We start from the raw sequence: 113,868 nt of genomic DNA on the forward strand, positions 1-113,868 counted from the left end.
TCCGCCGTACCGAATGCGACGCTCGTCGACGCGGCCGGCAGCCAGTGTTCGGTCAGCTCCGCGAAGATTCGCTCCTCGGCGTCGGTGGCCCGGCAGTGCAGGGACCGGGTGGGACCACGGTCCGCCCATTCCTCGCCCAGTTCGTCACGGACCTCGGGGCTGATCTTCGTACGGCGGATGAAGAGATGGCCGAGGTCCTTCTCCGGGTCGTAGTGGTCGGGGTTGACGATCGCGGCCGGGTCCAGCAGGGAGATCAGGTCGGCGAAGGAGCGCTTGTCGCCGTTGTGCGGGGTGGCGCTGGCCAGCACCAGCGCGTCGGTGCGGGGCGCGAGGATGTCGGCGAGGGCGCGGCGCTGACTCCCGGGATTGATCAGGTTGTGAGACTCGTCGATGACCACCGCGTCCCACTCGATGCGCTCCAGGTGGTGACGGTACTGGCCGATGTTCTTCAGCGTGTCCACGGAGATGATCACGCGCTTGTAGTGCGTGAACGGGTTGCGGCCGGCCGGGATCTCGCGCTGGATGCGCTGGATGCCGAGCGAGTCCAGTCGTACGAGGGGGATCGAGAAACGGGTCCACAGCTCGCGCTGGAACTGCTCCAGAACGGCCTGCGGGGTCACCACCAGGATGCGCTCGCCCCGGCCGCGGCGGACCAGCTCGGCGAGCAGCAGGCCGATCTCCAGCGTCTTGCCGAGGCCGACGACATCCGCGATCAGGATGCGGGGCTGGAGGTTGCGCATGGACAGCGCCAGCTCGGCCGGACGCTGCTGGTAGACGAGCGGATCGAGGAGGAAGCCGTCGGCCAGGGCGAGGCCGCGCTCAGCCTGTGGAAGAGGCGTCTTGCGCAGGACGGCTTCGAGGAAGAGGCGACTGCGGCGGAAGTAGGAGGAGGTGTCGGGTACCAGGCGGGTGTCCTCCGGATCGAGGAGGTCCACCTGGTCGATCCTCGTGAAGAAGACGGCCTCCTCGTCCCGTACGAACTCCGAGACTCCGACGGCCTCGATCAGATCCCCGTCGGGGGTCGCGGGCTTGACCTGCTTGACGAGCCACTCCTCGTCGCGGACGAGGATCTGTGCGCCCGGTGGGTACCTGGTCTCCCCCTCGCCCTGGGTGCGGGCGTTCCCCTGGTCTGCCACCCGTAGTTCCTCCGTGGCCTGCGTGTTCCGTTGCTTACCGTGCAGAGTCTTTCACGGGGTGGAGCGGGGGCGGAGGGGTCGTGTGGGAGTTGCCGGTCCGCGTCAGGTTCTCGTTCGGACTTTGGGCACGAAAGGGGCGTCGCGCGCGTAGGCAGCGCGGAGCTTTTCGGCGATCCGCAGCGGGGTGGAGAGGCGGCCGAGCGAGTCCCGTGAGGGGCCCGCGGGCTCGGCCTGGTCCTCGTCCGGCTCCGGCCGGCGGTCCGCGGGGGCGGGCTCGTCGTCCTCGGCGGCGGCGGGGTCGACGACAGCGGGGTCGTAGACCTCATCGGTTTCGTCGGGGCGTGGAGGCAGGGGCGGGAAGTCGGGCAGCGGCACGAACGGCGTCAACCCCTCCAGTCGCCGCCTGGCCTGCAACGGTCCCAGCCCGCACCCGCGCATGACGTCCGCGAGCCGTCGGGTGACCGCGCCCAGCGGGGGACGGTCCGAGGGGGCGTGGGCGAGCATCTCCTCGATCACCGGCCGCAGCTCCGGCGGCAGGCCGCCCAGGTCGGGCGGGGTGTCCGGGTCGTCGATGCGCAGGGCGACCGCCTGCCAGGTGTCGCCCGTGTAGGGGTAGTGGCCGGTGGCGGCGTACAGCAGGACGGCGCCCAGTGCGTACACGTCGGCGGAGCGCTTCAGCCCGTGTTCGCCCCGGGCCTGTTCGGGCGGCATGCACAGCACCGAGCCGACGACGAAGCCGGTGGCGGTCAGCTGGGTGCGGCGCTCGGCGAGGACGGCGAGTCCGAAGTCGATGAGCTTGGGCCCGCGCTCGGACAGCAGGATGTTCTGCGGTTTCAGGTCGCGGTGCAGGAGCCCGGCGCCGTGGACGGTGTTCAGCCCTTCCGCGAGCAGGGCGCCGAGGCTGGCCGTCTCGGCGAGGGGCAGGGGGCCGTTGTCCGTGATGAAGGACCGCAGGTCGGGACCGTGGACGTAGTCGACCGCGAGCCACGGCCGCTCGGCGTGGGGGTCCGCTCCTTCGAACTGCGCGACGCAGTTGCCGTACACCGTCTTGAGGTTGTCGACCTCGACGACGAACCGCGCACGCGTCTCCTCGTCGAGGACGGACGGCTTGATCACCTTCACCGCGACCAGATGGCCACCGGTCGACTCGCCGAGGTAGACCTGTCCCATGCCGCCGGCACCGATCCGGGCCCGCAGCGTGTATCCGCCGATCTCCGCCGGGTCGTCGTCCTGCAGTGGTTCCACTGGCCGTGGGCCTCCCCATGTCGAGTAGCGAACTCCTGTCACACCTCATCGTGCAGTCTAGTGAGATGAGAGGGAACACCCTCCCATCCGTCCGCAGCGCACGAGGAGCCCGTCGTTGAGCACACCGCCCACTCTGCTGTCCCGCTCCAAGCCGCGTCTGCGGCGGGCGATGGAGATCCTCGCGGCGGAGGAGGGCGGTCTGCACTTCAGCGAGTTGTGGCAGCGCGTCGTCGCCGAGTTTCCGCTTGATCCGGACGAGACGGAGATACGGGAGGCCGCGAACGAGACCAAGGGGCAGAACACCTGGATGTGGCAGACGTCCGACTGCGTGTACGCGGGGTTGATCGTCAAGCGCAACGGCATCTGGTCGGCCACCAATCTCGCGCGGTACCAGTTGGCTGCCCGCGCCGACCCTCTGGCCTTCCACGAGGTTCCGAGGCAGGCGTTCTCTTACTGGCAGTCGCATCGGGCCGGCTACGCGTACGCCGCCCGATTGTGCGGAGCCGTCCGTCCGGGGCACTGGGTGGCGCTCGGGGACCTGGCCGCCGAGACCGGGCTGGACCGGTCCCTGTTCGCCGCCTGGTTGTGGGGGACGCGTCCCAAGGGCTGGTACCGGGTGCTGGACGAGGACGGCCGCGTACCGGAGGAGATCCACGCGAACGATCGTGAAGTGGCAGAGTATGCGGGCCATTTCCGCAGTGAAGGAGCTACCGAGGGTTCCGGCAGCTGGGGCACGGAGGTCGCCGTCGCGGACCTGAAGCAACTGCTGGCGGCGGAGAGCGCGCGGCGCGGCAGTGGTCAGAGCGCCTGGCTGATCAGCGCGGACGCCTCGTCGGCCGCTGAGCAAGTTCAGGAATGGCTCGACGAGGGCTTCTGCTCACTCTCCGCCGATCTGGACGAACTGCCCGGTACCACCTCGCCTGAGGAACTGGCCGTCGTCGTGGAGAACCGGTACGCGCGCATTCGCTCGAAGCAGCAACGTGCCCGTCTGGCCGAAGACTTCGACCGATTCCTCAATCTCGTACGTCCGGACGACCATGTAGCCGTGGCCGGCGAGGGCAAGCTCTGGCTGGGTACCGTCACGGGCGACGCGGAAGTCGAGCATCATGCCGAGAAAGGCAACCGGCTGCGTCGCCCCGTCCAGTGGCTCACCGTTCCCTTCGACGAGAAGGCGTTGCCGGAGGAGTTGCAGGCCCAGCTCTCCAGCGAGCACGACGTCGTGGACCTGACCCAGTTGCTCGACAAGGTCCGGGCCCTCGCCGATGCCGCCGACGTCGGCCCGGAGGAGGAGGCACCCAAGCCTCTGCAGACCCCCAGCGTCACCCTGCCCCGGCCCACCCAGGCCCTTTCCGAGGAACTTCTCGTGCCCATGGAGTGGTTGGATGAAGTGTCCGAACTCCTCGCCGAGCGCAAGCAGTTGATCTTCTACGGCCCTCCCGGGACCGGAAAGACGTTCCTCGCCCTGCACATCGCCGAGCATCTGGCAGGTGACCGGCGCGCGGTGAAGCTGGTGCAGTTCCATCCGTCGTACGCCTATGAGGATTTCATCCAGGGCTATCGGCCCGTCCAGCACTCCGCGGGAGACACGACCCAGGGCTCACTCGGATTCGAACTGCGCAACGGCCCCTTTCTCAACCTCGTCGAAACGGCCAGGGCGAATCCGACCACCCCTCACTTCTTCGTCATCGACGAGATCAACCGGGCCAACCTGGCGAAGGTGTTCGGCGAGCTCTACTTCGTTCTCGAGTACCGCAGGCGAACGGTGGACCTGCAGTACTCGGGTGAATTCACGATGCCGTCCAACGTCTTCGTCATCGGCACCATGAACACCGCAGACCGGTCCATCGCGCTGGTCGACGCCGCGATGCGCCGCCGTTTCGCGTTCCTCCCGCTCCACCCGGACGATTCTCCGACGCGCGAGCTGCTCGCATCCTGGATCGCCAGAGAGCATCCGGACTTCGAGGAGGACGTGGCGTTGCTCCACCGCACCCTCAACTCCCGTATCGAGGACAAGGAGTTCAAGCTCGGCCCTTCGTACCTCATGCACGCCTCGGTCTACCGCGACGGCGGTCTCGAACGGGTGTGGCGCACCGCGATCCTGCCTCTTCTCGAAGAGCACCACTACGGCGATGGCACGGATGTCGGTCAGCGCTACGGCCTCGCGGCGATCCGTCGTGCCGCCGCGACGGCGACCGAGGCGGCGCGGTGAGTTTCACCGAGCGCCTCGAACTTACGGAACACGGCCGCTGGGTCCCTGCCCGGCTATCCCCCTCGACCGGACAACTGCTCGCGAAATCAGGGGTCGTCGAGGCGCGGCCCGACGCCTTCGATCCGACCCACTGGGAGGTACGGGCGCTGGCCAAGGTCGGGGCGGTACAGATCGCCGGAGTGGAGGTGTCCATAACGCCAAAGATCCCGATCAGACGCCTGTTCTTCCTCCTCGGGTACACGGCCGACCCGACACGCGGTTGGCGAGCCGAGGAGGACCTCGTGGCCACCGGCGCACACGAGGGAGTCGTGCCGGCCGTCGCCCACGTCTTCGAGCGGCTCGCCGACCGTGCCCTGCGGCAGGGGCTGTTGCAGGGCTACCACGCAGTCGAGGACGCGCTTCCCGTCGTACGCGGACGCATTCGCACCGCCGAGCAGATGCGGCGCCACCATGGCATTCCACTACCCGTGGAAGTGGGCTACGACGAGTTCAGCACCGACATCCCGGAGAATCAGCTGCTCCTCGCCGGAACCGAGCGGCTGCTGCGGCTGCCCGGAGTTCCCGTTCCTGTACGGCGTCGGCTGCTGCGCCTGCGCACCAGGCTCGCAGAAGTCAGCCCTCTGGTGCCCGGACACCCGCTGCCGAGATGGCAGCCCAACCGCCTCAACACGCGTTACCAAGCACCTTGCCGGTTCGCTGAACTGGTCCTCGACAGCTTCTCCGTCGAGCACCGATACGGTGACGTCCGTATCGATGGCTTCCTCCTCGACCTGGCGAAGGTCTTCGAGGACTTCGTCTGCACCGCTCTTACTCAGGCGCTGCGCCCGTACGGCGGTACATGCCGCACGCAGGCACGGCATCACCTGGACGAGAGTGGCGAGATCCTGTTGAAGCCGGATCTGCTGCACTACTCGGACGACGGGACACCGAGCGCCGTCGCTGACGCGAAATACAAGGCGCAGAGACCGGAAGGATTTCCGGAGGCCGACCTGTACCAAATGCTGGCGTATTGCACTGCACTCGGCCTGCCTGCCGGACACCTGATCTACGCCAGGGGGAATGAACTGCAGGCGAGGCACACGGTCCGCGGCACCGGCACTGTGATCTACCAGCACTCATTGGAACTCGATGAGGAACCATCTCGCATCCTGGCGGCAGTGGAGCGTATCGCCGGATGCGCGGCTCAGGACACCGACCGTAGCCCTGTATGACCCGCACCAGGCACTTCTCGCCATCACACGGCCGCGAGCGCCGGCGCCCCCTCGGACCAGATGCCTTTCATCAGAGTCCGCCGCTGTTCGGACGCCGGCAAACGGCGGAAAACATCCGGCAGTTCGCGGTATACGCAGTCAACGCCATAGCGGTGCAGGAACGCTATGTCCTGAGGCTCCGGGAGTTCGGGGAAAAGGGCGGTGAGGCATTGCGCGGGAGACGGGCTGTGCGGGGCGTAGTCGAGGAGTTGGGCTAGGGCCTGTCGTACGTGGCCGTGCCCCGCAGCGCTCTTGGCCTCGATCACTTCCGTCCCGCCTGCTCCTTCGAGGTACATGTCGCTGATGCCGGACGGGCAGAAGAATCGTCTGGCGGCCCGACCGCGCTCGCCCAAAAACTCGCGGTACTCACGGACGAGTTGCGCTTCCCGGCGGTCGACGACAATGAGGCGCCGGGTTCGCCGGTACCCGGTCCGGCTGGTACGGAGCTCTTCCATGGCGGCGATCCGCACCGGATCCCGATCCGGCGTCACGATCTGCTCGGCTGTCCCTGGGGCGGCCGCCCCAGGCGTGATCATGAAGTTTTCGAGGACCGCCTGTGCCTTGTCGCCGCGGAGCACCATCTGCCCCGGATAGCTGAAGGTCGGCTTGTAGTCGATGACCGCGTTGAGTTCCTCGTACGGGATCTCCGCCTGGACCAGGTCGAGGAGACTGTAGACGGTGTGCCAGCCCGCCGCCCCCGCTTTCGGCGGCCACAGCAGATCGGCGACCGCGCGGTTACGGAAGACCGCTCCCACTTCGCCTATCGCCCGCACCTGGTTCTGGCCGGTGAAAAGAACGACATCGCCTGTGGTGACATCTGCGAACTTCTTGTCGTGCGCGGGGGTCGCGCCCCAGAACCTGGCGCGGCCTTCGGGATGGAGAGCCCGGAGCCTTTCCCGCTGCTCGGGGGTGAGCAGGGCGTCGCAGCGAGGCACGGTGAAATCCACTTCGCGTTGGACCGTGTCCGCCCAGTGACGCCGCGTCTCGGAGCTGCCGTACGACGGGGATATGAGAACCCGGATCATGCGCTCCATTCTCACTTAGAGCTGCAACTCCTGTCCCGCACAGGCCGCTTCGAAGAGTTCCTCGGCTCGTGTGACCAGCCGCGTGAGGGTGTCAGGGCTGGAGTCCGTCGACAAGGACGCGAGGAGGTCGTCCACGTCGCGCAGCCCCGCGCGCTCCAGCAGTCGTTTCTCGTTCGTCACCCACTCCCCCCGCCCCGCCAGCACCGCGTGCCCCGTCTGGACCGCGGCTGTGGCGATCGCGCCGGCGAGTTCCGTGAGGCGGGCTGCCGGGGCGTGGTTGGTCTTTGCGTAGGTGAGGGTGGCGTGGGCGGTGCCGCGCCAGCGGGTGGCGGCGGCGGTGCGGAGCTTCTGCGGGTACGTGGCTGGGCGGGGCAGGTCGCCGCGGAGGGTGCGGTTGATCGCCAGTTCCGCGGCGATCAGGTACGTCGGGATCCCCGCGAGGTGGAACATCAGCGGTTCCACCCGGAACCGCCCCTCCTCCGCCTCCCCCAACTCCCGCTCCACGACGTCGAGATCGCGGTAGTGCACGTCCACGCGCCGCCCGTCGATCGTCAGCCACGCGCCCCCGTTGAAGACACCGCCGCCCCAGCCCCCGACCTCCGAGACCTCACCCTCCCAACCGACGGCCCGGAGGTCGTCGGGATCGAAACGGCCCCGGTAGTAGATCGCCAAGTCCCAGTCGCTGTCGGGCCGGTGAGTGCCCTGGGCCCGGGAACCGCCCAGGGCTACGGCCTGGACGCTGGGGAGGGCGGCGAGGCGGTCGGCGGTCGAGTCGAGGAATGCCGGGTCGGTGAGGGCGGGCATGGGCGCGGCTCCTGCGGGGGGGGTGGTGGTCGGATGGGCGGGGGCGGAAGGTGGCTCTTACTCAACAAGCAGGCGGGTCATGAGCGCCGCGTACGCCTCCGCCGGCGTGCTCCCGCCTCCCGCCGCGTCCGGGTTCTCGGCCCAGAACGTCATGCAGGGCACGTCCTCCCCGTCCCACCCGTCCGGCAGCGCGTCGAGCGGGCCCGGGAACGCCAGCCAGGCGCCGGGTTCGTAGGCGCCGCCGTAACGGGACTCGATGACGGTGACCGGGTGGAGCGGTGGGAGCGGTGTCCGGCGAGGGCAGAGGGCGGCTACGAAAGGTTCGTCGACGGGGATGCAGGAGTCCGGCCAGTCCACGCCCGTGAACCAGAGCAGAGCGTCCAGGGGCGTGGTGGCAAGGTGCTCCACGATCCTGCGCGCCGCCTCCCTCTCCTCCTCGGACATCGTTCAGGACTCCCAGAGGTCTCGGTGCCCGTGCGGCCCGGCTAGAAATCCGCGGCCGTGAAACGTCCCAGGTACTTCGTGCGCATGCAGGCAAGGCTGGCCGTCAGGCGCGCACCCGTCGAATGGTTATCCGCCGCCCTACCTGAACCGCGGGTTGTGGGTCACGTCGTGGAAGCACGCGCTCGGGCTGGCCCGGCTCTCGTATCTCCCGCGATACGAGGTCGGCGAGAGCGCGGCGGGCGACCAACTGACCTTTTCGACGCGCGGCCCGGACGCGGAAGCGGTCCCGCTCCTCGTCGCCGGGCGGGCCGGCGGCCGGCTACTGCTGCGGGAGACCGAGCAGTACGGGCGTACGGCGGACGAGCGCGACGCCGTACGGCTGTACGCGCGCGCCACGCTCGCACTGCACCTCGCCGCGCGCGGGTGACCGTTGGCGAGAGGGGAGGAGGAATGGGCCAGGGCCGGCTGTCGTGCGACATCGGGCAACCGGAGGGGCTGGCCTACAAGATCGGGATCTTCGAGCGGGTGGCCGCGGAGGACGGCTGGCGGGTGGAGAGTCCGTACGCCGGGCGGTCGGCCCTCGGCGTGCCGGACCCCGTACACGGAAATCCGGACGCGGAACACGGGAATTCGGATGCGGAACGCGGAAATTCGGATGCGGATTCGTTCGGCGGACCGGACCATCGGTGAGTTGTTGCCCTACGTCCAGTACCCCCCTGCCCGCCCAAGGAGCCGCCGCATGATCCAGCGTGTCACCTCGCCCGCGCTCTTTCCGCCGCCCCGTTACTCCCACGCCTCCATCGTCGAGGCCGGTACGAAGCTCGCCTTTCTCGCCGGGTCCGTGCCGCTCGATACCGAGGGGAAGCTGGTCGGTGAGGGGGATCCGGTGCGGCAGGCCGAGCAGGTGCTCGTGAATCTCCAGGAGCAACTGCGCTCCATCGGAAGCGACTTGGCGCATGTCGTCGCGACGGATGTCTACGTCGTGAGCAACGAGCCCTCGGCCCTGTCCGCAGTCTGGGAGGTCGTCGAGGCGTCCGGGCTCAGCACCGGGCCTCATTCGTCGACGCTGATCGGCGTCAACTGCCTCGGATACACAGGGCAGTTGGTGGAGATCACGGCCACCGCCGTCGTCCCCGAGCGGGCGGACGCGTGAGTCTCGCCGGCACCGAGGTGATCCTTCGCCGGGCCGCCGCTCCCGACGCCCTCGCCGCGGCCGACGTCTGGCTGCGTTCCTTCGCCGCCGCGTTGCCGACGGTGGTCAGCCCTCGGTCCGCCGACGAGGTGCGGGGTTACTTCCGGGAGGTGGTGGTGCCGTCGCTGGAGACGTGGGTGGCGTCGGTGACCGGTGACGAGGATGCGGACGGTGTCGTCGGGGTCATGGTGCTCGACGGAGACGAGCTCTCCCAGCTGTATCTCGATCCCGGCTGGCGCGGGCGCGGCATCGGCGACCGGTTCATCGGGCTGGCCAAGGAACGCAGTCCGGGCGGACTCGGCCTCTGGACCTTCCAGGTCAACAAGCCCGCCCACCGCTTCTACGAGCGGCACGGCTTCGTCGCCACCGAGTACACGGACGGGAGCGGCAACGAGGAGCGGGAGCCGGATGTGCGGTATGTGTGGCGGCCCTGAACAGCTCTGAACAGCCCTGAACACCCGCGCCCGGTTCAGCCGGTCGCGTTGCGCGCCAATTCGAGTGCGTACGACGGCCACCACTGTCCCGCCGGGGGCCCGCCCCGGCACGTGCCGTCCGACTCGCCCGGCCGTTTGATCCAGAGGTAGGCATCGAGGAGGGCGTTGTCCGTGCGGGTCGTGGGCGGGGTGCCGAGGGCTCGGCCGGGCGGGTTGCACCAGGCGTCCGTCGCGCTCGTGGCACTCGTCGTATCGCCCGCCCCGGCATACGGCCCGTTCCCGTTGCGGCTGGTGTCGATGACGTAGTGCTTGCCGGCGAGGTCCTTCGACAGCCAGTTACCGTACGCCGAACTCGCCTTGTTCGTCTGGAAGTTGGAGACGTTCAGGGCGATTCCGTCGGCGCGGGCCACGCCCGAGGACTTCAGGGCCTCGACCTGGCGCCAGGCGTCGGGGATCCAGCTGGAGTTGCCCGCGTCGAGGTAGACGTGCGTGTGCGGCTGTCGTTTGAAACGGTCGATGGCGTACGCGAGCAGGGCGTACCGCTCGGCCGCCACGACCCGGGTGCAGCCCGCGACCACCTGGGACACGGCGTCCGGTTCGACGATGAGGTAGGCACCCCGGTCGCCCAGCGCCGCCGCGAACTGGTCGACCCAGACCCGGTAGTCCGCCGCGTCGGCGGCGCCGCCCGTGGAGTACTGGCCGCAGTCGCGGTTCGGGATGTAGTACGCCACCAGCACGGCGAGCCGGCCGGCCCGTGCCGCCGCGGTGGTGCGGGCACGGACCACGGGGCCGGGGTTGGGGCCGTTCAGCCACTCGGCCTGGGGGTGCAGGGCGATGCGGTCCATGAGCGCGGCGTCCGCGGCACGGCCGTCCCGGCGCCAAGCGGCCACCTGTTGCGCGGCACGGGAGTCGGGGTCGACCCAGAACGGCGACGACGTATCGCCCGCTCCCCTGGAAGCGCCGGTACAGCAGGCCCCGGCCAGCAGCGCGGCGAGCAGCGTGCGCCCTACCGACCCGGGGCGAGGTCGCCCCACTGATCCGGGGAGAGACCGCCCCACCCACTCGGGGAGACGGGAAGACAGGGTCCTGGCCACCGGGCGACTCCGTTCCCGCCGCCGAAAGCACCGGGCGGGCGGGGCGCGGGGCCGATCCGGCGGCGACGCACTGGTCTGACGACATCGACGACGCCTGACGAGATGCTCGTCCTGACCGGAGTCTGCGGGACCAGGCACGCCCGCCCCGGCGCACGCCCACCGAGGTCGCCGCAAGATCACCCCGACGGCGGCCGAATCCGCCGGGCCCCGACGCCCTGCGCTCCACTCACGCCCTGCTGGCCTCGGTCGCGATGATCTCGGCTCCCGGGTAATTGTCGGCGACGGTGATCACTCCCCCGCACCCACCCACGCACGGGCTCAGCCCACCGCCCCGCCCCGCGTCACCGCCAAACCCTCCGCTTCGCCACCGGCCGAGCCCAACTCCCCGCCCGGCTGGTCGTAAGCCCCAACCCCACCAGCGATTCAGCCAGCTTCACCGCCGCCCCGACCCCGTCGACCACCGGCACCCCGAGCTTCTCCCCCACGACCCGCTGCAGCCCGGTCATCCCGGCGCACCCCAGCACCAGCACCTCCGCCCCGGCCTCCCGCGCCCGCTCGGCCGCCGCCAGGAAGGCCGCCTCCGTACGATCGGCGTCGCCCAGGTCCAACACGCCGAGCCCGGTGCCGACGACGGCGGCACAGTTACGGCCCACCCCCGCCAGCTCCAGGCTGTCCTCGATCTGCCCGCACGACCGCTCCAGCGTCGTCACCACCCCGTACCGCCGCCCCAGCAGACAGGCCAGATGTGCCGCTGCCTCGGTGATGTCGACCACCGGTACGTCCACCAACTCCCGTACGCCTTCCCGCCCGTGCTCGCCGAACCCGGCCATGACGACGGCGTCGTACGAAGGCCCCTCATAGGTCCGCAGCAGGTCGATGACGGCCGCGGCCGACAGATAGCTGTCGAGCCAGCCCTCCGCCGATTCGGGTCCCCACGCGGGAGTGAGTCCGAGCACGGTGGTGCCCGGGCCGGCAGCGGCCCGGGCACCTCGTACGATCTCCTCGGTCATCTCCTGCGTGGTGTTGCAGTTGGTGACGACGATCCGCACGTTTCTCAGACCTCCAGCGGCTTCTCGACCACGGGGGCGGAGTCGGCCGCCCGGTCGTCGCGGCACAGCAGCATGTACAGGCCGGCCGCGAGGGCCGTACCGATGAACCAGGAGTACGGGGCCACCTCGCTGAAGGTCTTCACCAGGGCGAGGACGCCCGCGACGCCGGCCGCCGGCAGGAACGCCCACAGCGCCTTGGGGTTGACGCCCTTGCGGTAGTAGTAGCGCGAGCCGGGCTGGGCCTTGAACAGCTCGTCGACGTCCACGCGGCCCTTCTTGACCCAGTAGTAGTCGAGCATGATCACGCCGAACAGCGGGCCGAGGAAGGCGCCGAGGCCACCGAGGAAGTAGTTGACGACCGTGGGGTTGGAAAAGAGGTTCCACGGGGTGACCACCAGCGCGGCGACCGTGCTGATCATGCCGCCGACCTTGAAGGTGATCTTCTGCGGCCAGACGTTCGCCAGGTCGTACGCCGGTGAGACGAAGTTGGCGACGATGTTGACGCCCATGGTGGCGACGGCGAAGGTGAACGCGCCCAGCACCATCACCCAGGTGTTGCCGACCTTGGCGACCAGCTCGGCCGGGTCGGTGATGGCCTGGCCCCACACCTCCAGCGAGCCGGCGGTCACGATCACGGAGACGACCACGAAAGCCGTGGAGTTGATCGGCAGGCCCCAGAAGTTGCCGCGTCGGACGGTCTTGTAGTCCGGCGCGAAGCGCGAGAAGTCGCAGAAGTTGAGCATCAGCGTGCCGTAGGTGGCCAGGATGAGCCCGATGGCCCCGAACCACTGCCGCCACTGCTCGCCCACGGAGACGGGATGCGGCGTGGAGGTGAGCGAGATGCTCCAGTCGGCCTTCGACAGCACCCACACGGCCAGCGCGATCATCACGAGCCAGATCGCGGGACCGCAGAAGTCCTGGAACTTGCGCACCGACTCCATGCCCTGGCTGATGATCAGCGCCTGGATCAGCCACAGCGAGACGAACGAGCACCAGCCCAGCGCGTCGAGTCCCAGGAACGAGTGGTGGGTCCAGGACTCCAGCCCGGGCCAGGCGGCGAGCAGCATCACGTTCACCGCGACCGAGGCCAGATAGGTCTGGATGCCGTACCACATGATGGCGATCACGGCCCGGATCAGGGCGGGGATGTTGGCACCCCACACGCCGAAGCTGATGCGGCTGACTACGGGGAAGGGGACCCCGTGGCGCTGGCCGATCCGGCCCATCCAGTTCATGCCGATGTAGATCAGTACGAACCCGACGAGCAGGGACGTGAAGACCTGCCACACGTTCATGCCGAGGACCAGCAGGCCTGCGGCGAAGGTGTAGTTGCCGAGGTTGTGGACGTCGGACATCCACATGGCGAAGAGGTCGAAGACCTTCCAGTTCCGCTTCTCGGCGGGGGCGAGGTCCTCGTTGGTGAGGCGGGGATCGGGGACGAACGCTGGGGCGCCGGTGGCTTCGGCGCGGTCGGCGAGGGACACGGGGCCTCCTGGGACAGGGGACGGAGGACGGCAGCCGTTTGGTATACCAAACTGCCGTCATGGTCCCGCCGTCAAGAGTTCGGACCGATGTCGCGTCTGTTAAGGCTCGGTAAAAGCCCCCCGGAGTCGGCGAAGATAGCCTCATGAGCTCCACGACGACGAAGATCGAACCCCTGGGCGCGGTTCGCGAGCGTGTCCTGGCGAACCTGCGGCAGGAGATCATCGCGGGCCGCCTCGGCCCGGGCGACCGGCTGGTCGAGCGGGATCTGGCCGAGCGCTTCGGGGTCTCCCGGGTGCCGGTCCGGGAGGCGATCCGCGCGCTGGTCGCGGAGGGTTTCGTGCACTTCGAGACACCGCGCCGCACGGTCGTCCGCAGGCTCACCCCGAACGACGTCCGGGAACTGTTCGAACTGCGCGAGGCCCTGGAGGTCTACGCCGCCGGACTGGCCGCGTCGAACGCGACACCGGAGGACCTGGCGGAGGTCCGGGAACTCCTCGACCGCGCGGCCGGCGCGACCGAGGCGGGGGACGCCGAGCTGATCACGGACATCAACAGCCGGCTGCACGACCGCATCGTGACGATGGCCGGCAACAGCCTGCTGACCGCGGCCCTGGAACCGGTCGCCGGCCGACTGCGCTGGATGACCCGGCGGAACGAGGAGTGGCCCCAACTCCTGGTGGAACACCGCGAGTTGTACGAGGCGATCGCCTCCGGCGACCCGGACCGCGCCCGCGCCCACGCGCTGGCCCACGTACGCACCAATTACCGGTCGACGGTGCGCCACCTCTTCGGGGAGACTGAGCCGCCCGCGTGACGGCGAGGCACGCGACCAACTGGAGAAGGCCACGGTCACCATGGCCGACCTCAAGGGTTACGAGGCGCAGCTGAAGAAGCTGTCCTGAGCTGTCGGAGCCCGGCGTACTTGTCCGTCGCCGCCACCAGCGCCTCCCCCATGCCCGGCGCCCCCGCGTTGTGCCCCACCTCGTCGACCACGACCAACTCGCTCCCGTCCCAGGCCTGCTGGAGCCGCCAGGAGATCCCGAGCAGGTTGCCGAAGTCGAGCCCGCCCTGGATCAGCGTGCCCGGAATGCCCTTCAGCCGGTGGGCGTCGCGCAGTACGGCCCCCTCGTCGTTCCCCTCGCCGAGAAAGTGGTCGTTGCCCCAGTAGTGCGTGACCGTACGCGCGAACCCCATCCTGAACTCCGGGTTCTCGAACCGCTCGACCGACCTCGGCGGCGCGGGAATCGTCGCCGTCTCCCAGTCGGTCCAGGCCTGCGCGGCCCGCGCCCGTACCTCGGGGTCGGGCGACTCCAGCAGGCGGTTGTAGGCGGCGGCGAGGTTGGAGTCCCGCTCTCTCTCGGGCAGTTCGCTCACGAACCGCTCGAAGGCCTCGGGGAAGATCCGTCCAAGTCCCCTGGTCAGCAGGGCGACTTCGGCGTTGGAGCCGGTGGCGACCCCGGTCAGCACGATCTCGCTCACCGCTTCCGGATGCGTCTGCGCGTACCTCAGCCCGAGCACCGACCCGAAGGACACGCCCCACACCAGCCACCGCCCGATGCCCAACTCCCGCCGCAGCAGCTCCAGATCGGCGATGAGGTGGGCCGTCGTGTTGACGCTCATGTCGGTGTCGTACGCGCTCGCGTTCGGCGTGGAGCGTCCGCAGCCGCGCTGGTCGAGGAGGACGATCCGGTAGGCGGCGGGGTCGAAGAGGCGCCGGGGGTAGGGGGAGCAGCCGGAGCCGGGGCCGCCGTGCAGCACGAGTGCCGGTTTGCCGTCCGGGTTTCCGCAGGTCTCCCAGTACACGAGGTTGCCGTCGCCGACGTCGAGGAGGCCGTGGTCGTACGGTTCGATCTCCGGGTAGAGAGGCATCCGGGCACCGTAACCCTCCGCCCGTCGTGCCGCCTCCTCATTTCACGGGCAGCCCGGCGGCCTCGCCCGCCGTGCGCAGGACGTCCCGCAGCATCTCCGGGGTGAGTTTGCCGGTGAAGGTGTTGCGCTGGCTGACGTGGAAGCAGCCGAAGAGGTCGAGGCCGTCGAGCGGGACATGGGTGCCGTGCCCGAAGACGGGCCGAGGCCTCGGCACCGCCCAGCCCGCCTCGGCGAACGCGGGCAGCGCGGCCTGCCAGCCGAAGGCGCCGAGCACGACCACGGCCCGCAGGGTGGGCCGCAGCAGCTTCAGCTCCTGGACCAGCCAGGGCCGGCAGGCGTCCCGCTCCCCCGGCGTCGGCTTGTTCTCGGGCGGGGCGCAGTGGACGGGCGCGGTGATGCGGACGCCGTGCAGTTCGAGACCGTCGTCGATGCTCACCGAGGTGGGCTGGGAGGCGAGCCCCACGTCGTACAGGGCCTGGTACAGCACATCGCCGGAGCGGTCGCCGGTGAACATGCGGCCGGTGCGGTTGCCGCCGTGCGCGGCCGGGGCGAGGCCGATGATCAGCAGCGGGGCGTCGGCGGGCCCGAAGCCGGGGACCGGGCGGGCCCAGTAGTCCCAGTCCTGGAAGGCGGCCCGCTTGGTCCGTCCGACCTCCTCCCGCCACGCCACGAGCCGGGGGCAGGCCACGCATCCGGCGACGCGGTCGTCGAGGAGGGCGAGACTGTCCATGCGTCAACGGTATGGCCCAAGGAACCCCGCCGTCAGCGCGCTGCGGACGCCGCCGACGGCGCATGCTTGAGGTATGGACGCGCATCCCAGTGTGGTCGTGCTCCCGCCGGAAGCGGACGGCGGACGGCAGGTGACGGTCGACGGCGAGGCCACGGGCACCGCATACAGCCTGTTCGACGTGCTGGACATCGTGCACCGGGCCGGTCTGCCCGCCGAGGACCGGGCCGTCGACGACCCCGAGCTGATCGAGTGGCGGGGCGGCGGACCGTACGAGTGGGGCAACACGCCATAGCCCCTGGTCAGGCCTCCGCGTCGGTGCTCGCGGACACCGCCGGCCTCGGAGCCGTCGTGACAGGTGCCGGGCGTGGCATGAGCAGCAGGGCGATCATGGCGACGGCGCAGCAGCCGATGATGTACCAGCTGATGCCGGTGCTGGAGCCGGTGTGCTCCAGGATCGCCGTGGCGATGAGCGGTGCCGGTCCGCCCGCGATGACCGAGGCGAGCTGGTAGCCGAGCCCGGCGCCGCTGTAGCGCACGTTCGTGCCGAAGCCCTCGGCGATCAGCGCGGCCTGGGGCCCGTACTGGATGTCGTGGAAGACCAGGGAGAGCACGATCGCGAGCAGGACGAGCCCGGAGCTGCCCGTGTTGAGCAGCCCGAAGTACGGGAACGCGAACGCGGCGGTGCAGACGATGCCGATGCCGTAGATCCGGCGCCGTCCGAAGCGGTCGGAGAGATGGCCGAAGAGCGGCACGCTGACCAGGCCGACGGCCGCCGCGACGAGCGTGTAGTTCAGCAGGTCACCACGGGCGAGGCCGAGCTCCTTCGTACCGTAGGTGAGCACGAAGGTGATGAAGAGGTAGAACGGCGCCTGCTCCGACATCCGGACGAAAGCCGAGGTCAGCACGGTGAGCGGCTGGTGCCGCAGCACGCTCCAGACCGGCTGCCGCACCAGCACCCGCTCCTGCTTCACCTCGGTGAAGGCCGGGCTCTCCAGCACGCGCAGCCGCACGTACAGCCCGACGCCGATCAGCACCGCGCTGGCGAGGAAGGGGATCCGCCAGCCCCAGCTGTCGAAGCCGTCGCCCGAGGTGGCGTTCATCAGCTTGACCATGCCGGTGGAGGCGAGGAGCCCGAGCGGCACGCCGAGCTGCGGCCAGCTGGCCATCAGCCCGCGGCGCCGTTCGGAGCCCCACTCCATGGACAGCAGCACCGAGCCGCCCCACTCCCCGCCGACGCCGATGCCCTGGACGACCCGCAGCAGCACCAGCAGCAGGGGCGCGGCGAGACCGAAGGTGGCGTAACCCGGGAGCAGCCCGATGAGGAAGGTGCTGGCCCCCATCAGGACCAGGGTGGTCACGAGGGTGGACTTACGGCCGATCCGGTCCCCGACATGCCCGAAGATCGCCGCCCCGAGCGGACGCGCGGCGAACCCCACGAACTGCGTGGCGAAGGAGGCGAGGACTCCCGTATACGGCTCGGCGCCGGGGAAGAACACGTGCGGGAAAACGAGTGCTGCGGCGGTGCCGTAGAGGAAGAAGTCGTACCACTCGATCGCGGTACCGACCGTGCTCGCGATCACGGCACGACGGCGGTGCCGGTGCATCGCTTCGGGGACGACGGGGGACTCCTGCGCGGTCATGGCGGCTCCCGAACGAGGTGCGGTGAGCGTCCTCCCCGGCCGCGGACATGTCAAGAGTGGGTGCGGTCGTGATCCGGATCCGGTACGGCGGTGAGCTCGCCCAGCATCCGCAGCGCCGCCTCGCACGGGGAACCGGGCTCGGCGGTGTAGGCGATCAGCCGCTGGCCGGAGCTGCCCGGGATGTCGAGGTTCTCGAAGGCGAGGTCCATCGGGCCGACCAGCGGGTGGTGCAGCCGTTTGACGCCCGAGGTGCAGGTGCGCACCGGGTGCCGGGCCCAGAGGGACGCGAACTCGGCCGACTTCATGGAGAGTTCACCGATCAGCTCGGCCAGCCGCCGGTCGTCGGGATGCCGCCCGGCCACCAACCGCAGGGAGGCGACGGCGAGTTGGGTCTCCTCCGGCCGGTCCGGGTAGAGCTCCCGGTAGCGCTCGTCCAGGAAGAGCATGCGGATCAGATTGGGACGGGCGTCCGGATCCAGATGCCCGGCGAGCAGCGCGTGCCCGAGCCGGTTCCAGGCGAGGACTTCACCGCGCCGGTCCAGGACGAGGGTCGGGATCCCGGTCATCGCCGCGAGCAACTGCCGTGCGGAGGCGCTGACTTGAGGCGCCCGCGCCTGGGGCGCCCGGGACGCGGCGACGGGCCGGGCAAGGCGCTTCAGATGCGCCGTCTCGTCCTCACTCAGCCGCAACGTCCGTGCGATCGCGTCGAGTACGGAGTCCGAGGCCCCGTTCCCGCGGCCCTGCTCCAGACGCGTGTAGTGCGTGACGCTGACGCCCGAGAGCATGGCCAGTTCCTCGCGACGCAGCCCCGTGACACGGCGGCGGCCCGGCAGCGGGCTGATCCCGGCCTCTTCCGGACGCACCGCGGCACGGCGGGACTTGAGGAACTCCCCCAGCTCGGACAAGGCCTCCACCACCGCCTCCTCGGTCTCACCCCCATGATGCCCGCCGCCCCACCCGAACGGGATCGCCGAGGGTGGTCACGCCATGACCACCCACGAGGAGGTTCTGGCTGAGCCCACCGAGCCGAGTGAGCCTTCCTGCACAACGCCGCACGACGGCACCGCCCGTCACCGATCGGCCTTCCAGGAAGGGTTACGACGTCATGACCGCCATCGATTCGAGGGCACCCGGCACCTCCGGCACCACCGCCCCCGCCGCCCTCACTCCCCGCCTGCGCCTGGTGCTGGTCCTCCTCCTCGCTGCCCAGTTCATGCTGGCCGTGGACTTCTCGATCCTGAACGTCGCCCTGCCCGTGATCGGCGACGGTCTGGGCTTCTCTCTGGCGCACCTCCAGTGGATCGGCACCGCGTTCGCCCTGTGCGCGGCCGGGTTCACCCTGCTCTTCGGCCGGATCGCGGACCTGTTCGGCCGCCGTCGGCTGTTCCTCGGGGGCCTCGCCGTCCTGGGGGCCGCCTCGCTGCTGGGCGGCCTGGCGCAGAGCCCGGAGGTGCTGATCACGGCACGGGTCCTGCAGGGCCTGGCGACCGCCGCGGTCACCCCGGCCGCGCTGTCCCTGCTGACGACGTCGTTCCCGGAGGGCCCGCTGCGGGAGAAGGCGCTCGGTCTCAACGGGGCGCTGATGTCGGCCGGTTTCACCACGGGCGCGATCCTCGGCGGCCTCCTGACGGATCTGCTGTCCTGGCGCTGGGCGTTCTTCGTCAACGTCCCGGTCGCCCTCGCCGTACTCCTCGTCGCCCCGACGGTCGTCGAGGAGTCCCGCCCGGACGAACGCCCGAGGCTGGACCTGCCCGGCGCGGCCACCGTCACGCTCGGCCTGCTGGCGGTCGTCTTCGGCCTCACCCGGGCCGGCGAGTCCGGCTGGGGCTCCCCGGCGGCCCTGCTGCCGCTCGCGGCCGGCGTCGTACTGCTGCTCGTCTTCCTCGGCGTCGAACGCAGGGTCGCCGCCCCGCTGGTCCCCCTGTCCGTGCTCGGCAGGCGCACCGTGGCCTGGGGAAACGTCGTCGGGCTGATCGCCTTCCTGACCGAGACGTCGCTCGTCTTCCTCCTCACCCTCTACCTCCAGGAGGTGCTCGGCTTCTCCCCGCTGGCCGCCGGTCTGAGCTTCGGTGTGCTGGGTCTGGGTACGGTCGTCGGGGGCTCCGTCGCCCCGAGGGTCATCGGACGGATCGGCAGCCGTCCCACCCTGACCGCCGGCGGCATCGCGCAGGCCCTGGCCACGGCCGCCCTGCTGGGCCTCGGCGACAGCCGCTCCTCGCTGTGGCTGCTGCTGACCTGCACCTTCGTCGGCGGGGTCGGGAACATGCTGGTCATCGTCGGCTTCATGGTCACCGCGACCTCGGGCCTGGCCGACCGTGAACAGGGCCTGGCCACCGGGCTCGCCACCATGACCCAGCAGATCGGCATCACCATGGGCACGCCGATCATGAGCGCGGTCGCCACGGCGGCGATGACGGGTTCCGGCACCGCGGCGGTCCTGGGCGGCCTGAAGACGGCGATCGCGGTGAACGCGGGCGTCGTGCTCCTCGGTGTCTTCAGCGGATCCCGGACATCGAAGTGAAAACCGTGCGGGGCACCCGGTCCCGGCGAGCTAGGGTCGGGACATGGCTGACGAGCACGAAAACGGGCGGGGCACCGCCGAGCCGACGGCCGACGGCCCGTCCGAGGCGACCGTCGGCCCCGAGACGACCGCCGTCGACCCCGCGGTGGCCGCCGCCATCGCCGCCGCCGAGGCCGCCGGGCCCGCGGACGGCGCGTCCGTGCGGGTCGACAGCTGGATCTGGGCGGTCCGGCTGATCAAGACCCGCTCGCTCGGCGCGACCGCCTGCAAGGGCGGCCACGTACGGGTGAACGGCCAGAACGTGAAGCCCTCGCACTCCCTGCGCATCGGCGACGAGGTGCGGCTGCGCCACGAGGGCCGGGAGCGGATCGTCGTCGTCAAGCGCCTGATCCGCAAGCGCGTCGGCGCCCCCGTGGCAATTCAGTGCTATGTCGACAACTCCCCTCCCCCGCCGCCCCGCGAGGCCGTCGCCCCCATCGGCATCCGCGACCGCGGCACCGGCCGCCCCACCAAGCGCGACCGCCGCGAACTGGAACGCCTGCGCGGCCTGATGGGCGGCGGCGCAGGACGTCCGAGCCAACACTGACCCGGACGTACGACGGAGGTGGCGGCCGGCATGAACACCGGCCGCCACCTCCGTCGTACGGGCTCAGGCCCGTCGTCGTACCAGATTGACCAGCTCCCGGTTGGAGCCCCGCCGCGCCCAGGCGATCAGCAGCAGCGGCACGATCAGGATCAGCGGGGTCGCCGCGTTCTCGCCGCCGAAGACGATCAGCTGGACGAAGAACGCCCCGACCATCAGCAGGCTCAGCGCGCCCGCGGCCACCGACTGCAGCACCGGGATCAACAGGGCCACCGCACCGGCGAGTTCGAGCGCGCCGATGGTGTACATGCCCGTGCTGCCCCAGCCGATCTTGTCGAAGGAGTCGACGGCGTAGGAGTTCGCGATCAGCTTGGGCAGGGCGCTCGCGATGCCGTAGAAGAGAGCGAGCACGACCTGCAGCGTGCGCAGGGCGATCCGGGCGCGGCGGCCGCGGGCGGTCGCGGACTCGGCGACGACAGTGGCGGAGGCGACGGGGACGGTTGTCTCGGACATGGGGTTCTCCTGCGGTGAGCGGTTGGTGTCGCTGTCACAGGGATAGACCGGGGTCCACGTCCGAACTCATCGGCGGGAAGGGAATCGGACGGGAAGGGAATCAGAGCGGAAACCACCCGTGCCCGACGTACCAGTGCCCGCCCGCCCGCAGATGGTCCCCCACGGCCCGCTCCACCGCGGTCCGCCGGGGCAGGGATTCCACCGCCATGTCCGGGTCGCCGAACACGAATTGGACCGGCTCGGTGTCGGCGGGCTCGGCGAGCCGGCGGGCCACCCGGAACCTGTCCTGGAAGCGGACGATGTTGGAGTCGGCGGGCAGGTACTCCTTCAACTGCGGGTCCAGCAGCCAGGAATGGCACAGCACGGTCCGGTACTTCTCCTCGGGGAAGTGCCGGGCGAAGAACTCGGCGGCCAGCGCGAGCGACCGTTCGCAGGCCCGCGGTGACAGCGGGCCGAGGAAGTCGGGGATGTGGAGGTTGAGGCACGGCATGCCGGCGGACACGTCGAGGCCGGCCCCCGCGATCATCCGCGCCGTGCGCTCCCCGTGCCGGGCCCGCTCGAACTGCAGCCGCCCCAGCTGGAAGAGCTCGCCCCGGAAGTGGTGGACCAGCCACCAAGGGGCCTGCACGCCCGCCACCCCGTGCCGCCGCCGGTGCACGGCCATGTTCCGCCCCAGGTCGGCGAGGGTGTGCCGGGTGACGTCGGCCGGGATGCCGCGTGCGCGGTGGTACGCGCGCGTGTAGGGCAGCGCGGCGACGAACACGTACACGGAGAAGCAGCGCTGGAGCGGCCCCGAGGGCCAGTCGAGTTCGGGCAGGTCGACCGGGCTGCCGACCTCGCCCATGTCCTGGACGAGTTCGCGGACCGACGCCTCCAGGATCGCCCGCAGCTCCGGGTCGTCGGTCACCCGCCGGCCCATGCGTACGAGCTCGTTGATGTCCTCGTGCGGTACGGCGAGGTCGAGCAGCTCCTCGGCCAGCTCATCGGCATCCGGCAGCACGCGTCCCCCTGGTCCGGGCTCTTTGGTGAACGTCCGCATCGAAGAGTACGTTGCAAAGAGGAGTAGTGATCAGACGATGCGTACGGGCAGTGAGCCGACGACCGCGCGCAGTGCGCTGCGGGCGCGGTTCTGGCTGAGCGTGTGGGGGCTGGTCTGGTCCGTCTTCGGCACGGCGGCCTTCGCGCTGGCCGGACGCCCGGGCTGGGCGGCGGCCTGCGGGGTGCTGTGGCTGGTGATCACCGTCGACATGACCGTGATCCTGCGCCACATCCGCCAGGGCCCGCACTACCAGCCGGGCCCGGACATCCCCCCGTACCGGCCGCCGGAGAGCCGGCCGCGCTAGGGCCTGGCCGGCGGATCATGCCGGCGTCGCGGGGTCTGGCACGCCCATCTGCGGCGTTGTCGTCACTCGCCGACGCTCCGCGTCGACTCCCTCCTCCGCCTTGCAGCTGCACGCACCAGACCCCGCTCGGCTCGGCCAAGAAGCACCGTTTCCCACAGCTGGCCTGATCCGCCGACCAGACCCTAGGGCCTGGCCCTGGCCGGAGGGCTCACGCCGGCTCGTCGAACCGCGCCGCCTTGAGGTACTGCGGGTTGGGGTCCAGCGCTGCCGCCAGTCTGAAGTGCCGCTTGGCCTGCTCCTCGCGGCCCTGGCGCTCGTAGGTGCGGGCGAGCGCGAAGTGGGCGAAGGAGTTGTCCGGCTCGCGCTCCAGGACGATCGTGAACTCCAGCTCCGCGGGCCGCAGTTGCGCGGCGGCGAAGAAGGCACGCGCGCGCAGCAGCCGGGCGGCGGTGTTCTCGGGGTGCGCGGCGATGACCGAGTCGAGCAGCTTCACCGCGCCCCGCGGGTCCCGTGCGTTGAGCAGCTGCTCGGCTGCACGGAAGTCGATGACATGCGTCTCCGGAGTACGTCCGGTCGAACCGCTGGTCTCGGGCACGGCAGAGTCCTTCCCTCACTCGAAGGGTTCAACGCGCCCGAAAGCGCCTGCTATTCCTGAGGCTGCTGTGACGGGCCCCCGGAGCCCTGCGCTCCGCGCACCAGCTCGGCCCAGACCTCCTTCACCCGGCGCTCCAGCTCTTCCAGTGGTACGTCGTTGTCGATGACGATGTCCGCGATCGCCCGGCGCTGCTCCCGGGTCGCCTGCGCGGCCATGCGCGCGCGTGCGTCGGCCTCGGTCATGCCGCGCAGCCGCACGAGACGGTCGAGCTGGGTCTCGGGGGCCGCGTCGACGACGATCACCAGGTCGTACAGCCCGGCGAGGCCGTTCTCGGCGAGCAGCGGCACGTCATGGACGACGACCGCGTCCTCGGCGGCGGCCTGCTCCAGCTCCCGGGAGCGCGCGCCGACCAGGGGGTGCACGATCGAGTTCAGCACGGCGAGCTTGTCCGGGTCGGCGAAGACGATGGACCCGAGCTTCGGCCGGTCGAGGGTGCCGTCGCCGGTGAGCACGTCCGCGCCGAAGGCCTCCACGACGGCGGCGAGCCCGGGCGTCCCGGGCTCGACGACCTCGCGTGCGATGCGGTCCGCGTCGATCAGCACGGCCCCGCTCTCCACGAGCAGCCGTGAAACCTCACTCTTACCGGCACCGATGCCCCCGGTCAGGCCCACCTTCAGCATGTCCCGAAGCCTACGGCCCGCCTCTGACAACGCACCCCTCAGGAGTCAGTTGTCTCCCTCACGCTCCGCCAGGAACTTCTCGAACTCCAGGCCGATCTCGTCCGCCGACGGGATGTCGACCGGCTCGGCGAGCATGTTGCCCCGGCTCTCGGCGCCCGCGACGGCGTCGTACTGGTTCTCCAGGCCGGAGACGAGGGAGGTGAGCTCCTCGTCGCCCTCCTGGATCTGCCGGTCGATCTCGGTCTGGGTGCGGTGCGCGTCCGTGCGCAGCGAGTGCGCGATGCCCGGCAGCACCAGGCCGGTGGCGGCCGTGATGGCCTCCAGGACGGTCAGTGCGGCGTCCGGGTACGGGGAGCGGGCGATGTAGTGCGGCACGTGCGCGGCGACGCCCAGGACGTCGTGCCCGGCCTGCATGAGGCGGTACTCGACGAGCGACTCGGCGCTGCCGGGGACCTGCGCCTCGTCGAAGGGGCTGCGGTGGCCCGGGACGAGGTCGGTGCGGTTGCCGTGCGGGGTGAGACCGACCGGGCGGGTGTGCGGGACGCCCATCGGGATGCCGTGGAAGTTCACGGCCAGGCGGACGCCGAGCCGCTCCACGATCTGCTCGACGGCCTTCGCGAACCGCTCCCACTCCACGTCCGGCTCCGGGCCCGACAGCAGCAGGAAGGGGGCTCCGGTGGCGTCCTGGACGAGCCGCACGTCGATGGTGGGCTCCTCGTAGTCGGTCCACTCGTCGCGCTTGAACGTCAGCAGCGGGCGGCGGGCGCGGTAGTCCACGAGCCGGTCGTGGTCAAAAGTGGCGACGACCTGGTGGGGCAGCGAGTCGAGCAGCCGGTCGACGATCTGGTCGCCGGTCTCGCCCGCGTCGATGTATCCGTCGAAGTGGTAGAGCATGACCAGTCCGGCCGACTCCTGGGCCAGCGCCATGTCGACGACGGCCAGGCCCTTCGGCTCCCATGCGTACAAACCCTGCGGATCAAGCACAGTGACCGCTCCTCCTCGTGTTCGTACTGCACAACGCGCCACGGGACACGGGCATTCCCGCCCGTGCCCCTGATCAGGCGTCTTCTTACGGCCTTTTCATGCCACCGGTGGTGCTCACGACGCCATCACGCGCGCGTGCAGCGCACTCACCGCCTTCCGCGCCGACGAGAACGCCCCGTGCTGCCAGGCGTCCGTGTAGCTGAGCCAGTCACCGGCGAACCAGACGCGTCCGGTGGGCTCGTTCAGCGGCTTGTAGCGGGCGTCGTCGGGTCCGCCGGGGGTGTCGTGCCAGGCTGCCTCCAGGTGGGGCGTCTGGCGCCAGTGGTGGGAGAACGAGGACGCGAGCTCGCTGCGGTACTTCTCGCCGTAGATCTTCACACCGGCGGCCACAGCCCGCTGCTCGCGCTGTTTCGGGGTCAGCTTCGCGTAGGAGTCGGCGTTGTCGTCGTAGTTGTAATACCCGATGAGGACGCCCCGCTCACCATGGAAGCCGTACGACGGATGCCAGATGTGCGTGACGTCCTGGTCGGTTTCGGTGATCCCGCCGTAGATGTTGTGGTCGAGCTCCCACCACCGCGACCGGTACTCCAGTCCGATCTTGGCCGCGGACGAGGGCGTGACCGCCTCCAGTGCGGACTGCACGCCGGAGCCGAGGTTGTGCGGCACCTTGGCGAGGATGTTGGGCGGCAGGGCGGCGACGCAGTAGTCGGCGTCGATCACCTTGGTGCGGCCGCCCTGGGTGTAGGTGACCGACACCCCGCTCCCCTTGTCGGTGATCCTGGAGACGACGGCAGCGGTGTGGATCCGCCGGGCTCCGATCGCCCTGGTCAGGGCCTTGGGGATCTGGTCCATCCCGCCGACCGGCTGGAACATCAGCATGGCCTGGTCGAAGCCGAACTCGAAGGAGAAGTAGCGCCCGACGCCGCTCGCGAACACCTCGGAGGCGCTCGGCACGTCCCCGAGCAGCACACCCGGTGTTCCGGCGGCGGCGGGAACCGTCGTGTATCCGCGCCGCTCCCCGCCCTCGTACGTCAGCTTGTCGCCGAGCTCGCCCCAGTCCTCCAACAGGGCGATCAGCCGCTCCTGGTCGTCGGCCGTCAGCTCCTTGTCGAGCGCGCCCTTGTCGGTGGCCTTCGCCAGCAGTTCCGATATGTAGCCGTAGACATCGGCCTTCGCGGTCCGGTACCGCACGGGCTTCGTCATCCCGGTGGACTCGTTGTAGATGTACGCGTCGGCGTTGACGTTGGTGAACACCTCGATGGGGACGCCGAGTTCACGGCAGTAGTCGAGGGTGATCATCCACTGCGGGATCCGGGCCGGGCCGCAGTTCATGTAGTGCCCGTCGGCGAAGCGGGCGGTCTGGGTGTTCCCGTACAGGTCCGTCGTGGTGTCCCCGCCGCGCACGGTGAAGTTGCGCCCGCCGGTCCGTGCTCTGGCCTCGAGGACCGTACAGTCGTAGCCGGCCTTGCCCAGTTCGTACGCGGTGGTGAGGCCCGCTATGCCACCGCCGACGATGACGACCTTGGCGGCGCTGCGCCCGGTGAGGCTGAAGTCGCCCGCGCCGGGCGCCTGGAAGGGCGCTTCCCGCTGCGCGGCCGCGGCGGTGGGGGCGAGGCCGAGGGCCCCCATGGTGGCGAACATGGCCCCGGCACCGCTGGTGAGCCCCACGTCGCGGAGGAACGACCGCCGGCTGGTTCCGGAGACGCGCTGAGTCTGTGCCATCTATCGGCTCCCCTTTTCCGATCACCGTTGACCGGGGGAGCCTCCCAACGGCCGATTACGGCCCACGGGTTACTCGTGTATCCCGCACGTTTCTGCAACGCCGAGGGCCCGTCCCCCCGAAGGGGAACGGGCCCTCAGTTCAAGAACTAACGCTCAGCGATCAGCTCTGGCCGCCGGCCAGCTTCTCGCGCAGCGCGGCAAGCGCCTCGTCGGAGGCCAGCGCACCGGAGGTGTCCGCACCCTCGGAGGAGTACGAACCGCCACCCGCGGCCGGAGCCGCACCGGCGGCGTCGCCGCCCTCGGCGGCAGCGGCAGCGTCGGCCTCGCGGCTCTTGATGACCTGCTGCTGGTGCTGCTCGAAGCGCTGCTGCGCCTCGGCGTACTGGGTCTCCCACGCCTCGCGCTGGGTCTCGTAGCCCTCGAGCCAGTCGTTGGTCTCGGGGTCGAAGCCCTCGGGGTAGATGTAGTTGCCCTGGTCGTCGTACGACGCGGCCATGCCGTACAGCGTCGGGTCGAACTCGACCGAGGCCGGGTCGGCACCGAAGGACTCGTTGGCCTGCTTCAGGGACAGCGAGATCCGGCGACGCTCGAGGTCGATGTCGATGACCTTGACGAAGATCTCGTCGTTGACCTGGACGACCTGCTCCGGGATCTCCACGTGGCGCTCGGCCAGCTCGGAGATGTGGACCAGACCCTCGATGCCCTCGTCCACGCGGACGAACGCACCGAACGGAACCAGCTTCGTGACCTTGCCGGGCACGACCTGGCCGATCTGGTGCGTGCGGGCGAACTGCTGCCACGGGTCTTCCTGGGTCGCCTTCAGCGACAGGGAGACGCGCTCGCGGTCCATGTCGACGTCGAGGACCTCGACGGTGACTTCCTGGCCGACCTCGACAACCTCGGAGGGGTGGTCGATGTGCTTCCAGGACAGCTCGGAGACGTGGACCAGACCGTCGACGCCACCCAGGTCCACGAAGGCACCGAAGTTGACGATCGAGGAGACCACACCGGAGCGGACCTGACCCTTCTGGAGGGTCGTGAGGAACGTCTGGCGGACCTCGGACTGGGTCTGCTCCAGCCAGGCACGGCGGGACAGGACCACGTTGTTGCGGTTCTTGTCCAGCTCGATGATCTTCGCCTCGAGCTCCTTGCCCACGTAGGGCTGGAGGTCGCGGACGCGGCGCATCTCGACCAGGGAGGCCGGGAGGAAGCCACGGAGGCCGATGTCGAGGATGAGACCACCCTTGACGACCTCGATGACGGTACCGGTGACGATGCCGTCCTCTTCCTTGATCTTCTCGATGGTGCCCCAGGCACGCTCGTACTGGGCGCGCTTCTTCGAGAGGATCAGGCGGCCTTCCTTGTCCTCCTTCTGGAGGACCAGGGCCTCGATCTCGTCACCGACGGCGACGACCTCGTTCGGGTCGACGTCGTGCTTGATCGAGAGCTCGCGGCTCGGGATGACACCTTCGGTCTTGTAACCGATGTCGAGCAGGACCTCGTCCCGGTCGACCTTCACGATGACGCCGTCGACGATGTCGCCGTCGTTGAAGTACTTGATCGTCTCGTCGATCGCGGCGAGGAAGGCTTCCTCGTTACCGATGTCGTTGACCGCTACCTGCGGGGTGGTGGCGGTGGTCTCGGTGCTGCTCGTCATGTGGGAAAGGGCTCCGGTACGGACATTGAAGTCGTAGGTACTGCTTACGCCGGGAGCCCGTTTCGCTCTGAAGAAGCCGGACAGCCAAGGAAGCGCCACACAAAACCACTGGTGGCGCCTCGAGAACCGAGGGGACATACAACAGATGCGAGCGCAGCCTGCTACGTCTGAGGTGCGCAGGCCCGCAGCGCAACTTGTAGCATACGGGGGCAGCCGGACAGGGTCAATGCGCGAAGGCGCACACCCGGGGCGGATCGCCGCATACCCGGCACAAGAACTGTCTCTGGAGGCCACGCAGGCCTGAGACACCCCTTCCGTGACACCCCCGTGGGCGTCGGGTTGGAGGGAAGAGTACGACGAGGGAGCCGATCATCCAAGAGCCCGTTTCCTCCGAGCCCGACTTCGAGCCGGAGGCCACCCGACGCCAGGCCGACGTCACCGAGAGCGCCCGGGCCAACCGCGGCTGGTGGGACCGGAACGCGGACGAGTACCAGGTCGAGCACGGCACGTTCCTCGGCGACGACCGCTTCGTGTGGGGTCCCGAGGGCCTCGACGAGGTGGAGGCCGAGCTGCTCGGCCCGCCCGAGGACCTCAAGGGCCGGGCGGTCCTGGAGATCGGCGCCGGCGCGGCCCAGTGCTCGCGCTGGCTGACCGCGCAGGGCGCCCACCCGGTCGCCCTGGACATCTCCCACCGCCAGCTCCAGCACGCCCTGCGCATCGGCGGAACGTTCCCCCTGGTCTGCGCCGACGCCGGCGCCCTCCCCTTCGCGGACGCCTCCTTCGACCTGGCCTGCTCGGCGTACGGCGCGCTGCCCTTCGTAGCCGACCCGGTCCAGGTCCTGCGCGAGGTGCGGCGGGTGCTGCGCCCCGGCGGCCGCTTCGTCTTCTCGGTGACCCATCCGATCCGCTGGGCCTTCCCGGACGAGCCGGGCCCCGAGGGCCTGAGCGTCTCGGCCTCCTACTTCGACCGCACGCCGTACGTCGAGCAGGACGAGCAGGGCCGCGCGGTCTACGTCGAACACCACAGGACGGTCGGCGACCGCGTCCGGGACGTCGTGGCGGCAGGCTTCCGTCTGGTCGACCTGGTCGAGCCGGAGTGGCCGGTCTGGAACACCTCGGAGTGGGGCGGCTGGTCACCGCTGCGCGGGAACCTGATCCCGGGGACGGCCATCTTCGTCTGCGTACGAGACTGAGCATGTGATCCGTTACGACGCCCTGGACGCGCTGCCCGTACGCGGCGCCCTGCCCGCCCTGGACGACGCTCTGGAGGCGCACGGCACCGCGGTCCTCGTGGCGCCTCCGGGCACCGGCAAGACGACGCTGGTGCCGCTGGAGCTGGCCGGACTGCTCGGGAAGGGCCCGGCGCGGCGCGTGGTCGTGGCCGAACCCCGCCGTATCGCCGCCCGTGCCGCGGCCCGGCGGATGGCGTGGCTGCTGGGCGAGAAGGTCGGCGCGAGCGTCGGCTACACCGTGCGCGGCGAACGGGTCGTCGGTCGGCACGCGCGCGTGGAGGTCGTCACGACCGGTGTGCTGCTGCAGCGGCTCCAGCGCGACCAGGAGCTGACCGGCGTCGACGTGGTCGTCCTGGACGAGTGCCACGAACGCCACCTGGACGCGGACACGACGGCCGCCTTCCTGTGGGACGTACGGGAGACGCTGCGCCCGGAACTGCGGCTGGTGGCGGCGTCGGCGACCACGGACGCGGACGGCTGGGCCCGGCTGCTGGGCGGGGCGCCGGTGGTCGAGGCGGAGGGGGCCGCGTATCCGGTGGAGGTGGTGTGGTCGCCGCCGGCCCGTCCGGTACGTCCGCCGCACGGCATGCGCGTGGACCCCGCGCTCCTCACCCACGTGGCGTCGACGGTTCGGCGGGCGCTGGCCGAGCGGGACGGGGACGTGCTGTGCTTCCTGCCCGGGATGGGCGAGATCGCGCACGTGGCCGGGCAGTTGGGGGGCCTGGACGGCCTGGACGTGCTCCAGGTGCACGGGCGCGCTCCCGCCGCCGTGCAGGACGCGGTGCTGACTCCTGGTGAGCGGCGCCGGGTCGTCCTGGCCACCTCGGTTGCGGAGTCCTCGCTGACGGTGCCGGGTGTGCGGGTGGTCGTCGACTCCGGGCTGGCCCGGGAGCCGCGCGTCGACCACGCGCGCGGGCTGAGCGCGCTGACGACGGTACGGGCCTCGCAGGCGGCCGGGCGGCAGCGGGCGGGGCGGGCCGGGCGTGAGGCGCCGGGGGCGGTGTACCGCTGCTGGGCGGAGGCCGAGGACGCCCGTCTGCCGCGCTTTCCGGCGCCGGAGATAAAGGTGGCCGACCTGACGGCGTTCGCCCTCCAGACGGCTTGCTGGGGCGATCCGGACGCCTCCGGGCTGGCACTGCTGGACCCGCCGCCGGGCGGGGCGATGGCGGCGGCGCGGGCGGTGCTGACGGCGATCGGCGCGGTGGACTCCGTCGGCCGGACCACGGAACGGGGGCTGCGGCTGGCCCGGCTGGGGCTGCATCCGCGGTTGGGGCGGGCGCTGCTGGACACCTCCGGTGAGGGGGCCGAGGTGGTTGCCCTGCTGTCGGAGGAGGCGCCGCGGGAGTACGGCGACGATCTGGCCGCTGCTTTGCGGGCTGCTCGGCGTGGGGGCGACGCGTATGCGGGACGGTGGCGTGCGGAGGTTCGCAGGCTCCGGGCAAACGACGAAGCCGCATCCGCGACACAGAACACAGCCGACGATCGCTCCATCGGGCTCGTCGCCGCCCTCGCCTTTCCCGAGCGGGTCGCCAAAGCCGACGGCGGGTCCTATCTCATGGCCTCCGGGACCCGTGCCGAGCTCGGTGACGGCAGCCCTCTGTGCGGCGCCCCTTGGATCGCCGTCGCCGTTGCCGATCGGCCCGTCGGGAAGGGGCACGCGCGTGTGCAGCTTGCGAGTGTGATCGACGAGGACGTGGCCCGGTGGGCCGCCGCGTCCTTGCACTCCGAGGGCCAGGAGGTGCACTGGGCCGACGGGGACGTCGTCGCGCGGCGGGTGGAACGGCTCGGGGCGATCGAGCTCGCCGTGCGGCCCTTGAGGGACGCCGACCCCGTACTCGTACGGAATGCGCTTCTTGAAGGGCTGCGGGCGGAAGGGCTCGGCCTGTTGCGGTGGTCGGCCGATGCCGTGGTGCTGCGGCAGCGGCTCGCGTTTCTGCGGCTGCACCTCGGGGAGCCATGGCCCGATGTGTCCGACGATGCTCTCCACGCGCGCGTGGACGAGTGGCTGGAGCCGGAGCTGGGGCGGGCCCGGCGGCGGGCGGACCTCGGGCGGATCGAGGCCGGGCAGGCGCTCGCGCGGTTGTTGCCGTGGGCCTCCGGGGAAGCCGGGCGGCTCGATGAGTTGGCGCCCGAGCGGATCGTCGTGCCCAGTGGGTCCAGGATCCGGATCGACTACGGGGATCCCGAACAGCCCGTACTCGCCGTGAAGTTGCAGGAGATGTTCGGGCTGCACGAGTCGCCCGCGGTGGCCGGGGTGCCGTTGCTGGTGCATCTGCTGTCGCCCGCCGGGCGGCCCGCCGCCGTGACCGCCGACCTCGCCTCCTTCTGGAAGGACGGCTACAAGGGCGTGCGCGCCGAGTTGCGGGGGCGGTATCCGAAGCATCCTTGGCCGGAGGATCCGGCGAGCGCCGAGCCGACCCGGTTCACCAACGCGCGGCTCAGGCGATGACCGGTTCCGGCGCCTGGGACTCGGCCGGTTCCGGGTCCGCCGGGCGGCGGCTTCGGGCCTCCAGCCAGAGGGAGAGGGCCAGCAGGAGGACGCCGAGGAACAGGAAGCCCCAGGGGAGGTACGAGGTCATCAGCAGGACCAGCGTGCGGTTGGACTTGACCAGCGCGACCGTGTGCTCGATGTAGTCCTCGCGCATCTTCACATGGCCGGCGAACGCCGTCACCTTGTCGCGGTCGCCGAGGAGGGTGCCGCCGCGCAGTTCCTCCTTGTGGATCTCCTCGCCGTAGACGGGGGCGCCGGTGACCGGCTCGACCCAGAACTTGCGGACGGTTGTGTACCAGCGGGTGGTGCCGGTCTTGGCGACCGACTCGGGGGTGATGCCCGCGACCGGCATGGTCTTGGGGAAGGGGACCTTGGTCCAGGGGATGGTCTGCTCGAAGTAGTAGACCTTCAGGCCGCGGAAGTCCTGGGTGCCCTTGTAGTGGATGGGGTTGGTGGTGCGGGTCTGCGCGTCGAAGTACTCGTAGTCCCGTTTCTGCGTGAGGAAGGGCCACTTGAACTCGATGCCGGTCCGCTTCACCGGGTCGCCGTCGACCATCTCGCCGGTCGCGTGGACCGGGGCCTGGCTGTGGGCGTCGAAGATGTAGCGCTCGGGGATCCGGGAGACCATCTTGCCGTCGGGGCCCTGGACGTAGGAGAGGCCGTCCCAGACGACGACGTCCCGGCCCGCGGTCTTCTCGATCTTCTTCGCGGCCTCCACGTTGCCCTTGAGGGTCTGCACGATGGTGACCTTGGAGACCGTGCGCGCCTTCATGGTGCCGTAGTCGAGGAGGGTCGCGTTCTTCGCCTCCAGGACCATGTCCTGGTACTGGTTGGCCGGGATCTTGGCCAGGCGCGGGAAGGCGTACCAGCGCAGCAGCGGGGACAGGGCCGCGAAGAACACGGCGAAGGCGAGCAGGACCAGACTGGCCTTGCGGCGCATCTCGGCCTCCCGGGCGGACGGCTACGGGTGTGCGGGCACCGTCGTGAGCAGCGGTTTCGGGGACGTCTTACCGGTTGGCTGCCCCATCGCGGTGATGGTGAGGACGAGCGCGAACGCGAGGGCGAGACCGGTCGCCGCGGCGATCAGGGCGCGCATGCCTGCCTCCCGACGGACTGGAACTGATACATCGTCAGGTCCGGCACCGTAGCAACGGGTGGGCGAGATGAGAACACGTCGCACACGACAGAGGAGCGCGCACGACGGACGAAGGGCGCCCGGTCCGCCGTGACGGACCGGGCGCCCTGTCGTGAAGGGGCTTGTTCTCTCTTACGAGGTTGCGCTCGCCGACGGGCTCGGGCTCGGGCTGGCCGAGGAGTCCGCGGCCGCCGTCACCGTGAGCTGGACGTCGAGCGTGGCGCCGCCCGCGGTGGTGATGCGGAGCAGGAAGGTGCCGGTGGTGTCGTCGGCGTACAGCTTGGGCAGCGTGAGCACGCCGTTCGCGTCCGTGGTCAGACCCGTCAGGGTGCGTACGGTCTTGCCGTCGGCGTCCTTGAAGTAGGGGCCCTTGTCGTTCTCGGTCGCGTCGTCCGCCGACTTGATCAGGGTGGCGGTGGCGGCGACCTTGTCGGCGACGGCGCTCTTGTAGGTGGCCTTCACCTCGACCTGGTCGGCGAACTCGCCGCCCGCGGTGCAGGTCAGCGCGGTGTCGCTGGTGCGGGCGAGGGTGTCGGCGACGCGCTCGGTGACGGTGGCCGTGTAGTCGAGGCCGGTGATCGTGCGGCCCACGACGGTCGCGCGGACCTTGAAGTCACCGGTCTTCTCGCCGGCCTGCAGCGCGGGCGCGACGGCCGTGCCAGTGCTGTTGGTGACGACGGTGGCGACGGTCTCGCCGCCGGTGAAGGTGGCGTCGGTGTCGCCGACGATGGTGAAGCGGATGCGCACCTTGGCGACGGCCTTGCCAGCCTTGGTCTCGGCCTTGGTGCTGATCTTCTTGGTGAAGGCGTCCCCGGCCATCGCGGTGAGCTTGGCGGTGCCCGCGTCCTCCAGGTGGTCCACCGTGTCGGTGGGCGTGGGCGACGGCGAGCTCGGCGTGGACGGGCTGGGGCTGCCGCCAGGGGTGCTGGGGCTCGGGGAGCCGGTGCTCGGCGGGTTCTTGGACGGCTTCGTCGACGGCTTGGAGGTGGTCTTCTGGCCGTCGTCGCTGCGGTTCGAGGGGACCGAGCCGGTGCCGTCCGGGATCTCGTGGGTGCCCTTGCGGTAGTACTCCAGCCACGACAGGACGGTGTTGAGGTAGTCCTGCGAGTTGTTGTAGCTGAGGATCGCGCTGTCGAGGCCGGACTGGGTGGACATGTCCCAGTTGTTGCGGCACAGGTAGTGGGCGGCGGCGAGGGCGGCGTCGTAGACGTTGTTGGGGTCCTTGACCCCGTCGCCGTTGCCGTCGCGGCCCGCCCAGGCCCAGGTGGACGGGATGAACTGCATCGGGCCGACGGCCTGGTCGTACGAGCTGTTGCCGTCGTACTTGCCGCCGTCGGTGTCCTTGATGAGCGCGAAGCCGTTGCCGTCGAGCTGCGGGCCGAGGATCGGGGTGATCGTGGTGCCGTCGGCGTCGACCTGACCGCCGCGGGCCTGGCCGGACTCGACCTTGCCGATGGCGGCGAGCAGCTGCCAGGGCAGGTTGCAGCCGGGCTTGGCCTCCTGCATGGCCTGCTCGGCCTTCTTGTAGGCGTCGAGGACGGTCGCGGGGATGCCGGCCTCGGCGTCTCCCTGGGCGACCGGGGTGCCCGTGCTCGGGCTGGGCGAGGGGCTCGGGCTGTTCAGCGGCGGGAGGTCCGTGTAATAGGGGGAGTTGCCGGTGGCTGCGCCCGCGTCGGCAGTGGCCTCGGGTGTGGGCTGGGCGTCGGAGGCGGACTGTCTGCCGTGGTCGTCCACGGTGACGCCGGGCGCCTGGGACGCGGACAGAGCCGCGACCGCGAGTGCCGCCACGGCGGTGGTCGCCGCTCCCTTGGCCAGCCTCCTGCCGAATTGCGCCGACATAGAGTGAACCCCTCCCGTGGACGCCCGAGCGCCCGTCTCTGTCTGCGTGCGTCCTCTGTATGCGTCTGTGTACTCGATGCGTCTGTGTGCTCGCCTTGTTGTGACGATCGACCCGCCACGCCGGTTGCCCCGCCACGCCTTTCGAATTCCGTTCGACGTGTTCCCCGGCAGGGCGACCCAGGCGACCCTATGACAACTTCCTTTCCATGGGCACCCGTTCGCGCCCGTTTTTCACCAGTTGGCCATGTCCTGTTGCCTCATGGGTTCGCACTCGTACGGGGCCCATACTGGACGGAATCGATCACCCCCGGCCAATCCACTGCGCGAGGAGCTCCGTTGCCGTTCACCCTGAGCCATGCGGCGGCCGTACTGCCCGCCGTACGCACCGACGGAACGGGCCGGGGGCGACTGGTTCCGGCCATGCTCGTCGCGGGTTCCTTCGCGCCCGACATGACCTATTACGCGGCGAGTGTCGTGCCCGGGGCGATGGATTTCGGCGAGGTCACGCATTCCTTCCCCGGCGTCTTCACGGTCGACGTGGTGGTGGCCTGGGCGCTGGTGGGTCTGTGGCTGCTGCTCCGCGAACCCCTGCTGGCCCTGCTCCCCCGCACCTGGCAAGCGCGCCCGGCGGCCCTCGTCCACAGCGGCAGGCCCCGGGCCCGCGTAAAGCCGTCGCTCCTGGCGCGCTGGTACATCTCCGCGGCACTGGGCGCCCTGACCCACGTGGTGTGGGACGCGTTCACGCACCACGACCGGTGGGGTGTGCGCCTGTTTCCGGTACTGGGAGAGGACTTCGGCGGCTCGCCGCTGTTCTGGTACGCGCAGTACGGGAGCTCGGTGGTGGCGGCGGTGTTGATCGTGGTGTGGGTCGGGTGGGCGCTGCGAGGGCGAGTGCAGGTGCCGGCTCCGGTGGCTGTTCCTGTGCTGTCCGTACGGGACCGGTGGTGGGCCGGGGTCGTGATCGGGGGGTGTGCCGTGGTCGCGGCGGTGGAGCGGGCGACGCGGTGGTGGGCCTACTGGGGCTCCACCGCGAAGCCGTACGAACTGATCCCGACGGTGTGCTTCGGAGCGGGCGCGGGGCTGGTGCTGGGGTTGCTGCTGTACGGGGTGGGGGTACGACTGTGGCGCCCGGCCCCGACCACCGACGTTCCCGAGCCGGTCAGCGCCGCCGGGCGGGGCCGTCCTGAGGGCCGGTGAGGGTGCCGGCGGTGGCGATGAAGACGGTGACGGTGCCACGGGCACGCCGCGACCGACGGGCACGGACGAGGAGCGCCGCGAGGTAACTACGGCCGAGGTCCGCCCAGAGACGCCAGGCGGGCGGGTCGGCTGGGGCGACGGGTGGTGCGGCGGGTGGTGCGGCGGGGCGCGGTGAGTCGGTGAGGCCGATGAGGCGCTGCAGGTCGGCGAAGGTGTTGGAGCCGCGCGGGTCGCCGGAGGGGTTGGAGCCGGGTGGGCCGGCGGAGGGGTTGGAGCCCAGTGGGCCAGTGGAGGGGTTGGAGCCCAGTGGGCCGGCGGAGGCGCTGGACCCGAGTGGGCCGACGGAGGCGCTGGACCCGAGTGGGCCGACGGAAGCGTTGGACCCGAGTGGGCCGGCGGGACCCGGGGTGGCTGAGGTGGCCTCGGTGGCTGAGGTGGCCTCGGTAGCTCCGGTGCCCTCGATGGGCGAGATCGCCATGACAGCTGCGCCGGCCTCGATGGGTGCGGTGGCTGTGACGGCCGCGGTGGCCGCCGTTCGCCAGGGCAGTCGGGGCAGCCCGGGCCGGAGGGCGGTGGCTGTGCGGCGGAGGTCGGTGGCCGTGCGGCGCAGGGCCGTGGCCAGGTCCGTGGGGATGCGGGCGGTGCTTGCGTCGGCCGCGAAGGCCGGGACCGGCGCGGGGGGCACGGCGGGCGCCGACTCGGCACTCGCCTGCGCTCTCGCCGGACGGCGGTTGAGCATGCGTATACCCATGCCCGCATCCTTGCGGGAGGCGGGGGCGGGAGGCGCTTTGACGAGGGCCACGTGAGTGACGGGGCCTGCGGGGCTTGGCCGAGGGTGCGGTGGGGCGGTCGGCGGCGGGGGGTTGGGGCGGCTCGGCACCGCCGGGGTGGGCCGCGGGGGTTGCGCGCCGATGCGGCGGGATTTGGGGGCGACGGGTGGGTGCCCCTACGCGGCCGAGGCAGCAGGCCCAGCCCCCAACCGCACAACACCACGCCAGACCATCGCGCCGGCCCGGCCACCGCCAGGCGCTCGCCACTGACCGGCACGACGCCAAGCCATCGCCGCCGAACCAGCACCACACACGGCCCCGGCCCCGCGCCCGACACAACGCAAGGCCCGTACCCGCCTGCCCAGCACCACCGGACCTGGACCGCCAGGCCGTACCCGCCTACCCAGCACCACCGGACCTGGACCGCCAGGCCGTACCCGCCTACCCAGCACCACCGGCCCAGGACCGCCAGGCCGTACCCGCCTACCCAGCACCACCGGCCCAGGACCGCCAGGCCATCGCCACCAACCCGGCACCACGCCAAGCCATCGCCGCTGGCCACCCTGCCAACCACGGCCCCGGAACCACGCCGACCCCTGGCCACCGCCGTGTCACCACAAGGCCCTGGCCGCCCGACCGGCACCACGCCCCCGGCACGCCACGCCGCCGCCCCACAGGCCCGCCGCTGCGCATCCCCGCAGCGGCGACCCCCGCCCCACCGCCGGAGGCTAGTGCGCAGCCGACTCCCAGTCCGGGCCGTCGCCCACCGAGACGCCCAGGGGGACCCTCAGGTGGACCGCGTCGGACATTTCTCGGCGGACGATCTCCTCCACCGCCGCGCGCTCGCCCGGGGCGATCTCCAGGACGATTTCGTCGTGGACCTGGAGGAGCATCCGGGATGTGAGGGACGCCGCGCGCAGGGCCTTGTCGACGTTCAGCATGGCGATCTTGACGATGTCCGCCGCCGTGCCCTGGATGGGCGCGTTGAGGGCCATCCGCTCGGCCGCCTCGCGCCGCTGGCGGTTGTCGCTGTTGAGGTCGGGGAGGTAGCGGCGACGCCCGAAAAGCGTCGCCGTGTAGCCGGTGGCGCGGGCTTCGTCGACGACCCGGCGGAGATAGTCCTGGACCCCGCCGAAGCGCTCGAAGTACGTGTCCATCAGGGCCCGCGCCTCGCCCGCGTCGATGTTCAGCTGCCCGGACAGACCGAAGGCGGACAGCCCGTACGCGAGGCCGTACGACATCGCCTTGATCTTGCGCCGCATCTCCGCGTCGACATGCTCCCGGTCGACCGAGAAGACCTGCGCGGCCACCGTGTTGTGGAGGTCCTCGCCGGAGGTGAACGCCTCGATGAGGCCCTCGTCCTCGGAGAGGTGGGCCATCACGCGCAGTTCGATCTGGCTGTAGTCCGCGGTCATGAGGGATTCGAAGCCCTCGCCGACCACGAAGCCGCGGCGGATCGCCCGGCCCTCGTCCGTGCGGACCGGGATGTTCTGCAGGTTCGGGTCCGTCGACGACAGTCGTCCCGTCGCGGCCACCGTCTGGTTGAAGGTGGTGTGGATACGGCCGTCGGTCGCGACCGTCTTGATCAGGCCCTCCACCGTCACGCGGAGCTTGGCCTGCTCACGGTGGCGGAGCATGATCACCGGAAGCTCGTTGTCCGTCTGGGTCGCCAGCCACGCCAGCGCGTCCGCGTCCGTGGTGTAACCGGTCTTCGTGCGCTTCGTCTTCGGCAGCGCCAGCTCGTTGAAGAGGACCTCCTGGAGCTGCTTGGGCGAGCCCAGGTTGAACTCGTGCCCGGCCGCCGCGTGCGCTTCCTTCACCGCCTGCTGCACCGCGCCCGCGAACATCTGCTCCATGGCCTCCAGGTGGGCCCGGTCGGCCGCGATGCCGTGTCGCTCCATGCGGGCCAGCAGGGCGGAGGTGGGCAGCTCCATGTCCCGCAGCAGGTCGGCGGCGCCGACCTCCTGCAGGCGGCTCTCGAAGGCCTCCCCCAGGTCGCGCACCGTGCGGGCCTGGATCATCAGGGCCTCGGCCTCCGCGCCGTCGTCCGCCCCGAACGCGAGCTGCCCGTCGGCCGTGGCGGCGGGCGTCAGCTCGCGGCCCAGGTACTCCAGGGACAGCGCGTCCAGGTCGAAGGAGCGGCGGCCCGGCTTGACCAGGTACGCGGCGAGCGCGGTGTCCATGGAGACACCGGCGATGGTCCAGCCGTGCTCGGCGAAGACCCGCATGGCGCCCTTGGCGTTGTGGAAGACCTTCGGCCGGGCTTCGTCGGCCAGCCAGGCCGCGAACGCCGTCTCGTCGGCCTCGTCCAGCTGGGAGGGGTCGAACCAGGCGGCCGGTCCGTCGGCGGTGGCGAGGGCGACCTCGGCGACCGAGCCGGTGCCCAGCGCCCAGGTGTCGACGGTGGCGACGCCGAGAGTGGTGGTGCCGTGCTCGCTGAGCCAGCCGGCCAGCTCGCCGGTGGAGAGCACCGTGCCGTCCAGCTCCACGCCGTCCGCCACGACCGGCGTGCCCTCGGCCTCCTCGGCGCCCGGGTCGACGGCCAGCAGCCGCTCGCGCAGCGAGGGGTTTCGGATCTCCAGGGTGTCGAGGATCATCGCGAGCGTCTTGCGGTCGTACGGAGCGCGCTCCAGATCGGCGACCGTCTTGGGCAGCTCGACCGTGCGCACCATCTCGGTGAGGCGGCGGTTGAGCTTGACGGCCTCCAGGTGGTCGCGGAGGTTCTGCCCGGCCTTGCCCTTGACCTCCTCGACGCGCTCGACCAGGTCGGCGAAGGACCCGAACTGGTTGATCCACTTCGCGGCGGTCTTCTCGCCGACGCCCGGGATCCCGGGGAGGTTGTCGGACGGGTCGCCGCGCAGGGCGGCGAAGTCGGGGTACTGGGCGGGCGTCAGGCCGTACTTCTCGAAGACCTTCTCCGGGGTGAACCGGGTCAGCTCGGAGACGCCCTTCGTCGGGTAGAGCACCGTGGTGTGCTCGGAGACCAGCTGGAAGGAGTCGCGGTCGCCGGTGACGATCAGCACCTCGAAGCCCTCGGCCTCGGCCTGGGTGGCGAGCGTGGCGATGATGTCGTCCGCCTCGAAGCCGTCGACCGCGAACCGCGAGACGTGCATCGAGTCGAGGAGCTCGCCGATCAGCTCGACCTGGCCCTTGAACTCGTCCGGGGTCTTGGAGCGGTTGGCCTTGTACTCCGTGAACTCCTCGGAGCGCCAGGTCTTGCGGGAGACGTCGAAGGCCACCGCGAAGTGCGTGGGCTCCTCGTCACGCAGGGTGTTGGCGAGCATCGACGCGAAGCCGTAGATCGCGTTCGTCGGCTGGCCCGTCGCCGTCGTGAAGTTCTCCGCGGGCAGCGCGAAGAACGCGCGGTACGCCAGCGAATGCCCGTCCATGAGCATCAGCCGCGGACGCTTGCCGCCGGAGGTGTTCTCGGTCTTCTTCGATGCTGTCTCTGCCACGAACCCGATCCTGCCATGCGCCACTGACAATCCGGCCCGCCCGTCGCCCGCGAAGCCCCGGCTGTCAGCGCCGCATGCGAGGATCGGAGACGTACCTCGCACATGTACGCGAAGGAGAGTGCGCGATGGCCAGCAAGCCGCCCAAGGGCGATCCGGTCCAGGACGCGCCGCAGGTCGGTGGGCCGAAGCATGCAGCGGCAGGACTGCCGGCGATCGGGCACACGCTGCGTATCGCCCAGCAGCAGATGGGCGTGAAGCGGACCCTGCTGACGCTGCTGAGCGTCAACCAGAAGGACGGCTTCGACTGCCCGGGCTGCGCCTGGCCCGAGCCGGACCACCGGCACACCGCGGAGTTCTGCGAGAACGGCGCGAAGGCGGTCGCCGAGGAGGCCACCCTGCGCCGGGTCACCCCGGAGTTCTTCGCCGCGCACTCACTCGCCGATCTCGCCACCCGCAGCGGTTACTGGCTGGGCCAGCAGGGTCGGCTGACGCACCCCATGTACCTGCCCGAGGGCGGCACGCACTACGAGCCGGTGAGCTGGGAGCGCGCCTTCGACATCGTCGCCGAGGAGCTCGCCGCCCTCGGCTCCCCGGACGAGGCCCTCTTCTACACGTCCGGCCGCACGAGCAACGAAGCGGCGTTCCTCTATCAGTTGTTCGCCCGGCAGCTCGGCACGAACAACCTGCCCGACTGCTCCAACATGTGCCACGAGTCGTCGGGTTCGGCGCTGAGCGAGACGATCGGCATCGGCAAGGGCAGCGTCCTGCTGGAGGACCTCTACAAGGCCGACCTGATCATCGTCGCCGGCCAGAACCCCGGCACCAACCACCCGCGCATGCTCTCCGCCCTGGAGAAGGCGAAGGCGGGCGGCGCGAAGATCGTCAGCGTCAACCCGCTGCCCGAGGCCGGCCTGGAGCGGTTCAAGAACCCGCAGACCCCGCAGGGCATGCTCAAGGGCGCCGCGCTCACCGATCTGTTCCTGCAGATCCGCATCGGCGGCGACCAGGCCCTGTTCCGTCTCCTCAACAAGCTGATCCTCGAGACCGAGGGTGCGGTCGACGAGGAGTTCGTGCGTGAACACACGCATGGATACGAGGAGTTCGTGGCCGCCGCCAAGGCCGCCGACTGGGACGAGACGCTCGCCGCGACCGGTCTCACGCGCGAGGAGATCGAGCGGGTCCTGCGCATGGTGCTCGCCTCCGAGCGGACCATCGTGTGCTGGGCGATGGGCCTGACCCAGCACAAGCACTCCGTGCCGACCATCCGCGAGGTCGTCAACTTCCTTCTGCTGCGCGGCAACATCGGCCGCCCGGGCGCGGGCGTGTGCCCGGTGCGCGGTCACTCGAACGTGCAGGGCGACCGGACGATGGGCATCTTCGAGCGGCCCGCGCCCGCCTTCCTGGACGCCCTGGAGAAGGAGTTCGGCTTCGCGCCCCCGCGCGAGCACGGCTACGACACCGTCCAGGCGATCCGCGCCCTGCGCGACGGCAAGGCGAAGGTCTTCTTCGCCATGGGCGGCAACTTCGTCTCCGCCTCCCCCGACACCGAGGTCACCGAGGCGGCCATGCGACGCGCCCGGCTGACCGTGCACGTGTCGACGAAGCTCAACCGCTCACACGCGGTCACGGGCGCGCGTGCCCTGATCCTGCCGACACTGGGCCGTACCGAGCGCGATCTCCAGGGCAGCGGCGAGCAGTTCGTGACCGTCGAGGACTCCATGGGCATGGTGCACGCCTCCCGGGGCCGCCTGGAGCCCGCGAGCCCCCATCTGCTGTCCGAGCCGGCCATCGTGTGCCGGCTGGCCCGCCGGGTGCTGGGCCCCGAGAACACGGTGCCGTGGGAGGAGTTCGAGAAGGACTACGCGACCGTCCGCGACCGCATCGCGCGCGTGGTCCCCGGTTTCCAGGACTTCAACGCGCGCGTGGCGCACCCCGGAGGCTTCGCCCTCCCGCACGCCCCGCGCGACGAGCGCCGCTTCCCCACGAAGACCGGCAAGGCCAACTTCACCGCGGCGCCCGTGGAGTACCCCGAACTGCCCGAGGGCCGGCTGCTGTTGCAGACGCTGCGCTCGCACGACCAGTACAACACCACGATCTACGGCCTCGACGACCGCTACCGGGGGATCAGGAACGGCCGCCGGGTCGTCCTGGTCAACCCCGAGGACGCGCGGAAGCTGAAGCTCGCCGAGGGCTCCTACGTCGACCTGGTCAGCGAGTGGCGGGACGGGGTCGAGCGCCGGGCGCCCGGATTCCGGGTCGTGCACTACCCGACGGCACGCGGCTGCGCGGCCGCCTACTACCCGGAGACCAACGTCCTGGTCCCGCTGGACGCCACCGCGGACACCAGCAACACCCCGGCCAGCAAGTCCGTCGTCGTACGTCTGGAACAATCGGCAACCGACTGAGCGTTTGCTCAGGCAGGCTGCACGAGTGATCACGACGAACGGAGCACGGCCCATGGGCGAGCAGCAGCATGTGAGGTTCCCGCAGGAGGTCATCGACGAGTACGCCGCGCTCGGCGTCGACCTGCCCGCCCTGTTCTCGGCGGGCCACCTGGGGACGCGCATGGGCGTGGAGATCGTGGAGGCCTCCGCCGACCGCGTCGTCGGCACCATGCCGGTGGAGGGCAACACCCAGCCGTACGGGCTGCTGCACGGCGGTGCCTCGGCCGTGCTGGCGGAGACGCTGGGCTCCGTGGGCTCGATGCTGCACGGTGGCAGCTCCAAGATCGCGGTGGGTGTCGACCTGAACTGCACGCATCACCGGGGCGCGCGCTCCGGGCTGGTGACCGGGGTGGCGACGCCCGTGCACCGGGGGCGCTCGACGGCGACGTACGAGATCGTGATCAGTGACGAGGAGGGGCGGCGGGTGTGCACCGCGCGGCTGACCTGCCTGCTGCGTGACGTCAGGCCGGGCGACGGGGCGCATCTGACCACCACCGGCTGACCGGGCGCCGACGGCGGTGGACGGGCCACCCCCGGCATCTCCCCGAGCCACCGCCCCGCAACCTGCGCCTCGCCCGAGCCACTGGCCCGCCACCAGCGCCTCCTTCGAGCCACGGCCCGCCACCAGCGCCTCCCCCGGGCCACCGCCGCACCACCAGCACCTCTTTCGTGCGGCCTCCTCGTCATCGGCCTCTACCCCGGGCCATCCCGCTCACCTACCGTTTCCCCATGAGGCTGCGGTCATGAGCGGCATCGGTCCCGTCGAACCCGTCGGCTCCGCCGGGCCGGGCGACGGTCACGACGTCATCGGCGCCGATGCCCCGCGCCTCACCGACCGCTGGCCCGCCGTGTCGCCCCGCGCCCGCCGGAACGCGCTCGGCGCCGGTGTGATCGCCGCCGTCACCGCGGTGGCCCTGCTCGCGCCCCAGGCCGGCAGCCCGGACCACGCCCGGCCTCCGACGCCGATGCCGTATCCGGCGAACGTCACCGACTGGCACTACCTCGGTCTCGGCGCACCCCTCGGCGCCCGTGCCACCGCCGGGAGCTTCCGCTTCGACGTCTCCGTGGACAGCGGCCCGCCCGTCACCCTGACGGTCCTCGACGCCGCGTTCCCGGGACTCGACGCCCACACCACGCCGTGGCCCGCGTTCACCGTCCGCGCCGGGACGACCCGCCGGATCACCGTGGAGATCTCCGTGTCCGACTGTTCGGGACTGCCCCTGAACGCGGACCTACCATTTCTTGACGTAACGCTCCGTAACACGCGCGCAATACAGCATCACAGTTTCATCTTCGACGGCGCCTACGCCCGCGATCTCTCCGCGCTGTTCCACCGGGCCTGCAACCGCTCTCCGGCCCGATCGGCCCCACGGCCAACCGGAAGTGCAGGTTCTCAGAATGCGGACCGAGCCTAAAATGCGCCAAATGGACCGAGAGGCGTCTTCCCGAGGCCCGCTTTCCACCACGTCATAACAAGAAAGTCACAAGCCAGCGCACGACGATGCCCATGCCCACAGATCGGGCTTAGAGTCACGGCCAGTCACCGCTCCATCGGGAGTTCGGTACATGCGCGGTATCCAACGTTCCCACCGGGGCGTTCGTGCCTGCGGAAAGGACTGATTGTGCGACAGCGTTCCTTGGTGATTCTTACCTCCGTCCTTGCGACTGGAGCTCTGACGCTCACCGCCTGCGGCTCCCGAGACGACAGCGGTGACAAGAGCGACAGCGGATCGAGCACCACCTACACCATCGGTGTCGACGCCCCGCTGTCCGGCGAGAACTCCACCACCGGTCTCGGTATCCAGTACGGCGTCCAGGTCGCCGTGGACGACGCCAACAAGAACAACTGGGTCCCCGGCGTCAAGTTCAAGGTCGAGCCCCTCGACGACAAGGCGCAGCCGGCCACCGGCCAGCAGAACGCCACCAAGCTCGTCGGCGACAAGAACGTCGTGGGCACCGTCGGCCCCCTGAACTCCGGCGTCGCCCAGTCGATGCAGCAGGTGTTCGCCTCGGCCAACATGGTCGAGATCTCCCCCTCGAACACCAACCCCGAGCTGACCCAGGGCAAGAACTGGCAGACGGACAAGAAGCGGCCGTACAAGACGTACTTCCGCACCGCCACCACCGACGAGCTGCAGGGCAGCTTCGCCGCCGACTACGCGTACAACGGTCTCAAGAAGAAGAAGGCCTTCGTCGTCGACGACAAGCAGACCTACGGCGCCGGCCTCGCCAAGATCTTCGCCGAGAAGTTCAAGGGCCTCGGCGGCACGGTCGTCCAGACCGACCACGTCAACACCGGTGACAAGGACTTCGGCTCCCTCGTCACCAAGATCAAGAACTCCGGCGCCGACCTGCTCTACTACGGCGGTCAGTACGACGAGTCCTCGCTGATCACCAAGCAGCTCAAGGGCGCCGGCGTCAAGATCCCGCTGTTCGGCGGCGACGGCATGTACGCCACCACCTACATCGACGTGGCCGGCGCGGCCGCCACAGGCGACCTCGTCACCTCCGTCGGCGTCCCGGTCGACACCCTGCCCGCCGCCAAGCAGTTCATCGAGACCTACAAGGCCAAGGGCTACAAGGGTGACTACGGCGCCTACGGCGGCTACTCCTACGACGCCGCCACCGCCATCATCAAGGCAGTGAAGGCCGTCAAGGACGCCAACAGCGGCAAGCTGCCCAGCGACATCAACGACCTGCGCTCCAAGGTCGTCGACGAGGTCCAGAAGTCGGACTTCCAGGGCATCACCGGCAAGGTCTCCTTCGACGAGTACGGCGACACCGGCAACAAGCAGCTCACGGTTTACCAGGTCGAAAACGGCGAGTGGAAGGCTGTGAAGACGGGCACCGCCAGCTGACCCTCTCAGCCCCAGCAAGACCGCACCACGGGCCGCGCGGAAGGAGGACCCCGACCGCGCGGCCCGTTTCCACACCCAGAACTTGCACACGCCCCGTGCACACACACAACGACTCTGTGCACACGACCACCAGCGACATGGAGGCCATGCGGTGAACACCCTGCCGCAGCAGCTGGCCAACGGGCTGCTTCTAGGCTCGATGTACGGGCTGATCGCCATCGGTTACACGATGGTGTACGGCATCGTCCAGCTCATCAACTTCGCGCACGGCGAGATCTTCATGACCGGGGCCTTCGGCGCCCTCACGGTCTACCTCTACATCCTGCCCGACGGCACCCCCATGGCCGCCGCCATCCCCCTGATGCTGGTCGGAGGCGCCATCGTCTCCGTCCTCATCGCGGTCGGAGCGGAACGGTTCGCCTACCGGCCCCTGCGCGGAGCACCACGCCTGGCACCGCTCATCACCGCCATCGGCCTCTCCCTGGCCCTCCAGGAAGCCGTCCGCAACTTCTACCCCAACGCGGACAAGGCCCTCGCCTTCCCCGGCCTCGACACCACCCACGACATCGGCTCCATCACCATCAAGGACGCCGACATCTTCCTGATCGTCTCCGCGATCATCTGCATGTCGGCGCTCGCCTGGTTCGTCCGCAAGTCCCGCACCGGCCGCGCCATGCAGGCCACCGCGCAGGACCCGGACACCGCGCAGCTGATGGGCATCGACACCAACCGCATCATCGTCATCGCGTTCGCCATCGGCGGCTTCTTCGCCGCCGTCGCCGCCCTCGCCTTCGGCCTCAAGTACGGCAGCATCGACTACCGCATGGGCTTCCTGATGGGCCTCAAGGCCTTCACCGCGGCTGTCCTCGGCGGCATCGGCAACATCTACGGCGCGATGCTCGGCGGCGTCGTCCTCGGCATCGCCGAGACCCTCGCCTCCGCCTACATCAACAACATCCCGGGCATGCAGCAGCTCGGCGGCCAGAGCTGGGCCAACGTCTGGGCCTTCGTACTCCTCATCCTGGTGCTCCTCTTCAGGCCACAGGGCCTGCTCGGCGAGCGCGTCGCGGACAGGGCGTGATCACATGACCGAGACGACCAAGACCCCGGCCACCCCGCCCTCCGACGCCGTGCCCACGCCCCCGGGCCGCGGTCTCATCCCGCTGCCCGAGGCGGCCGCCCGCGCCCTGCTGCTGGGCGGCGGCATCGCCACCGCCGCGTCCACGTTCCTCGCCTGGACCTGGACCTCGGAGTTCCCGGGCGACCTCACCGTCACCGGCTACCCGGGCGGCCTGCAGTGGCTGACCTTCATCGCCGGCGTCCTCACCGCCGTGTTCGCGCTCGCCTCGTACGGCATCCGCGGCCTGCGCTGGCTGCTGCCCGCGCGCAACCACGCGCCGCTCGTCCTGGTCGCCCTCGGCGGCTTCGGCGTCACCTGGTTCACCGCCATCGAGATCGCCGCCAAGCTCGGCGGTCTCGCCAACTGGGAGACCGGCACCTGGATCGCGATCATCGCGTCCCTGCTGCCCCTCCTCGGCGCCCTCGCGCTGCCCCCGGACAACGCGGAGACCAAGGACTTCTTCAAGTCCTACCTGCCCAAGCCCGACCGCATCCCGGCCCCGCAGCCGACCAGCCCCTGGATGCAGCGGGCGGTCATCACCGTGGGCAGCATCATCGGCCTCGCGGTCTTCACGTACGGCATCGACACCGAGTACGGCGAGCTGTTCATCGGCTTCCTGATCGTCATCGTCTTCGCCATCTGGGCCATGCACACCGCCGGCCTGCTCGACCGCTTCTCCGCCATGATCGCCGCCAACCGCAGCTTCACGCTCGCCATGGGCTTCCTCGCGGCCATCGCCTTCCCGTTCACCCAGTCCGACGACCACTACGCCAACATCGGCGTCAACATCCTGATCTTCGGCACGGTCGCCCTCGGTCTGAACATCGTCGTCGGCCTCGCCGGCCTCCTCGACCTCGGTTACGTCGCCTTCCTCGGCGTCGGCGCCTACACCGCGGCCCTGGTCTCCGGCTCGGAGTTCTCGAAGTTCTCGGGCGTCCAGTTCCCCTTCTGGGCCGCCGCCCTCACCGGCGCCGCCGCCTCGCTGATCTTCGGCGTCCTCATCGGCGCCCCGACCCTGCGGCTGCGCGGCGACTACCTCGCCATCGTGACCCTCGGCTTCGGAGAGATCTTCCGCATCGCCGTCAACAACATGGACGGCGAGTCCGGCCCCGACCTGACCAACGGCCCCAACGGCATCCCGTCCATCCCCGACCTGAACCTCCTCGGGTTCAACTTCGGGGAGCCGCACGACCTCGGCGGCTTCACCCTCGGCCGGTTCGCCAACTACTACCTGCTGATGGTCCTGATCATGGCGATCGTGGTCACCGTCTACACCCGCGCCGCCGACTCCCGCATCGGCCGCTCCTGGATCGCCATCCGCGAGGACGAGACCGCCGCCACCGCCATGGGCATCAACGGCTTCCGCGTCAAGCTCATCGCCTTCGCGCTGGGCGCCTCGCTCGCCGGCCTCGCCGGTACGGTCAGCGCCCACGTGACGTACAGCGTGGTCCCGAACCCGTACCAGTTCGCCGGCTCCACCCCGCCCAACTCGGCCTTCCTGCTGGCCGCCGTCGTCCTCGGCGGCATGGGCACGGTCGCGGGCCCGATCCTCGGCGCGGCGCTGCTCTACCTGCTCCCGGAGAAGCTCGACTTCCTCCAGGACAAGTCGCTGCTCGCGTTCGGTATCGCGCTGATCCTGCTGATGCGCTTCCGCCCCGAGGGCATCATCGCCAACCGCCGCCGCCAGCTCGAGTTCCACGAGACCGGCCAACTCGACGTACCGGACACCACAACACTCACCGACGAACCGGCCATCACCAAGGCAGGGGCGTAAAGAACCATGACGACACCTGTACTCGAAGCCCGCGACGTCACCATGCGCTTCGGCGGCCTCACCGCCGTCCGGTCGGTGGACTTCACGGTGAACTCCGGCGAGATCGTCGGCCTCATCGGCCCCAACGGCGCCGGCAAGACGACGTTCTTCAACTGCCTGACGGGCCTGTACATCCCGACGGAGGGCACCGTCTCCTACAAGGGCACGGTGCTGCCGCCCAAGCCCCATCTGGTGACGAAGGCCGGCATCGCCCGTACGTTCCAGAACATCCGGCTCTTCGCCAACATGACGGTCCTGGAGAACGTCCTCGTCGGCCGCCACACCCGCACCAAGGAAGGCCTCTGGTCCGCCCTGCTGCGCGGCCCCGGCTTCAAGAAGGCGGAGAAGGCCAGCGAGGACCGGGCCATGGAACTCCTGGAGTTCATCGGCCTCGCCCACAAGCGCGACCACCTCGCCCGCAACCTGCCCTACGGCGAGCAGCGCAAGCTGGAGATCGCGCGGGCGCTGGCGAGCGAGCCGGGCCTGCTGCTGCTCGACGAGCCGACGGCCGGCATGAACCCCCAGGAGACCCGGGCCACCGAGGAACTGGTCTTCGCCATCCGGGACATGGGCATCGCCGTCCTCGTCATCGAGCACGACATGCGCTTCATCTTCAACCTCTGCGACCGCGTCGCCGTCCTCGTCCAGGGCGAGAAACTGGTCGAGGGCACCTCCGAGGTCGTCCAGGCCGACGAGCGGGTCATCGCCGCGTACCTGGGCGAGCCGTTCGACGGCGACCCCGGTGAGGCGGAGGCGGCCGAGGTCGCCGCCGCCGAGAGCACCCCCGGCACCACCAAGGGAGACGCCCAGTGACCGCGCTGCTAGAGGTCGAGGACCTCCGGGTCTCCTACGGCAAGATCGAGGCCGTCAAGGGCATCTCCTTCAAGGTCGAGGCGGGCCAGGTCGTCACCCTGATCGGCACCAACGGCGCCGGCAAGACCACGACACTCAGGACCCTGTCGGGACTTCTGAAGCCCAGCGCCGGCAAGATCATGTTCGACGGCAAGCCGCTCACCGGTGTCGCCGCGCACAAGATCGTCGCGCTGGGGCTCGCCCACTCCCCCGAGGGCCGGCACATCTTCCCGCGCCTCACCATCGAGGAGAACCTCCAGCTCGGCGCCTTCCTCCGCAAGGACAAGGAAGCCATCGAGAAGGACATCCAGCGGGCTTACGACCTCTTCCCGATCCTCGGGGAGCGGCGCAGGCAGGCCGCGGGCACCCTCTCGGGCGGCGAGCAGCAGATGCTGGCGATGGGCAGGGCCCTGATGTCCCAGCCGAAGCTCCTGATGCTCGACGAGCCCTCCATGGGCCTGTCGCCCATCATGATGCAGAAGATCATGGCCACGATCGTCGAACTCAAGTCCCAGGGCACGACCATTCTCCTGGTCGAACAGAATGCCCAGGCGGCCCTCTCCCTGGCCGACCACGGCCATGTCATGGAGGTCGGCAACATCGTCCTCTCCGGCACGGGCCAGGACCTGCTGCACGACGAGTCGGTGCGCAAGGCGTACCTCGGCGAGGACTGACGGTTCTCCTGTTACGACAGAGGCCCGCGCCCCCTGTTTCCGGGGGCGCGGGCCTCGTCGTACGTACTGCGGCTGTGTCAGCCGCTCTTGCCGGCCTTCTTCTCCTCGGCGTCCTGGATGACGGCCTCGGCGACCTGCTGCATGGACATCCGGCGGTCCATGGAGGTCTTCTGGATCCAGCGGAAGGCGGCGGGCTCGGTGAGCCCGTACTCGGTCTGGAGGATGGACTTGGCCCGGTCGACGAGCTTGCGCGTCTCCAGCCGAAGCGTCAGGTCGGCGACCTCCTTCTCCAGCTCCTTGAGCTCGGTGAAGCGGGAGACGGCCATCTCGATGGCGGGCACGACGTCACTCTTGCTGAAGGGCTTCACGAGGTAGGCCATGGCGCCGGCGTCGCGGGCGCGCTCGACGAGATCGCGCTGCGAGAAGGCGGTCAGCATCAGAACGGGAGCGATCCGCTCCTCGGCGATCTTCTCGGCGGCGGAGATGCCGTCCAGCTTGGGCATCTTCACGTCGAGGATCACAAGATCCGGCCGGTGCTCACGGGCGAGCTCGATGGCCTGCTCGCCGTCACCGGCCTCACCGACGACGCTGTAGCCCTCTTCCTCCAGCATCTCTTTGAGGTCGAGCCGGATCAGGGCCTCGTCCTCGGCGATGACGACACGGGTCGTCAGCGGAGGCACGTGCGACTTGTCGTCGTCGGGCGCGTCTACGGGCTGGGGCGACTCGGGGGCGGTCACGGGGGCTCCTTGTTCAGCGCAGGGGTGCTGCTGACAAGAGCGTACCTAGCTGCGGTAAGGTGGGGGCACGGCGGGTGACCGCCAACCTTTATTTTGCAGGGAGCCCCGGTAGCCCAGCGGTAGAGGCAATGGTCTCAAACACCATCCAGCGTCGGTTCGAATCCGACCCGGGGTACTTTTCCTCCAATTCCAAGGTCGCCTCCATAAGAGGGTCGGCCCCTGACCCAATCCTGTTGACCGCCCTCGGCACGCGGTGCTGAAGTCGGCGCGTGGACAGCATCCCCGCCAACCGGCGGCTCTGGAACCGGATCAGCGGCGCCTACCAGCGCGAGCACGACCCGCAGATCGGTGCCGCGCCCCGGCTGTGGGGCATGTACTCCATCCCCGACGTGCACCTGGGCGCCCTGGGCGACGTCACCGGCAAGCGCGTCCTCGAACTCGGCTGTGGTGCCGGCCAGTGGTCCAGGGTGCTCGCCGCCGAGGGCGCCGCCGTGGTCGGGCTCGACCTGTCCGAAGCCCAACTCGGCGCAGCCGCCCGCGCGATGGGAGCAACCCGCTACCCGCTGGTGCAGGGCGCCGCCGAACACCTCCCCTTCGCCGCGGACAGCTTCGACCTGGTGTTCTGCGACTTCGGCGGGCTCAGCTGGGCGCCCCCGCACCTGGCCGTCCCGCAGGCCGCACGCGTCCTGCGCCGCGGCGGGCGGCTGGTGTTCAACGTCGCCAGCCCATGGTTCGAAGCCTGCTACGACGAAGCCGCCGCCCGCGTGACCACGACGCTCCAACAGGACTACTTCGGGCTGGACACCGTCGCCGAAGGCGACGGCGCGACCAGCTATCAGCTCACCTACGGCGACTGGGTCAGGGTCCTGCGCGGCGCGGGCCTCGTCATCGACGACCTCATCGAGCCGCGGCCCGACCCCGGAACACCCAACGGCTACAACGAGACCGACCCACCCGACTGGGCCCACCGCTGGCCGGCGGAACTCCTCTGGGTGACCCACAAACCGTGAGCTCGGCGCCCTACTTCGGGCTGTCGTCCTCCCCGATGTGGTGCACCCGCACCATGTTCGTCGAGCCCGACACCCCCGGCGGGGAGCCCGCGGTGATCACCACCACGTCGCCCTTCTCGCAGCGGCCGTACTTCAGCAGCAGCTCGTCCACCTGGTCGACCATCGCGTCCGTGGAGTCCACATGCGGGCCCAGGAACGTCTCCGCGCCCCACGTCAGGCTGAGTTGGGAGCGGGTTGCCGGGTCCGGGGTGAAGGCCAGGAGGGGGATCGGGGAGCGGTAGCGGGAGAGGCGGCGGGCCGTGTCGCCGGACTGGGTGAAGGCGACCAGGAACTTCGCGCCGAGGAAGTCGCCCATCTCGGCCGCCGCTCGGGCCACCGCGCCGCCCTGGGTGCGGGGCTTGTTGCGTTCGGTCAGCGGCGGAAGGCCCTTCGCGAGGATGTCCTCCTCGGCCGCTTCCACGATCTTCGCCATCGTGCGCACCGTCTCGACCGGGTACTTGCCGACGCTCGTCTCCCCGGACAGCATCACCGCGTCCGTCCCGTCGATGACCGCGTTGGCCACGTCCGAGGCCTCCGCGCGCGTCGGGCGGGAGTTCTCGATCATCGAGTCGAGCATCTGGGTCGCGACGATCACCGGCTTGGCGTTCCGCTTCGCCAGCTTGATCGCCCGCTTCTGGACGATCGGGACGGCTTCGAGGGGCATTTCCACGCCCAGGTCACCACGCGCGACCATGATCCCGTCGAAGGCCGCCACGATGTCGTCGATCGCCTCGACCGCCTGGGGCTTCTCGACCTTGGCGATCACGGGGAGGCGCCGGTGCTCCTCGTCCATGATCCGGTGGACGTCCTCGATGTCACGGCCGCTGCGGACGAAGGAGAGCGCGATGACGTCGAAGCCGGTGCGCAGCGCCCAGCGCAGGTCCGCCTCGTCCTTGTCCGAGAGCGCGGGAACCGAGACCGCGACGCCGGGCAGGTTGAGGCCCTTGTGGTCGGAGACCATGCCGCCCTCGACGACCGTGGTGCGCACACGCGGCCCGTCGACCTCGGTGACCTCCAGGCACACCTTGCCGTCGTCGACGAGGATGCGCTCACCGGGCGTGACGTCGGCGGCGAGACCGGAGTACGTCGTACCGCAGGTGTGGCCGTCGCCCTCGACGCCCTCCTCCACCGTGATGGTGAAGGTGTCGCCGCGTTCAAGGAGTACGGGGCCCTCGGCGAACCGGCCGAGTCGGATCTTCGGGCCCTGAAGGTCGGCGAGCATTCCGACGCTGCGGCCGCTCTCGTCGGCGGCCTTGCGAACGCGGTGGTAACGCTCCTCGTGTTCGGCGTAACTGCCGTGGCTGAGGTTGAAGCGGGCGACGTCCATTCCGGCCTCGACCAGGGCTTTGATCTGGTCGTACGAGTCGGTGGCGGGCCCCAGAGTACAGACGATCTTTGCTCGGCGCATGCTTCGAGCCTAGGCCTTACCGACGGGTAGAGAATCGGTCGGGGATGACTACTCAACAACCTTTGCGTGAAGGGCTATTGACAAGTATTGAATTGTGCGCGGGGGTGCTCCGATGAGCATTTCTACGGCAGTGCCTACAGGGCCGGCGGCGCCATGGTGAAGCGGGCGTTGACCGCGGCGTACACGTGCTGCCGCTGGGGTTCGAGGTCGAGGGGCGCCGCGGTGTCCTCGGCGGCGGCATAGGCCATGGAGCGCATACGACCGGGGGCCTGGGGATAGGGCTGGGCGTTCTCCGCCCCGATGTCCGCGAGCTCCACGAGCGCGGCGAGTGAGGTGCCGAGGGCCTCCGCGTACTCCCGGGCCCGCTGGACCGCCTCCTTCACGGCCTGCTGCCGGGCCTGCCGGTGGGCCGGCGAGTCGGGGCGCAGGGCCCACCAGGGGCCGTCGACCCGTGTGAGCTCCAAGTCGGCGAGCCTGGTGGTGAGTTCACCGAGCGCCGTGAAGTCGGTCAGCTCGGCGGTGATGTGGACGCGGCCGTGGTAGGCGTGGACGCGCTCGCCACGGCCCTTGTCCTTCAGCTCCGGGCTGATCGAGAAGGCGCCGGTCTCCAGGCGCTCCACCGCCTCGCCGTACGACTTGACGAGGTCGAGGACGGTGGCGTTGCGGCGGGTGAGGTCGTCGAGGGCGGCTCGGCGGTCCTTGCCGCGGGAGGCGACGGTGACGCCGATACGGGCGATCTCGGGGTCGACCTCGAGGTGTGCTTCGCCGCGGACGGCGATACGGGGGGCGTCGGGCGTGCCGTACGGAACGGCGGGCTGGGAGTCGTCCGGCGAAGGCGTGGTCATACGCCCCACTCTGTCAGCTCTTGACCGACCGGAGCCCGGCGGTCGACCGCTTCGGTCATCCAATCGCAACCTGCCGGACCTGTTGCCGCCGGTCATGCGCAGGTCAGAATCTACGCGCGTCGTTGACCATTCCCCCAGGAGACCTAGACATGCCCTTGAACCGCCGGAAGTTCCTGCAGCAGTCCGCCGCGACCGGAGCGGGGGTGGCGGTGGCGAGCGCCGTCGCGGCTCCGGCGGCACAGGCGGCCGAGGCCACGGCGGCGAAGAAGCCCGCCAAGCGGTACGCGCTGACCGTCATGGGCACGACCGACCTGCACGGGCACGTCTTCAACTGGGACTACTTCAAGGACGCGGAGTACACGGACAAGGCGGGCAACGCGCAGGGCCTGTCCCGGATCTCGACGCTGGTCAACCAACTGCGCGAGGAGAAGGGCCGCTGCAACACGCTGCTCCTCGACGCGGGCGACACGATCCAGGGCACCCCGCTGACGTACTACTACGCGAAGGTCGACCCGATCACCGCCAAGGGCGGCCCGGTGCACCCGATGGCACAGGCGATGAACGCGATCGGGTACGACGCGGCGGCGCTCGGCAACCACGAGTTCAACTACGGCATCGAGACGCTGCGCAAGTTCGAGCAGCAGTGCCGCTTCCCGCTGCTCGGCGCGAACGCGGTGGACGCGAAGACGCAGAAGCCCGCGTTCCCGCCGTACTTCATCAAGAAGTTCCACGTCCCGGGGCTGCCGCCGGTCAAGGTCGCGGTGCTGGGGCTCACCAACCCGGGCATCGCGATCTGGGACAAGGCTTACGTGCAGGGGAAGTTGGAGTTCCCGGGCCTTGAGGAGCAGGCCGCGAAGTGGGTGCCGAAGCTGAAGTCGCTGGGTGCGGACGTGGTGATCGTGTCCGCGCACAGCGGTTCCTCGGGCACCTCCTCGTACGGCGACCAGCTGCCGTACGTGGAGAACTCGGCGGCGCTCGTGGCGCAGCAGGTGCCGGACATCGACGCGATCCTGGTCGGCCACGCGCACGTGGAGATCCCGGAGTTGAAGGTCACCAACACCAAGACCGGGAAGACGGTGGTGCTTTCGGAGCCGCTGGCTTACGCGGAGCGGCTGTCGGTCTTCGACGTGGAGCTGGTCTTCGCGAAGGGCCGCTGGACGGTCGAGTCGGTCTCCTCGAAGGTGCTGAACTCCAACTCGGTCGCCGACGACCCGAAGATCACCAAGCTGCTCTCGGACGAGCACGCCAAGGTCGTGGAGTACGTCAACCAGGTCGTCGGCACGGCGACCGAGACGCTGACGACGGTCGAGGCGCGGTACAAGGACGCCCCGATCATCGACCTGATCACCAAGGTCCAGGAGGACGTGGTCAAGGCGGCCCTGGCGAGCACGTCGTACGCCTCGCTGCCGGTGATCGCGCAGGCCTCGCCGTTCTCGCGGACCTCGGAGATCCCGGCCGGCAACGTGACGATCCGGGACCTCTCCAGCCTCTACGTGTACGACAACACGCTGGTCGCGAAGCTGATGACGGGCGCGCAGCTGCGGGCGTACCTGGAGTACTCGGCGGAGTACTTCGTACAGACCGCGGCGGACGCGGTGATCGACGTGGAGAAGCTGACCAACGCCAACAGCCGCCCGGACTACAACTACGACTACGTGTCCGGGCTTTCGTACGACATCGACATCGACCAGGCGGCCGGTTCGCGGATCAAGAACCTCACCTACAACGGGGCCGCGCTGGATGACGCGCAGCAGTTCGTGTTCGCGGTGAACAACTACCGCGCCAACGGCGGCGGCGCGTTCCCGCACGTGGCCTCGGCGACCGAGCTGTGGGCGGAGTCGACGGAGATCCGCACGCGGATCGCGGAGTGGGTGACCGCGAAGGGCGTACTGGACCCGAAGGACTTCGCCTCGGTGGACTGGAAGCTCACCAGGAACGGCACGCCGGTCTTCTAGAGGTCGAGCAGGGTTACGTCGACGGCGTCGGCGATGGCTTTCGCGCCGGCGTCGTTGACGTGGAGGCCGTCGCCGGCGTTGAACTCGGCGCGGATGCGGTTGGGTTGATCCGGGTCGGCCACTGCGGCGGCGATGTCGATCACGGCGTCGAAGGGGTGGTCGGGTCCGCGCAGCCAGTCGTTGACCCGGCGGCGCACGGCCTGGCCCTCGGGGCTGTCGACGCCGTCGTAGACGGTGCCCTCGTACGGGCCGAGGGTGCCGCCAATGGCGACGAGCCCGGCGGCGTGGAGGCGGTCGGCGAGGGCCGTGAGGCCGGTGACGAGGTCGTCGGCGCTCGGCCGGTCGGTCGGCGGCTCGGGGTATGACCGGGCGCCGGGCAGACCGATGTCGTTGAGGCCGATGTGGATCAGGACGTGGCTGACGCCGGGCACGGCGAGGACGTCACGGTCGAGGCGCGCCAGGAGGTGTTCGCCGTTCCCGTCGATGAGCAGCCGGTTGCCGGAGATGCCCTGGTTGACGATCCAGCCGCGGGTGAGGCGGCGGCTGAGCTGGGCCGGGAAGCTGTTGTCGGCGCCGGGCGTGGTGAAGGCGCCCTCGACCCAGGAGTCGCCGAACGCGACGGCGATGCGGGTGCCGGCCGGGGCGAGGACGTCGACACCGGTGAGGAAGTGGCCGGTCGGCAACTCCTCGGCGTCTTCGAGGAGTTCGGCGGAGAGCCGCTCGCCGGGGACGGCGTACCCGATGTCGTACGGCACCGCGGTGTAGGTGCTCGGGCCCGTGTCGCCCGGCAGGTAGAGGCTGACGGTGAGCTCCTCCCCCGCGCTCACGGGCAGCTCGACCGGGTCGCTGACGAGTTCCTCGCCGACCGGGACGGTGACGGTCTCGGCGCCGGAGAAGCGCAGCGGGGTGTCGCTGCCGGGGTCGATGCCGCTGCCCCGGGTGCGTACGGCGAGGTGGGCGCCGCCGATGCGGAGAGGCTCCTTGCCGTAGCGGTTGGAGAGGCGGACGCGCAGCGCGTCGCCGCCTCCCGCCAGGCGCAGGGACTGGCGGACGGTGCGGTCGCTGAAGCCGCGGGTCTCGAAGAGGCCGAAGTCCTCGTACGGGTTGATGACGGCGGAACGGTGGGCTGCGATCCAGGTCGTGGTCATGGCGGGCCCAACATCACCGCCGCCGGAGTTCTTCCTTCCTGGCAGTGATTCTTACCTGCCTTCGACCAGCGGGGTGAGCACCTGGGCCTGGCGGGCCTGGGGGATGCGGGGCTGTTCGTCGAGGCCGAAGGTGGTGAAGGCCGCTCGGGCGGGCAGGGGGTAAGTCTCTTTCCCGGTCAGGGAGTTGAGGATCGTAGCGCTGCGCCACGCGGCGAGGCCCAGGTCGGGGGTCCCGACGCCGTGGCTGTGGAGTTGGGCGTTCTGGACGTAGACGGAACCGGTGACGGACGGGTCGCACACGAGCCGGAACCGCTCGTCGACGCGCGGGCGTTCGCGGCTGTCGCGGCGCAGGTAGGGGTCGAGCCCGGCGAGGATGCGCTCCAGCGGGCGCTCGCGGTGGCCGGTGGCCAGGACGACCGCGTCCGTGGTGAGGCGGGAGCGGGTGTTCTGCTGGACGTGTTCCAGGTGCAGCTCGATCTTGGTGGTGGCGATACGGCCCGCCGTACGGACCCGGACGCCGGGGGTGAGGACGGCGTCGGGCCAACCGCCGTGCAGCGTACGGCGGTAGAGCTCGTCGTGGATGGCGGCGATGGTGTCGGCGTCGATGCCCTTGTGCAGCTGCCACTGCGTGCTGACGAGCCGGTCCCGCTCCCCCTCGGGCAGCGCGTGGAAGTAGCGCGTGTAGTCGGGGGTGAAGTGCTCAAGCCCGAGCTTGGAGTACTCCATCGGCGCGAAGGCGTGGGTACGGCCGATCCAGTGCAGCCCCTCGCGGCCGCCGGGGCGGGCACGCAGCAGGTCGAGGAAGATCTCGGCGCCGGACTGCCCCGAGCCGACGACGGTGACGTGCTCGGCGGCGAGCAGCGTGTCGCGGTGGGCGAGATAGTCGGTGGCGTGCACGACCGGGACGCCGGGCGCCTCGACGAGCGGCTTGAGCGGCTCGGGGACGTACGGTTCGGTGCCGACACCGAGCACGACGTTCCGCGTGTACGTCCGCCCGAGCGCCTCCGCCTCCCCGTCCGCGTCGAGCTGGGTGAAGTCGACCTCGAAGACGTCGCGTTCGGGGTTCCAGCGGACCGCGTCGACCTGGTGGCCGAAGTGCAGGCCGGGGAGGTGGTCGGTGACCCAGCGGCAGTAGGCGTCGTACTCGGCGCGCTGGATGTGGAAGCGCTCGGCGAAGTAGAAGGGGAAGAGCCGGTCGCGGGCCTTGAGGTAGTTCAGGAAGGTCCAGGGGCTGGCCGGGTCGGCAAGGGTCACCAGGTCGGCCAGGAACGGGACTTGGATGCGGGCACCCTCGATGAGCAGCCCGGGGTGCCAGTCGAAGCCGGGGCGCTGCTCGTAGAAGACGGTGTCGAGCTCGGCGAGGGGGTGGGCGAGGGCGGCGAGGGAGAGGTTGAACGGGCCGATGCCGATGCCGACCAGGTCGCGGGGTGCGTCGGGCTCGTGGGGCGGGGGTGTGGGGGTGTGGCCGGGGGGTGTGCCGGGGGTGGTGCTCATGAGGGGGTGTTTCCTTCCGCGAGTTGATCCGCGAGGTGCTCGACGGCTTTGAGGAGTGCGGTCAGGTCGTCGGGCCGGGTGTGGGGGTTGAGCAGGGTGACCTTGAGCCAGAGACGGCCGTCGAGACGGGCCCGGCCGAGGACGGCGCGGCCCTGGTGGAGGAGGGTTCGGCGTACGGCGGCCACGGTGTCATCGGTGGCGTGGGTGGGGCGGAACAGGACCGTGCTGATGACGGGGCGGGAGTGGAGCTCGAAACCGGGGCGCGCTTGCACGAGATCCGCGAACTCGCTCGCCTTTGCGCAGACTTGGTCGACCAGTGCGGCGAGTCCTGTCCGGCCGAGGGTCTTGAGGGTGACGGCGATCTTGAAGACGTCGGGGCGGCGGGTGGTGCGGAGGGAGCGGCCGAGGAGGTCGGGGAGGCCGGCCTCTGTGTCGTCGTCGGCGTTGAGGTAGTCGGCGCGGTACTGGAGGGCGGCGAGGTCGTGGGGGTTGCGGACGGCCAGGACGCCTGCGGCTACTGGTTGCCAGCCGAGTTTGTGCAGGTCGAGGGTGACGGTGGCTGCGCCGGCCAGGCCGGTGAGCTTGTGGCGGTGCCGGTCGCTGAAGAGGAGGGTTCCGCCGTAGGCCGCGTCGATGTGCAGGCGGGTGCGGTGCCTGTGCCTCCGGCAGACGGCCGCGATTTCGGGGAGGGGGTCGATGAGGCCTGCGTCGGTGGTGCCGGCTGTGGCTGCGACGAGGTGGGGGCCGGGGTGTGTGGTGAGGGCCTCTTCGAGGGTGGTGTGGTTGAGGGTGGGCAGGGTCACCGGGTCGGGCAGGCCCAGGAGCCAGGCGGCGCGTGGGAGTGAGTGGTGGGCGTTGGCTGCGCAGATCAGGCGGAGGTTGGGGCCGAGGGTTTCCCGGGCCAGGAGCAGGGCTAGTTGGTTTGATTCCGTGCCGCCCGTTGTTACCAAGCATTCGGGTGCGGGTGTGTGGGGGCTGGTCGCGCCCCGCGGCGGAGCCGCATATCGATACAGCCCCGCGCCCCTGAGGGAATCGCCGAACACCTCTCTTGCAAGTGAACGTGTCACCAGTTGCTCAAGCTCCGACGCTGCCGGGGCCTGGTCCCAGGAGTCCATCGACGGGTTCAGGGCGGACGCCGCGAGGTCTGCTGCCGTTGCCACCGCCAGGGGTGGGCAGTGGAGGTGGGCCGCGCACAAGGGGTTCGCGGGGTCGGCCGAACCTTCCGCCAGCGCTCGTACGAGGTGCCGTAGGGCCTGTGGATCGCCCTCCTCCGGGAGTACGTCGCCCACCGCGTCCCGCACTCGCGCGGCGACCGCGTCCGGGCCGCCCGCCGGCAAAGGGCCGCCGCGCGCATCGGCGCCCTCGGCCAGCGCGTCGAGCACCGTGGCCAGCAACGGGCCGAGCGCGTCGGGGCCTTCGGGGCCCGAGGCGAGGCTCGGTGTGCTCATGGGTTCCTCCCGGGCACGCGCGCTGAGGGAGTTCCAGCTTGTACGCGGATGAGCGCGCGTGCCCGAAAAGTTCAACGAGAGGAACCCGAAAGGGTGTCCCTGTGAGATCTGAGCGAGGGGTGGCGTCGGGTGGCGGGCTGCCCCCGACGCCGCCGCCGGGGAGTGCGTCCGCTAGCCCTCCCGTACCCGCAACGCCCGTGCCAGGTCGTCCAGTTGGTCCACCAGCTTGCGGCGCAGGGACGGGATCGGGTCGGCCTCGCTCAGGCAGGTCTCGCCCAGGCGGAGGGTTTCCTCGTCGACCGCGTACACCGGGAACGCCCAGCGGCCGGCCGCCTCGGCGATGGCGGGGCCGCGGCGGGCGGCGACGGCGACCGCGTCCTCGTAGTAGCGCGGCACGTACTGCCGTACCAGCTCGGTCTGTTCGGGTTGCCAGAAGCCCGCGGCGGTGGCGGTGAAGAGGTAGTTGGAGAGGTCGTCGGTGGCGAACATGGCGTCCCAGGCCCTCGCCTTGGCGTCCGCGTCGGGCAGGGCCGCGCGGCAGCGGGCCGCGCCCTCCTGGCCGGTGGCGGAGGGGTCGCGGTCGAGTTCGGCGGCGATCGCGGTCTCGTCGGTGGCGCCGAGGACGGCGAGCCGACCGAGGACGCGCCAGCGCAGCTCGGGGTCGAGTTCGGGGCCGCCGGGGACGGTGCCGTCGGCGAGCCAGGCGGCGATGGTGTCGGGCTGGGCGGCGACGTCGATGCAGTGGCGTACGGCGATGAGGCGCAGGCCGGGGTTGTCGCCGTCCTCGGTGCGGCGGATGAGGTCGCGGCAGAGGGCGGTGAGGGTGGCGAGGGCGGCGGGGCGCTCGTCCGGGGTGAGGTAGCGGGCGGCGATCTGGGCGGTGGCGAAGCCCAGGACGCCCTGGACGAGGGCCAGGTCGGTCTCGTGCGGGAGGTGGGCGCGGGCCGTGTCCAGGTAGGCGGTGGGCGGGAGTTCGCCGTCGCGGACGGCGTCCCGCAGGGCGTTCCACACGACCGCGCGGGTGAGCGGTTCGGGCAGGCCGGACAGGCTCGCGCGGACCGCTGCGAAGGACTCGTCGTCGAAGCGGACCTTGGCGTAGGTGAGGTCGCCGTCGTTCAGGAGGAGGAGGGCGGGGCGCTTGCCCAGGGGGTGCGGTTCGGACTGCGGGACGTCGAGGTCGAGGCGGGCGCGCAGGATGAGGTGGCGGCCCTCGTCGGCGACGTCCTGGTCGTAGAGGCCGACGGCGATGCGGTGCGGGCGGCTGCCGTCGTGCTCGATGCGCAGGGTGTACGTGCCTTCCTCGCCCGGGGTCACGACGGGGCGCAGGGTGTCGACGCCGGTGGTGCGCAGCCAGGCGTCGGCCCAGGCGTGCACGTCACGCTCGGTGGCGGAGGCGAGGGAGTCGATGAAGTCGGCGAGGGTGGCGTTGCCGAAGCGGTGGCGGGCGAAGTGGGTGTTGATGCCGGCCAGGAAGTCCTTCTCGCCGAGCCAGGTGACGAGTTGGCGCAGGGCGGAGGCGCCCTTGGCGTAGGAGATGCCGTCGAAGTTGAGGAGGGCGGCCGCCGTGTCGTCGACGGCCTCGGGGGCCACCGGGTGGGTGGAGGGCCGCTGGTCGGCGTCGTAGCCCCAGCCCTTGCGGACGACTCCGAAGTCGGTCCAGGTGTCCGTGAAGCGGGTGGCCTCGGTGAGGGTCTGGTAGCCCATGTACTCGGCGAAGGACTCGTTCAGCCAGATGTCGTCCCACCAGCGCAGGGTGACGAGGTCGCCGAACCACATGTGGGCCATCTCGTGGGCGATGACCATGGCGCGGGTCTGGCGCTCGGCGTCGGTGACGGCGGACCGGTAGACGAACTCGTCGCGGAAGGTGACCAGTCCGGGGTTCTCCATGGCGCCGGCGTTGAACTCCGGGACGAACGCCTGGTCGTAGGAGTCGAAGGGGTACGGCTCCTCGAACTTCTCGTGGTAGCGGTCGTAGCACTGCTTGGTGATCTCGAAGAGCTCGTCGGCGTCCGGGTCCAGGTAGGGCGCCAGCGAGCGGCGGCAGTGCAGGCCGAAGGGCAGGCCGCGGTGCTCGGTGTGTACGGAGTGCCAGGGGCCGGCGGCGACGGCGACGAGGTAGGTGGAGATCAACGGGGTGAGGGCGGCCCGCCAGCGGCCTTCGCCGAGGTGCTCGGTGACGCCGTTGGCGAGGACGGTCCACTCCTCGGGGGCCTTGACGGTCAGCTCGAAGACGGCCTTGAGGTCGGGCTGGTCGAAGGCGGCGAAGACGCGCTGGACGTCCTCCATGAACAGCTGGGTGTAGAGGTAGGTCTCGCCGTCGGTGGGGTCGGTGAAGCGGTGCATGCCCTCGCCGGTGCGGGAGTAGCGCATGCTCGCGTCGATGCGCAGCTCGTGCTCGCCGGCGGTGAGGTTCTTCAGGGGGAGGCGGTTGCCGTCGAGGGTCTCGGGGTCGAGCGGGTGTCCGTCCAGGGTGGCGGAACGCAGCTCGGCGGGCTTGAGCTCGACGAAGGTGTCCGCGTCCGTGCCGGCGGTGAAGCGGATGACGGTGCGGGAGTCGAAGGTCTCGTCGCCGGTGGTCAGGTCGAGGTCGATCGTGTAGCGGTGGACGTCGAGGAGCTTGGCACGGGTCTGCGCTTCGTCGCGCGTCAGTACGGACATGCAGGTAATGCTGCCCGATGCCACTGACAAGGCACAGAGGCGGATCGGTACGCGCCCTATGTCAGGTCCTGCTCGAGCTCCCCGTCGTGCGCCTCCGGCGTGCGCTGGACGGGCACGCGCGCGTCCGGGTGCGGCAGGGCGCCGCGCGGCACGGACTCGACGGCGTCGGCCTGGCCCTTGACCAGGGCGCGCAGTTCGCGGATCTCCTGCTCCAGGGCAAGGTGGCGGCGGTGGGCGTCGTAGAGGTAGCGGACCTTGGTGCGCAGCGCCCAGGGGTCGATGGGCTTCATGACGAGGTCGGCGACGCCGAGGCCGAAGGCGGCGGAGGTCAGTTCGTGGTCCGGGCCGAAGCCGGTGAGCAGGACAACCGGAATGTGCTGGGTCTGTTCCACCCGGCGCATGTAGCGCACCACTTCGAGGCCGCTGACGCCGGGCATGCGGACGTCGAGCAGCAGGAGGCCGACCTGTCCGCGGAGCACCTGCTTGAGCGCCTCGTCGCCGCTGGTGGCGCGGCCCAGCAGATAGCCCAGCGGTGCCAGGGCGCTCTCCAGCGCGTACAGCGTGTCCTCATGGTCGTCGACGATGAGGATCTTGGCATCCGGCATGGCCCGACGTCCCTCCCGCATGGGACAACCAGCTTACGGCCGAAGCGCTGACGCGGAGTGCTCGTCAGCTGACAAGGAGTGCACAGCGCAGCATGCCCCCTGAGGGCCCTCCTGTCACGTCCCCTGCGGGAATCACCGAGGTCAATTCGCCGTTTTTGCGGCGCCGTTCACGGTGTCCTCGGCGATGCGCTCGTGGTGGCGGATCACTTCGGCGATGATGAAATTCAGGAACTTCTCAGCGAACGCCGGGTCCAGCTTGGCGCTTTCGGCGAGGGCGCGCAGGCGCTCGATCTGCCGGGCCTCGCGGGCCGGGTCGGCGGGCGGCAGCTGGTGGACGGCCTTGAGGTGGCCGACCTGCTGGGTGGCCTTGAAGCGCTCGGCGAGCATGTGGACGACGGCCGCGTCGATGTTGTCGATGCTGTCGCGCAGCCGGGCGAGTTCCTCACGCACGGCGGGGTCGACGTCACCGGTCGCGTTGTTGCTGGTGGTCATGGGCGTCAAGCCTAAGGGGCGGGCGGTCGCTCGATCATGGGTGGATCGTCGGGGTCGGGGACCTGGTTGCTCCAGCCGCCGGGGACGGTGCGGCCCTGCTGGGCGCGGAAGCGGACGGGGGCGGTGCCGACGCGGCGGGTGAACAGGCGGGAGAAGTAGGCCGGATCGTCGTAGCCGACGCGGCGGGCGACGGCGGCGACGGGGAGTTCGGTGGCGGCGAGGAGCTCCTTCGCTCTGCCCAGGCGGATGCCGAGGAGGTAGTCCTTGGGGCTGCAGCCGGCGCCGCGGCGGACGGCGGTGCGCAGTTCGGCGGGGCTCATGTGGTTGCGGGCGGCGTGCTCGGCGACGGACAGCGGCAGGCAGGCGTCGCGGGCGAGGGCCTTGAGGACGGCGTCGCCGTCGGGCGCGAGGTCGGCCCGGGCGCGGCGCAGGGCGACGAGGAGCTCGTGCACGGCGGCACCGGTCTCCACCTCCAGGAGGGGGTTGCCGCGGCGGGCGGCGCGCGCGATGCGGCCGATGACGGCTCGCGCGCCGGCGGCGTCCGAGAGGGGCACCACGGGCCGCTCCGGCTCGATGTAGCCGAGTTCGGTGTACGTGGCGGTGGCGGGCCCGGTGAAGTCGACGAAGCCCTCGTCCCAGCCGGCGCCGGGGTCGGGCGCGTAGTGGTGCGGCACTCCGGGGGTGAGCCAGAGCAGTGCGGGTGCGGTGACGGTCGTACGGCGTCCGTCGGGGGCCAGGTACCAGCCGCCGCCCGCGCTGATGACGACGGCGACGTGGTGGTCGAGGGTGCGCGGGCCGACGGTGGGCAGCGGGCCGTACTGGAGGCCGACGCCGAGACAGACCAGGCCGAGCCGGTGGTGGGCCGGGCCGGGCGTGAAGAACCGCATCCAGGTGTGGTACATAGACGCGCCCCTCCCTGCACTGTTCCGGTCGTTTTCGTCCAAGCAGCGCCGATCTTTGTCCATGGACGGTGATCACCGCCAGGGGTGAGTCTGGAGCGTATGAGCGACTTCAGGGTGGGGGAAACGGAATTCCTGCTGGACGGGCGGCCGCTGCGGCTGCTGTCCGGCGCACTGCACTACTTCCGGGTGCACGAGGCGCACTGGGCACACCGCCTGGGGCTGCTGCGGGCGATGGGCCTCAACTGCGTGGAGACGTACGTGCCGTGGAACCTCCACGAGCCGAGGCCGGGCAGTTACGAGGACGTGGGCGCCCTCGGCCGCTTCCTGGACGCGGCCCGGGCGGCGGGTCTGTGGGCGATCGTGCGGCCGGGCCCGTACATCTGCGCGGAGTGGGAGAACGGCGGGCTGCCGCACTGGCTGACCGGCGAGCTGGGCACGCGCGCGCGTACGCGTGACGAACGCTTCCTGGCACACCTGGAGCGCTGGTTCGACGTACTGCTCCCCCAGGTCGTGGAGCGGCAGATCGACCGGGGCGGCCCGGTGCTGATGGTGCAGGCCGAGAACGAGTACGGCAGCTACGGCTCCGACGCCGAGTACCTGGGCCGGCTGGTGGAGCTGCTGCGCGCGAAGGGCGTCGCCGTCCCGCTGGTGACCTCGGACGGCCCCGAGGACCAGATGCTCTCCGGCGGTTCGATCCCCGGGGTGCTCGCCACGGTGAACTTCGGCTCCCGCGCGCGTGAGGCGTTCGAGACGCTGCGCCGGCACCGGCCCGGGGGGCCGCTGATGTGCATGGAGTTCTGGTGCGGCTGGTTCGACCACTGGGGCGCGGGGCACATCACCCGCGACGCCGAGGACGCGACGGCCTCCCTGCGCGAGATCCTGGAGTGCGGCGCCTCCGTCAACCTCTACATGGCGCACGGCGGTACGAACTTCGCCGGCTGGGCGGGCGCCAACCGGGGCGGCGGTGCGCTGCACGACGGGCCGCTGGAGCCGGACGTGACGTCCTACGACTACGACGCCCCGATCGACGAGTTCGGAAATCCGACGGACAAGTACTGGCGCTTCCGTGAGGTGCTCGCCGAGTACGCCGAGGGCCCGCTGCCCGAACCCCCGCCCGCTCCCCCGCGGCTGGCCGCGGAGGCCGACGTACACCTGACGGAGTGGGCGTCCCTGGACTCCGTACTGGAGACGCTCGGCGGTCCGGAGACGGCGGCTCCCGTACCGCCGACCTTCGAGGAGCTTGACGTGGACCGGGGGCTGGTGCGGTACGCGGTGACGGTGCCGGGTCCGCGGCAGCCGTACCCGCTGATCGCGCGCGGGCTGCGGGACCTGGCGGTGGTGTACGTCGACGGGGAGCGGGCCGGAGTGCTCGCGGAGGGCGCCGAGGAGCTGAAGGAGCCGGTCGCCGGGCACGCACGCGTGGAGCTGTGGGTGGAGTCCCTGGGGCGGGTCAACTACGGGCCGCGCAGCGGCGAGCCGAAGGGCATCACCGGGGGCCTGATGCACGAGCGGCAGTATCTGCACGGCGTACGCGCGCGTGGGCTGCGTCTGGACGCGCTCGACGACATCGGGGCCGTCGCCTTCGGACCGCTCGGCGAGGACGACGGCGCCCCGGGGCTGTACCGGGGCACCGTCACGGTCCGCGGCGCGGGCGACGCGCTGCTCGAACTCCCCGGCCGGACGCGGGGTTTCGTCTGGGTCAACGGCTTCAACCTGGGCCGTTACTGGTCGGTCGGACCCCAGCGGTCGCTGTACGTCCCCGGGCCGGTGCTGCGGGAGGGCGAGAACGAGGTGTGGCTGCTGGAACTGGAGGGCACGGACCCCGCCACTACGGCCGCCGCGCGCCTGGTGAGCGTGTGAGGCCGAGGCCTCGCCAGAGCGCTGGACGGATCTCACGCCCCGGCCGTTGAACTCGGTCGGGGCACATCCCCTCGCCTCCCCGTAGAGTGGAATCGGGTTCAGGGCGTCTTGGGGGTCGGGCGTGGCGAACGGCGGACCGGTCGAGCACGGCTACCCACACCTGGAGACGGTGCGGGCCGCCATCACCGCGCTCTACAAGCGGCTGTCGTACGACACCATCCACTCGTTCTCGGCGAGCGTGGCCCCGGCCGACGTGGCCTTCTGCGACACGGACGACCTGCATCTGGGCGCCCAGCGGGTGGCCCGCGAGCTGGTCCGGCACTACCGGCTGCCCGACGCCCGCATGATCGTCGGCTTCCGGGAGATGACCCACGCGGCGAACGTCGAGCTGGCCGCGGGGCCGGAGTACTTCGTCGAGCTGAACGACCGCTTCCGCAGCCATCGCCGCGACATCGGGGCGGCCCTCGCCCACGAGGTGATGCACGTCTATCTGCACCGCCTGGACCTCTCCTTCCCCGGCACCCGGGACAACGAGATCCTCACCGACACCGCGGCGACGTATCTGGGCGCGGGCTGGCTCCTGCTGGACGCGTTCCGCGAGGACGCGGCGTCCTCGCAGAAGCTCGGCTATCTCACCCCGGAGGAGTTCGGCTATGTCCTCGCCAAGCGCGCCCTGGTCTTCGGCGAGGACCCGTCCGTGTGGTTCACCAGCCCCCAGGCGTACGAGGCCTACACCCGCGGCATGTCCATGGCCCGCCGCGACGAGCAGCAGCCCCCGCTGACGGCGGCCGGCTGGGCGGGCCGCCGCCGCTACGCCCGCGACCGCCGCCACGCCCAGGACCACACGCCCGTCTCCCACCCGGAAACGCCGTACACCTTCACGCCCGACGGCCGGGGCCCACTGCGGGTGTCCTTCCCGTGCCCGACCTGCCACCAGCGGATCCGGGTGCCGGTGAAGGGCAGGATGCGGGCACGGTGCGGGCTGTGCCGGACGGTGCTGGAGTGCGACACGTGAGAGTGACGCCTGCCGGCGATGGAGAGGCTCTGGCACACCCCGCACTCACCATGGGCACCGCCCCCTTACGCCCCGTACACCGCCCCCGGCGTCTCCGCCTCCGCGAGCAGTTTCAGTGCCGTCTCGCCCGCCTCGGCCGGGCTCCAGCGCGCGCCCTTGTCCGCGGTCGGGCCCGGGCGCCAGCCCTCCATGACGGTGATGCGGCCGGCCTCCGCCTCGAAGACGCGGCCGGTCACGCCCGCGCTCGCGGCGGAGCCGAGCCAGACGACGAGCGGGGACACGTTCTCGGGGGCCATCGCGTCGAAGCCGGCCGCGGGCGCGGCCATCGTCTCGGCGAAGGTCCGTTCCGTCATACGGGTCCGGGCCGCGGGCGCGATCGCGTTGACCTGGACGCCGTAGCGGGCGAGCTCGGCCGCGGCGACCAGCGTCAGCCCCACGATCCCGGCCTTCGCGGCGCTGTAGTTCCCCTGTCCGAGCGAGCCCAGCAGCCCAGCCCCACTGCTGGTGTTGACGATCCGGGCGGTCGGCGCGCGCCCCGCCTTGGCTTCCGCCCGCCAGTGCGCCGCCGCGTGTTTCAGGGGCAGGAAGTGGCCCTTGAGGTGGACGCGGAGTACGGCGTCCCAGTCGGTCTCGTCGAGGTTGACGAGCATCCGGTCGCGCAGGAACCCGGCGTTGTTGACGAGCGTGTCGAGACGCCCGTACGACTCCAGCGCCGCCGCCACCAGCGAGGCCGCCCCTTCCGTCGTCGCAATGTCGCCGCCGTGCGCCACCGCCTCGCCGCCCGCCGCGCGGATCTCGTCGACCACCTGGGCGGCGGGGCTGTCCGGGCCGGGCGTGCCGTCGAGTCCGACGCCGAGGTCGTTGACCACGATCCGCGCGCCCTCCGCGGCGAACGCGAGCGCGTGTGCCCGCCCGAGCCCCCGTCCGGCGCCGGTGACCACGACGACCCGGCCCTCGCAGATTCCGCTCATCTCACGTCTCCTTGTTGGCGGTTGCCGCGTCGAGGAAGGCCGGCCGCTCCCCGCCGCCGTGCACGAGCAGGCTCGCCCCGCTGATGTAGGCGGCGGCGTCGGAGGCGAGGAAGACGGCCGCCGCGCCGATGTCGGCGGGTGTCGCGAGCCGGCCCAGCGGCACCGTGCGGGAGACCGCCTCGACGCCGTCCTCGCCGCCGTAGTGGAGATGGGCCAGCTCGGTACGGACCATGCCGACGACCAGGGTGTTGACGCGCACGTCCGGCGCCCACTCGACGGCCATCGAGCGGGCGAGGCTCTCCAGACCGGCCTTGGCCGCCCCGTACGCCGCCGAACCGGGCGAGGGGCGGCTGCCGCTGACGCTGCCGATCATCACGACGGCGCCTCGGGCACGTCTCAGGTGGTCGTACGCGGCCAGGGAAGCCGTCAGCGGGGCCAGCAGGTTCAGCTCCACGACCTTCGCGTGGCGTTCGGCGTCCGCGTCGGCCAGCCGCCGGTAGGGCCCGCCGCCCGCGTTGTTGACGAGGACGTCGAGCCGGGGCAGGGCGCCGAAGAAGGCCCGTACGGCGTCCGCGTCCCGCAGGTCGAGAGGGGCGAACTCGACGCCCTTGAGCGGCACTTCGGGCGGTCGGCGCGCACACACGAGCACCTCCGCACCGGCCTCGGCGAAGGCCCGCGCGATCCCCGCGCCGACGCCCCGCGTACCGCCGGTCACGACGACGGCCTTGCCGTCCAGCGGGCCACGCGGATCCCCTGCTCGCTGTCCACGCCGGTTGCCCCCGCCGACCTGCTTGTCTGCTGGGGGTCCGGGGGTCGCCCCCCGGGAGAACGCAGTATCCACAGGCCTTCCCGCTCCGATCCCGCGGCTGCTAGCTTCGAAGCCTCACACCTAACAAATGTTTGGTGGAAAGGCGTTGGTTGGAAAGGTAGCTGATGCGCCCATGGGTGTCTCCACCTCGTCCCCGGAAAAGGGGATTTCGGTCGTCACGGTCGACTTCCCACCGGTGAACGCCCTGCCGGTGAACGGTTGGTACGCCCTGGCCGACGCCGTGCGCGCGGCGGGCCGCGACCCACGGGTGCGGTGTGTCGTCCTGGCCGCGGAGGGGCGGGGGTTCAACGCGGGCGTGGACATCAAGGAGATACAGACGCAGGGGCCGAGCGCGCTGGTGGGCGCCAACCGCGGCTGTTTCGAGGCCTTCGCGGCGGTGTACGAGTGCGAGGTCCCGGTGGTCGCGGCGGTGCACGGCTTCTGTCTGGGCGGCGGGATCGGGCTGGTGGGGAACGCGGACGTGATCGTGGCGAGCGAGGACGCCACCTTCGGCCTGCCCGAGCTGGACCGCGGGGCGCTGGGCGCGGCCACGCATCTGGCCCGGCTGGTCCCGCAGCACCTGATGCGCGCGCTGTACTACACCTCGCGCACGGCGACCGCGGCCGAGCTGCACGCGCACGGGTCGGTGTGGCGGGTGGTCCCACGGGACGAACTGCGGGCCGCCGCCCTGGAGTTGGCGCGCGAGATCGCCGCAAAGGACGGGGAGCTGCTGCGCCTGGCGAAGGCGGCCATCAACGGCATCGACCCGGTCGACGTGCGCCGCAGCTACCGCTTCGAGCAGGGCTTCACGTACGAGGCGAGCACGGTCGGGGTGGCCGACCGGGTCCGGGACACGTTCGGCCGGGACACCTTCGGCGGGGAGAGGGACGGTGCGCAGGCGTGAGTGACAAGACGATGACCGCCGAGGAGGTCGTCTCGCGGCTGGAGAGCGGCATGACCCTCGGCATCGGCGGCTGGGGCTCGCGCCGCAAACCGATGGCGCTGGTACGGGCGTTGCTCAGGTCGCCGATCACGGACCTGACCGTGGTGTCGTACGGCGGCCCGGACGTCGGGATGCTGGCCGCGGCCGGCCGGATCCGGAAGCTGGTCGCCGCGTTCGTCACCCTGGACTCGATCCCACTCGAACCGCACTACCGCGCGGCCCGTGAGCGCGGCGCCTTCGAGCTGATGGAGGTCGACGAGGCGATGTTCCTGGCGGGACTGCGCGCCGCCTCCCACCGGCTCCCGTTCCTGCCGATGCGGGCGGGGCTCGGCTCGGACGTGATGCGGGTCAACCCGGGCCTGCGGACGGTGACTTCGCCGTACGAGGACGGGGAGACGTTCGTCGCGATGCCGGCCCTGCGGCTGGACGCGGCCCTGGTGCACGTCAGCCGCGCGGACCGGCTGGGCAACGGGCAGTATCTGGGCCCGGACCCGTACTTCGACGACCTGTTCTGCGAGGCGGCCGAGGCGGCGTACGTGTCCTGCGAACAGGTCGTCGACACGGCCGAGTTGACGAAGGCGGCGCCACCGCAGTCGCTGCTCTTGAGGCGGCACACCGTGACGGGGGTCGTCGAGGCGCCGAACGGCGCGCACTTCACGTCCTGCGCACCCGACTACGGACGGGACGAGGCGTTTCAGAAGCGGTACGCGACCACGCCCTGGCCGGAGTTCGAGGCGCGGTTCCTGGGCGGGGACGAGCGGGCGTACCGGGCGGCCGTCGAGCAGGCGCACCGGGCGGCCGTCGGGGAGGAGTCATGAGCGGGGCCACGCGCACGCCCGCGCCCGCGCTGCCGCCGACCCGCGCCGAGTACTGCGTGATCGCCTGCGCCGACGCCTGGCGGGACGCGGGTGAGATCCTCGCGAGCCCCATGGGGCTGATCCCCTCGGTGGGCGCGCGGCTGGCCAAGCGGACCTTCGCGCCGGACCTGCTGCTGACCGACGGCGAGGCGCTGCTGGTCGGCCTCGACGGCACGGTCGAGGGCTGGCTGCCGTACCGCGCCCATCTGGACCTGGTCACGACCGGGCGGCGGCACGTGATGATGGGGGCGAGCCAGATCGACCGGTTCGGCAACCAGAACATCTCGTGCATCGGCGACTGGGAGCGACCGCAACGGCAGCTGCTGGGGGTGCGGGGCGCGCCGGTCAACACGCTGAACAACCCGACCAGTTACTGGGTGCCGAGGCACTCCCGGCGGGTGTTCGTGGAGAAGGTCGACATGGTGTGCGGGGTGGGTTACGACCGTGCGGCCGCCGCCCGCTTCCACCGCATCCCGCGGGTCGTGTCCGACCTGGGCGTCTTCGACTTCGCGACGCCGGACCACTCGATGCGGCTGGCCTCGCTGCACCCCGGGGTCACGGTGGAGGAGGTCAGGGAGGCGACCGCCTTCGAGCTGACGGTCCCGGACGAGGTCCCGGAGACGCGCGCGCCGGGCGCCGACGAGCTGCGGCTGATCCGGGAGGTCATCGACCCGGCGAACTCCCGTGCCAGGGAGGTCGGTTCGTGATGGAGACGGCGCTCACCCGGCTGGTCGGGGTCCGGCATCCGATCGTACAGACGGGGATGGGCTGGGTGGCGGGCCCGCGGCTGGTCTCCGCGACGGCGAGCGCGGGGGCGCTGGGCATCCTGGCCTCCGCGACGATGACGACGGACCGGCTGCGGGAGGCGATACGGGAGGTCAGGTCCCGTACGGGCGCGCCGTTCGGGGTGAATCTGCGGGCCGACGCGGCGGACGCCGGCGACCGGGTGCGGATCATGATCGAGGAAGGGGTGCGGGTGGCGTCCTTCGCCCTCGCACCCTCCCCCGAGCTGATCGCGGAGCTGAAGGAGGCGGGCCTGGTCGTCATCCCGTCCATCGGCGCCCGGCGGCACGCGGAGAAGGTCGCGGCGTGGGGGGCCGACGCGGTGATCGTGCAGGGCGGGGAGGGCGGCGGGCACACCGGCGAGGTGGCGACGACCGTGCTGCTGCCGCAGGTGGTGGACGCGGTGCGGATACCGGTCGTGGCGGCGGGCGGTTTCTTCGACGGGCGTGGGCTGGTGGCGGCGCTGGCGTACGGGGCGGCGGGGGTCGCGATGGGGACGCGGTTCCTGCTGACGTCCGACTCGACGGTGCCGGACGCGGTGAAGGCGCGGTATCTGGCGGCGACGGTCAAGGACGTCACGGTGACCACGGCGGTGGACGGCCTGCCGCACCGGATGCTGCGCACGGCGCTGGTGGACGGGCTGGAGAACTCCGGCCGTGCGCGGGCCCTGGTGCACGCGGTGCGGCGGGCGGCCGGGTTCCGGAAGCTGTCCGGGCTCACCTGGCGGCAGATGGTGCGCGACGGACTCGCCCTCAGGCACGGCAAGGAGCTGTCCTGGAGCCAGGTGCTGCTCGCCGCGAACACGCCGATGCTGCTCAGGGCGGCGATGGTGGACGGGCGTACGGATCTCGGGGTCATGGCGTCCGGACAGGTCGCCGGGGTGATCGAGGACCTGCCGTCGTGTGCGGAGCTGGTGGGAGGGGTGATGGCCCAAGCGGAGGAAATCATCGGCGAGTTGGCCAGGGGCGGTGCTTCAATGCGCGCATGACGGAGACGATCGGGGAGCCCTGGGGGCTCAGTGTGTTCGGAGCGGGAAGTGTGCGCGTCGAGCCGCAGCTGGTGCGGGTGAAGCTGTCCGTGGATGTGCTGGAGCCCCTGCCGGACAAGGCGTTTCAGGAGGCGGGCGCGGCGGTGGCGCGGCTGCGGGAGGTGCTGCGCGGGCACGGGATACCGGACGCGTCGGTGTCGGGCTCGCGGCTCAAGCTCAGCTCGGACTACGCCGGTTACGGCGGCGAGCGGAAGTTCCTCGGCTACCGGTGCACGGCCTCGTACGTCATCGAGACCGAGGCGCTCGACGACCTCCAGCAGCTGATCGTGGACGCGGTCGACGCCGGGGCGCACCAGATCGACGGCGTCGACTTCGACGTACACGACAAGCCGGCACTGCGGGACGAGGCGCGCCGCAAGGCGGTGGCGGCCGCCCGCCGCAAGGCGGAGGTCTACACGGAGGCGGCCGGGGTGCCGCTGGGCCCGGTGCTGCACATCCAGGACGTGGACTCGGAGTCGTACGAGTTCCGCCAGTACCGCGGCCACAGCAACGGAGGCGGCAACTCGGCGGGCGACCTGGCACCGGGCATGGTGGAGGTGTCGGCGGGCGTGCTGCTGGGCTTCTCACTCGGACGCTGACGCCCGGCGGACGCCGAGTATCAGAGGCGTTCGATGATCGTCACGTTGGCCTGGCCGCCGCCCTCGCACATCGTCTGGAGGCCGAAGCGGCCGTCCGTGCGCTCCAGTTCGTGCAGCAGGGTCGTCATCAGCTTGACGCCGGTCGCGCCCAGGGGGTGGCCGAGGGCTATCGCGCCGCCGTTCGCGTTGACCTTCTCCGGGTCCGCGCCCGTCTCCTTCAGCCAGGCCAGGACCACCGGGGCGAAGGCCTCGTTGATCTCGACCAGGTCGATGTCGTCGATGGTCAGGCCCGTCTTCTTCAGGGCGTGGGCCGTGGCGGGGATGGGCGCGGAGAGCATGCGGATGGGGTCCTCGCCGCGGACCGAGAGGTGGTGGACGCGGGCCCGCGGGCGCAGCCCGTGCTCGCGTACCGCCCGCTCCGAGGCCAGCAGCATCGCCGCCGCGCCGTCGGAGACCTGGGAGGAGCAGGCGGCGGTGATGGTGCCGCCGTCGAGGACCGGCTTGAGGCCGGCCATCTTCTCCAGGGAGGTGTCCCGGCGCGGGCCCTCGTCGACGGCGACCTCGCCGTAGGCGACGGTCTCGCGTTCGAAACGGCCCTCGTCGATGGCTCGCAGCGCCCGCCGGTGCGAGCGCAGCGCGAACTCCTCCTGGTCCTCGCGGCTGATCCCCCACTTCGCGGCGATCATCTCGGCGCCGACGAACTGGTTGACCGGCTGGTCCCCGTACCGCGCCCGCCAGCCCTCGCTCCCCGCGAAGGGACCGCCCGTCAGGCCCAGCGGCTCGGCGGCCTGCCGGGTCGCGAAGGCGATCGGGATCATCGACATGTTCTGCACACCACCGGCGACCACCAGGTCCTGCGTGCCGGACAGCACCCCCTGCGCCGCGAAGTGCACGGCCTGCTGCGAGGACCCGCACTGCCGGTCGACGGTCACGCCCGGCACCTCCTCGGGCAGCCCGGCGGCCAGCCAGCAGGTCCGCGCGATGTCCCCGGCCTGCGGCCCCACCGCGTCCAGACAGCCGAGGACGACGTCCTCGACGGCGGCGGGATCCACGCCCGAGCGGTCCATCAGCTCCCTCAGCACATGCGCGCCGAGGTCGGCGGGATGGACCCCGCTCAGCCCTCCCCCGCGCCGCCCCACGGGCGTACGGACCGCGTCGACTATGTAGGCCTCGGCCATGTCAACTCCCTCAGCAGAAAGGGCTATTCGCGTACGGCGATCCCGTCCAGCACCATCGACAGGTACTGCCGGGCGATCTCCTCCGGGCTGTGCTGTCCGCCCGGCCGGTACCAGGACGCGGCCACCCACACGGTGTCGCGCACGAACCGGTAGGTGAGCCGGACGTCGAGGTCGGCGCGGAACACCTCGGCGGCGACCCCGCGCTCCAGCGTGGACAGCCACGCCTTCTCGAACCTGCGCTGCGACTCGGCGAGGAACGCGAACCGCTCCTGCACGGCCAGCTGCCGGCTCTCCTTCTGGTAGATCGCGACGGCCGCGCGGTGCCGGTCGATCTCCCGGAACGACTCGGTGACCAGCGCTTCAAGGGTCTCGCGGGGTCCGAGCTCGGCCTCCAGGACGGCGTCGTAACCGTCCCAGAGCTCGTCGAGGAAGGTGCGCAGGATCTCCTCCAGCATCGATTCCTTGGAGTCGAAGTGGTAGTAGAGGCTGCCGGCGAGCATGCCCGCGTGGTCCGCGATCTTGCGTACGGTGGTGGCGTTGTAGCCCTGCTCGGCGAAGACCTCGGCGGCGGTGTCGAGGAGTTCGCGCCGCCGCGCGGGTGCGGCGGTCACCTGGGGCTTCTTCTTGGTCGGCACGGTTCCATTCTCGTCCTAGGGGTGCCGGCTGCTGACGGAGACGGTCTCCCCGGTCATGTACGAGGAGTAGCCGGACGCCAGGAACACGATCACGTTGGCCACCTCCCAGGGCTCCGCGTACCGCCCGAAGGCCTCGCGCGCGGTCAGTTCCTCCAGCAGTTCGGGGGTCGTCACCTTCACCAGGTGCGGGTGCATCGCGAGGCTCGGCGAGACGGCGTTGACCCGCACCCCGAAGCCGGCCGCCTCCATCGCCGCGCACCGGGTCAGGGCCATCACCCCGGCCTTCGCGGCGGCGTAGTGCGCCTGCCCGGCCTGGGCGCGCCAGCCCACCACGGAGGCGTTGTTGACGACGACACCGCCGCGCCCACCGTCCCGCAGCAGCCGCAGGGCGGCCCGGGTGCACCGGAACGTGCCGTTCAGCGTCACGTCCAGCACCCGTGACCACTGCTCGTCGGTCATGTCCACCAGGTCCGAAGCCCCGCCGAGCCCGGCGTTGTTGACGACGACGTCCAGCCGCCCGTGCTCCCGTACGGCCGCCTCGAAGAGCGCCTGCACCTGCCCCTCGTCGGTCACGTCGCACGCCACCGCGGCCACGGCCTCCGCACCGAACTCCCCGGCCAGCGACGCCTCGTACTCCTTGAGCCGGCGCACATGCGCGTCGCTGATCAGCACGCGCGCGCCCTCCTCCAGGAAGCGCCGTGCGGTCGCGCCGCCGATGCCGGCGCCCGCCGCCGCGGTGACGACGGCGGTGCGCCCTTTCAGCAGCCCGTGCCCCGGCTCGTACACAGGACTCTCGACGCCTGTCATAGGGCCACGCTAACCTACCAAACACTTGTTAGGGAAGGTCTGCCGAAGGGACAGCGTCCATGGATCTCGCCTTCACGCCGGAAGAGGAGGCCTTCCGCGCCGAGGCCCGGGCCTGGCTCGCGGCGCATGTGCCCGGGGTGCCGCTGCCGTCCCTGGAGACCGAGGAGGGCTTCGCGGCGCACCGCGCGTGGGAGGCGGAGCTGGCGGCGGACCGCTGGTCGGTCGTCAACTGGCCCGTGGAGTACGGCGGGAGGGGCGCCGGCCTGATCTCCTGGCTGGTGTTCGAGGAGGAGTACTGGGCGGCGGGCGCGCCGGGCCGGGTCGGGCAGAACGGGATCAGTCTGCTCGCGCCGACCCTCTTCGACCACGGCACGGAGGAGCAGCGGACTCGGGTGCTGCCGCCGATGGCGACCGGCGAGGTGGTGTGGGCGCAGGCCTGGTCCGAGCCGGAGGCCGGTTCCGACCTGGCGTCGCTCAGGTCGAAGGCCGTGCGCACGGACGGGGGTTGGCTGCTGAGCGGCCAGAAGACGTGGTCGTCCCGGGCCGCCTTCGCCGATCGCGCGTTCGGCCTCTTCCGTACGGACCCCGACACCCCGAAGCCCCACCAGGGCCTGACCTACCTGATGTTCGACCTGCGCGCACCGGGCGTCACGGTCCGGCCGATCGGCCGCCTCGACGGGAAGCCGGCGTTCGCGGAACTCTTCCTCGACGAGGTGTTCGTGCCGGACGAGGACGTGATCGGGCGGCCGGGCGAGGGCTGGCGGATCGCGATGTCGACGGCGGGGAACGAACGGGGGCTGATGCTGCGCTCCCCCGGCCGCTTCCTCGCGGCAGCGGACAGACTGGCCGGACTCTGGGAGGAACAGGGCAGCCCGCAACACGCCCAGGACCGGGTGGCCGACGCCCTGACAGGCGCCCGCGCCTACCGCCTCTTCACCTACGAGGCCGCCTCCCGCGTCCTGGAGGGCGCGACCCTCGGCCCGGAGTCCAGCATGAACAAGGTCTTCTGGTCGGAGCTGGACCTCGCCCTGCACGAGACGGCACTCGATCTGCTGGGCGAGGAGGGCGAGTTGACCGACACGGACTGGGCCGAGGGCTACGTCTTCTCCCTCGCCGGCCCCATCTACGCCGGGGCGAACGAGATCCAGCGCGACATCATCGCCGAACGCCTGCTGGGCCTGCCGAAAGGACGCCGTTGATGCGACGGGGCTCCGCCGGCACCGAAGGGAACGGGGCGCGCGGAAGAAGTGGCGGGGCGATGACCCAAGGAATGCCGAGAGCTCCGAAAGGACGCCACTGATGCAGTTCCTGCTCGATGCCGAACAGCGGGCGTTCGCCGAGTCGTTGGACGCGATGCTGACGTCCGCGGACACTCCTTCGGTCGTACGGGACTGGAGCCGCGGCGAGCACGCGGGCGGGCGCGCGCTGTGGTCCCGTATCGCCGAGGCGGGCGTCTTCGGGCTGGCGGTGCCGGAGGAGTACGGCGGCCTCGGGGCACACCCCGTCGAACTCGCCGTCGCCTTCGTCGAGTTGGGCCGGCATGCCGTGCCGGGACCGCTGGTGGAGACGGTGACCGCGGCTGTCCTGCTCTCGGAGACCGACCCCGCCGCCAAGCGCCTGCTGCCCTCGCTGGCCTCGGGCGAGGCGATGGCCACGGTGGCGCATGAGGGGTCGTACGCCCTGGACGGCGACGTGGCGAGCACCCGCCTGAGCCTCGCGAGCGACGGTCTGCACCTCTCTCCCGGTCACGGCCCGGTCCGCCCCTCCCTCGACCCGGCCCGCCGGCTCACCCCTCTCACCCCCGGCGGCGAACTCCTCACGCCCGCGCCACCCCGTGCACGCGCCCTCGCCACCGCCCGCCTCACCACCGCCGCCCAAGCCCTCGGAGTCGGTCTCGCGCTCCTCGACAAAACCGTCGCGCACGTCAGGCAGCGCACCCAGTTCGGCGTCCCCATCGGCTCCTTCCAGGCCGTCAAGCACCGGCTCGCCGACGCGAAGATCGCCCTGGAGTTCGCGCGCCCCCTGCTGTTCGGTGCCGCGCTCACCATGGACCCCGCCGACGTCGCCGCCGCCAAGGTCACGGCCTGCGAGGCGGCGTACACCACCGCGCGCACCGCGCTCCAGCTGCACGGCGCGATCGGCTACACCGCGGAGTACGAGCTGTCCCTGTGGCTGACCAAGGCCCGCGCCCTGCGCACGGCCTGGGGCAGCCCGCGGGAATGCCGGGCCGCAGTGATCCACGGGGGTGACCGTCAGTGATGGTGATCGCCGCTCGTGAGCTCGCGGTACTCCTCCTTCGTCGGCTTCGGAATCCGCGTCTCCGGTCCGAACATCGCCCGCGCCAGCTGCGCGCGCACCCGCTCGGAGACCGTCACCGGCCGGCGCACCCCGTTGTGGTCGACGAGCGGCCCGATCTCGTACGGCGGGTTCTGCTCGTGCTGGGTGAGGGTGTGCAGCTGGTCCTGCGCGAGCGGCGCGTGCACCTCGACGAACTCCCCGTGCGGCAGCCGCCGGATGACGCCGGTCTCCCTGCCGTGCAGCACCTTGTCCCGGTCCCGCCGCTGCAGGCCCATGCAGACCCGCTTGGTGACGATGAACGCGAGCACCGGCGCCACGAAGAAGGAGATCCGCACGAACCAGGTGATCGCGTTGATGGAGAGGTGGAGGTGCGTGGCGACGATGTCGTTGCCGCCGCCGATCAGCAGGACGACGTACAAGGTCAGCCAGGCGACGCCGAGCCCGGTGCGCACCGGCACGTTGCGCGGGCGGTCCAGGATGTGGTGCTCGCGTTTGTCGCCGGTGATCCACGCCTCGACGAACGGGTAGAGGCCGAGGGCGAGCAGGATCAGCGGGAAGAGCGAGAAGGGGATCAGGACGCCCAGCACCAGGGTGTGGCCCCAGGCGCTGATCTCCCATCCCGGCATCACCCGGATCAGCCCCTCGGAGAAGCCGAGGTACCAGTCGGGCTGGGCGCCGGTCGTCACCAGGTCCGGCCGGTACGGCCCGAAGGCCCACACGGGGTTGATGGACGCGACGCCACCCATGATCGCGAGCACGCCGAAGACGAGGAAGAAGAAGCCGCCCGCCTTGGCCATGTAGACGGGCAGGAAGGGCATGCCGACGACCGTCTTCTGGTCGCGTCCGGGCCCCGGGTACTGGGTGTGCTTGTGGTAGAAGACCAGGATCAGATGGGCGACGACCAGGCCCAGCATGATCCCGGGCAGCAGCAGGACATGGATCGGGAAGAGCCGCGAGATGATGTCGTGGCCCGGGAACTCCCCGCCGAACAGGAACATCGAGAGGTACGTCCCGACGATCGGGATGGAGAGGATCGCGCCGTCGGCGAACCGGATACCGGTGCCGGAGAGCAGGTCGTCGGGGAGCGAGTAGCCGGTCAGGCCGGTGATGATGCCGAGCATCAGCAGGGTCCAGCCGAACAGCCAGTTGACCTCGCGCGGCTTGCGGAACGCCCCGGTGAAGAACACCCGCATCATGTGCACCAGCATGCCGGTGACGAAGACCAGCGCCGCCCAGTGGTGGATCTGCCGGATCAGCAGCCCGCCGCGCACGTCGAAGCTGATGTCGAGCGTGGACTCGTACGCCCTGGTCATGCTGACGCCGTTGAGCGGCACATACGAGCCGTGGTAGATCACCTCGACGCCGCTCGGCTCGAAGAACAGGGTGAGGTAGATGCCGGTGAGGATCAGGATGAGAAAGCTGTAGAGGCAGATCTCGCCCAGCATGAAGGACCAGTGGTCCGGAAAGACCTTGCGCATGTTGGCCTTGGCCAGCGCGTACAGGCCGAGCCGCCCGTCGGCCCAGTCGGCGACCCGCTCGCCCGCGCCCGCCGGCTCCCTGCGCGCGGAGCCGGCCGCCTCGTTCCCCGATCGTGCGCCGTCCATACGTCGTCGCCTCCCCGTCGGATCAACCTCAGGGTGTCACGGCGGCCCGGCCAAGCCAACGGTGCCGTCAGGGCCGTACGATTCCCTCCGCCCGCGCGGCCACCAGCCACTTCGGGAACTCGCCCACCAGCCGGTCGTACAACTCGGCGTCGGGCACCTTGCGCGGATCCGCGCCGGCGTGGAAGAACCCGGCGTTGTCCACCACCCGCTTCTGCGGTACGGCGAGGTCGTCGAGCTTGCGCAGGAAGTCGAACTGCTTGCTGTGCGGGTCGCCGAAGCCCACGAACTGCCAGAACAGCGGGAGCTTCGCCGCCTTGCACAGATAGCGTTCCGCGGCGAGCTTGTTGATCGGGCCGCCGTCGGTCTGGAACACGACCAGGGCGGGCTCCTTCGAGCCGCTGTCCATGTAGTGGTCGATGACCGCGTCCATCGCCAGGTGGTAGCTGGTCTTGCCCATGTGCCCGAGCCCGGCCACGATCTTGTCGATCCGGCCCTCGTGGTCGGCGAGCGCGATGTCGGTCTCGGCGTCGACGTCGGTCGAGAAGAACACCACCGGCACCCGCCCGTCGTCGTCGAGGTGCGCGGACAGACCGAGCACCCGGTCGGCGAGGGCCTGCACCGAACCGTCCTGGTAGTACGGCTTCATCGACCCCGAGTAGTCGACCACGAGGTACACCGCGGCCCGCAGCCCGTCCAGACCGTGCCTGCCGAGCGAGGCCCCGGCGCTCTTGTAGAGGCTGACCAGCGCGGGCGCGGTCTCCTCGACCTTCTTGAGACTGATCGCAACCATGGCCCCTACTTTCCCATCAGTCACCGGTGTTCGTTATTTTGTTCGCCGCCGCCCCCACCGGCTCACCGTCCGTCCCACTTCCCAGCCCCGAGGAGCCGGCCTTGGATTCCGAGTCCACCGTCACCACCTGCTACCGCCATCCCAAGGTGGAGTCCCATGTCCGCTGCACCCGCTGCGACCGGTACATCTGCCCGGACTGCATGCGCGAGGCGGCCGTCGGCCACCAGTGCGTGGAGTGCGTGAAGGAGGGCGCGCGCTCGGTACGGCAGGCGCGCACGGCGTTCGGCGGCCGGATCTCGGCCGTGCCCGTGGTGACGTACGTGCTGATCGGGCTCAACGTACTCGCGTATCTGGGCGAGTTGGTGCGTCCGGGGATCGTGGACCGGTTCGAGATGCTGGGCCGCGGGCTCGCGGGAGCCGACGGCGGCCACTACATGTGGGAGGCCGGCTACTCCTCCGGCTACCACCTCGAAGGTGTCGTCGACGGCGAGTGGTACCGGCTGCTCACCGGCGCGTTTCTGCATCTGCCGCCCACCGGCGGGACGTTCGGGATCCTGCACATCGTGATGAACATGGTGTCGCTGTGGAACATCGGCCGGGTGGTCGAGTCCTGGCTCGGCCGGATCCGGTACATCGCCCTGTACTTCCTCTCCGCGCTCGGCGGCTCGGTGCTCGTGCTGCTGATCGCGCCGGACACCCCGACGCTCGGCGCGTCCGGCGCGATCTTCGGGCTCGGTGCCGCGTACTACGTCCTGGCCCGCCGCCTCGGCGCCGACATGAGCCAGGTCAATCGCTTCATGGCGGGACTACTGCTGTGGCTGCTGGTCTCCGCGGCCGTCACCTCCTGGCAGGGCCACCTCGGCGGTCTGCTGGCCGGCGGTGTCATCACCCTCGCGTACGCCTACGCACCCCGCGACAAGCGCCGCCCCTTCATCCAGGCGGGCGCGTGCATCGCCCTGCTGGCCCTGCTGATCATCCTGACGCTGGCGAAGGTCACGGAACTGGCGGTATGAGCGGCCCGGGAACTTCACGGCGCGGATGTGCCGGTCGGGCTCACGGCATCCGGGCCATACTCGACGGCATGACGCGCAGGGGTCGTACCGCCACCAGAGTGGCACTTGGTCTCACGCTCGCGGCGCTTGTCGCGGTCACCGTGAGCCAGTGCCAGGCCGACGGGTCGCCGCCGCCGGAGCCCTGGCTCGACGGTTCGGTCCACGGCCGTTGGCTGTCCGTGTTCAACGGCATGGGCACCAACGTCGGTGACGACGCGTCGCTCTCCCTCTCCCCCATGGTCTCGGAGGACCCCGGCACCACGCACGCGGGCCTGGTGGTGAGCACCGCCTCCTACGCGAACGTGCGGTACCAGGCCCGGATGCGGACGGTGAAGCAGCTGCGCACACCGAAGCCGAACCCGTGGGAAGTGCCGTGGCTGGTCTGGGCGTACACCGACCCGGAGCACTTCTACTTCATCACCCTGAAGCCGAACGGCTGGGAGCTCGGCAAGCGGGATCCCGCCTATCCGGGCGGACAGCGGTTCCTGGCCAGGGGAAAGGTCGAGTACCCGGTCGGCGAGTGGTCCGACGTGAAGGTGGAGCAGCGGGACGCGGCGCTGTCGGTGTCGGTGGGCGGGAAGCGGCTGGTGACGTTCACGGACGCCGAACGGCCGTACAACCAGGGCAAGGTGGGCGCGTACACCGAGGACGCGACCGTCAAGTTCGAGGGGCTGAAGGCGAGTTCGGGCTGAAGGCTGGTTCGGGCCGGAAAGGCGACAGCGCCTGCCCAGAGTCCGGTCGGGGACTGGGCAGACGCCATCTGTGTTCCGTACGCCTTTGTACGGGACGTTTCTGAGTGACCGTCAGGTCACTTGTTCCTCCGTCAGACCATCAGCGCGCGGTCCGTCGGCCGGATCGGGGCCGGCAGGTCGCTCGCTCCGGTCAGGAAGCGGTCGGTGCCGCGGGCGGCCGAGCGGCCCTCGGCGATCGCCCACACGATGAGCGACTGGCCGCGGCCCGCGTCACCGGCGACGAAGACGCCCGGCACGTTGGTCTGGAAGTCGGCGTCGCGGGCGATGTTGCCGCGCTCGTCGAGCTCCAGGCCGAACTGGTCCACGAGGCCGTTCTCCCGGTCGGTGCCGGTGAAGCCCATGGCGAGGGTGACCAGCTGGGCGGGGATCTTGCGCTCCGTGCCCGGCTTCGGGGTCAGCCTGCCGTCGACGAACTCGACCTCGGTGAGGTGCAGCCACTGGACGTTGCCGTCCTCGTCGCCCTCGAAGTGGGTGGTGGAGACGGAGTAGACCCGCTCGCCGCCCTCCTCGTGCGCGGAGGTGACCTTGTAGAGCATCGGGAAGGTCGGCCACGGCTGGGAGACCGGGTTCCGCTCGTCGCCCGGGCGGGGCATGATCTCCAGCTGCGTGACGGAGGCCGCGCCCTGGCGGTGCGCGGTGCCCACGCAGTCGGCGCCGGTGTCGCCACCGCCGATGACGACGACGTGCTTGCCCTCGGCCGAGACCGGGGAGGTGACGTAGTCGCCCTCCTGGACCTTGTTCGACAGGGGCAGGTACTCCATCGCCTGGTAGATGCCCTTCAACTCCCGCCCCGGGACCGGGAGATCACGGGCGGTCGTGGCACCGGCGGCGATGACGATCGCGTCGTACCGCTTCTTCAGGTCGGTCGCCTTGAGGTCGACGCCGATCTCGATCCCGGTACGGAAGCGGGTGCCCTCCGCGCGCATCTGCTCGATACGGCGGTTGATGTGCCGCTTCTCCATCTTGAACTCGGGGATGCCGTACCGGAGCAGGCCGCCGATGCGGTCGGCGCGCTCGTAGACGGCGACGGTGTGGCCGGCCCGGGTGAGCTGCTGGGCGGCGGCCAGGCCCGCGGGGCCCGAGCCGATGACGGCGACCGTCTTGCCCGACAGGCGCTCGGGGATCTGCGGCGCGACATCGCCGGTCTCCCACGCCTTGTCGATGATCGAGACCTCGACGTTCTTGATGGTGACGGCGGGCTGGTTGATGCCGAGCACGCACGCCGACTCACAGGGAGCCGGGCACAACCGCCCCGTGAACTCGGGGAAGTTGTTCGTGGCGTGCAGGCGCTCCGAAGCCGCCGACCAGTCCTCGCGGTAGGCGTAGTCGTTCCACTCGGGGATCAGGTTCCCCAGCGGACAGCCGTTGTGGCAGAACGGGATGCCGCAGTCCATGCAGCGGCTGGCCTGCTTGCTGATGATCGGCAGCAGGGAGCCGGGGACGTAGACCTCGTTCCAGTCCTTCAGACGCTCGCCGACGGGACGGGACTTGGCGACCTCGCGGCCGTGGTTCAGGAAGCCCTTCGGGTCAGCCATTGATCGCCGCCTCCATCATCTTCTCGGTGATCTCGGACTCGGAGAGTCCCGCCTGCTCGGCGGCGTCCTTGGCGGCGAGCACTGCCTTGTACGTGCTGGGGATGATCTTGCTGAAGCGGTCCACCGCGGTGTCCCACTCGGCCAGGAGCTTCTCGGCGACCGTGGAGCCGGTCTCCTCCTGGTGGCGGCGCACCACGTCGTGCAGCCACTGCTTGTCGGTGTCGTCGAGGGCCTCGATGGCGCTGACGTTGCCGACGTTGACGTTGTCGACGTTCAGGTCGATCACGTACGCGATACCACCGGACATGCCGGCCGCGAAGTTGCGGCCCGTCTCGCCGAGGACCACCGCGCGGCCGCCGGTCATGTACTCACAGCCGTGGTCGCCCACGCCCTCGGAGACGACCGTGGCACCGGAGTTGCGGACACAGAACCGCTCGCCCGTACGACCGCGCAGGTACAGCTCGCCACCGGTCGCGCCGTACGCGATGGTGTTGCCGCCGATCGTCGAGTACTCGGCGAGGTGGTCGGCGCCCCGGTCGGGACGGACGATCACCCGGCCGCCGGAGAGGCCCTTGCCGACGTAGTCGTTGGCGTCGCCCTCCAGGCGCAGCGTGACACCGCGCGGCAGGAAGGCGCCGAAGGACTGGCCCGCGGAGCCTGTGAAGGTGATGTCGATGGTGTCCTCGGGCAGGCCCGCGCCACCGAACTTCTTCGTCACCTCGTGGCCGAGCATGGTGCCGACCGTGCGGTTGATGTTGCGGATCTGGACCTGGGCGCGCACCGGCTGGGCGTCGGTCGCCGAGTCGGCGGCCAGGGCGTCGGCGGCGAGCTTGATCAGCTCGTTGTCGAGCGCCTTCTCCAGACCGTGGTCCTGCTCGATGACCTGGTGGCGCACCGCGCCCTCGGGCAGCGCGGGCACGTGGAACAGCGGTTCCAGGTTGAGGCCCTGGGCCTTCCAGTGGTCGACCGCGCGGGTCACGTCGAGCGCCTCGGCGTGGCCGACGGCCTCCTCGATGGAGCGGAAGCCCAGCTCGGCGAGGATCTCGCGGACCTCCTGGGCGATGTACTGGAAGAAGTTGACGACGTACTCGGCCTTGCCGGAGAACCGGTCCCGCAGGGTCGGGTTCTGGGTGGCGATGCCGACCGGGCAGGTGTCCAGGTGGCAGACGCGCATCATGACGCAGCCGGAGACGACGAGCGGCGCGGTCGCGAAACCGAACTCCTCGGCGCCGAGCAGCGCGGCGATGACGACGTCACGGCCGGTCTTCAGCTGACCGTCGGTCTGGACGACGATGCGGTCGCGCAGGCCGTTGAGCAGCAGGGTCTGCTGGGTCTCGGCGAGACCGAGCTCCCAGGGACCGCCGGCGTGCTTCAGGGAGGTAAGGGGAGAAGCACCCGTACCACCGTCGTGACCGGAGATCAGCACGACGTCCGCGTGCGCCTTGGAGACACCCGCGGCGACCGTGCCGACGCCGACCTCCGAGACCAGCTTGACGTGAATCCGCGCCTGCGGGTTCGCGTTCTTCAGGTCGTGGATGAGCTGGGCCAGGTCCTCGATGGAGTAGATGTCGTGGTGCGGCGGCGGGGAGATCAGACCGACACCCGGGGTGGAGTGCCGGGTCTTGGCGACCCACGGGTAGACCTTGTGGCCGGGCAGCTGGCCGCCCTCGCCGGGCTTGGCGCCCTGGGCCATCTTGATCTGGATGTCGTCGGCGTTGACGAGGTATTCGCTCGTCACACCGAAGCGGCCGGAGGCCACCTGCTTGATGGCGCTGCGCCGGGCCGGGTCGTAGAGGCGGTCCGCGTCCTCGCCGCCCTCGCCGGTGTTGGACTTGCCGCCCAGCTGGTTCATGGCGATGGCGAGGGTCTCGTGCGCCTCGCGCGAGATGGAGCCGTACGACATGGCTCCGGTGGAGAAGCGCTTGACGATCTCGGAGACCGGCTCGACCTCGTCGATGGAGATCGAGGGGCGGTCCGACTTGAAGCCGAACAGGCCGCGGAGCGTCATCAGGCGCTCGGACTGCTCGTTCACGCGCTCGGTGTACTTCTTGAAGATGTCGTAGCGGCCGGTGCGCGTGGAGTGCTGGAGGCGGAAGACCGTCTCCGGGTCGAACAGGTGCGGCTCGCCCTCGCGGCGCCACTGGTACTCGCCGCCTATCTCCAGAGCGCGGTGCGCGGGCGCGATGCCGGAGGCCGGGTACGCCTTCGCGTGGCGGGCGGCGACCTCCTTGGCGATGACGTCGATGCCGACGCCGCCGATCTTGGTGGCCGTGCCGTTGAAGTACTTCTCGACGAAGGCCTCGTCGAGACCGACGGCCTCGAAGACCTGGGCGCCGCGGTAGGAGGCGACGGTCGAGATGCCCATCTTGGACATGACCTTCAGGACGCCCTTGCCGAGGGCGTAGATCAGGTTGCGGATGGCCTTCTCGGGCTCGATGTCCGAGAGGAAGGTGCCGGCGCGGACCAGGTCCTCGACCGACTCCATCGCCAGGTACGGGTTGACGGCCGCGGCGCCGAAGCCGATGAGCAGGGCGACGTGGTGGACCTCGCGGACGTCACCGGCCTCGACGAGCAGGCCCACGTGGGTGCGCTGCTTGGTGCGGATGAGGTGGTGGTGAACGGCCGCGGTGAGCAGCAGCGACGGGATCGGCGCGTGCTCGGCGTCGGAGTGACGGTCCGACAGGACGATCAGGCGGGCGCCGTTCTCGATGGCCGCGTCGGCCTCGGCGCAGATCTCGTCGATGCGCGCGGCGAGGGCGTCACCGCCGCCGGAGACCCGGTACAGGCCGGACAGGGTCGCGGCCTTGAAGCCGGGCATGTCGCCGTCGGCGTTGATGTGGATGAGCTTGGCCAGCTCGTCGTTGTCGATGACCGGGAAGGGCAGGGTGACGCTACGGCACGAAGCGGCCGTCGGCTCCAGGAGGTTGCTCGCGGGACCGAGCGACGAGCGCAGGCTGGTGACCAGTTCTTCCCGGATCGCGTCCAGCGGCGGGTTGGTGACCTGCGCGAACAGCTGGGTGAAGTAGTCGAAGAGCAGCCGCGGGCGGCTGGACAGCGCGGCGATCGGCGAGTCCGTACCCATCGAACCGATGGGCTCGGCACCGGCCTTGGCCATCGGCGCCAGGATGACGCGCAGCTCCTCCTCGGTGTAGCCGAAGGTCTGCTGGCGGCGGGTGACCGAGGCGTGGGTGTGCACGATGTGCTCGCGCTCGGGCAGGTCGGAGAGCTCGATCTCCCCGGCCTCCAGCCACTCGGCGTAGGGGTGCTCGGCGGCGAGCTGGGCCTTGATCTCGTCGTCCTCGATGATCCGGTGCTCGACCGTGTCGACGAGGAACATCCGGCCCGGCTGCAGGCGGCCCTTGCGGACGACCTTGGCGGGGTCGATGTCGAGGACGCCGACCTCGGAGCCGAGGACGACGAGGCCGTCGTCGGTGACCCAGTAGCGGCCGGGGCGAAGGCCGTTGCGGTCGAGGACCGCGCCGACCTGCTTGCCGTCGGTGAAGGTGACGCAGGCCGGGCCGTCCCAGGGCTCCATCATCGTGGAGTGGAAGTTGTAGAAGGCGCGGCGGGCCGGGTCCATGGAGTCGTGGTTCTCCCACGCCTCCGGGATCATCATCAGCACGGAGTGCGGCAGCGAACGCCCGCCCAGGTGCAGGAGTTCGAGCACCTCGTCGAAGGACGCCGAGTCGGAGGCGTCCGGCGTACAGATGGGGAAGACCCGCTCCAGGCCCTTGTCTCCGAAGAGGTCGGACACCAGCTGCGACTCGCGCGCGGCCATCCAGTTGCGGTTGCCCTTGACGGTGTTGATCTCACCGTTGTGCGCGACGAAGCGGTACGGGTGCGCGAGCGGCCACGACGGGAAGGTGTTCGTGGAGAAGCGCGAGTGGACCAGGGCGACGGCCGAGGCGAAGCGGCGGTCGGAGAGGTCCGGGAAGAAGGGCTCCAGCTGGCCGGTGGTCAGCATGCCCTTGTAGACGATGGTGCGCGCGGAGAGCGACGGGAAGTAGACACCGACCTCGCGCTCGGCGCGCTTGCGCAGCGCGAAGGCCTTGCGGTCGAGCTCGATGTCCTTGCTGACGCCGTCCGTGACGAAGATCTGCCGGAAGGCGGGCATCGTCGAACGCGCGGTGGCACCGAGCAGTTCGGGGGCGACCGGAACCTCGCGCCAGCCGAGAACCGTCAGGCCCTCGTCGTCGGCGATCGTCTCGATCTGCGAGATGGCGTCGCCTGCGCCGTCCTCCGGCAGGAAGGCGATACCGACCGCGTAACCGCCCGCCTCGGGCAGCTCGAATCCGGCCACCTCGCGGAAGAACGCGTCGGGAACCTGGGAGAGGATGCCGGCGCCGTCGCCGGAATCGGGCTCGGAGCCGGTGGCGCCGCGGTGCTCGAGGTTGCGCAGCACCGTCAGGGCCTGTTCAACCAGGGTGTGGGACGCCTCGCCGGTGAGGGTGGCGACGAAACCGACGCCGCACGCGTCGCGTTCGTTGCGGGGGTCGTACATACCCTGCGCAGCAGGGCGAGCATCCATGAAGGACCAGTTCTGGCCATTCGCGGAATGCTGGGACGGCTGGCGCGGCGTACGCATGGCTCTCCCGTCGTCGTCTCTTGTGGCATATGCAGATTGCCGAGGGACGACGTTGGCCCTCTGCTGAGTGCAAAATTTCGTGCAGGTTACATGATGGAGCGGTTCTCGGGAACCGGGATATTCCGTTCCAACATGCGGACACCGCGCGGCTGCAGCGCGGGTGCCGCGCCTGCGGTGGAAGCTATGGGGACCGAGCGGGACAGATCGATGTCCGTCGGTCCGAAAGACGGGGAGGGCTACGTCGCCCTTCCCGAGGGTGCGTGGCAGGCACCATTGCCCACAGCGCTTACGGCTCATGCCCCGTGGTCATGCATCCGAAACCAGCGAGTAACGGCTACTTATGCGGCCCAACGCATAACTTGTAGCCGACTCATCCTACGGCCGTTCCGAACAAACTGCCCAGGGCGTACGTCACACCGGCCGCCGCACCCCCCAGCGCGAGCTGCCGCAGTCCGCTGAACCACCAGGTCCGCGCGGTCACTCTGGCCACCACCGCACCGCACGCGAACAGCCCGATCAGCGCGAGCAGCAGGGCCGGCCACAGCACGGTCGCACCGAGCAGATACGGCAGTACGGGAAGCAGTGCGCCGAGCGCGAAGGACCCGAAGGACGACACGGCGGCGACCAGCGGCGAGGGCAGGTCACCCGGGTCGATGCCGAGCTCCTCACGGGCGTGTATCTCCAGCGCCTGCTCGGGATCGCGCGACAGCTGCCGGGCGACCTCCCGGGCGAGCCCCGCATCGACCCCGCGGGCTTCGTACAGCGCGGCCAGCTCGGCCTCCTCGTCCAGCGGATGCCTGCGCAGCTCCCTCCGCTCCACGTCCAGCTCGGCCTCGACGAGCTCGCGCTGCGAGGCGACGGAGGTGTACTCCCCGGCGGCCATGGAGAAGGCGCCCGCGGCAAGCCCGGCGAGCCCGGTCAGCACGATGGTGTGCTGACCGACGGCCCCACCGGCGACGCCGGTCATCAGCGCCAGGTTGGACACGAGCCCGTCCATGGCACCGAACACGGCAGGCCGCAGCCACCCACCGTTGACGTCCCGGTGGGTGTGGTTGTCACGGTGCGCCTCGTGCAGCGCGGCCTCGGTCTCGATGATCGCCATGTTTCGGGCCCCCAGGAAAGCTAAGCCAAAGCTAACTTTGGACAATTTCTAATTCTTAACAACGCCGAAGATACGCCGCCGCATTCCCGCCCGCCAGCAAGGAAAGGCTGGGCTAACCTGCGGTTTTACCGCCAACCGCTCATCCGAACCGATGGCCGCACACATGTCGACCGGGTGACATGGGGTCCTCCGAGGCTGAGGTCAACCGCCGATGGTGGGAAACATCCGGGAACGTCTCCGGAGAGGCCGCCCATGTCATCGATCACCTGCATCCCCACGGTCCCGTCGTCCGGGAACACCGCCGAACTCCGCGAACGGGCCCGCGGCGCGCTGCTGGGCCTGGCGGTGGGCGACGCCCTCGGGGCACCCGCCGAAAACATGAAACCGTCGGAGATCCGCTCCCGCTGGGGCCGCATCACGGGCTACGTGACGGACACACCCGCCGGCACGGACGACACGGAGTACGCGATCTTCTCGGGCCTGCTCCTCGCCCGCCACGGCTCGGCGCTCACCCCCGCGCATGTGGAGGCGGCCTGGCACGAGTGGATCGCGGACCGCGACGAGGGTCCCTTCCGGGGCGCGGGCTTCAGCGAACGCGGCACGCTGGAGAACCTCCGCCGGGGCCTCGCGGCCCCCATCTCGGCCCAGCACCGCCACGCCTGGAGCGACGGGCTCGCGATGCGGGCGGCCCCCTTCGGCGTCTTCGCGGCGGGCCGCCCCGCCGAAGCGGCCCGCCTGGCGGCGATCGACGGCTCGGTGAGCCACGAGGGCGAGGGCATCTACGGCGGCCAGGCGGTGGCGGCGGGCGTGGCGGCGGCGATGGCGGGCGCCCCGACCGTCGCGGTGGTCGCCTCCGCCCTGGCGGTCATCCCGGACGACTCCTGGACGGCCCGCTCCCTGCGCCGCGCGGTGGCGGTGGCCCACCGGGGCGAGCGAGCGGTCCGCTCAGCGGTGGTGATCGGCGGCTACCCCTGGACGGACCTGGCCCCCGAGGCAGTGGCCCTGGCCTTCGGCGCGTACGCGGCAGCGGACGGCGACTTCCGGGAAGCGGTCCTGACGGCGGTCAACATGGGCCGAGACGCGGACACGACGGCGGCGGTGGCGGGAGCACTGTCCGGCGCGACACAGGGCGCGTCCGCGATCCCGAGCGAGTGGGCATCCCCCATCGCCCCGGCCCGGGGAACCTGCCTACCGGCGATGGCGGGCCACCACGTGCTGGAGGTGGCGGACCTGCTGGTACCGGGGCTCACGGAGGCGGAGTCGTGACACCGCCGAGCCCGTGGGACGAAAGAGCGACCACCACGAGGGAGCCGGCCGAGGCGACGCCGTACGCATCCGCGGCCGCCGACGGCGAGGACGCCACACAGGGGCCACCCGCACCCGACCACGAAAGCGTCACGGGTGGTGCGGGTGGGAACGATGCCGCCGACGGCGAAGCCGAGGCGGTCGACGCGGCGCAGCACCCGCAGGGATCTGCCGAGGCCAGTAGAACCGTCGGCCTCCTGCTGGGCCTGGCCGCAGGCGACGCCGCCGGCTGGCCCGCCGCCCGCCACAGAGCATCCCGCATGCCCGACTGGACTCGCCGCCTCACCCGCGAACTGGACACCTTCGCCGAGCACAACGCAACAACCACCCTCCCCGTCCCCATCGCCCTGAACCAACCCCCCGGCCCCCTCCACCTTGGCCCCTCCGACGACGCCGAATGGGCAGCCTTCGCCGCAGAAGCCCTCCTCAGAGCCGGCGACGACACAGCCCTGGGCGACCTCACCAAACCCCGCCGCACAAGAGCCGCGATCGACCTCACCTGGAACGCCCTCGCCGCAGAAGTAGCCGCAGCAGCAGACCGCGCCCCCGAGATCGAATCCGCCGTCCTCCCCCTCCGCGCCCGCATCTCCGTCCGCGCCGGCCTCGGCAACCTCGCCACCGGCCTCCGCCCACCCGCCACCGGCCACGACAACCCCCACTACTTCGACGACGCCGCCTGCATCCGCGCCTGCGTCCTCGCCGTCGCCCACCCCGGCAATCCCCAACTCGCCGCAGACCTCGCCGAGTTCGACGCCCGCTACACCCAGGACGGCGACGGAGTCCACGGCGCGAGAGCCATGGCCGCGGCCGTCTCCCTGGCCCTGACCGGCGCCGACGTACACACCTGCGTAACCACCGCCCTCAGCGAACTCCCGGAATCCACGGAGATCGGCCGCAACACCCGCCACGCCCTTCACCTGGCCCAGGAGGCCGACTCCGCCTTCGCCCTGATCCCCCTCCTCGAACACCAAATCGTCGACCACGTCTACAGCTACGGCATCGCGGCCGCCGAAACAGTCCCGGTCGCCCTGGCCCTGACCACGGCCTCCCGGGGCCGTATCGCCGAAGCCGTACCCGCAGCCGCCTGCCTCTCCCGGGTCGCCGACTCGGCCCCCGCCCTGGCCGGCGCCCTCACCGGCGCAATCGGCGGCGGCGACGCGATCCCCCCGTCCTGGCGGAACGCCTGCCGCACCCTCTCCGGCTGCGCCCTCCCCCGCCTCACCGGCACCGACCTGGTGGAACTCGCCGAACTCCTGGAATCCGCACAACCGGCCCCGCCGGGTGGATGATTCGCAACATGAAGCCCGAACCAACAGAATTCACCACGGAAACCACCACGGAAACCACCGCACAAATCGGCACAGAAATCGGCACAGACATCAGCCTGGAGGACCGCATCACCGGTGCCCTCGTGGGCGCGGCGGTCGGCGACGCCCTCGGCGGCCCGGTCGAGGGCTACTCCCCCACGCAGATCCTCGAACGCCACGGCGGCCGGATCCACGGCATCGTCGGCCCCTGGAACGGCGACGCCTGGCGCACCGCCCGCCCCCTGGCCCCGTACCACAAGGGCGACGGCCACGTCACCGACGACACCTTGATGACCCATGCGCTGGTACGGGTCTACGCGACCGTCCGCGACCACCTGGACGCCTACGCGATCGCCGAACACCTGGTCCCGGACCTGATGACCAACCCCCGCTGGATCCCGGAGCTGGAGGCGGAGGCCCTCCCCCTCCACCGCCTCTTCCTCGCGGAGAAATGGCTGGTCACCTGCCTCCACTACGCGCACGCCGACCCCCGAGAGGCGGGCGTCGGCAACATCGTCAACTGCGGCGCGGCGATGTACATGGCCCCCGTCGGCCTGGTCAACGCGGCCGATCCCAGGGCCGCCTACGCCGAGGCCCTGGACATCGCGGGAGCCCACCAGTCGTCGTACGGCCGTGAGGCGGCGGCCGTGTTCGCGGCGGCGGTGGCAGCGGCGGCCACCCCCGGCGCCACCCCGGACTCGATCATCACGACCGCCCTCTCCCTCGCGAAGGACGGCACCCGCACGGCGATCGAGCAGGTCTGCGAAGTGGCCTCCCGCCACACGGACTTCGAGTCGGCCCTCGAACCGCTCCGCGCGGCGATCTCCCCCTTCGACACGGTCGGCCCGGACTACCGCGCCCCTTCCCTCGGCGCCCGCCGCCCCTCCCGCCTCCACTCGATCGAGGAACTCCCCATCGCCCTGGGCATGTTGCTGCTGACCGGAGGCGACTACCACCAAGCGGTCCTGGGCTCGGTCAACTACGGCCGGGACTGCGACTCGATCGCCACGATGGCAGGCGCCCTCTCCGGCGCCCTGGGCTCCCCGATCCCGGAGACCTGGTCCAAGACGGTCTCCGAGGCCAGCCGCCTGGACCTGTGGGAACCGGCGACGACCCTCACCGCCGTAACCCGCGAAATCTTCGAACAGGACGTGAGCCGCCGCAGAGCCCACGAGTCGGCGTTCACGGAACTCGGAGGCGGCAGATGCTCCGACTGACGTGGGTACAGCCCGAGGACCTGGTCGGCCATGAGCTGCGACAGGCGGCCCTGGACGGCCGTGAACCGACGGCGATCGCCGCGCGCTGGAGAGCAGCGGGAGGCAGGGAGGCCCCCCTACGAGCGGGCTCCTCGACAGAACCATGCTCGCGATACCTGCGCCTGCTGGCCAAGGACCTCCTGGACGAACTGGCGGACCTGCCAAGCAGGTTGGAGGACACCGAACCGACCGACCTGGCGAAGATCAAGACCCTGTGCCCGGACTGGCCGTGCGCGGAAGACCCACCCGCCCCAGCCCCCACCCCCCGCGCCTTCGAAGCCGCCTGGCTGGGCCGAGCCGCAGGTTGCCTCCTGGGCAAACCCGTCGAGAAGCTCCCCCTCCAAGCCATCCGCGCCATCGCCCAGTCCACCGGCAACTGGCCCCTCACCACCTACTTCACAGCCAAGGGAGTCCCCCAAGAACTCCTCTCCGCCCACCCCTGGAACCGCCGCTCCGCCCCCACCTCCCTCGCCGAGAACATCGACGGCATGCCCGAGGACGACGACCTCAACTACCCCCTCGTCAACCTGCTCCTGCTCCAACGACACGGCAGAGACTTCACCCCCACCGACGTGGCAAAGCTCTGGCTGGACGAACTCCCCGCCGGCCGCACCTTCACCGCCGAACGCATCGCCTACCGCAACCTCCTCACCGGCATCGAACCCCCGCACACGGCCCGCCACCGCAACCCCTTCCGCGAATGGATCGGCGCCCTGATCCGCGCCGACATCCACGGCTGGTCCAACCCCGGCAACCCGGCCGCCGCGGCGGAACAGGCCCACAGGGACGCCACCCTCACCCACACCGCGAACGGCGTCTACGCGGCGATGTTCACGGCCGCCACCATCGCGACCGCGACGACCGGCACCCACGACATCCACTCCTGCCTCCGCACCGGCCTCACCGTGGTCCCGCCCCGCTCCCGCCTCGCCAAGGCGATCCACCACGCCGTTCAACTGGCCTACGAACACCGGGACTTCGACACGGTCGTGGACCAACTCCACGCCACCTACGCCGACACCCACCACTGGGTCCACGCCATCCCCAACACGGCCCTGATCGCCGCCGCCCTCACCCACGCGAACGGCGACTTCACCGGCTCCATCTCCCGCGCGGTGGGCGGCGGTTGGGACACCGACTCCAACGGCGCCACGACAGGGAGCATCGCCGCCCTCCTCACCGGCACCCCCACCGTCCTCCCCGACCACTGGACCACCCCCCTCAAGAACCAACTCGCCACCTCCGTAGGCGACTTCGACGGCATCGGCTTCGACACCCTCGCCCACCTCACCCACCGGGAGGCATCCCGCCCATGACCCACATCGTCGTACTGGGCAGCACCAACATGGATCTGGTCGCGTACGTGGAGAAGGCCCCGCAGCGCGGAGAGACGGTGACGGGACGGGAGTTCCGTACGATCCCCGGCGGCAAGGGCGCCAACCAGGCGATCGCCGCGGCCCGCGCCGGCGCCACCGTGTCGATGATCGGCGCCGTCGGCACGGACGCCTACGGCCCACAACTCCGCTCCACACTCGAACACTCCGGCGTCGACACCGACCTGCTGCGCACCATCGAGGGTCCCTCCGGGACCGCCCACATCGTCGTCGACGACGAGGGCGGCAACGCGATCGTGGTGATCCCCGGCGCGAACGGCACGGTCGACCACCTCGCCCCCGGCGACGAGGGCCTGATCGCCTCGGCCGACGCCCTGCTGCTCCAGCTGGAGATCCCGATGCCGGCGGTCGTCGCGGGCGCCCAGGCCGCCCGCGCCCACGGCGTCCGCACGGTCCTCACCCCGGCGCCCGCCCAGCCGCTCCCGCCCGAACTCCTCACCGCCACCGACCTGTTGGTCGCCAACGAGTACGAGGCGATCACCCTCACCGGCCGCACCGACGCGGTCGACGCGGCCACCGCCCTGCTGGAGACCGTCCCGGCCGTGGTCGTCACGCTCGGCGCGGCGGGCAGCCTCTACCTGGCCCGTGGCGCCGAACCCCTCGCCGTCCCGGCCCCGCAGGTCACCGCCGTCGACTCCACGGGCGCGGGCGACACCTTCGTCGGCGCCCTCGCCGTGGCCCTCGGCGCGGAGCGCCCGATCCGCGAGGCCCTGAGCTGGGCCGCCGCCGCGGCCGCCCTCTCCGTCCAGCGCCCCGGCGCCTCCGCGTCGATGCCGTACCGCTCCGAGATCGAGGCGCGGTACACCTCATGACCACAACTCCCCAGTCCCCCGGTACTCCCCCGCTCGCCGGCCTGCGCGTCCTCGACCTCGCCACCCTCTTCGCGGGCCCGCTCGCCGCCACCATGCTCGGCGACTTCGGCGCGGAGGTCGTCAAGATCGAGCACCCCACGAAACCCGACCCGTCCCGCGGCCACGGCCCCTCCAAGGACGGCATCGGCCTGTGGTGGAAGCTCCTCGGCCGCAACAAACGCACGATCACCCTCGACCTGTCCAGACCCGGCGGCCGCGCCACCCTCCTCCGACTGGCCGCCACCGCCGACGTGTTGATCGAGAACTTCCGCCCCGGCACCCTGGAGAAGTGGGACCTCGGCTGGCCCGAGCTGTCCGCCGCCAACCCACGGCTGGTGCTCGCCCGCGTCACCGGCTTCGGCCAGTTCGGCCCCTACTCCCGCCGCCCCGGCTTCGGCACCCTCGCCGAGGCGATGAGCGGCTTCGCCGCGATCACCGGCGAGCCCGACGCCCCGCCGACGCTCCCGCCCTTCGGCCTCGCCGACTCGATCGCCGGCCTGGCCACGGCGTACGCCGTCATGACCGCGCTCGCGGCCCGCGGCCGCACCGGCGAGGGCCAGGTCGTGGACATGGCGATCATCGAGCCGATCCTGACCGTCCTCGGCCCCCAGCCGACCTGGTACGACCAGCTCGGTTACGTCCAGCAGCGCACCGGCAACCGCTCCGCCAACAACGCCCCGCGCGGCACCTACCTCACCGCCGACGGCAAGTGGGTCGCCGTCTCCACCTCGGCCCAGTCGATCGCGGAACGCGTGATGCACCTCGTCGGCCGCCCCGAACTGATCGACGAACCCTGGTTCGCGACCGGCGCCGACCGCGCCGCCCACGCCGACGTCCTCGACGAGGCGGTCGGCGACTGGATCGCGGCCCGCTCCCGCACCGAGGTCCTCGCGGCCTTCGAGAAGGCGGAGGCGGCGGTGGCTCCGATCCAGGACGTACGGGACGTGCTGGCCGACCCGCAGTACCAGGCCCTCGAGACGATCACGACCCTCGACGACCCCGAACTGGGCCCCCTCCGCATGCAGAACGTCCTCTTCCGCCTCTCCGCGACCCCCGGCGCGATCCGCTGGGCGGGCCGCCCGCACGGCGCCGACACGGAGGCGGTGCTGACCGAACTGGGCCTGACCGAGGCCGAGTTGACGACCCTGCGCGAGGAGGGCGCCGTATGACGGGGACCCCCCTCACCTGGCTGTACGCCCCCGGCGACCGCCCGCATGTCGTGGCCAAGGCGCTGGCCGCCGGTGCCGACGTCGTGATCGTGGACCTGGAGGACGCGGTCGCCCCCGAGCGCAAGGACTACGCCCGCGAGGCCACGGCGGACCTCCTCTCAGACCCCCAGCCGCTCCCGGTCCTCGTCCGCGTGAACGCCCTCGACGGCCCCCTGGCCGCGAAGGACCTGCGGTCGATCGCCGCCCTCCCGGGCCTCTCCGGCCTACGCCTCCCGAAGGTGACGTCCCCGGCCCAGATCACCCGCATCGCGGAACGGACGTCCCCCCGCACCCCCGCCCTGTACGCCCTCCTGGAATCCGCCCTCGGCATCGAACACGCCTACGCGATCGCCACGGCCCACCCGTCCCTGCACGGCATCTCACTCGGAGAGACGGACCTCCGTGCCGACCTGGGCGTACGAGAGGACGCGGGCCTGGACTGGTCCCGCTCCCGGGTGATCGTCGCCGCGAGAGCGGCAGCCCTGCCCCCACCACCGCAGTCGGTCCACCCGGACATCCGCGACCTCGAAGCCCTGGCCGCCTCCTGCGCCCACGGCCGCACCCTCGGCTTCCTGGGCCGCGCCGCGATCCACCCCCGCCAACTCCCCGTCATCGAACGGGCCTACCTCCCCACGTCCCAGGAAATCGAGGAGGCGGAAACCATCGTGAAGGCGGCAACAACAGAACACGGCGCACAGGCCCTACCGAACGGCACGTTCATCGACGCGGCGGTGGTGACGGCGGCCCAGCGAACCCTGTCCCTCGCCAACCGCCCCTGATCGCGCTCCAGTTGCCCGGCTGCTTCTTTCCGCCGCAACGGCCAGACCCACGACGGCGGGTCCCGGCGGTGCCAAACCCGCCGAAACCCGCCGTCGATTCAACCCGTCAACTCTTCTTGGCCGACTCGGCCTCGTCCTTCGCGTCTTCGCCGTCCGTTTCGGAGGCCTTGGCCTCAGACGCGCCCTCGACCTCGCCGTCCTCGGCCTCGGCCTCATCACTCGGCGCCTCATCAGTGGCCCCCGGCTCAACCACCGCTTCCCGCCCCGGCCGCTTCTTCGCCGACACCACGATGTACGTGACCGCGAGCAGGAACACGATCAACGCGGTCCAGTCGTTCAGCCGCAGCCCCAGGATGTGGTGCGCGTCGTCGACCCGCATGTACTCGATCCACGCCCGCCCCACGCAGTACGCCGCGACATACAGCGCGAACGCCCGCCCGTGCCCCAGCTTGAACCGCCGGTCCGCCCAGATGACGAGCAGCGCGACACCGATGCACCACAGGGACTCGTAGAGGAAGGTCGGGTGGTAGTACCCCGGCACCCGCCCGTCCGCGGACGACGTGATGTGCAGCGCCCAGGGGACGTCGGTCTCCTTGCCGTACAGCTCCTGGTTGAACCAGTTGCCCCACCGCCCGATCGCCTGCGCGAAGGCGATACCGGGTGCGACGGCGTCGGCATACGCGGGCATCGGGATGCCCCGGCGCCGGCAGCCGATCCACGCGCCCAGCGCCCCGAGCGCGATCGCGCCCCAGATGCCGAGGCCGCCCTCCCAGACCTTGAAGGCGTCCACCCAGTCACGGCCCTCGCTGAAGTACAGCTCGTAGTCCGTGATCACGTGGTAGAGCCGGCCGCCGACGAGGCCGAACGGCACCGCCCAGACAGCGATGTCGGCCACCGTGCCGGCCCGCCCGCCGCGGGCGATCCAGCGCCTGTTGCCGAGCCAGACCGCGACGAAGACGCCGATGATGATGCAGAACGCATAGCCGCGCAGCGGAATGGGGCCGAGGTACAGCACCCCGCGCGACGGGCTGGGAATGTAGGCAAGTTCTTCCATGGCAGGGTCGACGCTACCGTGCCGAGCCGGGCCGACGGCAGGCAGCCCGGCTACGGGTCCATAACGGGCGGGTGTGAAACACCCTCGCGCCCCTTACCGCTCGTCACCCCTTGTCGGCCTGCTGCACCAGCTGCTTCAGCTTCGCCGGGGTCATCGTCTGGTCCGCGTAGATGTTCTTGCCGTTGAGGATCACGGTCGGCGTGCCGGTGAAACCGCCCGCCTTGAAGGCGGCGTTCGACTTGTCGACCCAGCTGTCGTGGTTCCCCTTGTTGACACACGTACGGAACGTCGCCGTGTCCAGCCCGTCCACCTTGCCCGCCAGCTCGATCAGCTTGCTGTTGCTGGCGAACGCGTCGTCGGTCTCCTTCGGCTGGTTCTCGTACAGCACGTCGTGGTAGTCGCGGAACTTCCCGGCGTCCTGCGCGCATGCCGCCGCATTGCCCGCGCGCAGCGAGCCGGTGCCGCCGAGATTGCCGTCGATCAGCCTGACCAGGTGGTACTCGACTCTCATCTGGCCGGAGTCGGTCAGCTCGTGGATCGTCGAGCGGTACGTCGTCTCGAAGGCCTGGCAGGCCGGGCAGCGGAAGTCCTCCCAGACGGTGAGCGTCGACTTGGCGCTGTCCTTGCCGACCGGGATCGCCAGGCTGTCCTTGCCCTGCGCTCCGGACGGTGCCACGACCGGGCCCGAGCTCTTGGTGCCCTTGTCCTTGCCGGAGTTGGCGGCGACCACGCCGATCACCGCTGCCAGGCCCAGCACGCAGACGACGCTCGCGCCGACGATCAGCGCCCGCCGCCGCTTCTCCGCGGACTTCTGCTTCTCACGCTCGACCGCCAGCCGCTCGCGGGCGGTGCGCTTTCCTTCACGGTTCTTCTCGCTCACACCCCCAGAACGAACCGGGAAGGCGCACTGCGCCTCCCCGGTCCCAGGTCCACCCGTTCGAGTGACCGAATGTTCCGCGGTGTTCCCTTACAGCTGTTACGCCTGTCCGCGCACGCCCTTCGCCAGCTCGCCCGCGAGTTCGCGGACCGCCTCGACGCCGGCCTTGCCGTCCGGCGCGTCCAGCATCCGCTTGACGAAGGCCGAGCCGACGATCACGCCGTCGGCGAAGCCGGCCACCTCGGCGGCCTGGGCCGCGTTGGAGACGCCGAGCCCGACGCAGACGGGCAGGCCGGTGCCGGTGGCCCGGGTCCGCTCGACCAGGTCCTGGGCCTGCGCGCCCACCGACTCACGGGTACCGGTGACACCCATCAGCGAGGCGGCGTACACGAAGCCGCTGCCCGCCGCGGTGATCTCGGCGAGCCGCGCGTCCTTGCTGCTGGGCGCCACGACGAAGACGGTCGCGAGGCCGTGCTTCTCCGCGTGCTCCCTCCACAGCCCCGCCTCCTGGACGGGCAGGTCGGGCAGGATGCACCCGGCGCCCCCGGCCTCCGCCAGCTCGGCGGTGAAGCGCTCGACGCCGTAGCGGTCGATGGGGTTCCAGTACGTCATGACGAGGATCGGCTTGCCGGTGGCCTCGTGGGCGTCCTTGACCGTGCGCATGACGTGCGCGATCTTGACGCCGCCGCGCAGGGCGATGTCGTCGGCGGTCTGGATGACGGGACCGTCGAGGACCGGGTCGCTGTGCGGCAGCCCCACCTCGACCACGTCGGCGCCGCCGTCGAGGGCGGCCTTGATCGCCTCGATGCCGCCGTCCACGGTCGGGAACCCGGCCGGGAGGTAGGCGATGAGCGCGGACCGCCCCTCGGCCTTTGCGCCGGCGAGGGTGTCGGACAGCAGCTGAATGTTCCCGCTCACTTGGCGTCCCCCTCGATCTCGGCGAGGTCGGCGGCGTCGGCCGCGACCTCGGCGTCGGTGTCGTACAGCCCGAAGTAGCGGGCCGCCGTGTCCATGTCCTTGTCGCCGCGGCCGGACAGGTTGACGACGATCAGGCCGTCCTTGCCCAGCTCCTTGCCGACCTCCAGCGCGCCCGCGAGGGCGTGCGCGCTCTCGATCGCCGGGATGATGCCCTCGGTGCGCGAGAGCAGGCGCAGTGCCTGCATCGCCGCGTCGTCGGTGACCGCGCGGTACTCACCGCGACCGGAGTCCTTGAGGTACGAGTGCTCCGGGCCGATGCCCGGGTAGTCCAGGCCCGCCGAGATCGAGTACGGCTCGGTGATCTGGCCCTCCTCGTCCTGGAGGACGTACGACCGGGAGCCGTGCAGGATGCCGGGCTCGCCGGCCGTGAGCGTGGCCGCGTGCTCGCCGGTCTCGACGCCGTGGCCCGCGGGCTCGCAGCCGATGAGGCGTACGTCCGTGTCCGGGATGAAGGCGTGGAACAGGCCGATGGCGTTGGAGCCGCCGCCGACGCAGGCGATCGCCGCGTCGGGGAGGCGGCCGGCGCGCTCCAGGAGCTGGCGGCGGGCCTCGACGCCGATCACGCGGTGGAAGTCGCGGACCATGGCCGGGAAGGGGTGCGGGCCGGCGACCGTACCGAACAGGTAGTGGGTGTGGTCGACGTTGGCGACCCAGTCGCGGAAGGCCTCGTTGATGGCGTCCTTCAGCGTACGGCTGCCGGACTTCACGGCGATGACCTCGGCGCCGAGCATGCGCATACGGGCGACGTTGAGGGCCTGGCGCTTGGTGTCGATCTCGCCCATGTAGATGGTGCACTCGAGGCCGAAGAGCGCGCAGGCGGTGGCGGTCGCGACGCCGTGCTGGCCGGCGCCGGTCTCGGCGATGACCCTCGTCTTGCCCATGCGCCTGGTGAGCAGGGCCTGGCCGAGGACGTTGTTGATCTTGTGGGAGCCAGTGTGGTTGAGGTCCTCCCGCTTCAGGAAGATCCTCGCGCCGCCGGCGTGCTCCGCGAAGCGGGGCACCTCGGTCAGGGAGCTGGGGCGGCCGGTGTAGTTGACCAGCAGGTCGTCGAGTTCGCGAGCGAACTCGGGGTCGTGCTTGGCCTTGTCGTACTCGACGGCGACCTCGTCGACGGCGGCGACGAGGGCCTCCGGGATGAACTTGCCGCCGAATGCGCCGAAGTAGCCTTCGGCTGAGGGGACTTGACCCTCAGGGTCGGGGATGAAGAACTCGCTGGGCATGGCTGAACCTCACGGTGAGTTTGGAAAATACCTAATCGCCGTGGGGGCGGGGCTTGTCCGACGACGAAAGGTCGTCCGTGGCTTGTCGCGCAGTTCCCCGCGCCCCTATTGGGCGCGCTGCCATCGACGGCCGTTCACCTGCCCGGGTTCGTCTCCGATGACGTAGCGCACGCGGCGTCCATGGACACGCCTCGCCGGGGCTCGGCAGCCCCGGGGGCGGCAGCCGCGCGCCAGGCGGGCGTGCCGGTCCATGGTCGTCGCAGTGAGAGTCATCGGGGGCAGCCTACCGAAAGATCAACCGCGGCCGTGCCGGAGAGCGGGGTGCTCGCCCGCTGCCACCAGGTCCGACACCGCCGACTTCGGGTCCTTGCCCGTGACCAGGGACTCGCCGACCAGGACCGCGTCGGCGCCCGCGTTGGCGTAGGCGATGAGGTCGTGGGGGCCTCGGACGCCGGACTCGGCGATCTTGACCAGGTCGTCGGGGATCTCGGGGGCCACGCGCTCGAAGGTCGAGCGGTCGACCTCCAGGGTCTTGAGGTTGCGGGCGTTGACGCCGATGACCTTCGCGCCGGCGTCCACCGCGCGCTCGACCTCGTCCTCGTCGTGCACCTCGACGATCGGGGTGAGGCCGATGGAGACGGCGCGCTCGATGAGGGACTCCAGGGCGGGCTGTTCGAGGGCCGCGACGATCAGCAGGGCGAGGTCGGCGCCGTACGCGCGAGCCTCCCAGAGCTGGTACGACGTGACGATGAAGTCCTTGCGCAGCACCGGGATGTCCACCCGGGCGCGAACGGCCTCCAGGTCGGCCAGCGAGCCGCCGAAGCGGCGCTGCTCGGTGAGGACGGAGATGACGGCCGCACCGCCCGCCTCGTAGTCCGCGGCGAGTCCGGCCGGGTCGGCGATCGCGGCCAGCGCGCCCTTGGAGGGGCTGGAGCGCTTGACCTCGCAGATGACCTTCACGCCTTCGCCGCGCAGGGCGGCCAGTCCGTCCTTGGCCGCGGGAGCCTTCGCCGCGCGCTCCTTGAGCTCGTCGAGGCTGACGCGCGCCTGCCGCTCCGCGAGGTCGGCACGGACTCCGTCGATGATCTCGTCGAGCACACTCACGCGAGCGGCCCCCTTCCAGACGGTTGACTGTTGAAGCTTTTTGACCGTCGGGAGAAAACCGATGGTCACTGCGATGGTATCCGGAGGAGGGCGTAGCCCTCGCATCCGGTTGACGCCGGTCCCACTACCTGGACATTCGGGATTTGATCAAGGATGCAGCCAGCCACCGAAGGGCAGGTTCCGGACAACCGTGAAGACCAGCAGCAATGTGCCCAGGGCCCACAGCTGCGCCGACCCGAGCCGGAACCCGAAGGACCGCCCGCGGGCCGTACGGACCACCCATACGGTCCACAGCACGGCGAAGACCGGATAGCCGACGGCGGCCAGGGCGTTGTCGTGCAACGCCCCCAGGAAGTCGCCGTGGATGAAGGCGTGCGCGCTGCGCAGGCCGCCGCAGCCGGGGCAGTAGAGGCCGGTGAAGCGGTAGAGGGGGCAGACCGGGTAGTGGCCGGGCTGGTTGGGGTCCACCGTGCCGACGTAGGCGAAGGCCCCGGCGACGGCCGTGAGGATCCCGGCGGGCACGGCGAGCCGGGCGGCCACGGTTCCGGTGGCGGAGGGCGTCACGGACTGGCTCTCGGCGTTCACGTCTCGCATTGTGCCCCCGTACGGCCGCCACGCGCGCGTGAGGGGCGACCCGGCTCCGGATCGCCCCTCAGAAGTCGTACGAGAGTCAGCTCTTCGCGCTCACGGCCGCGCGGCTCTCGGCCAGCGCGTCCTGGAAGTCCTTGTGCGCGTCCTTCGGCTGGCCGAGGCCCATCGCGCTCATGACCCAGCCGACGACACCGCCGATGGCCACGACCACCATGCCCGCCCAGAAGCCCACGGGCTGGGCCATCACCATGAAGGCACCCGAAACGCAGAAACCGATGAAGGCGATAGTGACACCGGTCCAGGCGGCCGGGGTGTGACCGTGGCTGCTGCCCGCCATGACTTGCTCCTCGCTGATGTTTACGTGTCTGAGCCGTACGCTCCCGCACATTGTCCCGCACGAGCACACGTGGACTGCGAGCGGGTACACCCTCGCGAGTCGGCTGTATCAAACCGCACCCGGCAGCCCACTAGGCGCTCGTCGGGTCCTCTCCCCGGTCAATGGCCTTCCAGAGCTCCTCGGGCCGGTCAGGATCGACAACGACCCGCCGCCGCGGCCGCACAGAACCGTCCCTCTCATAACGCCCGGACATCGCCGGCCAGGACCGCCCGTACCGCAGCGCCAACAACCCGGCGAGCAGCAGCAGCCCACCACCGACAGCCGCCACGTACGGCCAAGCGGTATGGCTCAGCGCGGTCACCGTCGCCCCCGTGTCCCCCGCCGCCTGCGCGGCCTTCTCGTCCAGCGCGGAACTGTCGGAGACGCCCAGCAGCGCCGCCGCGACCGTGCCGGCCCCGGACAGCGCGAGCAGGCCGGCGACCAGCAGGCGACCCGCCTTGCGGACGGCGAAGACGGCGACGAGCGCGGCGAGGCCCACTATCGCGAGGGCCGCGGGGACGCCCGTGACGTCGCTGCCCTTGGCGGTCAGCGAGAAGGGCGCCCCGGCCACTGTCGCCGTGCCCTCCGCCCATCGCTGTCGGGTGGCCAGCAGCGCCACGGCCGCGCCGAGCGCACCGGCCAGCAGAGCCACGGCAAGACTGAGGCGGCCGGCCCGGGCGGGTCCGGCGGCTTCGGAACGGGGGTGAGGAACAGCAGTCACGTACTCCACTATCGCCCGAACCCCGGGCGAACCGTCACCCGGGGTTCACGTGACTCTCGCCCTACTTGCCCAACCGGTTGGCCGTGTGGACCGCGCGGAGCACCGCCGCGGCCTTGTTCCGGCACTCCTGGTCCTCGGCGACGGGGTCGGAGTCGGCGACGATTCCGGCGCCCGCCTGGACGTACGCCGTGCCGTCCCGCAGCAGGGCCGTACGGATGGCGATGGCCGTGTCGGAGTCGCCCGCGAAGTCGAGGTAGCCGACGCAGCCGCCGTACAACCCCCTTCTGGACGGCTCCAGTTCGTCGATGATCTGCATCGCCCGGGGCTTGGGGGCGCCGGAGAGGGTGCCGGCCGGGAAGCAGGCCGTGAGGACGTCGAACGCCGTGCGGCCCTCGGCGACCTTGCCGGTGACCGTGGAGACGATGTGCATCACGTGCGAGTACCGCTCGACGGACATGAAGTCGACGACCTCGACCGAGCCGGGCTCGCAGACCCGCCCGAGGTCGTTGCGTCCGAGGTCGACCAGCATCAGGTGCTCGGCGCGCTCCTTGGGGTCGGCGAGCAGTTCCTCGGCGAGGGCCTGGTCCTCCTGCGGGGTCGCGCCGCGCCAGCGGGTGCCGGCGATGGGGTGGACCATGGCCTGGCCGTCCTCGACCTTGACGAGGGCCTCGGGGGAGGAGCCGACGACGTCGAAGCCGTCGAAGCGGAACAGGTACATGTACGGGGAGGGGTTGGTGGCCCGCAGCACCCGGTACACGTCCAACGCGCTTGCCGTGCATGGCGTTTCGAAGCGCTGGGAGGGGACGACCTGGAAGGCCTCACCGGCCCGGATGCGCTCCTTGATGTCCTCGACGGCCGCCTGGAAGTCGGGGCCGCCCCACAGCGCCGTGTACTCGGGCAGTTCGGAGGGCGGGAGGACGGCGGGCGGCTGGGCGACCGCGCGCGAGAGGTCGGCCTCCATCGCGTCCAGGCGCGCCATGGCGTCCGCGTAGGCCTCGTCGACGCCCGTGTCGAGGTCGTTGTGGTTGATCGCGTTGGCGATCAGCAGGACCGAGCCCTCCCAGTGGTCCATGACGGCGAGGTCGCTGGTGAGCAGCATGGTCAGCTCGGGGAGCTTGAGGTCGTCCCGCTCGCCGGGGCCGATCTTCTCCAGGCGGCGCACGATGTCGTAGCCGAGATAGCCGACCATGCCGCCGGTGAAGGGCGGCAGGCCCCCCTGGTGCGGGGTGTGCAGGGCCTCGATGGTGGCGCGCAGGGCGGCGAGCGGGTCGCCGTCGACCGGGACGCCGACGGGCGGGGCGCCGAGCCAGTGGGCCCGGCCGTCGCGGGCGGTGAGGGTGGCGGCGCTGCGGACGCCCACGAAGGAGTAGCGAGACCATTGAAACGCTGTGCGGCCGTTCTCCGCGGACTCCAGCAGGAAGGTGCCGGGGCGCTCGGCGGCGAGCTTGCGGTAGAGCGCGACGGGGGTGTCGCCGTCGGCGAGGAGCTTGCGCGTGACCGGGATGACACGCCGGTCGGTGGCGAGCTTGCGGAAGGTCTCGAGGTCCATGGCGGCAGACCTTACTGATCCGATGCGGCGGCACCGGAATCGGCGCCGTCCTTGAGAAGTACGTCTTCGTCGAAGCAGGTGCGCGCGCCGGTGTGGCAGGCGGCGCCGACCTGGTCGACCTTGACCAGCACGGTGTCGGCGTCGCAGTCGAGCGCGACCGACCTGACCCACTGGAAGTGGCCGGAGGTGTCGCCCTTGACCCAGTACTCCTGGCGGCTGCGCGACCAGTAGGTGCAGCGGCCGGTCGTCAGTGTCCGGTGCAGTGCCTCGTCGTCCATCCAGCCGAGCATGAGCACCTCACCGGTGTCGTACTGCTGGGCGATCGCGGGGACGAGCCCGTCGGCGCTGCGCTTGAGGCGCGCGGCGATCTCGGGATCGAGGCTGCTGGGCCGGGGCGTACCGGTCGTACTGGTCATGGGTGCCATTGTGCCGCGCGCCACTGACAGTGACGGCGCCCTGTCCAGTGGGCGGACCCGGGAGGAGTCCGGCGGGCCCGCCCGGGGGTGTCCACTGGGCGTGCCCGGAGGGTGGTCGTAGGCTGACTTCATGTCGACTTTCGCCAAGCGTGAACGACTTCTGCTGGCCGATCTGTTGGAGGCCGAGGGCCCGGACGCCCCGACCCTCTGCGAGGGCTGGCGCACCCGTGACCTCGCCGCGCACGTCGTGGTGCGCGAGCGCCGCCCCGATGCCGCCGGCGGCATCCTGATCAAGCAGCTCGCGCCACGCCTGGAGCGGGTGATGGCGGAGTTCGCCGCGAAGCCGTACGAGGAGCTGATCCAGCTCATCCGTACCGGGCCGCCGCGGTTCTCGCCGTTCCAGCTGAAGCAGGTCGACGAGAAGTCCAACACGGTCGAGTTCTACGTCCACACCGAGGACGTCCGCCGGGCCCAGCCGGACTGGACGCCGCGCGAGCTCGACCAGGTCTTCCAGGACGCCCTCTGGTCCCGCCTGGAGCGCAGCGCCCGCCTGGTGGGCCGCAGCGCCCCGACCGGCCTGGTCCTGCGCCGCCCCGACGGCCAGACGGCGGTCGCGCACCGCGGCACACCGGTCGTGACGGTGACCGGCGAACCGTCCGAGCTGCTGCTCTTCTCGTACGGCCGCCAGAACTCCGCGAAGGTGGAACTGGACGGCGACAAGGACGCGGTCGCGAAGCTCCACGAGGCGAAGCAGCTGGGTATCTAGGCCCCGCGGGGACGTCAGCGGGGCAGTTCCGCGCGGCGCAGGTCCCGTACACACAGCGCGACCACGCCGCCGAGCCCGCACACCACGGCGCTGACGACGAAGACGGGACCGGTGCCCCAGGCCCCGATCGCGGCCGCCGACACCGGCATGCTCAGCGGGGCGATACCGAGGCTGACCAGGCTGGCGACGGCGGTGACCCGCCCCAGGTACGCCGGGTCGGCCTGCGTCTGCAGCAGGGCGCCGCACATCGCGCCGCTGAGCCCGGCGAGCAGGCCGACGAGCAGTGCCGTGCCGACGGCGGCGACGAGCGTCGGCACGAAGGCCAGGGCGCCGATGGCGACGGACCCCGCCAGGATCGTGTACGCCGCCACCAGTCCCGCGCGCGGCAGCCGCCCCCGCACGGTCAGCAACAGCGAGGCGACACCGGCCCCGACCCCGAACCCGGCCAGCACGGCCCCCATCCCCGAGGCACCCCAGCCCCGCTGGTCGGCCAGCAGCGTCAGCCCGACATTGAGCGGCCCGACGAACCCCAGGTCCCCCAGGGCGATGGCGAACATCAGGGGCGCGAGCACAGGGTGACGGCGGATGTAGCGCAGTCCGGTGACGAGATCGCCCCAGACGGACTCACCAGCCGCGATCGCGTCATCCCCCGGCAGCTCCCGCACCCGCACGCTCACCAGCAGCGGCACCGACAGCGCGATCAGCAGCCCGGCCAGCCCGAAGGCCGCCGCCGCGCCGCCCAGGGCCACGCCGAGGCCGCCCAGTGGGGCCCCCACGACGCTTGCGAAGCGGATGGCGAGGCCCCGCATGCCCTGTACGCGCGCGAGCTGGTCGCGGGTCGTCACGCGCGCGGGGAGGGCGCCGACCGCCGGCATGAACACGGCGTCGACGGTGCCGAAGACCAACGCGAGCAGCGCCAGCGCCCACAGGCCCGGGTCGGCCAGGAACAGCAGCGCCGCCACCGCGAACACGGCCGCGCACCGCACGATGTCGCTGCCGATGACGACCCGCCGCGGCCCGAGCCGGTCGGCGACGACTCCCCCGCCCAGCATCAGCAGCGCCCGCGGCACCGCGCTGACCGACATGACCAGCCCGGCCTGCGAGGGCGTACCCGCCTGTACGGCGGCCCAGGACAGGGCGATGTAGTACACGCTGTCGCCGACCATGGAGGAGGTGTAGGCCCCGAGCCAGCGCAGCACGTTGCCGTCGCGGTGGGCGGGGACTCCGGCTTGCTGGGCGGGCGGGGCGGATATCGCGGGCGTGACGGTCACGGCGGCCTCTCTCAGACTCGGAACGGGAATCCGTACAGGTGCAGTGCCACGTGCTCACGGCCCTCGGTCTCGCCGGCCGCCTCACGCGCGCGTGTCCGCTCGTCGTACTTCTTGAGCACATCGAGCAGTTCCTTCTTGAGCTCGGCCAGTTCGCCCGCCGTCAGCCGCAGGAGCGACTCCGAGTCGTGCGCGGCCTCGTTCCACTCCGCGCCCCAGTGGGCGCGCTCGTCGAGGTAGCGGCGGTACATCTCGGAGCGCTGCTCCTGGAAGAGCCGCGAGGCCGCGAGGTGGGCCGCGACCTTCTCCGGCGCGTCCTGGAAGTCCTCGTCCCGGACGCTGACGCCCTCCGAGGCCGGCTGCCACCAGCGCTCCCGCGCATCGGCGCTGCGCGGCTCGGCCTCCTCGACGAGTCCGTGGTCGGCGAGCTTGCGCAGGTGGTAGCTGACCAGCGAGACGGCCTCGTCGACCTGCTCGGCAAGCTGCGAGGCCGTCGCGGCCTCGGCCACGAACAGCAGCCGGTAGAGCTTCATGCGCAGTGGATGCGCGAGCGCCTTGAGCGTGCCCACATCGGTGATGCGGCGGTTCTCCTTGCTTGCCATGCCCTCACCGTAGATGCGAAAGAAAAATTGCACAACGGATTTTGCGCAACTTCTCTTTCGCATCTGCCCATGAGTAAGCCCCGGCCACCAGGCGACCGGGGCTTACACCGCCACCAAACGCGTCACCGCACCGGATGCCCCGCGTCCCTCAGCGCCCGCTTCACTTCCCCGATCCGCAGGTCGCCGAAGTGGAACACCGACGCCGCCAGCACCGCGTCCGCGCCCGCCCCGATCGCCGGCGGGAAGTGGGCCAGCTCGCCCGCCCCGCCCGACGCGATCACGGGGACCGTCACGTGCTTGCGGACCGCCGCGATCATCTCCAGGTCGTAGCCGTCCTTCGTGCCGTCCGCGTCCATGGAGTTGAGCAGGATCTCGCCCGCCCCCAGCTCCGCGGCCCGGTGCGCCCACTCGACCGCGTCGATGCCGGTGCCCTGGCGGCCGCCGTGCGTCGTCACCTCGAAGGACCCCGACTCGGTGCGCCGCGCGTCCACGGACAGCACCAGCACCTGCCGGCCGAAGCGTTCCGCGATCTCACGGATCAGGTCGGGGCGCGCGATCGCCGCCGTGTTCACGCCCACCTTGTCCGCGCCGGCCCGCAGCAGCTTGTCCACGTCCTCGGCCGTGCGCACACCGCCGCCGACCGTCAACGGGATGAACACCTGCTCGGCCGTGCGGCGCACCACGTCGTACGTCGTCTCGCGGTTGCCCGAGGACGCGGTGATGTCCAGGAACGTCAGCTCGTCGGCGCCCTCGGCGTCGTACACCTTGGCCATCTCGACGGGGTCGCCCGCGTCGCGCAGGTTCTGGAAGTTGACGCCCTTGACGACCCGGCCGTTGTCCACGTCCAGGCAGGGGATGACTCGTACGGCCAGGGTCATGCGGACACTCCGTGCTCTCCGCCGGGGCGGTACGCCTCCACCTCGACCTCGACGACCAGGCTGGGGTCCACGAAACCGGAGACGATGATCATCGATGCGGCGGGCCGGACGGTGTCGAACAGCTCCTTGTGGGCACGCCCGACCTCCTCGACGTCCCGGGCATGCGTGATGTACATGCGCGTGCGTACGACGTCGTCGCGGCCGAGCCCCACCTGCGCGAGGGCCGCCAGCGCGACGTTGAAGGCGTTGACCGCCTGCTCGTACGGGCCGCCCCCGGCGATCTCGCCGTCCACTATGGAGGTGCAGCCGGAGACCAGGACCAGGCCGTTCGGCAGCTCCACCGCGCGGGAGTAGCCGAACGCGTCCTCCCAGGGCGCGCCGCTCGCCACCCGTCGTACGTCGCTCACTTGGCTACCGCCTCCAGGGCCTCTTCCAGGGTGAACGCCTTCGCGTACAGGGCCTTCCCGACAATGGAGCCCTCGACACCGAGGGGTACCAGCTCGGCGATGGCACGCAGGTCGTCGAGCGACGACACGCCGCCGGAGGCCACGACCGGGCGGTCGGTGGCCGCGCAGACGTTCTTCAGCAGCTCCAGGTTCGGGCCCTGGAGCGTGCCGTCCTTGGCGATGTCGGTGACGACGTACCGGGCGCAGCCCTCCTTGTTGAGGCGCTCCAGCGTCTCGTAGAGGTCGCCGCCGTCGCGGGTCCAGCCGCGGCCGCGCAGCGTGGTGCCGCGTACGTCCAGGCCCACCGCGATCTTGTCGCCGTGCTCGGCGATGACCTTGGCGACCCACTCCGGGGTCTCCAGGGCGGCCGTGCCGAGGTTCACCCGGGTGCAGCCGGTGGCCAGGGCGGCGGCGAGCGTGTCGTCGTCGCGGATGCCGCCGGACAGCTCCACCTTGATGTCCATCGCGTTGGTGACCTCGGCGATCAGCGCCCGGTTGTCGCCGGTGCCGAACGCGGCGTCCAGGTCGACCAGGTGCAGCCACTCGGCGCCGGCGCGCTGCCAGGCGAGGGCGGCCTCCAGCGGGGAGCCGTAGGAGGTCTCGGTCCCGGACTCGCCGTGCACGAGGCGGACGGCCTGGCCGTCACGGACGTCGACGGCGGGGAGGAGTTCGAGCTTGGCCATGGTCTACAGGGTTCCGATCCAGTTGGTGAGCAGCTGCGCTCCGGCGTCGCCGGACTTCTCGGGGTGGAACTGGGTGGCCCACAGGGCGCCGTTCTCCACGGCGGCCACGAACGGCTTGCCGTGCGTCGACCAGGTCACCCTGGGCGCGCGCATGGCCGGGTTGTGGATCTCCAGCGACCAGTCGTGCACGGCGTAGGAGTGCACGAAGTAGAAGCGCGCGTCCGCGTCCAGGCCGGCGAACAGCTCGGAGTCGGCCGGCGCCTCGACGGTGTTCCAGCCCATGTGGGGCACGATCTCGGCCTGCAGCGGTTCGACCGAGCCGGGCCACTCGTCGAGGCCCTCGGTCTCCACTCCGTGCTCGATGCCGCGCGCGAAGAGGATCTGCATGCCGACGCAGATGCCCATGACGGGACGCCCGCCGGACAGCCGCCGGTCGACGATCCAGTCGCCGCGCGCCTCCTTGAGCCCCTGCATACAGGCGGCGAACGCGCCGACGCCCGGCACCAGCAGGCCGTCGGCGTTCATCGCCTTGTCGAAGTCGCGCGTTATCTCGACGTCCGCGCCGGTGCGGGCGAGGGCGCGCTCGGCGGACCGCACGTTCCCGAAGCCGTAGTCGAAGACGACGACCTTCTTGGGTGCGCTCAACTCCACACCTCCAGCCTGAGGACACCGGCGACCAGGCAGAACGCGGCGCTGATGGAGAGCAGCACGATCAGGCCCTTCGGCATCCCCTGCTTGACGAAGGAGATGATGCCGCCGACGAGGAAAAGGCCGACGACGATCAGTACGGTGGACAGCCCGTTCATGGCTTACAGCGCACCCTTCGTGGAGGGAAGGATGCCGGCCGCGCGCGGGTCGCGCTCGGACGCGTACCGCAGCGCCCGCGCCAGCGCCTTGAACTGGCACTCCACGATGTGGTGGGCGTTTCGACCGTACGGCACGTGCACGTGCAGCGCGATCTGGGCCTGGGCGACGAAGGACTCCAGGATGTGCCGGGTCATCGTCGTGTCGTACTCGCCGATCATCGGCGCCATGTTCTCGGGCTCGGTGTGCACGAGGTAGGGGCGGCCGGACAGGTCGACGGTCACCTGGGCGAGCGACTCGTCCAGCGGGACCGTGCAGTTCCCGAACCGGTAGATCCCCACCTTGTCGCCGAGCGCCTGCTTGAAGGCGGCGCCGAGCGCGAGGGCGGTGTCCTCGATGGTGTGGTGCGAGTCGATGTGCAGGTCGCCCTCGGTCTTCACGGTCAGGTCGAACAGACCGTGCCGGCCGAGCTGGTCGAGCATGTGGTCGTAGAAGCCGACGCCCGTCGACACATCGACCTTGCCGCTGCCGTCGAGATCGATCTCGACGAGCACCGACGTCTCCTTGGTGACTCGCTCCACGCGTCCTACGCGGCTCATGCGCTCTGCTCCTTCTTCAGTTCACGGACCGCGTCGAGGAACGCGTCGTTCTCCTCCGGGGTTCCGGCGGACACCCGCAGCCACCCCGGAATGCCGTTGTCCCGGACCAGCACACCGCGGTCGAGGATCTTCTGCCAGGCCGCGTGCGAGCCGCCCTCGTCCTCGAACCGGCCGAACTGCACGAAGTTCGCGTCGGACTCCACGACCTCGTACCCGATCGCGCGCAGCTCGCTCACCAGCCGGTCCCGCTCGCTCTTCAGCTGCTCGACGTACTTCAGCAGTGTGTCGGTGTGCTCCAGCGCGGCCAGCGCGGTCGCCTGCGTGACGGCCGACAGGTGGTACGGCAGCCGTACGAGCTGGACGGCGTCGACGACGGCCGGGTGCGCGGCGAGATAGCCGAGGCGCAGGCCGGCGGCCCCGAACGCCTTGGACATGGTCCGGGAGACGACGAGATTCGGCCGGCCTTCGATCAGCGGCAGCAGCGAGTCGCCGTGGCTGAACTCGATGTAGGCCTCGTCCACGACCACCATCGACGGCTTCGCCGCCTGCGCGGCCTCGTACAGCGCGAGGACCGTCTCGCGCGGCACCGCGTTGCCCGTGGGGTTGTTGGGCGTGGTGATGAAGACGACGTCCGGCCGGTGCTCGGCGATCGCCTGCTCCGCGGCGGCGAGGTCGATCGTGAAGTCCTCGTTGCGCGGCCCGGAGATCCAGCCGGTGCCGGTGCCGCGCGAGATGAGCGCGTGCATCGAGTACGACGGCTCGAAGCCGATGGCGGTACGGCCGGGTCCGCCGAAGGTCTGCAGCAGCTGC

At 70.7% G+C, this 113,868-nt stretch carries 106 protein-coding genes and 1 tRNA gene (2 of these 107 cut by a window edge); 44 read left to right on the plus strand and 63 right to left on the minus strand.

Translation table 11 applies throughout. The annotated features are described in order from the left end of the window. Both ABZ848_RS17930 and ABZ848_RS17935 read right to left on the minus strand, forming a co-directional pair. Positions 1-1,136: the beginning of an SNF2-related protein gene (locus tag ABZ848_RS17930; RefSeq protein ID WP_360832474.1), read on the minus strand. The gene continues 1,819 nt to the left of window position 1, outside the view; only the first 1,136 of its 2,955 coding nucleotides appear in the window; it begins with the start codon at positions 1,134-1,136; the stop codon falls past the left edge of the window. A 102-nt stretch (positions 1,137-1,238) separates the two neighbouring features. Further along, positions 1,239-2,381, minus strand: coding sequence for a serine/threonine-protein kinase (locus tag ABZ848_RS17935; RefSeq protein WP_360832477.1), 1,143 nt, complete (start codon positions 2,379-2,381; stop codon positions 1,239-1,241). Between the two features lie 214 nt (positions 2,382-2,595). Between ABZ848_RS17935 and ABZ848_RS17940 the strand changes: the two genes are divergently transcribed. Together ABZ848_RS17940 and ABZ848_RS17945 are read left to right on the plus strand one after the other, a co-directional pair. Next, positions 2,596-4,590: an AAA family ATPase gene (locus ABZ848_RS17940; RefSeq protein ID WP_360832480.1), complete on the plus strand. Its 1,995-nt coding sequence runs from the start codon at positions 2,596-2,598 to the stop codon at positions 4,588-4,590. Next, entirely contained in the window at positions 4,587-5,801 is a 1,215-nt protein-coding gene (locus ABZ848_RS17945; protein WP_360832483.1) for a restriction endonuclease, read from the plus strand. Before ABZ848_RS17940 ends, ABZ848_RS17945 begins: the two co-directional genes overlap by 4 nt. 23 nt (positions 5,802-5,824) lie before the next feature. On the opposite strand, the gene ABZ848_RS17950 is transcribed toward ABZ848_RS17945, so the two are convergent. Genes ABZ848_RS17950 through ABZ848_RS17960 form a run of 3 tightly spaced genes read right to left on the minus strand, consistent with a single transcriptional unit; the run spans position 5,825 to position 8,113 of the window. Beyond that, entirely contained in the window at positions 5,825-6,865 is a 1,041-nt protein-coding gene (locus ABZ848_RS17950) for a hypothetical protein (RefSeq protein ID WP_360832486.1), read from the minus strand. A gap of 15 nt (positions 6,866-6,880) precedes the next feature. Then, complete coding sequence (locus ABZ848_RS17955; protein WP_360832489.1) at positions 6,881-7,669, minus strand: nucleotidyltransferase domain-containing protein; 789 nt, start codon at positions 7,667-7,669, stop codon at positions 6,881-6,883. 57 nt (positions 7,670-7,726) lie between these two features. Beyond that, positions 7,727-8,113: a hypothetical protein gene (locus tag ABZ848_RS17960; RefSeq protein ID WP_360832492.1), complete on the minus strand. Its 387-nt coding sequence runs from the start codon at positions 8,111-8,113 to the stop codon at positions 7,727-7,729. 154 nt (positions 8,114-8,267) lie between these two features. Here ABZ848_RS17960 and ABZ848_RS17965 point away from each other — a divergent pair, with 154 nt between their 5' ends. Genes ABZ848_RS17965 through ABZ848_RS17980 form a run of 4 tightly spaced genes read left to right on the plus strand, consistent with a single transcriptional unit; the run spans position 8,268 to position 9,739 of the window. Next, positions 8,268-8,540: a hypothetical protein gene (locus tag ABZ848_RS17965; RefSeq protein ID WP_360832495.1), complete on the plus strand. Its 273-nt coding sequence runs from the start codon at positions 8,268-8,270 to the stop codon at positions 8,538-8,540. A 23-nt stretch (positions 8,541-8,563) separates the two neighbouring features. Further along, on the plus strand, positions 8,564-8,803 hold the full coding sequence (locus tag ABZ848_RS17970; RefSeq protein ID WP_360832497.1) for a hypothetical protein: 240 nt from the start codon (positions 8,564-8,566) through the stop codon (positions 8,801-8,803). Between the two features lie 49 nt (positions 8,804-8,852). Then, positions 8,853-9,266: a RidA family protein gene (locus ABZ848_RS17975; protein WP_360832500.1), complete on the plus strand. Its 414-nt coding sequence runs from the start codon at positions 8,853-8,855 to the stop codon at positions 9,264-9,266. Next, complete coding sequence (locus ABZ848_RS17980; RefSeq protein WP_360832503.1) at positions 9,263-9,739, plus strand: GNAT family N-acetyltransferase; 477 nt, start codon at positions 9,263-9,265, stop codon at positions 9,737-9,739. The genes ABZ848_RS17975 and ABZ848_RS17980 overlap by 4 nt, the downstream gene beginning before the upstream one ends. A 35-nt stretch (positions 9,740-9,774) precedes the next feature. Here ABZ848_RS17980 and ABZ848_RS17985 read toward each other — a convergent pair whose 3' ends face one another. The 3 genes from ABZ848_RS17985 to ABZ848_RS17995 all read right to left on the minus strand — a co-directional run bounded on the left by ABZ848_RS17985 (position 9,775) and on the right by ABZ848_RS17995 (position 13,366). Continuing rightward, positions 9,775-10,725: a glycoside hydrolase family 6 protein gene (locus tag ABZ848_RS17985; protein WP_360832885.1), complete on the minus strand. Its 951-nt coding sequence runs from the start codon at positions 10,723-10,725 to the stop codon at positions 9,775-9,777. A gap of 449 nt (positions 10,726-11,174) precedes the next feature. Beyond that, positions 11,175-11,882: an aspartate/glutamate racemase family protein gene (locus ABZ848_RS17990; protein WP_360832506.1), complete on the minus strand. Its 708-nt coding sequence runs from the start codon at positions 11,880-11,882 to the stop codon at positions 11,175-11,177. Positions 11,883-11,887: 5 nt separating this feature from the next. Continuing rightward, a complete protein-coding gene (locus ABZ848_RS17995) occupies positions 11,888-13,366 on the minus strand; it encodes an NCS1 family nucleobase:cation symporter-1 (RefSeq protein ID WP_360832509.1) in 1,479 nt (492 codons plus the stop codon). 143 nt (positions 13,367-13,509) lie between these two features. On the opposite strand from ABZ848_RS17995, the gene ABZ848_RS18000 reads away from it, so the two are divergent. Next, positions 13,510-14,181 (plus strand): GntR family transcriptional regulator, encoded by a 672-nt coding sequence (locus ABZ848_RS18000; RefSeq protein ID WP_360832512.1) that lies wholly within the window; start codon positions 13,510-13,512, stop codon positions 14,179-14,181. 50 nt (positions 14,182-14,231) lie between these two features. On the opposite strand, the gene pip is transcribed toward ABZ848_RS18000, so the two are convergent. Continuing rightward, positions 14,232-15,236, minus strand: coding sequence for a prolyl aminopeptidase (gene pip, locus ABZ848_RS18005; RefSeq protein ID WP_360832515.1), 1,005 nt, complete (start codon positions 15,234-15,236; stop codon positions 14,232-14,234). A 37-nt stretch (positions 15,237-15,273) separates the two neighbouring features. Continuing rightward, positions 15,274-15,966, minus strand: a complete 693-nt coding sequence (locus ABZ848_RS18010) for a uracil-DNA glycosylase (RefSeq protein ID WP_360832518.1) — start codon at positions 15,964-15,966, stop codon at positions 15,274-15,276. A 73-nt stretch (positions 15,967-16,039) separates the two neighbouring features. On the opposite strand from ABZ848_RS18010, the gene ABZ848_RS18015 reads away from it, so the two are divergent. After that, positions 16,040-16,258 (plus strand): hypothetical protein, encoded by a 219-nt coding sequence (locus tag ABZ848_RS18015; protein WP_360832521.1) that lies wholly within the window; start codon positions 16,040-16,042, stop codon positions 16,256-16,258. A gap of 7 nt (positions 16,259-16,265) precedes the next feature. Here the strand turns inward: ABZ848_RS18015 and ABZ848_RS18020 are convergent, their stop codons facing one another. Together ABZ848_RS18020 and ABZ848_RS18025 are read right to left on the minus strand one after the other, a co-directional pair. Then, positions 16,266-17,606, minus strand: coding sequence for an MFS transporter (locus ABZ848_RS18020; RefSeq protein WP_360832524.1), 1,341 nt, complete (start codon positions 17,604-17,606; stop codon positions 16,266-16,268). A gap of 50 nt (positions 17,607-17,656) precedes the next feature. Continuing rightward, positions 17,657-18,520: a helix-turn-helix transcriptional regulator gene (locus ABZ848_RS18025; protein WP_360832527.1), complete on the minus strand. Its 864-nt coding sequence runs from the start codon at positions 18,518-18,520 to the stop codon at positions 17,657-17,659. Between the two features lie 191 nt (positions 18,521-18,711). On the opposite strand from ABZ848_RS18025, the gene ABZ848_RS18030 reads away from it, so the two are divergent. Beyond that, the gene (locus ABZ848_RS18030; protein ID WP_360832530.1) at positions 18,712-20,127 is read left to right on the plus strand and encodes an MFS transporter; all 1,416 of its coding nucleotides are present in this window, start codon (positions 18,712-18,714) and stop codon (positions 20,125-20,127) included. 43 nt (positions 20,128-20,170) lie between these two features. Further along, entirely contained in the window at positions 20,171-20,713 is a 543-nt protein-coding gene (locus ABZ848_RS18035) for an RNA-binding S4 domain-containing protein (RefSeq protein WP_360832533.1), read from the plus strand. Between the two features lie 63 nt (positions 20,714-20,776). Here the strand turns inward: ABZ848_RS18035 and ABZ848_RS18040 are convergent, their stop codons facing one another. Both ABZ848_RS18040 and ABZ848_RS18045 read right to left on the minus strand, forming a co-directional pair. Further along, positions 20,777-21,223 (minus strand): DoxX family protein, encoded by a 447-nt coding sequence (locus tag ABZ848_RS18040; RefSeq protein WP_360832535.1) that lies wholly within the window; start codon positions 21,221-21,223, stop codon positions 20,777-20,779. Positions 21,224-21,323: 100 nt separating this feature from the next. Then, positions 21,324-22,223 (minus strand): acyltransferase domain-containing protein, encoded by a 900-nt coding sequence (locus ABZ848_RS18045; RefSeq protein ID WP_360832537.1) that lies wholly within the window; start codon positions 22,221-22,223, stop codon positions 21,324-21,326. Between the two features lie 76 nt (positions 22,224-22,299). Between ABZ848_RS18045 and ABZ848_RS18050 the strand changes: the two genes are divergently transcribed. Further along, positions 22,300-22,566, plus strand: coding sequence for a DUF6343 family protein (locus ABZ848_RS18050; RefSeq protein ID WP_360832540.1), 267 nt, complete (start codon positions 22,300-22,302; stop codon positions 22,564-22,566). A gap of 208 nt (positions 22,567-22,774) precedes the next feature. On the opposite strand, the gene ABZ848_RS18055 is transcribed toward ABZ848_RS18050, so the two are convergent. From ABZ848_RS18055 to rpsA, 5 genes are all read right to left on the minus strand, one after another. Beyond that, complete coding sequence (locus ABZ848_RS18055) at positions 22,775-23,161, minus strand: tetratricopeptide repeat protein (RefSeq protein ID WP_360832543.1); 387 nt, start codon at positions 23,159-23,161, stop codon at positions 22,775-22,777. 50 nt (positions 23,162-23,211) lie between these two features. Then, on the minus strand, positions 23,212-23,841 hold the full coding sequence (gene coaE / locus ABZ848_RS18060) for a dephospho-CoA kinase (protein ID WP_360832546.1): 630 nt from the start codon (positions 23,839-23,841) through the stop codon (positions 23,212-23,214). Positions 23,842-23,886: 45 nt separating this feature from the next. After that, complete coding sequence (locus ABZ848_RS18065; protein WP_360832549.1) at positions 23,887-24,825, minus strand: PAC2 family protein; 939 nt, start codon at positions 24,823-24,825, stop codon at positions 23,887-23,889. 114 nt (positions 24,826-24,939) lie between these two features. Next, the gene (locus ABZ848_RS18070) at positions 24,940-26,547 is read right to left on the minus strand and encodes an FAD-dependent oxidoreductase (protein WP_360832552.1); all 1,608 of its coding nucleotides are present in this window, start codon (positions 26,545-26,547) and stop codon (positions 24,940-24,942) included. A gap of 160 nt (positions 26,548-26,707) precedes the next feature. Continuing rightward, on the minus strand, positions 26,708-28,204 hold the full coding sequence (rpsA, locus tag ABZ848_RS18075) for a 30S ribosomal protein S1 (RefSeq protein ID WP_242774858.1): 1,497 nt from the start codon (positions 28,202-28,204) through the stop codon (positions 26,708-26,710). Positions 28,205-28,575: 371 nt separating this feature from the next. On the opposite strand from rpsA, the gene ABZ848_RS18080 reads away from it, so the two are divergent. Further along, positions 28,576-29,397, plus strand: a complete 822-nt coding sequence (locus ABZ848_RS18080) for a class I SAM-dependent methyltransferase (protein WP_360832888.1) — start codon at positions 28,576-28,578, stop codon at positions 29,395-29,397. A gap of 4 nt (positions 29,398-29,401) precedes the next feature. Further along, positions 29,402-31,885, plus strand: coding sequence for an ATP-dependent helicase HrpB (gene hrpB, locus ABZ848_RS18085; RefSeq protein ID WP_360832555.1), 2,484 nt, complete (start codon positions 29,402-29,404; stop codon positions 31,883-31,885). On the opposite strand, the gene ABZ848_RS18090 is transcribed toward hrpB, so the two are convergent. From ABZ848_RS18090 to ABZ848_RS18100, 3 genes are all read right to left on the minus strand, one after another. After that, positions 31,875-32,867 (minus strand): DUF3068 domain-containing protein, encoded by a 993-nt coding sequence (locus tag ABZ848_RS18090; RefSeq protein WP_360832557.1) that lies wholly within the window; start codon positions 32,865-32,867, stop codon positions 31,875-31,877. The genes hrpB and ABZ848_RS18090 overlap by 11 nt on opposite strands. Before the next feature lie 21 nt (positions 32,868-32,888). Continuing rightward, positions 32,889-33,023 carry an SPW_0924 family protein gene (locus ABZ848_RS18095; RefSeq protein WP_360832560.1) on the minus strand — a complete coding sequence of 45 codons (135 nt, stop codon included), beginning with the start codon at positions 33,021-33,023 and terminating at the stop codon, positions 32,889-32,891. A 171-nt stretch (positions 33,024-33,194) separates the two neighbouring features. Beyond that, complete coding sequence (locus ABZ848_RS18100; protein WP_360832562.1) at positions 33,195-34,901, minus strand: lytic transglycosylase domain-containing protein; 1,707 nt, start codon at positions 34,899-34,901, stop codon at positions 33,195-33,197. A gap of 336 nt (positions 34,902-35,237) precedes the next feature. Here ABZ848_RS18100 and ABZ848_RS18105 point away from each other — a divergent pair, with 336 nt between their 5' ends. Further along, complete coding sequence (locus ABZ848_RS18105) at positions 35,238-36,098, plus strand: DUF4184 family protein (protein WP_360832565.1); 861 nt, start codon at positions 35,238-35,240, stop codon at positions 36,096-36,098. On the opposite strand, the gene ABZ848_RS18110 is transcribed toward ABZ848_RS18105, so the two are convergent. Beyond that, entirely contained in the window at positions 36,061-36,849 is a 789-nt protein-coding gene (locus ABZ848_RS18110; RefSeq protein ID WP_360832568.1) for a hypothetical protein, read from the minus strand. The genes ABZ848_RS18105 and ABZ848_RS18110 overlap by 38 nt on opposite strands. A 747-nt stretch (positions 36,850-37,596) precedes the next feature. Beyond that, complete coding sequence (gene polA, locus ABZ848_RS18115) at positions 37,597-40,323, minus strand: DNA polymerase I (protein WP_360832571.1); 2,727 nt, start codon at positions 40,321-40,323, stop codon at positions 37,597-37,599. Positions 40,324-40,448: 125 nt separating this feature from the next. On the opposite strand from polA, the gene ABZ848_RS18120 reads away from it, so the two are divergent. The 8 genes from ABZ848_RS18120 (at position 40,449) to ABZ848_RS18155 (ending at position 50,084) form a co-directional block, all read left to right on the plus strand. Beyond that, entirely contained in the window at positions 40,449-42,728 is a 2,280-nt protein-coding gene (locus ABZ848_RS18120; protein ID WP_360832574.1) for an FdhF/YdeP family oxidoreductase, read from the plus strand. Between the two features lie 52 nt (positions 42,729-42,780). After that, positions 42,781-43,269 (plus strand): hotdog fold thioesterase, encoded by a 489-nt coding sequence (locus tag ABZ848_RS18125; RefSeq protein WP_360832577.1) that lies wholly within the window; start codon positions 42,781-42,783, stop codon positions 43,267-43,269. Between the two features lie 241 nt (positions 43,270-43,510). Then, complete coding sequence (locus tag ABZ848_RS18130; protein WP_360832579.1) at positions 43,511-44,182, plus strand: hypothetical protein; 672 nt, start codon at positions 43,511-43,513, stop codon at positions 44,180-44,182. Positions 44,183-44,404: 222 nt separating this feature from the next. After that, a complete protein-coding gene (locus ABZ848_RS18135) occupies positions 44,405-45,625 on the plus strand; it encodes a branched-chain amino acid ABC transporter substrate-binding protein (RefSeq protein WP_360832891.1) in 1,221 nt (406 codons plus the stop codon). Between the two features lie 151 nt (positions 45,626-45,776). Next, positions 45,777-46,706 (plus strand): branched-chain amino acid ABC transporter permease, encoded by a 930-nt coding sequence (locus ABZ848_RS18140; RefSeq protein ID WP_360832582.1) that lies wholly within the window; start codon positions 45,777-45,779, stop codon positions 46,704-46,706. 4 nt (positions 46,707-46,710) lie between these two features. Continuing rightward, the gene (locus ABZ848_RS18145) at positions 46,711-48,519 is read left to right on the plus strand and encodes a branched-chain amino acid ABC transporter permease (protein ID WP_360832585.1); all 1,809 of its coding nucleotides are present in this window, start codon (positions 46,711-46,713) and stop codon (positions 48,517-48,519) included. Between the two features lie 6 nt (positions 48,520-48,525). Next, a complete protein-coding gene (locus tag ABZ848_RS18150) occupies positions 48,526-49,371 on the plus strand; it encodes an ABC transporter ATP-binding protein (protein ID WP_360832588.1) in 846 nt (281 codons plus the stop codon). Next, a complete protein-coding gene (locus ABZ848_RS18155) occupies positions 49,368-50,084 on the plus strand; it encodes an ABC transporter ATP-binding protein (RefSeq protein WP_360832590.1) in 717 nt (238 codons plus the stop codon). Before ABZ848_RS18150 ends, ABZ848_RS18155 begins: the two co-directional genes overlap by 4 nt. A gap of 77 nt (positions 50,085-50,161) precedes the next feature. On the opposite strand, the gene ABZ848_RS18160 is transcribed toward ABZ848_RS18155, so the two are convergent. Beyond that, positions 50,162-50,821, minus strand: a complete 660-nt coding sequence (locus ABZ848_RS18160) for a response regulator (protein ID WP_360832593.1) — start codon at positions 50,819-50,821, stop codon at positions 50,162-50,164. 102 nt (positions 50,822-50,923) lie between these two features. On the opposite strand from ABZ848_RS18160, the gene ABZ848_RS18165 reads away from it, so the two are divergent. Together ABZ848_RS18165 and ABZ848_RS18170 are read left to right on the plus strand one after the other, a co-directional pair. Continuing rightward, positions 50,924-50,996 (plus strand) — tRNA-Leu (locus ABZ848_RS18165). 94 nt (positions 50,997-51,090) lie between these two features. Then, positions 51,091-51,831, plus strand: coding sequence for a class I SAM-dependent methyltransferase (locus ABZ848_RS18170; protein WP_360832596.1), 741 nt, complete (start codon positions 51,091-51,093; stop codon positions 51,829-51,831). Positions 51,832-51,841: 10 nt separating this feature from the next. Here the strand turns inward: ABZ848_RS18170 and pyk are convergent, their stop codons facing one another. Continuing rightward, positions 51,842-53,278: a pyruvate kinase gene (gene pyk / locus ABZ848_RS18175; protein WP_360832599.1), complete on the minus strand. Its 1,437-nt coding sequence runs from the start codon at positions 53,276-53,278 to the stop codon at positions 51,842-51,844. A gap of 134 nt (positions 53,279-53,412) precedes the next feature. Beyond that, positions 53,413-54,123 carry an SIMPL domain-containing protein gene (locus ABZ848_RS18180; protein WP_360832602.1) on the minus strand — a complete coding sequence of 237 codons (711 nt, stop codon included), beginning with the start codon at positions 54,121-54,123 and terminating at the stop codon, positions 53,413-53,415. 149 nt (positions 54,124-54,272) lie between these two features. Here ABZ848_RS18180 and ABZ848_RS18185 point away from each other — a divergent pair, with 149 nt between their 5' ends. After that, the gene (locus ABZ848_RS18185) at positions 54,273-56,078 is read left to right on the plus strand and encodes a 5'-nucleotidase C-terminal domain-containing protein (RefSeq protein ID WP_360832605.1); all 1,806 of its coding nucleotides are present in this window, start codon (positions 54,273-54,275) and stop codon (positions 56,076-56,078) included. Here the strand turns inward: ABZ848_RS18185 and ABZ848_RS18190 are convergent. The 7 genes from ABZ848_RS18190 to ABZ848_RS18220 all read right to left on the minus strand — a co-directional run bounded on the left by ABZ848_RS18190 (position 56,075) and on the right by ABZ848_RS18220 (position 64,825). Further along, positions 56,075-57,226 (minus strand): GDSL-type esterase/lipase family protein, encoded by a 1,152-nt coding sequence (locus ABZ848_RS18190; RefSeq protein WP_360832608.1) that lies wholly within the window; start codon positions 57,224-57,226, stop codon positions 56,075-56,077. The genes ABZ848_RS18185 and ABZ848_RS18190 overlap by 4 nt on opposite strands. Before the next feature lie 51 nt (positions 57,227-57,277). Then, complete coding sequence (locus tag ABZ848_RS18195) at positions 57,278-58,720, minus strand: SidA/IucD/PvdA family monooxygenase (RefSeq protein ID WP_360832611.1); 1,443 nt, start codon at positions 58,718-58,720, stop codon at positions 57,278-57,280. Next, positions 58,717-60,168 carry a pyridoxal-dependent decarboxylase gene (locus ABZ848_RS18200; RefSeq protein WP_360832614.1) on the minus strand — a complete coding sequence of 484 codons (1,452 nt, stop codon included), beginning with the start codon at positions 60,166-60,168 and terminating at the stop codon, positions 58,717-58,719. Before ABZ848_RS18200 ends, ABZ848_RS18195 begins: the two co-directional genes overlap by 4 nt. Positions 60,169-60,339: 171 nt before the next feature. Continuing rightward, positions 60,340-62,826: an aminopeptidase N gene (gene pepN, locus ABZ848_RS18205; protein WP_360832617.1), complete on the minus strand. Its 2,487-nt coding sequence runs from the start codon at positions 62,824-62,826 to the stop codon at positions 60,340-60,342. Positions 62,827-62,882: 56 nt separating this feature from the next. Then, on the minus strand, positions 62,883-63,431 hold the full coding sequence (locus ABZ848_RS18210) for a response regulator (RefSeq protein ID WP_360832620.1): 549 nt from the start codon (positions 63,429-63,431) through the stop codon (positions 62,883-62,885). Positions 63,432-63,572: 141 nt separating this feature from the next. Then, positions 63,573-63,923, minus strand: coding sequence for a chorismate mutase (locus ABZ848_RS18215; RefSeq protein WP_360832623.1), 351 nt, complete (start codon positions 63,921-63,923; stop codon positions 63,573-63,575). 11 nt (positions 63,924-63,934) lie between these two features. Then, positions 63,935-64,825, minus strand: coding sequence for an AraC family transcriptional regulator (locus tag ABZ848_RS18220; RefSeq protein WP_360832626.1), 891 nt, complete (start codon positions 64,823-64,825; stop codon positions 63,935-63,937). 99 nt (positions 64,826-64,924) lie between these two features. On the opposite strand from ABZ848_RS18220, the gene ABZ848_RS18225 reads away from it, so the two are divergent. Continuing rightward, complete coding sequence (locus tag ABZ848_RS18225) at positions 64,925-66,685, plus strand: beta-galactosidase family protein (protein ID WP_360832629.1); 1,761 nt, start codon at positions 64,925-64,927, stop codon at positions 66,683-66,685. Positions 66,686-66,806: 121 nt separating this feature from the next. Next, the gene (locus ABZ848_RS18230) at positions 66,807-67,700 is read left to right on the plus strand and encodes a hypothetical protein (RefSeq protein WP_360832632.1); all 894 of its coding nucleotides are present in this window, start codon (positions 66,807-66,809) and stop codon (positions 67,698-67,700) included. 65 nt (positions 67,701-67,765) lie between these two features. Here ABZ848_RS18230 and ABZ848_RS18235 read toward each other — a convergent pair whose 3' ends face one another. Both ABZ848_RS18235 and ABZ848_RS18240 read right to left on the minus strand, forming a co-directional pair. After that, positions 67,766-68,671, minus strand: coding sequence for an SDR family oxidoreductase (locus tag ABZ848_RS18235; RefSeq protein ID WP_360832635.1), 906 nt, complete (start codon positions 68,669-68,671; stop codon positions 67,766-67,768). A gap of 1 nt (position 68,672) precedes the next feature. Next, complete coding sequence (locus tag ABZ848_RS18240; protein WP_360832894.1) at positions 68,673-69,407, minus strand: SDR family oxidoreductase; 735 nt, start codon at positions 69,405-69,407, stop codon at positions 68,673-68,675. 205 nt (positions 69,408-69,612) lie between these two features. Between ABZ848_RS18240 and ABZ848_RS18245 the strand changes: the two genes are divergently transcribed. From ABZ848_RS18245 to ABZ848_RS18265, 5 genes are read left to right on the plus strand one after another with little or no spacing between them, the layout of a single operon-like run. Beyond that, positions 69,613-70,383 carry an enoyl-CoA hydratase family protein gene (locus tag ABZ848_RS18245; protein WP_360832638.1) on the plus strand — a complete coding sequence of 257 codons (771 nt, stop codon included), beginning with the start codon at positions 69,613-69,615 and terminating at the stop codon, positions 70,381-70,383. Continuing rightward, on the plus strand, positions 70,380-71,240 hold the full coding sequence (locus ABZ848_RS18250) for a CoA-transferase (protein WP_360832640.1): 861 nt from the start codon (positions 70,380-70,382) through the stop codon (positions 71,238-71,240). Before ABZ848_RS18245 ends, ABZ848_RS18250 begins: the two co-directional genes overlap by 4 nt. Next, on the plus strand, positions 71,237-71,986 hold the full coding sequence (locus ABZ848_RS18255) for a CoA-transferase (protein WP_360832644.1): 750 nt from the start codon (positions 71,237-71,239) through the stop codon (positions 71,984-71,986). The genes ABZ848_RS18250 and ABZ848_RS18255 overlap by 4 nt, the downstream gene beginning before the upstream one ends. Further along, a complete protein-coding gene (locus ABZ848_RS18260; RefSeq protein ID WP_360832897.1) occupies positions 71,986-73,050 on the plus strand; it encodes a nitronate monooxygenase in 1,065 nt (354 codons plus the stop codon). Before ABZ848_RS18255 ends, ABZ848_RS18260 begins: the two co-directional genes overlap by 1 nt. Further along, positions 73,047-73,688: an SIMPL domain-containing protein gene (locus ABZ848_RS18265; protein ID WP_360832647.1), complete on the plus strand. Its 642-nt coding sequence runs from the start codon at positions 73,047-73,049 to the stop codon at positions 73,686-73,688. The genes ABZ848_RS18260 and ABZ848_RS18265 overlap by 4 nt, the downstream gene beginning before the upstream one ends. A 20-nt stretch (positions 73,689-73,708) precedes the next feature. On the opposite strand, the gene ABZ848_RS18270 is transcribed toward ABZ848_RS18265, so the two are convergent. Genes ABZ848_RS18270 through ABZ848_RS18280 form a run of 3 tightly spaced genes read right to left on the minus strand, consistent with a single transcriptional unit; the run spans position 73,709 to position 76,308 of the window. Continuing rightward, positions 73,709-74,866, minus strand: a complete 1,158-nt coding sequence (locus ABZ848_RS18270; protein ID WP_360832650.1) for an acetyl-CoA C-acetyltransferase — start codon at positions 74,864-74,866, stop codon at positions 73,709-73,711. Positions 74,867-74,889: 23 nt separating this feature from the next. Further along, positions 74,890-75,501 carry a TetR/AcrR family transcriptional regulator gene (locus ABZ848_RS18275; RefSeq protein ID WP_360832653.1) on the minus strand — a complete coding sequence of 204 codons (612 nt, stop codon included), beginning with the start codon at positions 75,499-75,501 and terminating at the stop codon, positions 74,890-74,892. A gap of 15 nt (positions 75,502-75,516) precedes the next feature. Next, positions 75,517-76,308, minus strand: coding sequence for an SDR family oxidoreductase (locus tag ABZ848_RS18280; RefSeq protein WP_360832655.1), 792 nt, complete (start codon positions 76,306-76,308; stop codon positions 75,517-75,519). A 59-nt stretch (positions 76,309-76,367) separates the two neighbouring features. On the opposite strand from ABZ848_RS18280, the gene ABZ848_RS18285 reads away from it, so the two are divergent. Continuing rightward, positions 76,368-77,507 (plus strand): acyl-CoA dehydrogenase family protein, encoded by a 1,140-nt coding sequence (locus tag ABZ848_RS18285; protein WP_360832658.1) that lies wholly within the window; start codon positions 76,368-76,370, stop codon positions 77,505-77,507. Between the two features lie 100 nt (positions 77,508-77,607). Further along, a complete protein-coding gene (locus tag ABZ848_RS18290; RefSeq protein ID WP_360832661.1) occupies positions 77,608-78,567 on the plus strand; it encodes an acyl-CoA dehydrogenase family protein in 960 nt (319 codons plus the stop codon). Here the strand turns inward: ABZ848_RS18290 and ABZ848_RS18295 are convergent. Then, positions 78,561-80,210, minus strand: coding sequence for a cytochrome bc complex cytochrome b subunit (locus tag ABZ848_RS18295; protein WP_360832664.1), 1,650 nt, complete (start codon positions 80,208-80,210; stop codon positions 78,561-78,563). The two genes, ABZ848_RS18290 and ABZ848_RS18295, sit on opposite strands and share 7 nt — an antisense overlap. Before the next feature lie 67 nt (positions 80,211-80,277). After that, a complete protein-coding gene (locus ABZ848_RS18300) occupies positions 80,278-81,000 on the minus strand; it encodes a VWA domain-containing protein (RefSeq protein WP_360832667.1) in 723 nt (240 codons plus the stop codon). A gap of 101 nt (positions 81,001-81,101) precedes the next feature. Between ABZ848_RS18300 and ABZ848_RS18305 the strand changes: the two genes are divergently transcribed. Both ABZ848_RS18305 and ABZ848_RS18310 read left to right on the plus strand, forming a co-directional pair. Continuing rightward, positions 81,102-82,013, plus strand: coding sequence for a rhomboid family intramembrane serine protease (locus ABZ848_RS18305; protein ID WP_360832670.1), 912 nt, complete (start codon positions 81,102-81,104; stop codon positions 82,011-82,013). Positions 82,014-82,081: 68 nt separating this feature from the next. Continuing rightward, a complete protein-coding gene (locus ABZ848_RS18310) occupies positions 82,082-82,744 on the plus strand; it encodes a calcium-binding protein (RefSeq protein WP_360832673.1) in 663 nt (220 codons plus the stop codon). Positions 82,745-82,875: 131 nt separating this feature from the next. Here the strand turns inward: ABZ848_RS18310 and ABZ848_RS18315 are convergent, their stop codons facing one another. The 3 genes from ABZ848_RS18315 to ABZ848_RS18325 form a co-directional block, all read right to left on the minus strand. After that, the gene (locus tag ABZ848_RS18315) at positions 82,876-84,339 is read right to left on the minus strand and encodes a glutamate synthase subunit beta (RefSeq protein WP_360832675.1); all 1,464 of its coding nucleotides are present in this window, start codon (positions 84,337-84,339) and stop codon (positions 82,876-82,878) included. After that, positions 84,332-88,924, minus strand: coding sequence for a glutamate synthase large subunit (gltB, locus tag ABZ848_RS18320; RefSeq protein ID WP_360832678.1), 4,593 nt, complete (start codon positions 88,922-88,924; stop codon positions 84,332-84,334). Before gltB ends, ABZ848_RS18315 begins: the two co-directional genes overlap by 8 nt. 370 nt (positions 88,925-89,294) lie before the next feature. Beyond that, a complete protein-coding gene (locus tag ABZ848_RS18325; protein WP_360832681.1) occupies positions 89,295-90,026 on the minus strand; it encodes a VIT1/CCC1 transporter family protein in 732 nt (243 codons plus the stop codon). Between the two features lie 252 nt (positions 90,027-90,278). On the opposite strand from ABZ848_RS18325, the gene ABZ848_RS18330 reads away from it, so the two are divergent. From ABZ848_RS18330 to ABZ848_RS18360, 7 genes are read left to right on the plus strand one after another with little or no spacing between them, the layout of a single operon-like run. Beyond that, complete coding sequence (locus ABZ848_RS18330) at positions 90,279-91,292, plus strand: ADP-ribosylglycohydrolase family protein (protein WP_360832684.1); 1,014 nt, start codon at positions 90,279-90,281, stop codon at positions 91,290-91,292. Next, on the plus strand, positions 91,289-92,620 hold the full coding sequence (locus ABZ848_RS18335; RefSeq protein WP_360832687.1) for an ADP-ribosylglycohydrolase family protein: 1,332 nt from the start codon (positions 91,289-91,291) through the stop codon (positions 92,618-92,620). The genes ABZ848_RS18330 and ABZ848_RS18335 overlap by 4 nt, the downstream gene beginning before the upstream one ends. 8 nt (positions 92,621-92,628) lie before the next feature. Continuing rightward, the gene (locus ABZ848_RS18340; protein ID WP_360832690.1) at positions 92,629-93,855 is read left to right on the plus strand and encodes an ADP-ribosylglycohydrolase family protein; all 1,227 of its coding nucleotides are present in this window, start codon (positions 92,629-92,631) and stop codon (positions 93,853-93,855) included. Then, the gene (locus ABZ848_RS18345; protein WP_360832693.1) at positions 93,843-95,210 is read left to right on the plus strand and encodes an ADP-ribosylglycohydrolase family protein; all 1,368 of its coding nucleotides are present in this window, start codon (positions 93,843-93,845) and stop codon (positions 95,208-95,210) included. Before ABZ848_RS18340 ends, ABZ848_RS18345 begins: the two co-directional genes overlap by 13 nt. Then, positions 95,207-96,100 carry a ribokinase gene (gene rbsK, locus ABZ848_RS18350; RefSeq protein ID WP_360832696.1) on the plus strand — a complete coding sequence of 298 codons (894 nt, stop codon included), beginning with the start codon at positions 95,207-95,209 and terminating at the stop codon, positions 96,098-96,100. Before ABZ848_RS18345 ends, rbsK begins: the two co-directional genes overlap by 4 nt. Further along, positions 96,097-97,308, plus strand: a complete 1,212-nt coding sequence (locus ABZ848_RS18355; RefSeq protein ID WP_360832699.1) for a CoA transferase — start codon at positions 96,097-96,099, stop codon at positions 97,306-97,308. The genes rbsK and ABZ848_RS18355 overlap by 4 nt, the downstream gene beginning before the upstream one ends. Then, positions 97,305-98,126: a CoA ester lyase gene (locus tag ABZ848_RS18360; protein ID WP_360832702.1), complete on the plus strand. Its 822-nt coding sequence runs from the start codon at positions 97,305-97,307 to the stop codon at positions 98,124-98,126. Before ABZ848_RS18355 ends, ABZ848_RS18360 begins: the two co-directional genes overlap by 4 nt. Positions 98,127-98,232: 106 nt before the next feature. Here the strand turns inward: ABZ848_RS18360 and lgt are convergent, their stop codons facing one another. The 10 genes from lgt to hisI form a co-directional block, all read right to left on the minus strand. Then, positions 98,233-99,180, minus strand: coding sequence for a prolipoprotein diacylglyceryl transferase (gene lgt, locus ABZ848_RS18365; protein ID WP_360832705.1), 948 nt, complete (start codon positions 99,178-99,180; stop codon positions 98,233-98,235). 103 nt (positions 99,181-99,283) lie between these two features. Further along, the gene (locus ABZ848_RS18370; RefSeq protein ID WP_360832708.1) at positions 99,284-100,060 is read right to left on the minus strand and encodes a thioredoxin domain-containing protein; all 777 of its coding nucleotides are present in this window, start codon (positions 100,058-100,060) and stop codon (positions 99,284-99,286) included. Between the two features lie 96 nt (positions 100,061-100,156). Then, on the minus strand, positions 100,157-100,975 hold the full coding sequence (gene trpA / locus ABZ848_RS18375; RefSeq protein ID WP_360832711.1) for a tryptophan synthase subunit alpha: 819 nt from the start codon (positions 100,973-100,975) through the stop codon (positions 100,157-100,159). Beyond that, positions 100,972-102,255 (minus strand): tryptophan synthase subunit beta, encoded by a 1,284-nt coding sequence (gene trpB, locus ABZ848_RS18380; protein ID WP_360832714.1) that lies wholly within the window; start codon positions 102,253-102,255, stop codon positions 100,972-100,974. Before trpB ends, trpA begins: the two co-directional genes overlap by 4 nt. Before the next feature lie 294 nt (positions 102,256-102,549). Next, positions 102,550-103,359: an indole-3-glycerol phosphate synthase TrpC gene (gene trpC / locus ABZ848_RS18385; RefSeq protein ID WP_360832717.1), complete on the minus strand. Its 810-nt coding sequence runs from the start codon at positions 103,357-103,359 to the stop codon at positions 102,550-102,552. A gap of 147 nt (positions 103,360-103,506) precedes the next feature. Beyond that, positions 103,507-103,953, minus strand: coding sequence for a DUF2752 domain-containing protein (locus ABZ848_RS18390; protein WP_360832719.1), 447 nt, complete (start codon positions 103,951-103,953; stop codon positions 103,507-103,509). 76 nt (positions 103,954-104,029) lie between these two features. Then, positions 104,030-104,287: an HGxxPAAW family protein gene (locus ABZ848_RS18395; RefSeq protein ID WP_242761119.1), complete on the minus strand. Its 258-nt coding sequence runs from the start codon at positions 104,285-104,287 to the stop codon at positions 104,030-104,032. A 130-nt stretch (positions 104,288-104,417) separates the two neighbouring features. Next, on the minus strand, positions 104,418-105,056 hold the full coding sequence (locus tag ABZ848_RS18400; RefSeq protein WP_360832723.1) for a TIGR02234 family membrane protein: 639 nt from the start codon (positions 105,054-105,056) through the stop codon (positions 104,418-104,420). Positions 105,057-105,108: 52 nt separating this feature from the next. Next, positions 105,109-106,596: an anthranilate synthase component I gene (locus tag ABZ848_RS18405; protein WP_360832726.1), complete on the minus strand. Its 1,488-nt coding sequence runs from the start codon at positions 106,594-106,596 to the stop codon at positions 105,109-105,111. A gap of 11 nt (positions 106,597-106,607) precedes the next feature. Beyond that, a complete protein-coding gene (gene hisI / locus ABZ848_RS18410; protein WP_360832730.1) occupies positions 106,608-107,012 on the minus strand; it encodes a phosphoribosyl-AMP cyclohydrolase in 405 nt (134 codons plus the stop codon). Positions 107,013-107,142: 130 nt separating this feature from the next. Here hisI and ABZ848_RS18415 point away from each other — a divergent pair, with 130 nt between their 5' ends. Then, positions 107,143-107,778: a TIGR03085 family metal-binding protein gene (locus ABZ848_RS18415; protein WP_360832733.1), complete on the plus strand. Its 636-nt coding sequence runs from the start codon at positions 107,143-107,145 to the stop codon at positions 107,776-107,778. A gap of 14 nt (positions 107,779-107,792) precedes the next feature. Here ABZ848_RS18415 and ABZ848_RS18420 read toward each other — a convergent pair whose 3' ends face one another. From ABZ848_RS18420 to ABZ848_RS18460, 9 genes are all read right to left on the minus strand, one after another. Beyond that, positions 107,793-109,049 carry an MFS transporter gene (locus ABZ848_RS18420; protein WP_360832736.1) on the minus strand — a complete coding sequence of 419 codons (1,257 nt, stop codon included), beginning with the start codon at positions 109,047-109,049 and terminating at the stop codon, positions 107,793-107,795. An 11-nt stretch (positions 109,050-109,060) separates the two neighbouring features. Next, positions 109,061-109,648 (minus strand): helix-turn-helix domain-containing protein, encoded by a 588-nt coding sequence (locus tag ABZ848_RS18425; RefSeq protein ID WP_360832739.1) that lies wholly within the window; start codon positions 109,646-109,648, stop codon positions 109,061-109,063. A gap of 122 nt (positions 109,649-109,770) precedes the next feature. Further along, the gene (hisF, locus tag ABZ848_RS18430; RefSeq protein WP_360832742.1) at positions 109,771-110,526 is read right to left on the minus strand and encodes an imidazole glycerol phosphate synthase subunit HisF; all 756 of its coding nucleotides are present in this window, start codon (positions 110,524-110,526) and stop codon (positions 109,771-109,773) included. Then, positions 110,523-110,933 (minus strand): RidA family protein, encoded by a 411-nt coding sequence (locus ABZ848_RS18435; RefSeq protein ID WP_360832745.1) that lies wholly within the window; start codon positions 110,931-110,933, stop codon positions 110,523-110,525. Before ABZ848_RS18435 ends, hisF begins: the two co-directional genes overlap by 4 nt. Beyond that, positions 110,930-111,655 (minus strand): bifunctional 1-(5-phosphoribosyl)-5-((5-phosphoribosylamino)methylideneamino)imidazole-4-carboxamide isomerase/phosphoribosylanthranilate isomerase PriA, encoded by a 726-nt coding sequence (gene priA, locus ABZ848_RS18440; protein ID WP_360832748.1) that lies wholly within the window; start codon positions 111,653-111,655, stop codon positions 110,930-110,932. The genes ABZ848_RS18435 and priA overlap by 4 nt, the downstream gene beginning before the upstream one ends. A gap of 3 nt (positions 111,656-111,658) precedes the next feature. Next, positions 111,659-112,300 carry an imidazole glycerol phosphate synthase subunit HisH gene (gene hisH, locus ABZ848_RS18445; RefSeq protein WP_360832751.1) on the minus strand — a complete coding sequence of 214 codons (642 nt, stop codon included), beginning with the start codon at positions 112,298-112,300 and terminating at the stop codon, positions 111,659-111,661. Further along, positions 112,297-112,461 (minus strand): hypothetical protein, encoded by a 165-nt coding sequence (locus tag ABZ848_RS18450; protein WP_360832753.1) that lies wholly within the window; start codon positions 112,459-112,461, stop codon positions 112,297-112,299. The genes hisH and ABZ848_RS18450 overlap by 4 nt, the downstream gene beginning before the upstream one ends. A 3-nt stretch (positions 112,462-112,464) precedes the next feature. After that, complete coding sequence (gene hisB, locus ABZ848_RS18455; RefSeq protein WP_030932889.1) at positions 112,465-113,058, minus strand: imidazoleglycerol-phosphate dehydratase HisB; 594 nt, start codon at positions 113,056-113,058, stop codon at positions 112,465-112,467. After that, a protein-coding gene (locus ABZ848_RS18460) for a histidinol-phosphate transaminase (RefSeq protein ID WP_360832757.1) crosses the window boundary here: on the minus strand, positions 113,055-113,868 show its 3' portion. The gene runs 302 nt beyond the window's last position; 814 of the gene's 1,116 nt are visible here — the last part of the coding sequence; its start codon lies off the right edge, out of view; its stop codon occupies positions 113,055-113,057. The genes hisB and ABZ848_RS18460 overlap by 4 nt, the downstream gene beginning before the upstream one ends.

Origin of the sequence: Streptomyces sp. NPDC047081, assembly GCF_040643775.1 — a bacterium.
GTDB lineage: Bacteria > Actinomycetota > Actinomycetes > Streptomycetales > Streptomycetaceae > Streptomyces.

Coding starts and splice junctions, on each gene's coding strand:
- ABZ848_RS18295 (WP_360832664.1), bottom strand. CDS start 80,210: ATGGACGGCGCACGATCGGGGAACGAGGCGGCCGGCTCCGCGCGCAGG.
- trpB (WP_360832714.1), bottom strand. CDS start 102,255: ATGCCCAGCGAGTTCTTCATCCCCGACCCTGAGGGTCAAGTCCCCTCA.
- ABZ848_RS18200 (WP_360832614.1), bottom strand. CDS start 60,168: ATGAGCACACCGAGCCTCGCCTCGGGCCCCGAAGGCCCCGACGCGCTC.
- coaE (WP_360832546.1), bottom strand. CDS start 23,841: ATGCTGAAGGTGGGCCTGACCGGGGGCATCGGTGCCGGTAAGAGTGAG.
- lgt (WP_360832705.1), bottom strand. CDS start 99,180: ATGGAAGAACTTGCCTACATTCCCAGCCCGTCGCGCGGGGTGCTGTAC.
- ABZ848_RS18280 (WP_360832655.1), bottom strand. CDS start 76,308: ATGACAGGCGTCGAGAGTCCTGTGTACGAGCCGGGGCACGGGCTGCTG.
- gltB (WP_360832678.1), bottom strand. CDS start 88,924: ATGCGTACGCCGCGCCAGCCGTCCCAGCATTCCGCGAATGGCCAGAAC.
- ABZ848_RS18100 (WP_360832562.1), bottom strand. CDS start 34,901: ATGTCGGCGCAATTCGGCAGGAGGCTGGCCAAGGGAGCGGCGACCACC.
- pyk (WP_360832599.1), bottom strand. CDS start 53,278: ATGCGCCGAGCAAAGATCGTCTGTACTCTGGGGCCCGCCACCGACTCG.
- hisF (WP_360832742.1), bottom strand. CDS start 110,526: ATGACCCTGGCCGTACGAGTCATCCCCTGCCTGGACGTGGACAACGGC.
- ABZ848_RS18050 (WP_360832540.1), top strand. CDS start 22,300: ATGCGTACGGGCAGTGAGCCGACGACCGCGCGCAGTGCGCTGCGGGCG.
- ABZ848_RS18300 (WP_360832667.1), bottom strand. CDS start 81,000: ATGGTTGCGATCAGTCTCAAGAAGGTCGAGGAGACCGCGCCCGCGCTG.
- ABZ848_RS18195 (WP_360832611.1), bottom strand. CDS start 58,720: ATGAGCACCACCCCCGGCACACCCCCCGGCCACACCCCCACACCCCCG.
- ABZ848_RS18315 (WP_360832675.1), bottom strand. CDS start 84,339: ATGGCTGACCCGAAGGGCTTCCTGAACCACGGCCGCGAGGTCGCCAAG.
- ABZ848_RS18010 (WP_360832518.1), bottom strand. CDS start 15,966: ATGGACAGTCTCGCCCTCCTCGACGACCGCGTCGCCGGATGCGTGGCC.
- pip (WP_360832515.1), bottom strand. CDS start 15,236: ATGCCTCTCTACCCGGAGATCGAACCGTACGACCACGGCCTCCTCGAC.
- ABZ848_RS18180 (WP_360832602.1), bottom strand. CDS start 54,123: ATGACCACGCCTTCGCCGGACGACTCCCAGCCCGCCGTTCCGTACGGC.
- ABZ848_RS18125 (WP_360832577.1), top strand. CDS start 42,781: ATGGGCGAGCAGCAGCATGTGAGGTTCCCGCAGGAGGTCATCGACGAG.
- ABZ848_RS18260 (WP_360832897.1), top strand. CDS start 71,986: ATGGAGACGGCGCTCACCCGGCTGGTCGGGGTCCGGCATCCGATCGTA.
- rpsA (WP_242774858.1), bottom strand. CDS start 28,204: ATGACGAGCAGCACCGAGACCACCGCCACCACCCCGCAGGTAGCGGTC.
- priA (WP_360832748.1), bottom strand. CDS start 111,655: ATGGCCAAGCTCGAACTCCTCCCCGCCGTCGACGTCCGTGACGGCCAG.
- ABZ848_RS17975 (WP_360832500.1), top strand. CDS start 8,853: ATGATCCAGCGTGTCACCTCGCCCGCGCTCTTTCCGCCGCCCCGTTAC.
- ABZ848_RS18145 (WP_360832585.1), top strand. CDS start 46,711: ATGACCGAGACGACCAAGACCCCGGCCACCCCGCCCTCCGACGCCGTG.
- ABZ848_RS18015 (WP_360832521.1), top strand. CDS start 16,040: ATGGACGCGCATCCCAGTGTGGTCGTGCTCCCGCCGGAAGCGGACGGC.
- ABZ848_RS18360 (WP_360832702.1), top strand. CDS start 97,305: ATGACGGGGACCCCCCTCACCTGGCTGTACGCCCCCGGCGACCGCCCG.
- ABZ848_RS17960 (WP_360832492.1), bottom strand. CDS start 8,113: ATGTCCGAGGAGGAGAGGGAGGCGGCGCGCAGGATCGTGGAGCACCTT.
- ABZ848_RS18150 (WP_360832588.1), top strand. CDS start 48,526: ATGACGACACCTGTACTCGAAGCCCGCGACGTCACCATGCGCTTCGGC.
- ABZ848_RS18255 (WP_360832644.1), top strand. CDS start 71,237: ATGAGCGGGGCCACGCGCACGCCCGCGCCCGCGCTGCCGCCGACCCGC.
- ABZ848_RS18190 (WP_360832608.1), bottom strand. CDS start 57,226: ATGACCACGACCTGGATCGCAGCCCACCGTTCCGCCGTCATCAACCCG.
- ABZ848_RS18185 (WP_360832605.1), top strand. CDS start 54,273: ATGCCCTTGAACCGCCGGAAGTTCCTGCAGCAGTCCGCCGCGACCGGA.
- ABZ848_RS18095 (WP_360832560.1), bottom strand. CDS start 33,023: ATGCGCGCCCTGATCGCCGCGGCGACCGGTCTCGCCCTCGCGTTCGCG.
- ABZ848_RS18040 (WP_360832535.1), bottom strand. CDS start 21,223: ATGTCCGAGACAACCGTCCCCGTCGCCTCCGCCACTGTCGTCGCCGAG.
- rbsK (WP_360832696.1), top strand. CDS start 95,207: ATGACCCACATCGTCGTACTGGGCAGCACCAACATGGATCTGGTCGCG.
- hisI (WP_360832730.1), bottom strand. CDS start 107,012: ATGACCAGTACGACCGGTACGCCCCGGCCCAGCAGCCTCGATCCCGAG.
- hisB (WP_030932889.1), bottom strand. CDS start 113,058: ATGAGCCGCGTAGGACGCGTGGAGCGAGTCACCAAGGAGACGTCGGTG.
- ABZ848_RS18285 (WP_360832658.1), top strand. CDS start 76,368: ATGGATCTCGCCTTCACGCCGGAAGAGGAGGCCTTCCGCGCCGAGGCC.
- ABZ848_RS18345 (WP_360832693.1), top strand. CDS start 93,843: ATGCTCCGACTGACGTGGGTACAGCCCGAGGACCTGGTCGGCCATGAG.
- pepN (WP_360832617.1), bottom strand. CDS start 62,826: ATGTCCGTACTGACGCGCGACGAAGCGCAGACCCGTGCCAAGCTCCTC.
- ABZ848_RS17955 (WP_360832489.1), bottom strand. CDS start 7,669: ATGCCCGCCCTCACCGACCCGGCATTCCTCGACTCGACCGCCGACCGC.
- ABZ848_RS18425 (WP_360832739.1), bottom strand. CDS start 109,648: ATGGCAAGCAAGGAGAACCGCCGCATCACCGATGTGGGCACGCTCAAG.
- ABZ848_RS18210 (WP_360832620.1), bottom strand. CDS start 63,431: ATGCCGGATGCCAAGATCCTCATCGTCGACGACCATGAGGACACGCTG.
- ABZ848_RS18290 (WP_360832661.1), top strand. CDS start 77,608: ATGCAGTTCCTGCTCGATGCCGAACAGCGGGCGTTCGCCGAGTCGTTG.
- ABZ848_RS17950 (WP_360832486.1), bottom strand. CDS start 6,865: ATGATCCGGGTTCTCATATCCCCGTCGTACGGCAGCTCCGAGACGCGG.
- ABZ848_RS18120 (WP_360832574.1), top strand. CDS start 40,449: ATGGCCAGCAAGCCGCCCAAGGGCGATCCGGTCCAGGACGCGCCGCAG.
- ABZ848_RS18235 (WP_360832635.1), bottom strand. CDS start 68,671: ATGAGCGGAATCTGCGAGGGCCGGGTCGTCGTGGTCACCGGCGCCGGA.
- ABZ848_RS18265 (WP_360832647.1), top strand. CDS start 73,047: ATGACGGAGACGATCGGGGAGCCCTGGGGGCTCAGTGTGTTCGGAGCG.
- ABZ848_RS18130 (WP_360832579.1), top strand. CDS start 43,511: ATGAGCGGCATCGGTCCCGTCGAACCCGTCGGCTCCGCCGGGCCGGGC.
- ABZ848_RS18395 (WP_242761119.1), bottom strand. CDS start 104,287: ATGGCGGGCAGCAGCCACGGTCACACCCCGGCCGCCTGGACCGGTGTC.
- ABZ848_RS18340 (WP_360832690.1), top strand. CDS start 92,629: ATGAAGCCCGAACCAACAGAATTCACCACGGAAACCACCACGGAAACC.
- ABZ848_RS18310 (WP_360832673.1), top strand. CDS start 82,082: ATGACGCGCAGGGGTCGTACCGCCACCAGAGTGGCACTTGGTCTCACG.
- ABZ848_RS18330 (WP_360832684.1), top strand. CDS start 90,279: ATGTCATCGATCACCTGCATCCCCACGGTCCCGTCGTCCGGGAACACC.
- ABZ848_RS18415 (WP_360832733.1), top strand. CDS start 107,143: ATGTCGACTTTCGCCAAGCGTGAACGACTTCTGCTGGCCGATCTGTTG.
- ABZ848_RS18325 (WP_360832681.1), bottom strand. CDS start 90,026: ATGGCGATCATCGAGACCGAGGCCGCGCTGCACGAGGCGCACCGTGAC.
- ABZ848_RS18245 (WP_360832638.1), top strand. CDS start 69,613: ATGGGTGTCTCCACCTCGTCCCCGGAAAAGGGGATTTCGGTCGTCACG.
- ABZ848_RS18450 (WP_360832753.1), bottom strand. CDS start 112,461: ATGAACGGGCTGTCCACCGTACTGATCGTCGTCGGCCTTTTCCTCGTC.
- ABZ848_RS18030 (WP_360832530.1), top strand. CDS start 18,712: ATGACCGCCATCGATTCGAGGGCACCCGGCACCTCCGGCACCACCGCC.
- ABZ848_RS18035 (WP_360832533.1), top strand. CDS start 20,171: ATGGCTGACGAGCACGAAAACGGGCGGGGCACCGCCGAGCCGACGGCC.
- ABZ848_RS18215 (WP_360832623.1), bottom strand. CDS start 63,923: ATGACCACCAGCAACAACGCGACCGGTGACGTCGACCCCGCCGTGCGT.
- ABZ848_RS18225 (WP_360832629.1), top strand. CDS start 64,925: ATGAGCGACTTCAGGGTGGGGGAAACGGAATTCCTGCTGGACGGGCGG.
- ABZ848_RS18090 (WP_360832557.1), bottom strand. CDS start 32,867: ATGCGCCGCAAGGCCAGTCTGGTCCTGCTCGCCTTCGCCGTGTTCTTC.
- ABZ848_RS18220 (WP_360832626.1), bottom strand. CDS start 64,825: ATGTACCACACCTGGATGCGGTTCTTCACGCCCGGCCCGGCCCACCAC.
- ABZ848_RS18405 (WP_360832726.1), bottom strand. CDS start 106,596: ATGGACCTCGAGACCTTCCGCAAGCTCGCCACCGACCGGCGTGTCATC.
- ABZ848_RS18270 (WP_360832650.1), bottom strand. CDS start 74,866: ATGGCCGAGGCCTACATAGTCGACGCGGTCCGTACGCCCGTGGGGCGG.
- ABZ848_RS18070 (WP_360832552.1), bottom strand. CDS start 26,547: ATGGCACAGACTCAGCGCGTCTCCGGAACCAGCCGGCGGTCGTTCCTC.
- ABZ848_RS18390 (WP_360832719.1), bottom strand. CDS start 103,953: ATGCGAGACGTGAACGCCGAGAGCCAGTCCGTGACGCCCTCCGCCACC.
- ABZ848_RS18110 (WP_360832568.1), bottom strand. CDS start 36,849: ATGGGTATACGCATGCTCAACCGCCGTCCGGCGAGAGCGCAGGCGAGT.
- ABZ848_RS18355 (WP_360832699.1), top strand. CDS start 96,097: ATGACCACAACTCCCCAGTCCCCCGGTACTCCCCCGCTCGCCGGCCTG.
- ABZ848_RS17970 (WP_360832497.1), top strand. CDS start 8,564: ATGGGCCAGGGCCGGCTGTCGTGCGACATCGGGCAACCGGAGGGGCTG.
- ABZ848_RS18020 (WP_360832524.1), bottom strand. CDS start 17,606: ATGACCGCGCAGGAGTCCCCCGTCGTCCCCGAAGCGATGCACCGGCAC.
- ABZ848_RS18000 (WP_360832512.1), top strand. CDS start 13,510: ATGAGCTCCACGACGACGAAGATCGAACCCCTGGGCGCGGTTCGCGAG.